Source organism: Priestia sp. VA7, assembly GCF_055710015.1.
The window spans coordinates 1-82,936 of the sequence record NZ_JBVQPN010000009.1 but is presented as its reverse complement, the minus strand read 5'-3'; the positions used below and the strand labels follow the sequence as shown (position 1 = coordinate 82,936).

Annotated in this window: 85 protein-coding genes and 3 pseudogenes; 38 read left to right on the top strand and 50 right to left on the bottom strand. The window is 34.8% G+C overall.

Annotated elements, in window-relative coordinates; genetic code table 11:
- A pseudogene (locus AC0C45_RS26355) lies at window positions 1-229 on the bottom strand (membrane-spanning protein); the annotation flags it as partial.
- 838 nt (window positions 230-1,067) lie between these two features.
- Between AC0C45_RS26355 and AC0C45_RS26350 the strand changes: the two are divergent.
- Both AC0C45_RS26350 and AC0C45_RS26345 read left to right on the top strand, forming a co-directional pair.
- On the top strand, window positions 1,068-2,276 hold the full coding sequence (locus tag AC0C45_RS26350) for a macrolide family glycosyltransferase (RefSeq protein ID WP_237894321.1): 1,209 nt from the start codon (window positions 1,068-1,070) through the stop codon (window positions 2,274-2,276).
- 250 nt (window positions 2,277-2,526) lie between these two features.
- A pseudogene (locus tag AC0C45_RS26345) lies at window positions 2,527-2,823 on the top strand (IS1595 family transposase); the annotation flags it as partial.
- A gap of 705 nt (window positions 2,824-3,528) precedes the next feature.
- Here the strand turns inward: AC0C45_RS26345 and AC0C45_RS26340 are convergent.
- Window positions 3,529-3,969: a cell wall hydrolase gene (locus AC0C45_RS26340; RefSeq protein WP_251534026.1), complete on the bottom strand. Its 441-nt coding sequence runs from the start codon at window positions 3,967-3,969 to the stop codon at window positions 3,529-3,531.
- Between the two features lie 381 nt (window positions 3,970-4,350).
- Here AC0C45_RS26340 and AC0C45_RS26335 point away from each other — a divergent pair, with 381 nt between their 5' ends.
- Entirely contained in the window at window positions 4,351-4,623 is a 273-nt protein-coding gene (locus AC0C45_RS26335; protein ID WP_237894322.1) for a GlsB/YeaQ/YmgE family stress response membrane protein, read from the top strand.
- Window positions 4,624-5,228: 605 nt separating this feature from the next.
- On the opposite strand, the gene AC0C45_RS26330 is transcribed toward AC0C45_RS26335, so the two are convergent.
- From AC0C45_RS26330 to AC0C45_RS26315, 4 genes are all read right to left on the bottom strand, one after another.
- The gene (locus AC0C45_RS26330; protein ID WP_237894323.1) at window positions 5,229-6,329 is read right to left on the bottom strand and encodes a GerAB/ArcD/ProY family transporter; all 1,101 of its coding nucleotides are present in this window, start codon (window positions 6,327-6,329) and stop codon (window positions 5,229-5,231) included.
- A gap of 224 nt (window positions 6,330-6,553) precedes the next feature.
- Window positions 6,554-7,654, bottom strand: a complete 1,101-nt coding sequence (locus AC0C45_RS26325) for a GerAB/ArcD/ProY family transporter (protein WP_472929049.1) — start codon at window positions 7,652-7,654, stop codon at window positions 6,554-6,556.
- Window positions 7,655-7,679: 25 nt separating this feature from the next.
- Window positions 7,680-8,903 carry a Ger(x)C family spore germination protein gene (locus AC0C45_RS26320; protein ID WP_237894325.1) on the bottom strand — a complete coding sequence of 408 codons (1,224 nt, stop codon included), beginning with the start codon at window positions 8,901-8,903 and terminating at the stop codon, window positions 7,680-7,682.
- Window positions 8,893-10,515, bottom strand: a complete 1,623-nt coding sequence (locus AC0C45_RS26315; RefSeq protein ID WP_237894326.1) for a spore germination protein — start codon at window positions 10,513-10,515, stop codon at window positions 8,893-8,895. The genes AC0C45_RS26320 and AC0C45_RS26315 overlap by 11 nt, the downstream gene beginning before the upstream one ends.
- A 128-nt stretch (window positions 10,516-10,643) precedes the next feature.
- Here AC0C45_RS26315 and AC0C45_RS26310 point away from each other — a divergent pair, with 128 nt between their 5' ends.
- Window positions 10,644-10,850 (top strand): YczF family membrane protein, encoded by a 207-nt coding sequence (locus tag AC0C45_RS26310; RefSeq protein WP_280169299.1) that lies wholly within the window; start codon window positions 10,644-10,646, stop codon window positions 10,848-10,850.
- A 96-nt stretch (window positions 10,851-10,946) separates the two neighbouring features.
- Here the strand turns inward: AC0C45_RS26310 and AC0C45_RS26305 are convergent, their stop codons facing one another.
- The 3 genes from AC0C45_RS26305 to AC0C45_RS26295 form a co-directional block, all read right to left on the bottom strand.
- Window positions 10,947-11,723: a DUF4046 domain-containing protein gene (locus AC0C45_RS26305; protein ID WP_257064612.1), complete on the bottom strand. Its 777-nt coding sequence runs from the start codon at window positions 11,721-11,723 to the stop codon at window positions 10,947-10,949.
- Window positions 11,724-11,871: 148 nt separating this feature from the next.
- A complete protein-coding gene (locus tag AC0C45_RS26300) occupies window positions 11,872-13,053 on the bottom strand; it encodes an IS256-like element ISBame1 family transposase (protein WP_280169298.1) in 1,182 nt (393 codons plus the stop codon).
- A gap of 280 nt (window positions 13,054-13,333) precedes the next feature.
- Window positions 13,334-14,083: a YqjF family protein gene (locus AC0C45_RS26295; RefSeq protein WP_237894329.1), complete on the bottom strand. Its 750-nt coding sequence runs from the start codon at window positions 14,081-14,083 to the stop codon at window positions 13,334-13,336.
- A 177-nt stretch (window positions 14,084-14,260) separates the two neighbouring features.
- Between AC0C45_RS26295 and AC0C45_RS26290 the strand changes: the two genes are divergently transcribed.
- Window positions 14,261-15,667 (top strand): FMN-binding glutamate synthase family protein, encoded by a 1,407-nt coding sequence (locus AC0C45_RS26290; RefSeq protein ID WP_237894330.1) that lies wholly within the window; start codon window positions 14,261-14,263, stop codon window positions 15,665-15,667.
- Window positions 15,668-15,883: 216 nt separating this feature from the next.
- On the opposite strand, the gene AC0C45_RS26285 is transcribed toward AC0C45_RS26290, so the two are convergent.
- Window positions 15,884-16,381, bottom strand: a complete 498-nt coding sequence (locus AC0C45_RS26285; RefSeq protein WP_176585815.1) for a hypothetical protein — start codon at window positions 16,379-16,381, stop codon at window positions 15,884-15,886.
- 711 nt (window positions 16,382-17,092) lie between these two features.
- On the opposite strand from AC0C45_RS26285, the gene ltrA reads away from it, so the two are divergent.
- Window positions 17,093-18,742: a group II intron reverse transcriptase/maturase gene (gene ltrA, locus AC0C45_RS26280; RefSeq protein ID WP_280169297.1), complete on the top strand. Its 1,650-nt coding sequence runs from the start codon at window positions 17,093-17,095 to the stop codon at window positions 18,740-18,742.
- A 232-nt stretch (window positions 18,743-18,974) separates the two neighbouring features.
- Here ltrA and AC0C45_RS26275 read toward each other — a convergent pair whose 3' ends face one another.
- The 7 genes from AC0C45_RS26275 to AC0C45_RS26245 all read right to left on the bottom strand — a co-directional run bounded on the left by AC0C45_RS26275 (window position 18,975) and on the right by AC0C45_RS26245 (window position 24,111).
- Window positions 18,975-19,226, bottom strand: coding sequence for a hypothetical protein (locus AC0C45_RS26275; RefSeq protein WP_237894332.1), 252 nt, complete (start codon window positions 19,224-19,226; stop codon window positions 18,975-18,977).
- Between the two features lie 881 nt (window positions 19,227-20,107).
- Window positions 20,108-20,407 carry a hypothetical protein gene (locus tag AC0C45_RS26270; protein WP_472929048.1) on the bottom strand — a complete coding sequence of 100 codons (300 nt, stop codon included), beginning with the start codon at window positions 20,405-20,407 and terminating at the stop codon, window positions 20,108-20,110.
- 189 nt (window positions 20,408-20,596) lie between these two features.
- Complete coding sequence (locus tag AC0C45_RS26265) at window positions 20,597-21,382, bottom strand: MerR family transcriptional regulator (protein WP_257064513.1); 786 nt, start codon at window positions 21,380-21,382, stop codon at window positions 20,597-20,599.
- Window positions 21,383-21,580: 198 nt separating this feature from the next.
- Window positions 21,581-22,279, bottom strand: a complete 699-nt coding sequence (locus tag AC0C45_RS26260; protein WP_472929047.1) for an aspartate/glutamate racemase family protein — start codon at window positions 22,277-22,279, stop codon at window positions 21,581-21,583.
- 167 nt (window positions 22,280-22,446) lie between these two features.
- On the bottom strand, window positions 22,447-23,355 hold the full coding sequence (locus AC0C45_RS26255; RefSeq protein ID WP_140451919.1) for a hypothetical protein: 909 nt from the start codon (window positions 23,353-23,355) through the stop codon (window positions 22,447-22,449).
- A gap of 184 nt (window positions 23,356-23,539) precedes the next feature.
- Window positions 23,540-23,812 carry a hypothetical protein gene (locus tag AC0C45_RS26250; RefSeq protein WP_257064509.1) on the bottom strand — a complete coding sequence of 91 codons (273 nt, stop codon included), beginning with the start codon at window positions 23,810-23,812 and terminating at the stop codon, window positions 23,540-23,542.
- Window positions 23,812-24,111 carry a DUF2089 family protein gene (locus AC0C45_RS26245; RefSeq protein ID WP_257064507.1) on the bottom strand — a complete coding sequence of 100 codons (300 nt, stop codon included), beginning with the start codon at window positions 24,109-24,111 and terminating at the stop codon, window positions 23,812-23,814. The genes AC0C45_RS26250 and AC0C45_RS26245 overlap by 1 nt, the downstream gene beginning before the upstream one ends.
- Before the next feature lie 664 nt (window positions 24,112-24,775).
- Between AC0C45_RS26245 and AC0C45_RS26240 the strand changes: the two are divergent.
- Window positions 24,776-24,979, top strand: a pseudogene (locus tag AC0C45_RS26240) (KGG domain-containing protein); the annotation flags it as partial.
- Window positions 24,980-25,165: 186 nt separating this feature from the next.
- Here AC0C45_RS26240 and AC0C45_RS26235 read toward each other — a convergent pair.
- The 4 genes from AC0C45_RS26235 to AC0C45_RS26220 form a co-directional block, all read right to left on the bottom strand.
- Window positions 25,166-25,630: a hypothetical protein gene (locus AC0C45_RS26235; RefSeq protein ID WP_257064504.1), complete on the bottom strand. Its 465-nt coding sequence runs from the start codon at window positions 25,628-25,630 to the stop codon at window positions 25,166-25,168.
- Window positions 25,631-25,956: 326 nt separating this feature from the next.
- Window positions 25,957-26,376, bottom strand: coding sequence for a phosphate-starvation-inducible protein PsiE (psiE, locus tag AC0C45_RS26230; protein WP_237894550.1), 420 nt, complete (start codon window positions 26,374-26,376; stop codon window positions 25,957-25,959).
- Between the two features lie 335 nt (window positions 26,377-26,711).
- Window positions 26,712-27,464, bottom strand: a complete 753-nt coding sequence (locus AC0C45_RS26225) for a hypothetical protein (protein ID WP_257064502.1) — start codon at window positions 27,462-27,464, stop codon at window positions 26,712-26,714.
- Window positions 27,465-27,555: 91 nt separating this feature from the next.
- Window positions 27,556-28,956 (bottom strand): alkaline phosphatase family protein, encoded by a 1,401-nt coding sequence (locus AC0C45_RS26220; RefSeq protein WP_306437929.1) that lies wholly within the window; start codon window positions 28,954-28,956, stop codon window positions 27,556-27,558.
- 488 nt (window positions 28,957-29,444) lie between these two features.
- Here AC0C45_RS26220 and AC0C45_RS26215 point away from each other — a divergent pair, with 488 nt between their 5' ends.
- From AC0C45_RS26215 to AC0C45_RS26190, 6 genes are all read left to right on the top strand, one after another.
- Window positions 29,445-30,710 (top strand): Y-family DNA polymerase, encoded by a 1,266-nt coding sequence (locus AC0C45_RS26215; protein WP_237894553.1) that lies wholly within the window; start codon window positions 29,445-29,447, stop codon window positions 30,708-30,710.
- A gap of 13 nt (window positions 30,711-30,723) precedes the next feature.
- A complete protein-coding gene (locus AC0C45_RS26210; RefSeq protein ID WP_237894554.1) occupies window positions 30,724-31,056 on the top strand; it encodes a YolD-like family protein in 333 nt (110 codons plus the stop codon).
- 107 nt (window positions 31,057-31,163) lie between these two features.
- Window positions 31,164-32,366, top strand: a complete 1,203-nt coding sequence (locus tag AC0C45_RS26205; protein WP_237894555.1) for a macrolide family glycosyltransferase — start codon at window positions 31,164-31,166, stop codon at window positions 32,364-32,366.
- A 28-nt stretch (window positions 32,367-32,394) separates the two neighbouring features.
- Window positions 32,395-32,964: a dihydrofolate reductase family protein gene (locus tag AC0C45_RS26200; protein ID WP_257064499.1), complete on the top strand. Its 570-nt coding sequence runs from the start codon at window positions 32,395-32,397 to the stop codon at window positions 32,962-32,964.
- Between the two features lie 91 nt (window positions 32,965-33,055).
- Complete coding sequence (locus AC0C45_RS26195) at window positions 33,056-33,145, top strand: DUF8096 family protein (protein WP_472929045.1); 90 nt, start codon at window positions 33,056-33,058, stop codon at window positions 33,143-33,145.
- Between the two features lie 29 nt (window positions 33,146-33,174).
- Complete coding sequence (locus AC0C45_RS26190; protein WP_237894557.1) at window positions 33,175-34,053, top strand: Rpn family recombination-promoting nuclease/putative transposase; 879 nt, start codon at window positions 33,175-33,177, stop codon at window positions 34,051-34,053.
- Window positions 34,054-34,318: 265 nt separating this feature from the next.
- Here AC0C45_RS26190 and AC0C45_RS26185 read toward each other — a convergent pair whose 3' ends face one another.
- The 4 genes from AC0C45_RS26185 to AC0C45_RS26170 all read right to left on the bottom strand — a co-directional run bounded on the left by AC0C45_RS26185 (window position 34,319) and on the right by AC0C45_RS26170 (window position 38,712).
- The gene (locus AC0C45_RS26185; protein WP_237894558.1) at window positions 34,319-36,181 is read right to left on the bottom strand and encodes an ABC transporter permease; all 1,863 of its coding nucleotides are present in this window, start codon (window positions 36,179-36,181) and stop codon (window positions 34,319-34,321) included.
- Window positions 36,156-36,920: an ABC transporter ATP-binding protein gene (locus AC0C45_RS26180; protein ID WP_237894559.1), complete on the bottom strand. Its 765-nt coding sequence runs from the start codon at window positions 36,918-36,920 to the stop codon at window positions 36,156-36,158. The genes AC0C45_RS26185 and AC0C45_RS26180 overlap by 26 nt, the downstream gene beginning before the upstream one ends.
- An 86-nt stretch (window positions 36,921-37,006) precedes the next feature.
- Window positions 37,007-38,008: a sensor histidine kinase gene (locus AC0C45_RS26175; protein WP_237894560.1), complete on the bottom strand. Its 1,002-nt coding sequence runs from the start codon at window positions 38,006-38,008 to the stop codon at window positions 37,007-37,009.
- Between the two features lie 14 nt (window positions 38,009-38,022).
- Entirely contained in the window at window positions 38,023-38,712 is a 690-nt protein-coding gene (locus AC0C45_RS26170; RefSeq protein ID WP_257064498.1) for a response regulator transcription factor, read from the bottom strand.
- 451 nt (window positions 38,713-39,163) lie between these two features.
- Here AC0C45_RS26170 and AC0C45_RS26165 point away from each other — a divergent pair, with 451 nt between their 5' ends.
- Window positions 39,164-39,340, top strand: coding sequence for a DUF8096 family protein (locus AC0C45_RS26165; RefSeq protein WP_472929050.1), 177 nt, complete (start codon window positions 39,164-39,166; stop codon window positions 39,338-39,340).
- 116 nt (window positions 39,341-39,456) lie between these two features.
- Here AC0C45_RS26165 and AC0C45_RS26160 read toward each other — a convergent pair whose 3' ends face one another.
- The 5 genes from AC0C45_RS26160 to AC0C45_RS26140 form a co-directional block, all read right to left on the bottom strand.
- Window positions 39,457-39,633 carry a hypothetical protein gene (locus AC0C45_RS26160; RefSeq protein ID WP_237894561.1) on the bottom strand — a complete coding sequence of 59 codons (177 nt, stop codon included), beginning with the start codon at window positions 39,631-39,633 and terminating at the stop codon, window positions 39,457-39,459.
- A 154-nt stretch (window positions 39,634-39,787) separates the two neighbouring features.
- Complete coding sequence (locus tag AC0C45_RS26155; RefSeq protein ID WP_237894562.1) at window positions 39,788-39,973, bottom strand: hypothetical protein; 186 nt, start codon at window positions 39,971-39,973, stop codon at window positions 39,788-39,790.
- A 16-nt stretch (window positions 39,974-39,989) separates the two neighbouring features.
- The gene (locus AC0C45_RS26150) at window positions 39,990-40,124 is read right to left on the bottom strand and encodes a hypothetical protein (RefSeq protein WP_257064497.1); all 135 of its coding nucleotides are present in this window, start codon (window positions 40,122-40,124) and stop codon (window positions 39,990-39,992) included.
- Window positions 40,125-40,139: 15 nt separating this feature from the next.
- Window positions 40,140-41,042: a permease gene (locus tag AC0C45_RS26145; RefSeq protein WP_237894563.1), complete on the bottom strand. Its 903-nt coding sequence runs from the start codon at window positions 41,040-41,042 to the stop codon at window positions 40,140-40,142.
- 90 nt (window positions 41,043-41,132) lie between these two features.
- A complete protein-coding gene (locus AC0C45_RS26140; protein WP_237894564.1) occupies window positions 41,133-41,585 on the bottom strand; it encodes a MarR family winged helix-turn-helix transcriptional regulator in 453 nt (150 codons plus the stop codon).
- A gap of 200 nt (window positions 41,586-41,785) precedes the next feature.
- On the opposite strand from AC0C45_RS26140, the gene AC0C45_RS26135 reads away from it, so the two are divergent.
- The 3 genes from AC0C45_RS26135 to AC0C45_RS26125 are packed head-to-tail and all read left to right on the top strand — an operon-like array spanning window position 41,786 to window position 43,598.
- Complete coding sequence (locus AC0C45_RS26135; protein WP_047934671.1) at window positions 41,786-42,079, top strand: carboxymuconolactone decarboxylase family protein; 294 nt, start codon at window positions 41,786-41,788, stop codon at window positions 42,077-42,079.
- An 11-nt stretch (window positions 42,080-42,090) separates the two neighbouring features.
- Window positions 42,091-43,314: an ATP-grasp domain-containing protein gene (locus AC0C45_RS26130; RefSeq protein WP_237894566.1), complete on the top strand. Its 1,224-nt coding sequence runs from the start codon at window positions 42,091-42,093 to the stop codon at window positions 43,312-43,314.
- Window positions 43,315-43,316: 2 nt separating this feature from the next.
- Window positions 43,317-43,598 carry an ArsR/SmtB family transcription factor gene (locus AC0C45_RS26125; protein WP_237894567.1) on the top strand — a complete coding sequence of 94 codons (282 nt, stop codon included), beginning with the start codon at window positions 43,317-43,319 and terminating at the stop codon, window positions 43,596-43,598.
- 25 nt (window positions 43,599-43,623) lie between these two features.
- Here AC0C45_RS26125 and AC0C45_RS26120 read toward each other — a convergent pair whose 3' ends face one another.
- Window positions 43,624-44,877, bottom strand: a complete 1,254-nt coding sequence (locus AC0C45_RS26120; RefSeq protein ID WP_237894568.1) for a helix-turn-helix domain-containing protein — start codon at window positions 44,875-44,877, stop codon at window positions 43,624-43,626.
- 555 nt (window positions 44,878-45,432) lie between these two features.
- Here AC0C45_RS26120 and arsL point away from each other — a divergent pair.
- From arsL to AC0C45_RS26095, 5 genes are all read left to right on the top strand, one after another.
- A complete protein-coding gene (arsL, locus tag AC0C45_RS26115) occupies window positions 45,433-46,707 on the top strand; it encodes an arsinothricin biosynthesis radical SAM protein ArsL (protein WP_257064485.1) in 1,275 nt (424 codons plus the stop codon).
- 13 nt (window positions 46,708-46,720) lie between these two features.
- Entirely contained in the window at window positions 46,721-47,440 is a 720-nt protein-coding gene (locus tag AC0C45_RS26110; RefSeq protein WP_257064484.1) for an aquaporin, read from the top strand.
- Between the two features lie 19 nt (window positions 47,441-47,459).
- Complete coding sequence (locus AC0C45_RS26105; RefSeq protein ID WP_237894571.1) at window positions 47,460-48,569, top strand: GTP-binding protein; 1,110 nt, start codon at window positions 47,460-47,462, stop codon at window positions 48,567-48,569.
- 13 nt (window positions 48,570-48,582) lie between these two features.
- Window positions 48,583-48,966 carry an ArsD-related vicinal cysteine protein VcpD gene (gene vcpD, locus AC0C45_RS26100; RefSeq protein ID WP_237894572.1) on the top strand — a complete coding sequence of 128 codons (384 nt, stop codon included), beginning with the start codon at window positions 48,583-48,585 and terminating at the stop codon, window positions 48,964-48,966.
- 121 nt (window positions 48,967-49,087) lie between these two features.
- A complete protein-coding gene (locus AC0C45_RS26095; protein ID WP_237894573.1) occupies window positions 49,088-50,230 on the top strand; it encodes an inorganic phosphate transporter in 1,143 nt (380 codons plus the stop codon).
- 67 nt (window positions 50,231-50,297) lie between these two features.
- On the opposite strand, the gene AC0C45_RS26090 is transcribed toward AC0C45_RS26095, so the two are convergent.
- Together AC0C45_RS26090 and AC0C45_RS26085 are read right to left on the bottom strand one after the other, a co-directional pair.
- A complete protein-coding gene (locus tag AC0C45_RS26090; protein ID WP_472929044.1) occupies window positions 50,298-50,732 on the bottom strand; it encodes an ArsI/CadI family heavy metal resistance metalloenzyme in 435 nt (144 codons plus the stop codon).
- Window positions 50,733-50,812: 80 nt separating this feature from the next.
- The gene (locus tag AC0C45_RS26085; RefSeq protein ID WP_306437928.1) at window positions 50,813-51,124 is read right to left on the bottom strand and encodes an ArsR/SmtB family transcription factor; all 312 of its coding nucleotides are present in this window, start codon (window positions 51,122-51,124) and stop codon (window positions 50,813-50,815) included.
- Window positions 51,125-51,483: 359 nt separating this feature from the next.
- Between AC0C45_RS26085 and AC0C45_RS26080 the strand changes: the two genes are divergently transcribed.
- The 12 genes from AC0C45_RS26080 (at window position 51,484) to AC0C45_RS26025 (ending at window position 60,905) form a co-directional block, all read left to right on the top strand.
- Window positions 51,484-51,972, top strand: coding sequence for an arsinothricin resistance N-acetyltransferase ArsN1 family A (locus tag AC0C45_RS26080; RefSeq protein ID WP_372588407.1), 489 nt, complete (start codon window positions 51,484-51,486; stop codon window positions 51,970-51,972).
- Window positions 51,973-52,213: 241 nt separating this feature from the next.
- On the top strand, window positions 52,214-53,269 hold the full coding sequence (gene arsB / locus AC0C45_RS26075; protein WP_237894576.1) for an ACR3 family arsenite efflux transporter: 1,056 nt from the start codon (window positions 52,214-52,216) through the stop codon (window positions 53,267-53,269).
- 258 nt (window positions 53,270-53,527) lie between these two features.
- Window positions 53,528-53,878, top strand: a complete 351-nt coding sequence (locus tag AC0C45_RS26070; protein ID WP_237894577.1) for an ArsR/SmtB family transcription factor — start codon at window positions 53,528-53,530, stop codon at window positions 53,876-53,878.
- 15 nt (window positions 53,879-53,893) lie between these two features.
- Window positions 53,894-55,192, top strand: coding sequence for an arsenic transporter (locus tag AC0C45_RS26065; RefSeq protein ID WP_257064479.1), 1,299 nt, complete (start codon window positions 53,894-53,896; stop codon window positions 55,190-55,192).
- 24 nt (window positions 55,193-55,216) lie between these two features.
- Window positions 55,217-55,639, top strand: a complete 423-nt coding sequence (gene arsC, locus AC0C45_RS26060) for an arsenate reductase (thioredoxin) (protein WP_237894579.1) — start codon at window positions 55,217-55,219, stop codon at window positions 55,637-55,639.
- Between the two features lie 119 nt (window positions 55,640-55,758).
- Window positions 55,759-56,127, top strand: coding sequence for an arsenite efflux transporter metallochaperone ArsD (arsD, locus tag AC0C45_RS26055; protein ID WP_237894580.1), 369 nt, complete (start codon window positions 55,759-55,761; stop codon window positions 56,125-56,127).
- A gap of 13 nt (window positions 56,128-56,140) precedes the next feature.
- A complete protein-coding gene (arsA, locus tag AC0C45_RS26050; RefSeq protein WP_472929043.1) occupies window positions 56,141-57,913 on the top strand; it encodes an arsenical pump-driving ATPase in 1,773 nt (590 codons plus the stop codon).
- Window positions 57,914-57,977: 64 nt separating this feature from the next.
- Complete coding sequence (locus tag AC0C45_RS26045; protein WP_237894582.1) at window positions 57,978-58,406, top strand: protein-tyrosine phosphatase family protein; 429 nt, start codon at window positions 57,978-57,980, stop codon at window positions 58,404-58,406.
- A gap of 34 nt (window positions 58,407-58,440) precedes the next feature.
- On the top strand, window positions 58,441-58,725 hold the full coding sequence (locus AC0C45_RS26040; protein ID WP_237894583.1) for an adhesin: 285 nt from the start codon (window positions 58,441-58,443) through the stop codon (window positions 58,723-58,725).
- Between the two features lie 226 nt (window positions 58,726-58,951).
- Window positions 58,952-59,236, top strand: coding sequence for an ArsR/SmtB family transcription factor (locus tag AC0C45_RS26035; RefSeq protein WP_237894584.1), 285 nt, complete (start codon window positions 58,952-58,954; stop codon window positions 59,234-59,236).
- 77 nt (window positions 59,237-59,313) lie between these two features.
- Window positions 59,314-60,354: a flavin-containing monooxygenase gene (locus tag AC0C45_RS26030; RefSeq protein WP_472929042.1), complete on the top strand. Its 1,041-nt coding sequence runs from the start codon at window positions 59,314-59,316 to the stop codon at window positions 60,352-60,354.
- A 221-nt stretch (window positions 60,355-60,575) separates the two neighbouring features.
- Window positions 60,576-60,905, top strand: a complete 330-nt coding sequence (locus tag AC0C45_RS26025) for a four-helix bundle copper-binding protein (RefSeq protein WP_237894586.1) — start codon at window positions 60,576-60,578, stop codon at window positions 60,903-60,905.
- Between the two features lie 136 nt (window positions 60,906-61,041).
- Here the strand turns inward: AC0C45_RS26025 and AC0C45_RS26020 are convergent, their stop codons facing one another.
- The 3 genes from AC0C45_RS26020 to AC0C45_RS26010 all read right to left on the bottom strand — a co-directional run bounded on the left by AC0C45_RS26020 (window position 61,042) and on the right by AC0C45_RS26010 (window position 64,015).
- Window positions 61,042-61,635 (bottom strand): YdhK family protein, encoded by a 594-nt coding sequence (locus tag AC0C45_RS26020; protein ID WP_237894587.1) that lies wholly within the window; start codon window positions 61,633-61,635, stop codon window positions 61,042-61,044.
- Window positions 61,636-61,948: 313 nt separating this feature from the next.
- Window positions 61,949-62,893 (bottom strand): C40 family peptidase, encoded by a 945-nt coding sequence (locus AC0C45_RS26015; RefSeq protein WP_257064472.1) that lies wholly within the window; start codon window positions 62,891-62,893, stop codon window positions 61,949-61,951.
- Between the two features lie 195 nt (window positions 62,894-63,088).
- Window positions 63,089-64,015, bottom strand: coding sequence for a cupredoxin domain-containing protein (locus tag AC0C45_RS26010; protein WP_237894589.1), 927 nt, complete (start codon window positions 64,013-64,015; stop codon window positions 63,089-63,091).
- Window positions 64,016-64,219: 204 nt separating this feature from the next.
- On the opposite strand from AC0C45_RS26010, the gene asnB reads away from it, so the two are divergent.
- Window positions 64,220-66,124 (top strand): asparagine synthase (glutamine-hydrolyzing), encoded by a 1,905-nt coding sequence (asnB, locus tag AC0C45_RS26005; protein WP_237894590.1) that lies wholly within the window; start codon window positions 64,220-64,222, stop codon window positions 66,122-66,124.
- 246 nt (window positions 66,125-66,370) lie between these two features.
- Here the strand turns inward: asnB and AC0C45_RS26000 are convergent, their stop codons facing one another.
- The 11 genes from AC0C45_RS26000 to AC0C45_RS25950 all read right to left on the bottom strand — a co-directional run bounded on the left by AC0C45_RS26000 (window position 66,371) and on the right by AC0C45_RS25950 (window position 76,224).
- Window positions 66,371-67,789 (bottom strand): sensor histidine kinase, encoded by a 1,419-nt coding sequence (locus tag AC0C45_RS26000; protein ID WP_472929040.1) that lies wholly within the window; start codon window positions 67,787-67,789, stop codon window positions 66,371-66,373.
- Window positions 67,786-68,490, bottom strand: a complete 705-nt coding sequence (locus tag AC0C45_RS25995; protein WP_237894592.1) for a response regulator transcription factor — start codon at window positions 68,488-68,490, stop codon at window positions 67,786-67,788. Before AC0C45_RS25995 ends, AC0C45_RS26000 begins: the two co-directional genes overlap by 4 nt.
- A 173-nt stretch (window positions 68,491-68,663) precedes the next feature.
- Window positions 68,664-68,993, bottom strand: coding sequence for a (2Fe-2S) ferredoxin domain-containing protein (locus AC0C45_RS25990; RefSeq protein WP_237894593.1), 330 nt, complete (start codon window positions 68,991-68,993; stop codon window positions 68,664-68,666).
- 5 nt (window positions 68,994-68,998) lie between these two features.
- Window positions 68,999-69,160 (bottom strand): hypothetical protein, encoded by a 162-nt coding sequence (locus AC0C45_RS25985; RefSeq protein WP_237894594.1) that lies wholly within the window; start codon window positions 69,158-69,160, stop codon window positions 68,999-69,001.
- 14 nt (window positions 69,161-69,174) lie between these two features.
- Window positions 69,175-71,592, bottom strand: a complete 2,418-nt coding sequence (locus AC0C45_RS25980) for a heavy metal translocating P-type ATPase (protein ID WP_237894595.1) — start codon at window positions 71,590-71,592, stop codon at window positions 69,175-69,177.
- Window positions 71,593-71,674: 82 nt separating this feature from the next.
- A complete protein-coding gene (gene copZ / locus AC0C45_RS25975; RefSeq protein WP_050689524.1) occupies window positions 71,675-71,881 on the bottom strand; it encodes a copper chaperone CopZ in 207 nt (68 codons plus the stop codon).
- Window positions 71,882-71,898: 17 nt separating this feature from the next.
- Complete coding sequence (locus AC0C45_RS25970) at window positions 71,899-72,231, bottom strand: metal-sensitive transcriptional regulator (RefSeq protein ID WP_237894596.1); 333 nt, start codon at window positions 72,229-72,231, stop codon at window positions 71,899-71,901.
- A gap of 153 nt (window positions 72,232-72,384) precedes the next feature.
- Complete coding sequence (spoIIP, locus tag AC0C45_RS25965; protein WP_237894597.1) at window positions 72,385-73,563, bottom strand: stage II sporulation protein P; 1,179 nt, start codon at window positions 73,561-73,563, stop codon at window positions 72,385-72,387.
- Between the two features lie 54 nt (window positions 73,564-73,617).
- Window positions 73,618-74,184, bottom strand: a complete 567-nt coding sequence (locus tag AC0C45_RS25960; RefSeq protein WP_237894598.1) for a TVP38/TMEM64 family protein — start codon at window positions 74,182-74,184, stop codon at window positions 73,618-73,620.
- Window positions 74,166-74,846, bottom strand: coding sequence for a response regulator transcription factor (locus AC0C45_RS25955; RefSeq protein ID WP_237894599.1), 681 nt, complete (start codon window positions 74,844-74,846; stop codon window positions 74,166-74,168). The genes AC0C45_RS25960 and AC0C45_RS25955 overlap by 19 nt, the downstream gene beginning before the upstream one ends.
- A gap of 1 nt (window position 74,847) precedes the next feature.
- Window positions 74,848-76,224: a sensor histidine kinase gene (locus AC0C45_RS25950; RefSeq protein WP_237894600.1), complete on the bottom strand. Its 1,377-nt coding sequence runs from the start codon at window positions 76,222-76,224 to the stop codon at window positions 74,848-74,850.
- 194 nt (window positions 76,225-76,418) lie between these two features.
- Here AC0C45_RS25950 and AC0C45_RS25945 point away from each other — a divergent pair, with 194 nt between their 5' ends.
- The gene (locus AC0C45_RS25945; protein ID WP_472929039.1) at window positions 76,419-78,038 is read left to right on the top strand and encodes a multicopper oxidase family protein; all 1,620 of its coding nucleotides are present in this window, start codon (window positions 76,419-76,421) and stop codon (window positions 78,036-78,038) included.
- A gap of 103 nt (window positions 78,039-78,141) precedes the next feature.
- Here AC0C45_RS25945 and AC0C45_RS25940 read toward each other — a convergent pair whose 3' ends face one another.
- Together AC0C45_RS25940 and AC0C45_RS25935 are read right to left on the bottom strand one after the other, a co-directional pair.
- Window positions 78,142-78,651 (bottom strand): PCYCGC domain-containing protein, encoded by a 510-nt coding sequence (locus AC0C45_RS25940; RefSeq protein ID WP_257064456.1) that lies wholly within the window; start codon window positions 78,649-78,651, stop codon window positions 78,142-78,144.
- Between the two features lie 304 nt (window positions 78,652-78,955).
- Window positions 78,956-79,207: a hypothetical protein gene (locus tag AC0C45_RS25935; protein WP_237894603.1), complete on the bottom strand. Its 252-nt coding sequence runs from the start codon at window positions 79,205-79,207 to the stop codon at window positions 78,956-78,958.
- 875 nt (window positions 79,208-80,082) lie between these two features.
- Between AC0C45_RS25935 and AC0C45_RS25930 the strand changes: the two genes are divergently transcribed.
- Together AC0C45_RS25930 and AC0C45_RS25925 are read left to right on the top strand one after the other, a co-directional pair.
- Window positions 80,083-81,216 (top strand): FtsK/SpoIIIE domain-containing protein, encoded by a 1,134-nt coding sequence (locus AC0C45_RS25930; protein WP_237894605.1) that lies wholly within the window; start codon window positions 80,083-80,085, stop codon window positions 81,214-81,216.
- Window positions 81,213-81,908 (top strand): hypothetical protein, encoded by a 696-nt coding sequence (locus AC0C45_RS25925; RefSeq protein ID WP_237894606.1) that lies wholly within the window; start codon window positions 81,213-81,215, stop codon window positions 81,906-81,908. Before AC0C45_RS25930 ends, AC0C45_RS25925 begins: the two co-directional genes overlap by 4 nt.
- A gap of 505 nt (window positions 81,909-82,413) precedes the next feature.
- Here AC0C45_RS25925 and AC0C45_RS25920 read toward each other — a convergent pair.
- Window positions 82,414-82,638, bottom strand: a complete 225-nt coding sequence (locus tag AC0C45_RS25920) for a helix-turn-helix domain-containing protein (protein WP_016766545.1) — start codon at window positions 82,636-82,638, stop codon at window positions 82,414-82,416.
- Window positions 82,639-82,936 lie beyond the last annotated feature (298 nt).

Here is an 82,936-nt window from a genome sequence, read left to right as displayed (position 1 = left end):
ATCCTAAAAATAGTGAACTAAAAAGAAAAATATAATATCCAACTATAAGAGAAATTGGGAAAGGATTAACCTTCGTAAATAACAAAAAAATTGGTAATACACTTACCACTACGCCTCCTAATGCTACTTGCCAACGAGAGGAATCTCCTTTAATTAGATAAAAAAAGAGTAAAACAAGCATAAATATAATAAAAGATATACTAAGAATTAAGATTATTTTTGATTTCAAATTTTCACCTCATTTGTCAAAAAGGCTCTTTTTCGAATAAGCACTATACAGATAGTTCTTAAGCTTCAAGAAATCCAGTTTTCTCTATATTTTTTGATAAATAACAAAGGGATATACTTTTATTCACAAAATTTTGAAGGTTATGCTGGAATGTGTAGAAAACAGAAGAATCTTCTTTACGTTAAAAGAGAAAATAACAGCTTAAATGCCTTTTAACTATATAAAGATAGATGCCGGTAAAGAGGTATTATGTTAACTAATGTTGTATAGAATATACAGCTAAAAAACAGAAAAAACTCCTGTGACCTGTTCAGGAGTTTTTTTTGCATTTGAATACATAACATAAAAGGTATTTACCGGTGAACATATTTGTTCTTGAGTAGTTTGCTTAAATTATCAATAACTTATGTAATAAAAAGAAAAAACTACTGAACAGGGATCAGTAGTCTTCTCATGAAATATGTTGTGAACTCAAGAAAGTAGTGAGGATTTTCAATTAGAAGCTTCGCAGCGTCTTAGGTAGTTTGTTCAAAGGTTTCAAGAGCTATGCAACCTTTACATAGCAAATTTGCAATAGGATATTGCATGAGTAGATTTGTTCCGAAAACGCACATTATGTTAATTAGAAACTATATGATACGCAGGGTCACCTAATATACTAAAGAGATCAACCATTACAACGGATGGTGCAAAGACAGTGAAAGTAAAATACTTCATACTAGACACCTCTAATTCTTTTCTTTATTAAACTAACCTTAAAAAAGATGTAGTAAGGTGTAGAAAAACAACAAATGGTATAATGACATGAACTATTTATATTATAAAAGGAGGAATTAAGATGAGGAAAGTTTTATTCCTTAATTATCCTGGGGAAGGTCACGTCAATCCTACCCTTGCATTAGTGGAAGAACTACTAAAAAAGGGTGAAGAGGTTGTCTATTACTGTATAGAGGAATATAGAAATAAAATTGAGAAAACGGGAGCTACATTTCGTCCTTATAAAAATTTTACACGCAATGCAGATTTAGTGAAAAAAATGGCGAAAAGAATGGACCCTCTTGAAATGCTATTATATATGGTACGCTCTGCGGATACAGTCATAGAAGGTGTTCTAGAGGACATAAGAGCTGAAAAATATGACTACGTTATTTATGATAATAATTTCGCCGCAGGATGGATGATTGCTGATATATTGAATATACCTAAAATATCCTCTTGTACAACGTTTGCTATTGATGAAGAGGTCTTTTCAAACGTGATGAAGAGTCGAGGAGAAATTGATAAGACATCTCCTACATATCAAGAACTTGAAGAGATATTAAAAAAATGGAGACAAAAATATGGTATAACAATCAACGATAATCATAAGCTGATGTCTTGCCCTGGCGATATTACTCTTGTATATACCTCAAGATCATATCAACCTCGTGCTGAAAAGTTTGATAACTCTTTTATTTTTGTTGGTCCTTCTATTGCGCCGCGAAAAGATGTAGAAACTCTTTCATTAAAAAATATTCCTGGTAAGCTTATCTTTATTTCAATGGGAACGATATTTAATCAGCAACCTGAGTTATATACTACCTGCTTTGAAGCATTCCAAGAAATACAGGCTACAGTTATACTATCAGTAGGAAAACAGACGGATATTAGCCAATTTAAAGATATTCCATCTAATTTCATTATACGTAATTATGTACCTCAGTTAGAAATACTAGAACAAGCAGATGTTTTTATTACTCATGGTGGAATGAATAGTACAAGTGAAGGGCTTTATTTTGGAGTTCCTCTTGTTGTTATGCCTGTTGTGGGGGATCAGCTAATAGTAGCTAATCGGATTGAAGAATTAGGAGCTGGTCTACAACTTAATCGTCAAGAACTAGATGCTATTACCTTACGAAATACAACAGAACAAGTGCTATCGAACTCATCATTTAGAGAAAAAAGCTTGGAAATTGGAAAATCCTTAAGGGATTCTGGAGGATACAAAAAGGCAGTAGAAGTCATTTTTAAATTTAAAAAGGAAGCTAAAATAGAAGATCTTATTTAATTTTATCAGATTTTTAGCCCTAACATTTAAATCAGTCTAAAAAGAAAAATTAATGAAGATAGAAAAGAAGTCTCAATGGGAGACTTCTTTTAACTACTGTCTACATTAAACATTAGGTTACCAAAGCTCCTTTATTCTATGTAGGATAGAGGGGCTTTGGTTCCTGTAATACATTTTATGTTAACTAATCACCATTATTGCATACCATTTTTTTAAGAATAATTATGATAAAACGGTATAATTGTCCATGTCAAATGAAAAAAGGTTAGAACATTATCCCTTCAAATCGGATGGAAAGGAACGGGTCAAAGGGCTTTACCATATCCAAAATGGTTATAACTATGATAGTCGTTTGAAAAGTAGGATGGACCGTTTTAATGGTGTGGTAACCAAATACCTCGACCATTATTTGAGCTGGTTTCATTTTCTGGCCATAATCAGATTCCGAGATGCTTCTACAACAGTAAGCAAAATGGTTATTGATAGTTGCTTGTTAACCACCAATGCGACTTATAATAAATTACGATTAACAAAATTTAGTTACTAACTCTTTAATATCGGAGGATTTAAATATGATAAATAAAGATGTGAGGAGTTTTCTTTCCTCAGCTAATCATTATTGCACTTTGATTGATTCATTAAATTGTCTTGATGAAAAAAATTTGGAAGAACTTCTTGCAACGCGGTAGCGATACTGAACTAACTACTAATGAGATAATGAAGTTAAGATTCTTTAGATACTATGTAGCTAATGCAGTAAGTTTGCCTGTCCAATCGGAAAATATAAAAGAACCCTTACCGCAGTAGGTAAAGGGTAGATGATTATGTAAGAGGTGGTGGATCTTTATATGCTAGGTGTTGTCCTAGTGGTTTATTTTTTTATGAAATAGACAAGAAATCGCAAGATGTCCTCCCTTTAAGAGTGAAGCTAAACAGCATAGCTTTAATTGAAGTACATATTTTGTAATCTTATTTTCTTAGATAAATAATTATTATGTTTTATATAAAAAAGGGAACACCTGCTATCCAGGAAGTTCCCTTTTTATTTCGCCAGATAAAAATACATCAAAACAAAGATTAAAGAAATAAGCTACGGTGGGGGCAAAGTTTTTTTCAACCGACCACTGTTACATGATCTATAGGAGTTGTATTGAATACATAGGGCTAGCTACCAGCACCTACGACTGAAATGTTGGATTCGCAGCGCAGCTTCACCATAATACTCCAGAATCAATCATAACACCTCGATAACCTAACCTCTATAAACACTCGCACATGTATCAGGTTTTGGTTCATAATAACAATGATTTTTAAATTGACCAGATGCAGGTTGACCGTACCATGTTGGAGGGCACGGAGCATGTGGATTAAAATACCAAAGAGCAAATTTCGCTGGGTGTTGTCTCCAATAATCCAAATTCTTCTTTGCTAATCTTCTTTCAACACCTCTCGCTCTTTGATAAAATACATTCCCTTTTTGAACAGCTTCAAACGAATAATTCCCCCCCTGTACTTGATAAATGACTTGTGAAACGCTTCTTAAATTTTTAAAGTCTAAACAATTTGCTGCAAGACGATTCACAATTACATTTCCGACATATAACATCCCTAGTCTTCCTTCACCTTCAGCTTCTGCTCGCATCATTCTTGCCATTAAGTTAATGTCTGCACTTCGGTAACTTACTCTTGCCATTTATTCACCCCCAAAACATAGTATGAAAAAAAGCCTATATTGATGTCATTGTTTATAATAGCAATGCTTATTTATATATCATCGCCCATATTTAATCATTCCCATTAAATAAATAGATAATGATTACCAAACGAAGTAGTTATTCTTTTGATACTAAGTAGCTACCGCAGTAGGTGATGATTAGATGGTCATAGAATATGCGCTTGGTTTTTATATGCTGCTGGCTATCCTAGTCGCTTATCTTTTTCATGAAACGAGCGAAAAATTAGAAGATGTCCTTTTATATAAGAGAAAAACTTTAATCAGGAAAAAACTAACAAGGTTAATGAGTTTTAGTGAGGGGTAAAGTCAACTAAACAATTTAAAAGGAGGGGAGTATTAATGGAAATTCTATGGATGCTAATTGTAGGTGGAATTATCGGGTGGCTCGCCGGTTTAATTACAGGACGCGACGTTCCTGGAGGTATTATTGGTAATATTATCGCTGGCTTTATTGGTTCTTGGTTAGGCGGTCTTATCCTAGGGAGTTGGGGGCCAGTCGTTGGTGGTTTTGCAATCATCCCAGCAATTATTGGATCAATCATTTTAGTATTAATTGTAAGCTTTCTTTTAAGAAAAATGGGTCAAAACAAGAATCATGGTCATCATGTATAAAAATTGAAAAAACTTAAATTGGAGTGACTAAAAATGAGAGAAGACAATAATTCTATGCTATATGATTTTATTGAAGATAATCAATTTGAACTAGATTCTTACCTTACTTATTTGTTCCATCAAACTAATAATGATAGCGAAATTCTGTCAGAAGATTAATGAGATTACAGATATTTTATTATAAAGAAAAAGACAAAAAAATAATAAATCAGAATATAGTATAAGCGACCTTAGTAACTTTGTTTATGGTATAGAGGGTCGCTTATTATTATGGACAATAGTTAAACAAGAACCAAAATGGAGATGGTATGATAAATTGGACACTAAATTAAGAGAAAAAGGAGATTAGGAATCAATAATCCATAAAGACTATTGATTATTTATTTTCTTCAATTTGAAGTATACGTATGTACTTAACAGGATAGAAACCGTGAGTATACAAGTAAGGGGAAACAGGATAGTGTTAACAAAATGATCATATAACCAAGTGTACATAAAAAATCACCTCACATATTATAAATCTACATTGATAAACACTAACTTAGAAGGATTCAACGGATTTTAAGAGTTATTTCATCATAAGAAAAATCAGGCAAATGAACTTTTTATCCTCTCTGTTTCTTTCTATTTTTCAAAAAAGCAACAAGAAGAAGCAGAAGAGGAATAATCGCAGAGAGGGGAATATACAAAACAAACATCTCTATCACCAATCCTTCATGGAGGTGTTCTTGAAAATTGCTAGAAATCGTCATTGACATAAATAGAATCATAAGTCCTATAGGATATGAAAGTCGTGAAGATGATTTAATCTTAAATAAGTTGGCCGTTCCTATGACAGCCGCATAAAGTAGCACGCTTATCTTAAAGAAACCACCGGTAACTAAAGCAATCATAAAAAACACATCAAGACGTTCTAAAAAGTCAGCTACTTGGATGCTTTGTATGGTGCTAAGAAGAGGAAATTGGGAACGTGCAGTCAAATCAACCCCCAGTACACTAATGTTAATAAGCATGGCAATAGTCAAGTTGATGCCAGCTAATCCTGATGCACATAACATGGTCACTTTGGCTTTCTTTGGGTTTTTTAAATACGGTAAAATCATTGTAAACACAATCGCTTCACTAAAAGGAAAATACAAGATTTGAGTAAAAACAACTTTCAAGGGTGGGAATATCCCTTCTTCAAGTACTGGTTGTAAGTTCGTAATATCGATTAATCCCGAACATACAATCAGAATAAAGCCAGTGATGGCTAGGATATACATGATTATAAAAAAGATTTCTCCGGATCGCGCTATTACTTCGATACCTTTGCGAACTGTATAAATAATAACAAGAATCAATAAAGCATTCGCAATAAACAAAGGGGTATCGGGATACGCAAAGGTTAACAGCATTTCGCCGATATCGCGTAGAACCCTTGCTACATTATAGATAAAATAAAAGATATAAAGAAAGGCAAGTACGCTTCCTATGGCCTTACCTAAGATTTTTTGCATGTACTCTGTAGGTAAAATATCTGGATAGTACGAGTAAAGTTTATTATAGACTAGAAACAGAACAAAACTGAATACGGTTCCAAGTAGAATCGCAAGCCAAGAGTCCTGTTTTGCGTCCATGGCAATAGGTAACAATAAAGTAGTACCCAGCTCAAACAAAACCATTAAGATAAAAAGCTGGCTAGCGCTAATCTTGGCTTTTTCCATTCACCTGACACCTTCTTTTCGCTATCATTTACATCGTTATTTTTCTTTCTTAAATTGTTTTTTTGCCTTTGTATCACTTGTAATCTTTTGTGAGTTATGTAGATATCACGGATTTTCTATAAGGCTAGTCCAAACCAGAAGTAGTGGTTTCAGAAGGAGAGATCTCGCCGAAATTTTTAACAATAATGACAATGTCCTATATGAAAATTAAAGAGTTCAATATGCTACTCTCTCTGTTTCTTCCTGTTTTTTAAGAAAGCTATAACAAGAAGCAAAAGAGGCATAATCGTGAAGAGAGGCATTTGCAGAACTAATGGTACTAATCGAATTCCTTCATAGAGATGTTCTTGAAAATTGCTCGCAATCGTGATAGACATAAATAGAATGACTAGCCCCAAAGGATACGAAAGTCGTGAAGGTGATTTAATCTTAAATAAGTTAGCTGTTCCTATGACAGCTGCATAAAATAACACGCTAATTTTAAAGAAAATACCAATAACTAAAGCGAGCATAAAAAATACATCAAGACGTTCTAAGAAATTAGCGACTTGAATAGCTTGTACCGTACTAAGAAGAGGAAACTGTGAACGCGCTGTCAAGTCCACTCCTAGCACACTCACATTAATCATCATGGTAAGAGCCAAATTGATGCCACTTAATCCGATTACACACAGTATGGTTACTTTAGCCTTCTTGGGATTCTTCAAATATGGAAAAATCATCGTAAACGCAATTGCTTCAGTAAAAGGGAAATACAGGGTTTGAGTCACTGTCACTTTTAGAACCGGTAACAACCCTTCTTCAAGTACTGGCTTTAAGTGTGTAATATCGATTAAACCTGAAGAAACAATTAGAATAAATCCAATAATCGCCAGGGCATACATGAAAATAAACAGGAGCTCTCCTGATCGAGCAATAACCTCAATTCCTTGTCGAATGGTATAAATAATGACCAGCATCAATAAAGCATTCGCTATAAACAAAGGCGTATCGGCATAGGCAAAGGTTAACAACATCTCACCAAAATCACGTAGAACCCTTGAAGCATCATACATAAAGTAAAGAACATAGATAACGGCAAGTATCGTTCCAAGGACTTTTCCTAAGATCTTTTGCATGTACTCTGTAGGCAAGAAGTCGGGATAATATGTATACAGTTTATGATAGACTAAAAATAGAACCAGGCTACCTAGCATGCCAAGCAGAATCGCCAACCAGGCATCCTGTTTGGCATCTATGGCGAGAGGTACCAATAAAGCACTGCCTAATTCAAATAGTTCCATTAAAATAAATAATTGAACTGCACTAATTTTAGCTTTCTCCATTTAATTGGTACCTCCTTTCTTATCGTTATTGATTCTCTTTTACTCCTGAAAGAAATGACTTATTTCGTAAGCCAGCACGACGTACATAGGCTTCTACGGTGATGTCGACTTTTGATTTTGGGAAGTACACATCATTCCATTCGGATTTTATTTTTTTCCATTCTTTTGGTCTCGAACTGTGGAAGACTTCGCCAAATCCAAGGATATCTGTTTTATCTTTTTGCGCACGTTCAATAGCCATCTTCAACTCTTTTTTAATTTCTTGCCTCACTGCTTGTTCAATTTTTGTGATGACATTTGGATTGGTAATATCTACAGGTACCTCCATTTCACCAATATCTCCTTCTACACGGGTATGAACTGAAATATGAGGTTGTCCATTCTTTATTTGAGCAGATACACTTGTTTTTTGACGGACAGTTTGATAGGCAACGGCTTCTTTTCTCCCTCCCCAATCAATATTAATATCGGTGCCTTGGATTTTATCTAGAATCCATACCGTTCCTCTTGCTGTTTTTCCATACAACCAATCCACTAACTTTCCTTGTTTTAAAACGGCAATTCCAGAAGCTCGAAGCGTAGCTGCAGGCGCACTTTCTTGAAGGTTCTCTAACATTCGCGCTTGCTTATGATCTCCAACCATACGAAATCCTCCTACAACGGATTTCCCTCCAGGAGACTGGAGTCCCATCATGACGTCTTGGAGTGATACTTTTACGTTCTCTCCCCATTTTCTTTCTGTGAATTCTAACGTTTTCAGCACTTTATTCGCTGGAATTTTATCAACGGGTGTTAATGTTTTGACGAGATCTGCTGCACTTGTGTGATTTGCAATCACCATAGTGGCAGTAGCTCGAAATTCCGGATCTCGATCAAAAGCATCTATCAAAACGTTTATTCCATCTTCTCTTGCTAGATTTTCACCAATAACTAACAGATTCGTATGTGCATAATATACACGTCGTGAAATCCTACTGGAAACCTGTCTACTTGCTTCGACTAAATTATCACCAGAATCCCAATAGATAGTAACAGGTGGACTTTGAGAACCACCTCCCCCTACCAGTTCTCCAGCCACGTTTCCCGGATTAATAATTTGTAGCGTGACAGTATATCTTCCATCTTCTGTTTTGTCAACGCCCATGGCTGATACAATGGCAAGGTCGGTTAACTCTTTTTTACTCCAACAACTAGAGAGCAAGAGTGTCATTGTCATCATTAATAAAAGAAGAACTCCTTTACGTTTCATTGTTGTCACCTTCTTCAAGATTTCGGTTCACCATACCACGAGATGCAGGAGGCTGAGGGCGCTGATTTGTCCCTTCTCGAATCGTATTTGCACTAATTAATCTCGGTCGTTGTCTTAATGTCCACCATGGCAGTCGTACCACTGTATCTCCATTATTGACGGGTATAAATGGTGCGAATGGAGCCATATAGGGCACACCGAACGAGCGTAAGCTGCTTAGATGAACGACCATCATTAGAAGGCAGAGGATAATGCCATAGAAACCAAATGTTGCGGCACCGAGCATAAATAAAAAGCGAATTAAACGAGCCGAAATAGCCATATCAAAGGAAGGTGTAGCAAAACTAGCAATTGCGGTGATAGAGACGATAATAACCATAGCTGGTGATACAATGCTCGCTTGAACGGCTGCTTGGCCAATTACAAGAGCTCCAACAATGGAGACGGCCGAACCAATGGCTTTTGGCAATCGAATCCCTGCTTCGCGTAAAATTTCAAAGGTAATTTCCATGAGGAGGGCTTCTACGAATGCCGGAAAGGGAACGGCTTCTCTCTGTGCAGCAATGGCTACAATAAGTGTTGTCGGCACCATCTCCTGATGGAAGGTCGTGACGGCGACATAGGTAGCAGGTGCAATAAGAGAAATCAGAAACATAACAATGCGTAACAAACGAATCGATGTAGCAATGTCAAAACGGGCATAATAATCTTCAGCCGACTGGAAAAATTGGATGAATAAAGCCGGGGCAACTAGTACAAAAGGAGTTCCATCCACGAAAATAGCAATGCGCCCCTCTAACAAATTTCCAGCCACTACATCAGGCCTTTCGGTATTATAAATAGTGGGAAAAGGAGTCGCTGTTTGATCTTCAATCAGTTGTTCAATATAACCTGATTCCAAAATACTATCAATATCAATCTTGTTTAATCGCTGACGGATTTCTTGAACGACTTTATCATTGGCAATCCCATGAATGTACATAAGCGTCACATCCGTATTGGTTGCACGACCTATCTTGAATGATTCTGTCCATAAATCAGGGGTCTTTATGATTCGGCGTACCATGGCTGTATTTGTCCCGATTGACTCTGTAAACGCTCCTTTTGGACCTCGTACCACCATTTGGGTATTCGATTCTGCAATCGAACGTGTTTCTCCACCTTTGGTACTGGCGCTCAGTGCCTGATTTACGCCGTCTACTAGAACAAGAGTATCACCTGCCATTAAGGTTGAAAATAAGTCATCCCAGTTATGGATGGGTGATACGTTACCAATGGTCATCATATCTTCAGAAATCAGGTCTAACGCATTGTGCACATTCAATGTTGATTTCTTATCATCTTTCATCATGGATTCCAATAAGAATTCTTGAATCGATTGATTGTCTACAATACCTTCTACATAGATGATCGCTGTTTCTATGTCCGAATTGCTTCCCATTTTTATCTGACGGATAACAACATCTGAACTCTTTCCCGTTTTTTGTTGAATCGTATCGAGATTGGATGATAAGGAATATTGTATATATTCTACCGAATTATCAATAGGGTTATTTTCACTCTGTTGCTGGCGAATCTTTTTTAGTTTTCCATTTTTAAACAATGAAGGCATAGATTTGAGTCCCCTTCTTTATTTTTGGTTATTTTAACCACATATAGTTGTTTTATGTAATATTCAACAAAAGTTTTTGTGTCATACTATATGAAAAAGAAGAAGCTACTAAATGGAGCGTGATAAGTATGAAAATCATTGGTATTGCCCTTTTAATGATGGGATGTTTAATGGCCTTTTCTTTAGGCATCAATATTTTTCAAGCATTATACAATGCGGTGAATCCTTTTCGGGTAATAGAAGTTACCGAATTATTCGTGCTCTTTTTTCTTCTGTTTCTTTTTTTTGCTGAATCTGTGTATCTTTTTATAAAGAAGAGAAATCAAAACCAATAACTACATACTTATCAATCGCTATTTTTTTAAAGGGAATAGAAATAATAGGAATGTAGTTCAGGCTATTCGTTCTATTCGTTTCAATCAATTCTTTCATTAATCAAGATCCACATAAAATAATTCATTATCGATATTCGTTAGTTGGTTTTTTATCCATACCTTCACATTGTTCATTCTGGAATCAAACGCCATTTGAAAGAGACCAGTTAACTGAAAATCGGTGAAATGAGTTCCTTTTAATTTGAGAAAAGCCTCGTAATAAGAAGAGAAATGAAGCTGTTTGAATAAAAAATCCTCCATTGCCTCTCGAATGTATTCTCCATTCTTCCAACAATTCATGGGAACATGAGCAAATTGCCAGGGTTTAAAGACCCCCGGATAAACAGCTTCTACCACTTGAAAAGGGGATTGGCCGAAAAGGGAAAAGACACCTCCTAGGCTATGTTGATTAAAAAAGTGAATGTTAACCCGAAGAGGAATCTCATTAAAAGGGATTTTTAGTTCTTTCTCAATTACATATTTTACTGCCTCAATAGCACGTTTTTTTCCCTCTTCTCCATCCCAATATTTATCAGGAACTTGTTGGAACTGCCATGGTTTAAATCTTCCTGGATAGGCATTATCAATGACTTCGTAATAATTCCATCCATATAGCATAGCAGGTGGTCTGAGACGATGAGACCATAACATACCTGCTCCTACTTTAAGAGGGATTTCATGAATAGGGATTGATAACCGTTGCTCAAGTAGATAGCATGTCATATAGCTCATATATTGTTTTCCTTCCTTACCTACAAAAAAATAATTAGGAAATCGTTTTCTTTTCCCATCTAGAACTTGTTGATAAATTTCAATAACTTGTTCTCTATCCACTACTTCAACTTCCTTTTACAAAGTATTTTTAAAATATTATGTATAGTTATGAGATTTATATACAATGGAACGGTACTGTTAGCCTGATAAAGGGACCGTCAATAATTTTGTGTAAATACGAATTTCCTTTTCTTATAAATGTTATTCACTAGTTTGTTTTAAACATCATTTGTAGCTCTGCGCGAGCTTGATCAAAACCAATGTGACATCTCGTAGCAAAGCGCTGATTATACTGGTCAAATTGGGAAACAAGGAAGCGTTCAAGTGACTCTTCATTTGGGAATTGTTCCTTACGCTTACTATATTTCTTGATTTGTTTATTAAAAGATTCAATGAGATTAGTCGAATAAATACTGCGCCAAATAGACTTAGGAAAGCTATAAAACGTGAACAAGTAAGAGTTATTGAGCAATGGCTTTGTCACTTTTGGATACTTTGACTTCCACTTTTCAATAAACGAATGCAGGGCCTGTTGGCCCATTTCAAGGCTTTCTGCACGGTACACGGATTTAAAGTCTTCACAGATTTCAGCTCGGTCAGATACACGAACTTTATGAGCAATCGTACGCGAAAGATGGATGCAGCATGTTTGATAAGAAGATGCTGGATAGACAGAGAAGACACTGTCTGAGATGCCTTTTAACCCGTCGGAAATAAACAACAGTATCTCCTCTACGCCACGAGATTTGATGTCTTCTAAGAGTTCTTTCCATACAAAGGCGGATTCGTTAGGAGCGATTGTATAGCCAAGTACTTCTTTTGAACCGTCTTCGCGAATGCCAACGGCAATATAGACAGCTTCTTTTGACACCGTATCTCGTTTCAAGGCAATGTACGTAGCATCTAAATAAACGCACGCATAACGTGCGCACAAGGTTCGATCACGGAAGGCTTCTACCTGTTCAGACATCACCTTTGTCATATTTGAAATTGTTTGAGGCGTGTAGTGATGACCATACATGCGCTCCATTAAATGGGCAATTTCAGCTGTCGTTACACCCTTTTGAAACATATGGATGACAAACGCTTCAAGCGTATCATTGGCTCTTTTATAAGGAGCCACCGTCTGTTGCTTAAAATCGCCATTCCGATCACGAGGAATAACGAGATGAAGTTCTCCAAACTCTGTGTGTAGCGTCCGTTCATACGAACCATTTCGTGAATTCCCTGTATTAAATCCAATACGGTCATATTTTTCATAGTCTAAGAAAGCTGTCAATTCGCTCGCTAAGAGCGTATTAACGGCATTTTCTAAGTGAGAACGGAAAATTTTCGTTACATCTTCTTTTTGGACTAGAGATTGAACAAGATCTGTTGTAAACTGATTCATAGGAAGACCTTCTTTCTTTGAATTGGTTGTGGTGACTTAATTCTACAAGAAAAGGTCTTCCTTTTTGTATTTATTCATTTACACAAAATATTTTACGCTCTCCTGATAAAAGGGGAGTTTAGTCTATAATAAATAATTTTACAGTTTTTAAATTTTAACTATTATGAGAGCATTCCTTATCACTTCACATTTCCAATAAATGCATTTTTACTTTTGTGTAAATATAAATTATAGATCATCCCTAAGTTTGGAATACATCTGGATTCCGATTGAATGATTTTTATTTGTTTCTTATTTTCTTAATATTCCATATTAGCGAATCCACACCTACGGAGAAATGAGCGATCGGTTCTACTTCAGAAAGGTTAAAATGAAAAGGTATAAAAAGGTTATTCCTGAATATTTCTATCTCTGCTTTTTGTAACGGCCAAGGCTGGTGGTGTATTTCACCAGAGTAGATGTCGGCTCCGTTATTCGAACTATAGAGACAATATCGCTCAGTTAACCAATGATCAAGGGTTCCTTCTTTTGAAAAATAAATTTCAGATACGGGAGCATATTTACCCTTGAAGGATATAGGAGTATTCGTGTTTCCTTTACGACTACTCTGGCAGTGAAAGGTTTGACCTTCTTTTCGAAAAGAAATTTGCGCTGAATGATAGGGCAATCGATACCATTTCTTTGCAATGTTTAAGGAAGCCCAGTTCCCAACGTCAATAGACATAAAGTAAATACCGGGCTTACCATCACGTTTAACATATGTCCTTACATTGATTTCTGGAAATTTAGGGGTTAGGGAAATAGATGATATTCCACGGGGATAGATTCCCTCTAAAACGAATAAAATGACACCTATCCATGCGGATCCATTAAAGGTGTCAATTTGTAGAGAAGAAGGAACATATGGCCGAAGTTTTTTTAGTGGAATAGGCCAATGTAAAAACAATAGATTACTCCAAGTTTGCCGCATAATCCAATATTTTGAAGCTAATGGATAAGACTGATAAATAACATCCTTTATTATGTTCATGAAATCACCCCCTTATATATATCCATAGTTTGGTTGAAAGTGAAACTTTTATACAATTAGGAATGTAAAGAGCTCAAATATTTTCAAACTCTCTTCTTTATATAATTTCTCTTTTTTGGATAAAATAAGAATTGTAAACTTACTTATTGAAAATACGCTAAATATGGAGTAATAAATATGTCGAACATTTTTTATTATTTGACCTTTGCGATGATGGCACTTATACTTGTCTTTTTTTTATTCGTTCTTTTTGGTTGGCGCTGGATAATAAAACGAACAGTGAAGCAAATGGGAAAAATCGTTTTAACCGATAGTTATCAAGAAAATATAATGGAATTGATGCCAGGACTTCGGCATATGGGTATTCAAAATATGCTAGAAAATAGTTTGCGTGCAGCGACAGGTGATGTCCTCCATCGTCCACTTGGATCTTCCAAAAAATGGCCGCATTTGGATCAACTTACCTTTATCCCTGCGCAAACGTCACCATTTCCAGTTGATGGTGAGGAAGATGTAGACGTTGTCGTTACCATTGGTCCAAAAGCAAAAAAACCAATGAAAATAAAAATTCCACTTATGATCAGTGGAATGGCATATGGTATTGCGCTTAGTGAAGAAGTAAGACTTTCTTTGGCTGAAGCAGCGAATAATGTGGGAACAGCGATTAATTCTGGGGAAGGTGGGGTCTTACCTGAAGAATTAAACCAAGCTGGAAAGTATATTTTACAGTTTTCAAAAACAGATTGGTCAAAAGAAGAAGAGCTATTTAAAAGAGCCGATATGATTGAAGTTAAATTTGGGCAAGGTGCTTTAGCAGGAACGGGTGGGAAGATTTCACCTAAAAATTTAACAGGACGTGCCCGTGAAGTGATGGGACTAAAGGAAAACGAGGATGCAGTAATTTACGATAATTTTTTTGAAGACCAAACTTTAGATGATTTGAAAGAACTTGTTGAAACACTTCGTGAGCTGTCTGGTGGGGTTCCCATTGGGGCCAAAATGGGAGCTGGTGGGAAAATTGAAGAAGACATCGATCATTTAATTGACATTGGTATTGATTATATTGCGGTAGATGGGGGACAAGCAGCTACATTAGGTGCCCCACCTATTTTAGCCGACGACTTTGGAATCCCAACCCTTCATGCGATTGTCAGGGCTGCCAATCATTTAGAAAAGAGAAACATGAAAGGGAAAATTAGTTTAATTGCCTCTGGCGGCCTCCTAGTACCCGGGCATTTTTTAAAAGTAATCGCTCTTGGAGCCGATGCAGTATATGTAGGATCTGCTATGTTATTTACCGTCTCTCATACTCAATCATTGAATCCCCTTCCATTTGAACCGCCTACACAAGTCGTTTGGAATCAAGGGAAATTCAAGGATCAATTTAAGATTGAAGAAGGAGTAAAAGCAGCAGAGAAGTTCTTAACAGCAAGTACAGAAGAAATGAAAATGGCATTAAGAGCAATGGGAAAACGCTCATTAAAAGAATTGTCAAAAAAGGATCTGGTGTCTTACGATGAACTGACTGCTAAAATGGTGGGAGTTCCATTTTCATTCGAACCATGGGAAGATAAAAGTCATTAAATTCCTTAAGGTTGCTTATTAGTATAATAGGTTTGTAATTAATTCCTAGAAGCCGTTTAGGTTAACTAAGATTGTATAGCCTATACAGTCTGAAAATAGAAAAGGACCATCTCTTCCCAGTCAAAAGAGATAGCCTTTTTCTTTAAGTTGAATTAACAATAGTCGTTAGATGATGCTCTATTGCATCTTGAGTAGTTTACTCATAAATAAAGAATTTTATTTGTTATGGAGTAAGTTTTTCTTTATAACTTCTATGTGAATAGGAAGAATAATACTGAATACAATCAAATAGGCAATTATAGAGAAAATAAAAAAGCTCCAATTTTTCATCTTTAAATACCCTGTTTGTATCATTAGCCATTCAATTAAAGTTGATAATAAGGTGAAAAGAAGAACAAGGATCCATTTGTTGTTTTTTTTGAAGTAGTTTAGATAGATAACAGAAAGTGACGTAGGAATAAAATTATAACTCACAAATTCACCAAGTCCCGTAATTTTAGGGTTACCTAGATCCACCCAGTCTAACATTCTCCCCACTACCGTATCAGAATTCCAAGCTACATAACCTACAACTCCAAAAGTAATATAAAATTCTAGCCAGTTAATTTCTCTTTTAGGCATGAAAAGGGCAAATAATAATAATAGAAAAGCTACAGAGATGGGAAACCAAATTCCTCTTGCAGATAAATCTAAATTTTTGATGATTGAGTGCATAATTAGATACCTCTTTTTTTAAAGATATATTTATTTTCCCCTAATTATCAAAATTCATTTAAATAATTAGATTTTAGGATTTTATCTGCTACCTATAATATGCTTTATGGTGCGACAAGAAGTCGCTTTCTTACAGTGTAACTAACGCTACTCATCTAGACGCGAAGATGATCTCCATCAGAAACGGCATTCTTGGTAACGAGTCTGTCGGTTGCATGAGGAAATGTGGAAACAGAGGACAAATGCATGGTCCAGAATACTGCTAGGAGAAGATAGGTATGGTAAACGAAAGTGAAGGTTTGTAAGCTTCGTCAGTGTTAGCTCAAGATAATGCATAAGTCTCGCTTGGGTCTTGGTAAGAGGAAAAGTAGAATCATAAAGCTACTCTGATGCGTCCCGCATCTTACCCGGAGTAAAGAACCTGCCTACCCCTATCGTATCTGTAGAATGTGGAACTTGGTAAGCCCTATGTCATCTGCATAAGCAGTAGGATGACTGTAAAGTCAAACGAAGTGGCAGAGGGTATGGGACGTGAGAAAAAGCGAAAGCCGTTATCTCGAAAGAGAACAGGAAAACAAGAATATTGTATAACTGGACGGATACTGTCGTCTTTATAGACAATAGCAGGCTCGAAAGAGCGCCCACTTCTCACTGGTCTTCAACACGAAAACAAATTTGTGGCTATCTTCTAACGAAAAGGAGCGTGCTGTTATGAATACCTCTCTACGAGCGTCGGCGCACGTCTCGCATAAAGATTGGTACTCTATTGATTGGAGTATTATACAAAAATATGTAGCGAAGTTACGACAAAGAATTTATCGTGCCGAACAACAAAATCAACAAAGAAAAGTAAGAAAACTTCAACGTTTACTCCTTCGGAGTAAAGCAAATCTACTGCTTTCTATTCGCAGAGTAACACAACAAAATAACGGTAAGCGAACACCTGGTGTAGATGGCTATACGGCCTCAAAACCAAGCGAACGTATCAAACTTTATCAACAACTAGTTCAATGCAATGTCTTTCGACATCGTCCAAATCCAGCAAAAAGAACGTTTATTCCGAAGAAAAACGGAAAGCTAAGACCTTTGGGTATTCCTACGATGCGAGACCGAGTCTATCAAAACGTAGTAAAAAACGCACTTGAACCCCAATGGGAGGTTAAATTTGAACCTACTTCCTACGGTTTTCGTCCTAAACGAAGTACGCATGATGCAATAAGTAATCTTTTTAAGAAGCTTAACACCAATAGCAAAAAAAAGTGGGTATTCGAAGGAGATTTTTTAGGATGTTTCGACCATCTTAATCATAAGTGGATAGTGGAACAAACATCTATGTTTCCGGGAAACATTCTCATTAAAAGGTGGCTTAAAATGGGATACATAGAGCAGGATATGCTTCGTACGATAACAGAAGGAACCCCTCAAGGGGGGATCGTGTCTCCCCTTCTAGCTAATATCGCTTTATGCGGTATGGAAGAAGAGATTGGTATTGTTTATAAAAAGACATACAAACCAAACGGAGGATACGCAATTGACCCAAAATGTAAGATAGGACGTGTTCTCTACGCAGATGACTTCGTCATCGTAACGGAAACGAAGGAAAGCGCGGAAAGCATGTATCGAAACCTCGCTCCTTACCTACAAAAACGAGGAATTACACTTAGTATGGATAAAACTAGGGTTACACATATTGAGGACGGGTTTGATTTTCTTGGCTTCTCGCTGCGTCAATATAATACGGGACAAGGAAAAAAATTATTTATCAAACCTAGCAGAGACAGCATTAAAAAGGCTAAAAACAAGATAAAGGATACGTTCTCTGTGATGAGAGGACGACCAGTAAAAGAAATAATACGTGTTTTAAACCCGATTATTCGTGGCTACGGACAGTATTGGAAACATGTCGTATCCAAAAAGACTTACAGCTACATGGACAATTATATTTTCCTAAAAGTGAGAAAGCATTTGAAACAATTGCATCCAAAGAAGTCGAGAAAATGGATTAGCCAGCGTTATTTTAAGAAGCCCCACCACGGTGGAAATAATAAATGGATTCTCACATGTCCAGTTACTAACATTCAATTGTTAAAGATGTCCTGGATTAAGATAGAACGGCATGTCATGGTAGCCTATAAAAACAGCCCAGATGATCCAAGTCTAAGAGAGTATTGGAAAAAAAGAGACCGTAAGGTCTTTAATAGCGAAAATACTTTAGATAGGATGAAACTCGCAAGAAAACAAGGATATCGTTGTGCGTTGTGTAAACAGACTCTACAAAATGGAGAGAAAGTTACAGTGCGAAACCTAGAGGTTTCTACAGGTGAATTTGCTAAATTAGTACATGTACCCTGTATTAAATAGGTTGTTTGGATAAAAAGAAGGCTTGAGCCGTATGACGGGAAATCTGTCACGTACGGTTCTTAGGGGGGCGGGCACTCGTGAGAGTGCCTGCCTACCCGACTTAACTAAAATTAATCCTAGAAAGACAACTTTATTAGAAATGAGGATAGCTTGGTTGTTCTTAGATGCTAGAAGCTAAAATGTTCAATCTATAATATTAACTATCTAGATTTTTCTTCATTAACAAATATAGTTACCATGCATTAGTAAAACCACCTATAGCTATGACAATCACTATTAAACCTATGGCCATGTAAAGAAAGGGGCCCCTTCCTTTCCACTCTAAATAGGTAGTGTAACTATTAAAAACAAGCGATGACCCTAACAAAACAAGGCCAAATGACTTCAAATAAAGTGAATGCTGAAAGTAAGAAGCGATAGCTAGAATTGCTCCCACTACAGCCAAAAGCACATAAAACACTTTCAATACTTTAAGATATGTCATGTATTTCCCCCTTTTGCATCAACCGTATACTATCCTCTGTTACCCAGCATATGTTTGTCCCATGTGAATTTAGGTCTAATTTCTAAAAATAATCAAACAAATATTTGAATATTTTTAGAAATTGGCGCCATCTCTAGTTCTAGGTGTGGCTATTAATATTTAATTTCACTATCTATAAGGTACATTAGGCAAAAATGAATTGTGCTTAATAAAAAAAGAAACCTTTGCTTATATAAGCAAAGGTTTTTTAAGTTTATTGGAATAGGGGGAATACGTTATTAGTCTGGCTAGATTTGTAGATTCATATACATATATCTTTAAAAATAAACGGTGTAATTGACTCTTTTATTAGAAAATACCTTTATTTAAGTAATCTTGTTAGTTAAGTAAACGCTAATTTATTTCATATATTATTAATGTTTTACTATTTACACTTAATGACGACAAATACGAAGTTATTCTATATATATATATATATATAAATCGTATAATCTTATAGAAAATGATACGAGATTAAAAGAGGTATAGATTTATAAGTAAATTTGATTTAACGTTATTAATAGAAGTAATACTTAACGTATTTTATTAAAGATAGTTATATCATTTACCTATCTTGTAGAAAAACGTTGTATTTGTCGTCACTAACTGTAAATAGTAAAATCTTAATAATAAATGAAGTGATTTAATATTTACTTAACAAACAATAAAACGTAAACAAGGTTATTTACTCTAAATATAGTGAAAGACAATATTTTTTTAAAAGGTATATGTATATGAATCTATAAATCTGGCCAGACTAATAATGTATTCCCCCTATTCCGATAAATTTGAAAACCCTTTGCCTATATGAGCAAAGGGTTCTTTTTTTATGTAAATATTTATTAAGGCGCAAACCCTTGAAAACTGACTGCAAGATAGATACCAAACGAAAGAGCACATAAGGAAACAAAATGTAATGTTAAAAAAGGGATTTTCTGTTTACCTTTGATAAAGAAAGAATAAATAAACCCGAGTATTGTAACTAAAATTAAAATAGGCACAATAATCTTAATCACAGTACCAAAAATATTTGCTGTAACAACTGATAAAAGAAAAAATGCAATTATAACTATATATAAAGTTATCGATATGACTAAAGAGGCTATTGATACCTTTAAAGCATTTTTAAAGAATTTCTCCATCTAATTTCCTCCTATTTTTAGCAACGCATATTCATTATAATATACAGGATAAAAGGAAATAAATACCTTTTCTTGAAGTGTATTATATTTCTAGTTACCATAACGTTATTTCTAGGTAGCAGAAGAAACCTATAGAAAATTCTATAGGTTTCTTTAACTATCTTGGCTAATAAGTTAGCTTAAAAGAAATTATTTACCCTTATGTTGGTTGGGATTATACATTCCATTTTGAACCATATAATATTCTATCACTTGGTCTAACCATTTTTCTTCTTCCTCTGTATAAGGAGATGCTATCATACTTTGAAAATCTCCTATCTCCTCATCCTCTAATTCTCCAAAGGCATGCATAGCCTCCTCACCAACGTATTTAAGAGATGCCTGCAAATGCTTATTTGCCAACTCTTGTACTTCTGGATCATGAACTGGTTTTCCAACTAACCTTTTCACTTCTCTCGATAAATAAATAAATTCTTTATCTAAGGACAAACTCTCCTCGTCAGATTTATTATAAACCTTATCCGCAATCTCTTTAGAAGTGAAATGCTCAAGCCATGTACGTTGATCTTCTTCATTTTGAATGTTATTAATCAAACTAATTAATATTTCACTTGGAACATCCTCTTGATCATCTAATAAAGAAATCGTCTGATTAATTGCCTTCAGAACTTTGTCTAAATGCTCCTTTTTTTTCTCAAATGCTTTTTTCTGTTGAATTAAAGTGTTCTCTAAGTTTAAGTTTAGACTTTTATTTGTTAGCATCAATCCTATTTCTTCTAGGTTATAACCTAAGAATTTTAATGCTACGATTTTTTGAAGTTTTACTATATGATCCTCTTCATATAGGCGATGACCGGAATTAAGGTCTTTTTGAGCTTTGAGTAGCCCTATTTCGTCGTAATAATGCAGTGTTCTTATTGAAACACCCGTTTTCTTAGAAAATTTACCAATTGAGAAACTTACATCATTACCCAACTTATATAACCTCCTGACAATCTAGTATTAATCTAATTAATTTCATCATAATACCTGACGTAACTGGAGGTTCAAGCGTTAATTTTTAAAATTTAGGTTTTGTATTATTATGATAATAAACTTAGTTAACATAAAACGGATTCTAGTAAGGCTTTTTTCTGAAGAATAGGGCAGTTAGCCTATTTCTATCTGTTGTTTTTAGGACAGCTCTAACGCCCAATCAACTGCGGTTTGTGCGTGTATTTCTGTTGTATCAAAGATAGGTAGCGAGGTATTATTTTGATTAATTAATAAAGAGATTTCAGTGCAACCTAATATAGCTCCTTCTATTCCATCGTTAATTAAACCATTTATAATCTTTTGATATGCACTTTTGGAGTTTAAGTTAATCTTTCCTAGGCATAATTCTTTGTAAATGATATCATGCACAGTTTGGCGCTCTTTTTCACCTGGAATATTAACTTTAAGATTATGGTTAGCTATAAGTCGTCCTTTATAAAAGTCTTCTTCCATTGTAAACTTTGTTCCAAGCAACCCAACTCTACTAATCCCCTTATCTTTTATTCTCTTAGCTGTAGCATCTGCAATATGTAGGATAGGAACACTAATCTCATTCTGAATATCATTTGCCATTTTATGCATAGTATTTGTACAGATCACTAAAAAATCAGCCCCACCTTTTTCAATATATTGAGCTCCTTTAATCATTAATTCTGTTGCTTCATCCCATCTATTATCCTGTTGTAATTTTTTTATTTCTTCAAAGTCCACAGAATACATCACACTTTTAGCAGAGTGATGTCCTCCTAACTTTTCATTTACTGTTTGATTGATAATTCTGTAGTACTCAGCTGATGATTCCCAACTCATCCCGCCTAATAAACCTATTGTTTTCATTTTCTCAACCTCCTTTATAGAAAATATTACCACAAACCAAGCTTTTTCAGGGTTAACATCATATATAATCGTAGTTACCATAATGTAGCTTCTAAGAAGCGTCAAAAACCCACTTCAGGGTCTCATCTTATTATGAAGTGGGTTTTAATTAATATATAACGTAACTTTTAAATTTTAGTGTTAGCAGCGTCGAGGTCAACTACATCAGGAACATTCTCATAAGCAGAATTAGCATACTCTTGAAGTTTTTTTAGAAAAAGTAGAATCTCTGTACCTTCCATTTTGGCATGAGTAAGATGAAAAATATTATCTTTCCCAATATTAAGCTCATCTTCTGATAAATATAAAGGCAACGTTCGGAATACATACCAGGGATAATAAAGAGAGATGAATGTTTCTCTAAAATAAATTCCATTTTCACCAATAATAATACCGTCTGTCTTCTTTAAAGGAAACGTACATAAAAAAGCAACAATCTCTTTATTAGGTTGTAAATTAAAATACTTTATTATTTTCTTTTTCAAATCTGAAGGAATATGCTGATTTACTAACAGGCCATTATTAGGCTCAAAAGCTTCTTCATATTTCTCAAATAATGTACTTATATTCATCAAGTCATTATACGTTACAGAAGAAGAAACATTGTGCGGTTTTACAAGTAATTCGTACGAATATTCGTTTAAGAAATCTCTTATACTTGTTAAAAGTTCTATAAATAATGGGATTGGATACGTATTTCCTCCACCTATTAAACATGCTTTTCTATTGTCGAAATGAACTTCGACATTATTTTGAACTGTAATTTGATTGACTTTACCGAATTCAGTCCATTCAATATTGCCTAATTCACCACTTAGATTTTTCCACCTTAACCCCTTATCGGTAAAACACACACCAATTTTCCCCGATCCAAATATCGTACAGTCGAGAAAAGCAACCACTTCTTCATTATTTGAAATGTTAAACCTTTTATTTGCCTTGGATAAAATAGAGAGTGGAATTTCTTCAATAAAAAATTTGTCTTGTTGATACCTTGCACATAAGTCGGTTAAATAATTGAATTTTATATTATGCATTTAAATAATCCCCGTTCGTTTTTAATAAACATTTTCAATATCTATTAAATCATAATTTTTGCCTTTTATTCCATTTAAAAGTAAAAATATAAGCAAATTAAAATGCATAATATATTCATTTATAGTTATCATAATGGCAGTTATAAGAAACAATATAAAAGGAACCTTCATTATAAGGTTCCTTTTATATATCTTGGGTTTTCATTTTGTTTAATTCATTTTGTTGCTTCTTTTTAAACGATTTCCTTCCTTTTTCCCATTCTAAAAGGAACATGGCTAAACCTAATAACATTAATAAAACAACTTTTATTGGATGGTTAACTTGGTGAGTTGTAAATATCCACCCACAGTATGCTAGATAAGCTCCTGGGATAATAGCTCCCCAATATACACTAGCTCTGGTAGATAAAAAGTATTGAAAAGCAAATATAAGCGCAAAAATTAAAAAATGAGGCATTACTGTATCTCCTTTTCTTCTTTATATTTTTCAATGATTAACTTGGCATCTTCTAAACTAATTCTTTCTTCAATAGCAAGCTTCTTAACAAGGTTAATTAGTTCTTCTTTGTCATGTTCCTCATTTATTTCAATCTTTTGTATTAAGCGATCTAAACGTATACGAACAGTTGGATAGGATACTTCGTAGTCTTTTGCAAGCTGTTTTAAAGAACCTGAATTTAATACAAACTTTCTTATAAACTCTAAATCATCACTTTCTAACGACAGTATCCATGAAGGAACGTCCCTTTTATCCATATATAACCACCTCTTCCGTTATTTAAAATATATCATATGCTTAAATAAAGTTAAAGTATTATTTAATAAAATTAAAAACACTAATAAAACAAAGTTTAATTTTATTAGTGTTTAGCATGTGTATAATATTGATATCTAGTTAACATAAAACAGATTACCGGAAATAAAATAAATTTTATAAAAATAAACATATTTCATGTTTTATTTTCAATGACATGGGTAAAGCACTAAGATTGAAAGATCCTTTAAAATTGAATAAGTAAATAGCAACTTATCATCAGCATAAAAAAGCTCTCTAATCCTCATCTATTAGAGAGCTTTTTGTATACATAAGTGCTTGGTACTTCAAGCAAACCACTGTTATGCTTATTTAATAAATAATGTATCAGTAGTGCTACAAGATGTTTCATTTTCTATACATAAATAATATCCAAGATTCTCTATGTACTGTCCTTTGTTGTTAACAGAATGTTCTTTATAGATACCCTTACCTTAAAAGAAGAAGCATATGAGGAAATATTATTAAGATTTTCTTAAAAAAGGGGCTATAAAATAGAAAATGGGAAAAGTTTCTCAATTATTAGGAAAACAAAGATAAATAGTTTAACTCCTTTTTAAAGTGGAAGACAATAAACAAGTCAAAAATTATTAGGAGGAATGTAAAATGGCAACTAATAAAAATAATGACAAAATGAGCCGTGAAGAAGCTGGAAGAATGGGTGGAGAAGCAACATCTAAAAACCATGATAAAGAATTTTATCAAGAAATTGGCGAAAAAGGCGGAGAAGCAACAGCCAAAAATCATGATAAAGAGTTTTACCGAGAGATTGGTGAAAAGGGTGGAAAATCCAACAACAAACGTAATAACGACTAATTAATTGTCTATAAAATTGAGGCATTGTTTAAATAAGTAGAAAAAACTACTTCTGATTTTTCAAGAAGTGGTTTTTTCTATTTTTAGTCTGTATGCTTTATTCCTTTTTAGTTACTATAATCACTGTTATAAGAACGAAAATTTCAGCAGATTAAAGATTTATAATTCAATCCGATCTTACTAATTAAATAAATTTAATCTTTTCTCAATGGCTTTCTGAAGACCATACAATACTACTGCCTTAACAAAGAATATAAATGAAAATTGATATTTTTTTAAGCGAATAAGTGAAGCATAACCGATCTTTTTAAACCAATCCATTATTATGTATACGAAAAAGGAATCAACGGTTATATTAGTGACCATATATCTGAAGAAATGGCCATATGTAAATTTGAAAATCCATAAGCTTCCGACTATAAATGGGCCAAATATAAGTGGGATATCTCCTAAAAGCTTAGGGTGAAGCCTTTTATAAAACCAAAATGAGTTTTTCTTATGGGCTATAAAGCTTTCACCTACTGCTAAAAGATTAATACCTAAAGAGGATAAGAAAAATTTTAAAAATGTTTGCTTTCCTAGAAGTGGAAGAGAAAACCACGGAATGATTAACATTCCTATTAAATAAATTTTATAGCGCTTCATTTCACAAACATTCCTTTTTCTTTTTAACTTGTCCTAAAAGGATAATTTTATTTATAAAATCCCAATATCTTGAGTAAACTATTCAAGACGCCGTAAGGCATCATCTCTAAAATGCCAATTAGAGAAAAAAACTACCTTATGCGCAGGTAGTTTTTTCTGTTTTTTAAGATGAATAAGATATACATCCTTCGTTAACATAATGTTAATTTTTGGAAGTGAATTATGCATATAAATGTAAAGCACATAGATCCCCTTGAAAGCCTTCGTACTGGTATTCTCCACAAAAATGCACAACGAAAAGATATCCTATTTTTAAAAAGGCGTAATTAGAATTTCTCTTTTTGTTTTGATGAAAACTTTATAATGGCGTAACTGATAGTTAATACAAGAATAGCGCAAGTGTGCAAAAGTGTATTAACTGGGTTATCGTGCTCCACAATAACCAGACGTATCAATGCAGTAATGCCAATATAAAGAAAGTAGCGTAGAGGAAAGTGATAATTCTCTTGAAAATATTTTACAATCATTGCAATGAATTCAAAATACAAAAAGAAAACTAAGATACTTTCAAGAATTTTGTAATGAGTTTCAATTCCTCGATTAAAAATAGAGAAATGAATGAAATGGAAAATTTCCTTACCAAGCAAAACAGATAAAGTAACAGCTAGTAAAATCAATGCTGTATTTAAGATAAGCCGTAGAACGTGCGAAACCTTAAAGTTCGGTCTTTTGTCTTGTTGAATCATCAATATTCCTCCTACATACATAGACTCTTTACTTTATTATATCTCCCGTTTTAGATTTAGCATTAGCCGTTACAGCTTGTTTGTTAGAATGTTTTTTTAAATTCATATATTGCACTAAATGAAGACGTATATAATATACAAAATTAGTTAAGTCAGGTAAGTTAGGGGCATCACTGACCCTGTCTCCCATAACAACTATGCGAGTCCCTTTCAAGACACATCCGTTCAAACCATACTTTGATAAAGTTTCAAAAGATTTAACCTCGTTTATAGAAGTGTAACTTTATAAAAAAAGCCCATCTTTAAAGATGGGTTATACCTATTGTTAGCTTTTATTAAAACTCAATTTTAATTTTTTGTGCTTCGCTGCTTTTTTTCTCATTTTTATCAAATACATCACTTGTGGTTATTTCAACCCACTTAATATCCTTTGCTTCCTTGTGGTTCCACTCATTGTGCCCCTCTTTGTGCGCATGACCGCCTGTTGCATTCACAATAAAACCAATATTTCCAAATTTCGTGCCATTACCTTCAATTTCACCATTTAACTCTTCAAGATAAATGTCTTTTTGCCAATCAAATGTTTCACCTGTATTCGTTTTCAGTAAGGCAATTGGTGCAAAATTTACTTTCTCTGAAGACTTGTTTTTGATCTCAACGAAAACTTTAACAAAATCAAACTCTTCGTCATGTGTTAAGACGTGAAAATAATCAATCATACTGTAATCAGGTCGTAAGTGAATCAGTTTCATTTCTTTTACTGTTAATTCGATTTCACCAAGTTTATAAGTTTTATGCACAGGCTTAATTGCTTTTAATGTAGCCTCACCTTTTTCATCTGCATATGTCTGACCGACTTTTTGCAATGAATGGTCATCTGTTACTTGAGAATTAGGCTGATACTCGTCACTTTTGCTCTCAGTTTTTTCCTGATCCTTTTCCTGTTTCGTTTCATCATTTTTTTCGTCTGTATTATTTTCTGTTTGGTTTTCGTTCGCTGCATTTTTTTCATTGTTTTCAGGACTGCCATTGGATGAACAACCAACAAGCAGCATGATTAAAAATAATATAGAAAGAGTGTGTTTCATGATGATTCCCCCGTATGATTCTATATTCTAAAAAAGTTCCCGTTGCTTGTACTTAAGCAACGGGATACACTTTATCCTATCCAATTATTTCTCACTTATCTTGAATTTTAATATTATAATCTAAGACATCAAAAATATTTTTTGCAATATCAGTGTTATCATTTGATCCAGCAAATTTTTCACTTGATGGTCCGAATGCATAGACAGGAACATCTTCACCTGTATGTCCACCTGTTGTCCAACCTGTGTGAGAACGTTTGTTAAAAATATTCTCAATCGCATTATCGATATCAAGAACTTTCTTTGTTTTAGCTGCGTCTTCAACAGATTGAATTTCTTGGTCTGTTAAGGCTAGGGTATTTTGATCAATATATTTCTTTAATGTTTCTTCAACGCCTGCTCCTTTAGCAATCTCTTCAGCCATGAAATCAGGCGTGCGCTTTGCAGCTTTGATTGGTTCACTGAACCAGTTATAAATACCGTCTGAACCAATTGAATATCCACCAGTTGAGTGGTCAGCTGTTGCTACCACTAAGGTATGTTTGTCTTTTTTTGCAAACTCAATTGCTGCTTTATATGCTTGTTCAAAGTCATCCATTTCACTCATAGCTCCAACGATATCGTTGTCATGCCCTGCCCAGTCAATCTGGCTTCCTTCTACCATTAGGAAGAACCCGTCTTTATCTTTGTTTAATTTTGAAAGAGCAGTGTTTGTCATGTCTTTTAATGAAGGAACTTCTTCTGTGCGGTCAATTTTCTTTGGAAGTCCACCATCAGCAAATAAACCAAGCACTTTACTGTTTTTATCGTTTAACATATCTTCACGGTTTTCCACATAGCTGTATCCAGCTTTTTTGAATTCTTCTGTTAAATTACGATCTTTTCGATTAAAGTTGCTTTTACCTCCACCAAGAAGAACATCGATTTTATGTTGACCATTTACCATTTCGTCAAAATAATCATCGGCAATTGAGTTCATGTTTTTACGGCTGTGATCATGTGATCCGAAAGAAGCAGGTGTTGCGTGTGTAATTTCTGAAGTCGCAACAAGACCTGTTGCTTTTCCTTCTTCTCTAGCAGCTTCAAGAACCGTTTTTGCTTCTGATCCGTCATTGTCAACGGCAATCGCACTGTTATACGTTTTAATACCTGCAGACATAGCAGTTGCGGCAGAAGCAGAGTCAGTTACATTTTGCTCAGGATCTTCTGGATAAGTTGTTTGTTGGCCAACAAGGTATTGATCAAAAGTTGTTGGTTCAACAACTTTTGTTGATGGATCGTCTTTTAGGTAACGATGAGCAGAAGTATAAGAAACTCCCATGCCATCACCGATTAAAACAATAATATTTTTGATTTCTGCATTATTAGTTCTTTTTTTATTAGTAGATTCCTCTGCACTTACATGTGAGAAACCACCAATTAAACCACTAAAAGCAACTGTTGAAAGAACGGCTACCGGTAATAACTTTTTCGTTAACTTCTTTTTAAACAATGTTGTTACCTCCAATTGTTGTCGTATTTTATGTCCTAATGAAAATTATAGAGAAGGTTTATTAATAGATTTTTGATAAATTGTAAATTAAGTGTTAAAAACAGAGAGAATTCTTTTTATAAATGAGAAAAATTACTCAAAATTAACAAAAAAGAATTATTTTTCATATGAAGTTGTTGTAAACATTATTAATTTGCTGTGTTTTAGAAACCAATTATTAATATTATGCACTTTATAGTTACGTAATTTTTGTAGTTCCTAACCTATTAATCTTCTATATTGAAAGTAGAAAATCAAAATTTGAAAGATAAGATTAAAAAAATCTAGGAAAAGTTTATAAAGATCTATAACTTATATACCATTTTTAAGTCAAGTTGAAGTATAAGTAATAGCAATAATCGGGAAAAGGGATGATATTCCATTGAATAAAGAACGTTTGTTCGTATATAATATAAAGAACAAACGTTCTTTATTGAGGAGTACTTCCAATGGATTATGGGCAGCTACCAAACAGAGTCATTATTTGCATAGACATGAAATCGTTTTTTGCTTCGGTTTCCTCAGTCATACGAGGATTAGATCCGTTAAAAACTAAGCTTGCGGTTGTAGGAGATATCAAACGTTCGGGATCTGTTGTGTTAGCTGCCACACCTTTATTAAAGAAAGAAGGGATCAAAACAGGAAGTCGCCTCTTTGAAATTCCTAAAAGGAAAGATATCCATGTGGTGAATCCATCCATGGAGAGATACATCAAGGCTTCGAACTATATTTCTAGTTTGGTGTTACAGTATGTGGCGCCTGAAGACTTTCATGCGTATAGCATTGATGAGTTGTTTATTGATGCGACAGCTTCTCTGCATTTATTCGCTCAAACACCAGAAGAATTAGCTCATAAAATCATCAACGAGATTTATCGCAAGACACGGCTGACAGCTACCGCAGGCATCGGTCCAAATCTCTTACTGGCGAAGGTGAGCTTAGACCATGAGGCCAAGAATAGTTCAAAAGGAGTTGCCTATTGGCGATATGAGAATATTCCCTTTAAGTTGTGGTCCATTCATCCGATGAAGGATTTCTGGGGAATCTCGTCTGCTACGGAAAGACGCTTACACCGGTTAGGCATTCACTCCATAAAAGAACTCGCTCTTTCTTCAAAGGAGATGTTACAAAAAGAATTTGGTATCTTGGGCGAAGAGTTGCACCAACACGCGAATGGGATTGATTACAGTCGTATTTCGGATGTATACATTCCTAGCTCTCGTTCCTTTGGAAAAAGTCAGATTCTCTTTCGCGATTATACAAACCGAAAAGAAGTAGAGTTATTGCTATTAGAGCTATTGGATGATGTGTGTTTTCGCTTACGGATGCATCAAGTGGTGGCTCAAACGATCCATTTATCGATCGGCTACAGTAAACAAACAGGTGGAGGCTTCTCGAGACAAAAGAAAATGGGGAGAACTTCGAACTTAAGCCAAGATATCTTTCCGTATTGTTTAACCATTTTACATACATATGATTCTGGAATGCCGATTCGCTCCATTGGCATTTCCTTATCCAATACCAGCATTCAAGAAGAGGAGCAAATGAGCTTATTTGAGGACATTGATCAGCGTGAAAGAGCCTATGCTCTTGCCAAAACGATTGATGAGATTCGGCTGCGTTATGGCAAGAATAGTGTACTCCGTGCGTCTAGCCACCTTCCTCATTCAACAGCTCGTTATCGAAATGGCCTTATGGGTGGCCATAAAGCGTAAGGAGGAAAAAGAGATGGAACCTAGAGGAATGAAAAAATGGCGTCCATTCGCCACTATGCCAGAGCAATACATAGGGTTACAGGAAATAATAAATAAGCAAGCAGAAGTAGCTCAACCTGTTTTAACAGAAGAGCAAATGAAACAGATGAATTTCACCTTGATTGAAGCCTTACATACAAATAAACAAGTTTATCTTACATACTACAAAAAGGGACAATGTATTACAGAAAAGGGATTGATACAATTTGTTGATTCCCTGGGGAATTTGTTTATTTTTATCGATGAATTATTCGAATTAAAAAATAGAATGAGGTTAAGTGAACTAATTGATGTTCGATTCGTTTAAACTTAGGATAAATTCAGTTTCATTATTTAAGTTAAGCAAAAGTTTGCAGCAGTGCTCCTTACTCTTATATAAAATCTAGAAAACATCTTACTTAAGGAGTGATTATAATGGCACGTGTTCTATTTATTAATGGTGGATCAGAAGGACATATCAATCCAACAATTGCAGTTGTACAAGAGCTTACTTCGCGTGGAGAAGAGGTAGTATACTTTTCAATAGAAGCTTTTCGAGAACGTATTGAAAAGACAGGAGCTGATGTACGAACATTTGACGGTCAAAAATTTTTAAAAGCCTTTATCTCAGGTGGAAGAAATTATTTACCAGAAAGAATCAACGGTCTTTTACATACGGCGGATATCATTATACCTAGCGTTCTTGAACAAATCCAGGGAGAACATTTTGATTACATCATTCACGATTCGATGTTTGGTTGTGGACATTTATTTTCCCAAATTCTAAAGCTCCCTGCAATTAATTCATGTACATCTTTTGCTCAAAATGAACTATCATTTAAAAGAATGTACCAACACCTTTCGCAAAGTATTCCTCCAGAACATGCTAACAGGATAAATAGTGAGTTTCAAAGCCTAACAAGAAAGATTAAAGAAAAATATGGGGTTAAAATCACTTCTCCTTATGAAGTTTTTTGCAATCCTGCCCCACTTACTATTGTATATACAACTAGGGAGTTTCAACCTTTTCGTGAAACATTTGATCAAACGTACAAGTTTGTAGGACCATCCATTCCTGCAATGGAAGCACAAGGAAGCTTCGACTTTTCTGTATTAAAAGGAAAAAGTGTCATTTACATTTCATTAGGTACTGTTTTTAATCAGGAAATTGATTTCTATAAACTTTGCTTTAAGGCTTTTGAGAATACTGACTATACCGTTGTTATGTCTATTGGTGGAAAAACTAAACTATCTGATTTAGGGAAGATTCCTAAAAACTTTATTGTGAAAAATTACGTTCCACAAACTGAATTGCTAAAGTACACGAAATTATTTATCACACATGGTGGAATGAATAGCACCAATGAAGGTCTCTATTATGGGATTCCACTCATTGTAATCCCACAAAGCGCAGATCAGCCGGTAATTGCTCAACAAGTTGAGAGTCTTGGAGCTGGCATTAAGTTACAAATGCAAGGGTTGACTGTAAGTCACCTGTGTACAACCGTGGATTATGTGTTAGGACATCCTTCCTTTCATAAAGCTCTAACAGATATAAGAGAATCTTTTCAAAAATCAGGGGGATATCAGCAGGCTGTAGATGAGATTTTCACATTTAAAAGACAATACAATATTTAAATATAGAACATGTAAAGGTGGGGATTTTATGTCCAGTAACATAATACCTAGAAGAATAATTTTAGATTTAGCAGTTACTTTAGATGGATTTATTGAGGGCCCAAACGGAGAAATTGATTGGTGTGTCATGGACTCTGATATGGGGTTTACTCATTTCTTGAATCAAATTGATACTATTTTATATGGAAGAAAAAGCTATGATTTATGGGGGGAATACACTCCAGAAACTGGAGATTCTGATGCTGAAAAAGAAATGTGGGAATTAGTTCACAGCAAAGAAAAGTATGTTTTTTCTAGGACACAAAAAAGGTCTGATCATAAAGCAATATATATAAATGATAATATTTTGGAAGAAGTAAATAAATTAAAGCAAAAGCCTGGTAGGGATATCTGGCTCTATGGCGGAGCAAGTCTTATTACAAATTTTATAAACTTAGGGCTTGTAGATGAATTTAGATTATCGGTTCATCCTGTTGTTTTGGGAGATGGGAAACCTTTATTTATTGACATAAAACAAAGGTTAAACCTTAAACTGGTTAATACAAAAACGTTTTCTTCTGGCGTTATCCAGCTGTGCTATCGCTTTAATGATAATTAATGAAATTCAAGAAAGCTGTTTTAATAAGAGTAAACAGAAAAGAGTGATCAACCTGGAAGAAATAAAAGAGTAAGAAATAGATCTTACTAAAGTGTATGACTATGCTGCATTTCCGGATAAGGTTAGTGGCCGGTGCGATAACTGCAAAATAGAAAGAACTCATAATGTCATGGTATACTAATATCAAACATGGAGATGATGGAGGATATTATGACGAAACGATTAGATTTACGTGTCGACTTTGCGTTTAAATCACTATTTGGCACACATGGAAATGAATCCATTCTAGCTGCCTTTTTAAATGCAGCGCTTCGCTTTCCAGATGAGAAGAAGATTCAAACGGTTCAGTTATTAGATCCTCATTTTAATAAAGAAAACCAAGAAGATAAACGCTCGATTTTAGATGTACATGCGCAATTAGAGGATGGAAGCCGTGTCAACATTGAAATTCAACTTAATAATAAGCATGACATGGAAAAACGAACGCTCTATTACTGGTCCAAAATGTATAGTAGTCAAATGAAAGAAGGCATGGACTATGGAGAGCTTTGTAAAACGATTACCATTAACATTGTGAACTTCCGTTATTTATCTCATATCATGGATTATCATTCTACCTTTCAGTTATATGAGCGCGAACAGAAGTTACTCTTAACCGATATGCTGGAAATTCATTTTATGGAGCTACCTAAGCTATTAATTAAATGGCGCAACAGAGAGGTAGATCCACGGGAAGATCAACTTGTGCGATGGTTATTATTACTTGAAGCATCGGAAGATGAAGAAATTACTCAGGTATTGGAGGAGATTGCGATGCAAGAAGATCAGATATTGAAGAAAGCGATGGATGAATGGGAACGTGTGAGTCAAGATCCAGAAGTTTTACTGGCTTATGAGGCGAGGAGAAAAGCCCTTTTAGATGAAAAGTCGGCATTAAAGAGGGCTGAGAAAAAAGGGAAACAAGAAGGTAGAGAAGAAACAATAAAAGCTATGGCTATTGGAATGATTCAAGAAGGTATAGCTAGCAACGTAATAAGTAAGTTGACAGGTCTTTCTATAGAAGAAATCGAAAAGCTCCGTCATCAATAAACTTCAACAAAAAGAGCAGTGTCGTAAAGATACTGCTCTTTTTGTTGAAGTTTTTATTATAATCTAGAACCTTATTTGTTGTCATTTTAAAAATAACAAAGCCATTGTTTTGCAAGAAAATTTATTAGTTTGATATTTGATTTAGCTAAAAGAATTTCGGTTACTGATTGCTTTACTGTAGGGTCCTATTTTGGTGAGTATCAATTAATGTTTTAAAAAAGGATCAGATAAAGTCTGACCCTTTCTTCTTGTATCCGTATTGAATTTAAATTGATGCTTTAATCTGCTTTGTATAGAAAAAGCGTACAATAAAGAAATAAACAATCTGAATAGCTAAGAAAACACTTAGAACAATAACGGATTCCTTAAAAAGATTAAAATAGAACAGGTTCGATAACGCTGTAAGGGCTACAGCCCCATGAATGAGAGCGACAATTATCGGCGCGAAAAACAGTATCATGGTTTGCCTGTTTAATACTTTTTTTAGTTCTTTATCAGTTAATCCCATTTTTGATATCGATTTGAACTTTTGTTTATCCTCATCCAAGTCCATGTAAAGCCGAAAGTATAGAAAACTACCAGCTGATACGAAAAAGACGATCCCAATAAATAGTCCGACAAATAAAATAGGGCCGTATCCTTTCATGATTTCATATATTTCATAATCTACTGCTGTAATCTCATATCTTTCCAATTTCTTGTATAGCTTTTCGGAGGCAGCCATTATCTTTTCTTTTCCAGCAGTTGCTTGCCAAGCATAATAGCTTTGCTGATCCTTTGGTTCAGGAAGTTGTTCATAATCTTCATCTGACACAACATAATATGAACCTGAGGCAGGTAAGGCATTTGAGTAAATGACTTCTTTTGGTTTTAAAGTTGAACCTGTATTCAGTGTAATCTTTTTACTTAGCAGGTCTTTCTTTTGTCCGAAGTCTGTACCTTTAAATTCCACGACCATAACTTGCCCGTTTTTTAAGTTAATTGGATTTCCCCCGATAAGTGCAGCAAATTGGTTGAAATCAGATTGATTGGCAATAAGAATCGTATCCCCACCGATTTCATAAGATCGCAGTACTGTATGCGCTGAATCCGTCTTAATTTTTTCTTCCTTTAAAGTCTTGTTGATAAACGCAACATTTTTTTCTTCATTTTTTTCAGATGTTTTATAAGAAAACGTATTAGCATTTATAGATTTTATACTTGATGTAAGGACGGTTTGAAATCCGAATAAAGAACCAATTGCACAAAATGCGACTGTTGAAACCATAGCTACCATGAAAAAAGTTCGTGCATTATCCTTCATACGAAAGGCCAGGTCCGAAAACAGCAACATATTAGTTTTAGACCAAAAAACTTGTTCATTCTTCTTTAATCGTCTAATAATAAAAACACTTAATTGTGTAAATAACAGATAGGTACCAATACAAACAACTAGGATAACTGGGATCATTGCAGCTACAACCGTTACTCCTTTTGCTAATAAGGCACCGCCATATCCTAATCCTAATAAAAGCACAGCTAACAGCGTTAAAAAAAGATTCGCTTTTGGCTCACCCTTTGAAATTTTATTTCCTTTTATTAATTCAATCAGCTTTTTACTACGCAGAACATACGTAACAAATAAGGAAATAAAGAAAAATAAAATCATAAAAGAGAAAAAAGTGATTATAATTGCTTTAACTGGAAAGTAAAAAGACAGCGCATGTTCAATAATCAACACATTTTCAGCGAGTAGTAAAATAGCCTTTGCAAAAACAAGGCCAAGGAGTATACCACCTAGTGTTGCTAAAAATCCAATAAGCATATTCTCTAAGAACACCATCAAACGAATTTGTTTCATCGACATACCTTGCATCATTAGTAAACCAAACTCTTTTTTCCGAGACTGTAAAAAAGAGCTCATTGAATATAAGACAAAAAAGAAGGAAAACACATAAATAATTCCTGCTGCTGCATTCATTCCTGTGGTTACACTTGAGCTCATATCATCCTCACTTAATACAGGATGATTAGCGAAAATGGAGAAGGTAAAAAAGACCATAACCGTAAATAAACTGCTAAGAAAGTAGGCTGCATATAACCTTTTATTACGTATAACGTTGTTAAACGCGAACTGTCGAAAGGTCATGTGCATCCCCTCCCAGTAAAGAAAGTGTATCTATAATTTTTTGGAAAAAGGCCTGACGATTATCGCCACGGTGTATCTCTGAATAGAACTTACCATCACGAATAAAGATGACCCGGTTACAATAGCTCGCTGCTTGCGCATCATGTGTTACAAGCATCATCGTTGTCTGCTCATTTTTATTAATAGACTCAAGCATTTCCATCACATCTTTTGAAGACTTGGAATCAAGATTTCCTGTCGGTTCATCTGCTAGTAGAAGCTTAGGAGTATGGATCATCGCTCTCGCCACAGCTGCTCTTTGCGCTTGTCCGCCCGATATTTCATACGTCCGTTTTTTCATAATGCCTGTAATCCCTAATTTTTCAGCAATTTTGTATGCCTTTTCCTTCATTTCACTCACTTTTTTTCCATCCAATGTTAGTGGCAGGACAATATTTTCTTCAACCGTTAAGGTATGAAGTAAATTAAAGTCTTGAAAGACAAAGCCCAATTCGCGACGGCGAAATTTTGCTAATGCATCTTTTTTTAATATATGTGGGTTCTTTTCATTGATCAGGATTTCTCCTGTTGTCGGTTCATCAATTGTAGCAATCATATTCAGGAGCGTTGTTTTTCCACTCCCTGATGGACCCATAACTCCTACAAACTCCCCCTCATCAATGGTTAAATTTATGTCTGTTAACGCACGATAGGCGATTTTCCCTTCATAAACCTTACTTACTTGTTTCACTTTTAACATCACAAGTTCTCCTTTCCATACAATCAACTTGTGATTAGTATATCTTTTATGTCAACCTCAAAAAATCGATTTTCCTTTCACTTATCTTACATCCCTGTAAGGTTTTGCGTTTTTTCAAAAATCACTTGAAATGCTGACCCTTCCCCCACCTTGGATTCAAGCTCAATTCGATGACCAAGATGATTAGCTGCTTCCTTCGTTAAATAGAGTCCCATGCCTGTTGATTCTCTGAATTTCCTTCCATTCTCACCTGTGTAAAAGGGGTCAAACACACGGCGCTTGTCCGTTTCAGGAATCCCCACACCAAAGTCTTTTACCTCTAAAACAGCCTCTCCTTCTTTTTCGAAAATGGTAATATGAATTCTATTGCTCTTCCCTTTGGAATACTTCACTGCATTATTAATCAATTGTGAAAGAATAAAGAACAGCCATTTTTCATCCGTCTCTACGACCACTTCTCGCTTATGCTGTAAGACATTGGGATATACATGGTTCCGAATATAAAATCGTTTATTTTCACCATTTACTTCCTTAATCATTTTGGACAAGTTTACAGGTTTGATATGAAAATCCTGTTCGATGGTCCGAAGTCTTGCCATGTAGAGGATGGTATTTAAGCCCGTTTTCATTCGGTCCGTCTCTTCACGAATACTCGAAGAGTCAGGTTCATCTAAATTTTGGGCAATAAGCTCAATGACAGAAAGGGGTGTTTTCATCTGATGAACCCATTGATCCATAAACTTTAAATGTTCCTCCTGTTTTGACTCCAACTCTTTTATTCTTGTTTGATAATGCTTGTACTGATCCTTTAGCAAATGATTAAGGGCCTGTGAGATTGGAGAGGATTCTGTCGTTTGAAAGGAATCATCCAGGGAACAAAGTTCGTTCGTTAATCTCTTATAAAACTTGCGGCGACTTAAATAATGGTAAGCAAGATAACTTGCGAGAAAGAATAGACCGAGAAAGGTTGCATAGAAGGCTGGCAGCAGATGACGATAGCCATCAAGCCAATAGATGGCAAGAACCACAAAGAATTGTACAATTTGTACAGCAATTAAAACCGCATGCTCTCTAAAGAATAATTTCATTTTATTCCAACCCTTCACCAGGTAACGATTAGACGATAACCAGCACCTCTCACTGTTTCTACCAGCCCTGAAAGTCCAACTTCTTCAAATTTTTTTCTTACCCTTGCTATATTTACATTTAGCGTATTTTCATCTACATAGACTTGTTCATCCCATAGTTTTTCTAGCAAGTCTTCGCGACCGGCAACACGAGGGTATCGCTCTAGTAAACTTTCAATTATATCTGTTTCTTTCTTTGACAGCAGGATTGTTTGATTACGAAATGACAGTTCCAATCTTTCCGGGAATAGCTTTAATCCCTGTAACTCTAAAATTCGTTCTTGTACCTGTGATGCATATTCACCATAAGCACGGCGAAGCTGACTACGAATTTTCGCCATTACAATTTCAGGATGAAACGGCTTTGTGATAAAATCATCGCCACCATTTTCAAGTGCCATCACCTGATCCATCTCTCCTACTCGTGCAGATATAAATATAACAGGACATATAGACTCCTTACGTATTTGCCTGCACCAGTAATAACCGTCAAAGCTAGGGAGATTAATATCCAATAATACAAGTTCTGGTTTCTGCTTATGGAACTCTTCCATAACATTATCAAAATTCTCCACGATGATGACATTAAATCCATATTTCCCTATATACGACTGAAGGTGCTCCGCGATTTTGGGATCATCCTCAATAATTAATATTTTCTGCATCTCTTCACTCCTTTTTCTCTAGAAAATTATGCCATACAAAATATATAAATTCAAAGCACGTAAACAATTAAAAGGTTTTATCCTTATTTTTCTGGAGGAACATTTTTCATTAATGGCATATTTAAGTTAAAGAATAAAATGAGATTAAGCGAGCTAATTGATGTTCGCTTGGATTAGTTCCTGAAGAAATCGTGTGCAGGAATCACTTATTTGGGTGGAGGTACATTCATGTAGAATTTTAGAGTATACACGTTACGTGACGGTTCAAAGAAAATTATTAAACTGAAAGAAGGAGAATCATTTAAAGAGGAACTCCAAAGAGCAGGTATTCAAGAAACGCAAATTTTTCAGATGTAACTAGTGGAAAAATCAGAGTAATCTTAACATATACCTTTTATATAGACCTAATTGTGTTAGTCTAATAAAAGCCAAATAGAAAAGAGTGATCAACCTGGAAGAAATAAAGGAGCAAGAAATAGATCTCACTAAAGTATATGATTATGCCGAATATCCAGATAAGGTCAGTGGCAGATGCGAAAACTGCAACTCAGCTTACTTCAAAAGTTCAGTAAAAGGTGGCGTTTTCTTGCGCGAATGCCGGGATTGTGGCATGAAGAAAAGTATATAAAATATAGTTATATGATAACTGGGCCCTTGGGAATTTAAAGGGACCTTTTTGTTTATATTTAATAAGGTTAAGGAATAGATGCTTGAGTTTAAGTGAAGAGGCTAGTCATTCAAATATTACGGTTTAGGCTCAATGTAAGAAGGAAACTCGGCAGGGTGGTGCATTCCTGTTACAATTAAAAGATAGGCAAACACAAAAAATATAGTACTTACCCCTATTACTACAACGAAACGAAGAAACTTCTTGATTTTTCTATGTCTGCGGAACTCATAAAAGTTAATAACATTATTCATATAAATCCTCCTCGTCTTATTTTTTAGAAACAAAGAATAAAAAAGGAAGATAAAACCTCCTCATTTATAACTCATAAGGTAGTTTTATCTCCCAATATACCATTATTCCGGCTTCGTTATACTTACAATTTAAAATTATCTGTCATTTAAAGCGTTAGCAACATGGTACACAACATTGAGGATTAGATTGTGCTACATTGGGATTTCTAGATGCAGTACCTTTTATTTTTGAAAAATAAGTTTCTTTAGTTGATAAATTAGTATCATGTCTCTGTTGACGAGATGCATGATCAATTACACGTTGTTCTTCTAGGAGTACGAATTCTAATTCATACATCATAATCAATCACTCCTTTTTAAGCTTCTTTCTTTTGCTCTTTATTAGCCTCACTTGAACAACAAGTATTCTTTTCGTCTTTCACTTCTACAATCTCAATATTGCAGCAATCTTTTTCTTTCTTATTTCCTTTAAAAATTGACATTAGGCCCATTTTCATCTACCTCCATTAAAGTTCTAATATTAAGAATAAATATCCTGATACAGTTGCCATCAAAAACACAGATACAACAAATGCACTTACTAATTTCTTATGGAAGATACTCTTCAACATAATAATTTCAGGTAAACTTGCACCAGCACCCCCTATTAGCAATGCCATTGTCGGAGCAATCGGGAATCCATTAACGAGTAAGGCTTGAGCAATTGGTAACATCGTTGATAGACGAATGTATAATGGAACGCCAATAATAGCTGCTAAAGGAATAACCCACCATTGGTTTTGGTCAGAAATAAATGTTAGGAAATTGGTCGGCACTGCTTCTTTAATAATTGCTCCTACGAATGCACCAATTAATATATATACGAGAACTGAACGGATTAAATCTATAGTTTCCTTAATGGATTCCTTTATATTTAAAACAAGGTCTTTTCTGCGTCGTTCATCTTGTTCTGGAAGATTGCCTTTAATCATCACTTTTCTTACTTGTTCTTTATAATTTTTCTTATCTAAATACCATCCAATGATCATAGAGAAAACAAAAGTTGTAACGGTATAAATAGCTGTTACCTTTACTCCATAGATATAAGCCATCAATCCTAAAATCCAAGGATCTAATAGAGGCGAAGTAAATAGATAGGTCATTACAGTTTGGAAAGGAACATTACGGTTAAGCATGGTTACGAGTAATGGAATAGTTGAGCATGAGCAGAAAGGTGTTATAAAACCAAGTAGTGCACCAGCCAAGTTTCCTAGGAAAGGGTTTTTACTCCCCATCCATCTTTCAACTTTTTCGAAAGGTACATAGGCTTGAATAAAGCTAATAAAAAACGAAATACCAAGAAATAAAACTAATAAATTCTTACTTAAAGATAGAAACTCTAATAATACTTTCGTTACTACATCCGGCATAAAGCATTCCTCCTTATTAATTTAAACTTCGAAACTATGTATATTTACAATAGTTGCAAAATACAACTATTGTTTTTTAAAAAAGAGGCATTAACAGCAACTGCTGTTTTTCATAGCCTCCAAAATTAAATCAATACTTTCTAAAACTTGACCATGTTTACTTTCTGGTACGTTAGAAAGGATTTCTTGAATGTATACATTCATCTGTTTAGCAATCTCATCTTCGTATTGCTCTCCTTCAGGAGTAAGTGTAATAGTTACATATCTACGGTCAGTAGGGGATTGAATACGACTTACTAAATTACGTTCTACCAACCCTTGAATATGACGACTTAATGTACTATTGTCTAGCCCTAGTGAAGACGAGAGTTCATTTAAAGATGGTTTTTTTGTGCGCTCCACTTCAAATAATATATGACTTTGTACTAAAGAAACTCCACAACATTGTGCACCTTCTTTTTCAAGTAAACCAAACCTTCTAATTAAAATTTGTAGCATTTGACGAAATTGATGAGATTCTTTTCCTACTTCTAAGTTGTTCATAATCTTTTCACCACACCTTATTTGCTTGTTGAAACAATTGTAAAATACAACTATTTCAATTGTCAATGATTTAATTGACATTTTTTTCAGAATTTTTTGTTGACGGTTATAAAAATAGGTTATATCATCTAATTAACAAAAGAAAACATTTTTATATTAAATATAAAAATGTTAATAAAGTTAAAAGGAGTGCTACAAACATGTTAGCTTTAAATCAAAAATTAAATTCTTATTTTGAAACCTTTTTTACTGAAGCTGTAGAAGGAGGTACACTCCCGGAAAGAGAGAAAGTTGTGGCTATTTTAACTTCAGCTACTTTGTTAAATGATCAAGCTACATTGAAGAACGCAGTCCTAACAGCTAAACAATTAGGATTTACAAAAGAAGAGATCGGTCAAATTACGGCTATTGCTATTGCCGTAAATTCTCAAAAATTAAAAGATCAAGTCGAGTTAAAGGTAGAAAGTAAACCATCCTCTACATGTTGCCAATAAGGAGCCGATCTATGGAGAATCAATATGTTATTTTAGTTAGTCCTAGAGATAATGAAGTTCAATTGGTACAAAAACAGGGTTATAAAACCATTATATTAAGAAAAGAGATTTCATTTGATGAAATTTTCGATGTAGATGTACCTATTGAAATTGATTTAAACAATGAAGAAGTAGTGTTAGAAAGGTGTCTAGAATTAACTAATCAGCTTGATATTATTTCAGTTTTCACTATGAATGAATATCGAATTCCCTTAGCATCTAAGATAAGTGAAATGCTGCAATTAAAGTATCAACTACCTTATGAAGCTAGTTTAAGATGTAGAAATAAAAAAATGGCTAGGCAAAAACTAAATGAAGCTGGTGTAGGAGAGGTTCAATATCGTCTTGTTACTTCAGAATCGAATCTAGAATCTCAGCTTCAGGGCATGGATTTTCCTCTTATCGTCAAACCATCTAATGATTCAGGAAGTAAAAATGTTTACTTGTGCCAGAATGAATCAGAAATATCAACAGCTATTAAACATATTGTACAAAGCAAGAAAAATATCGTTGGTCAAAATATTGATACAGATATCCTTATTGAGGAGTTCTTAGATGGACCTGAGTTTAGTATTGAGTCTGTAACGGTGAATGGCCAAACTACTATTATTGGAATTACAAAAAAACTTGTAACCCCATATCCTCTTTCTATCGAAGTAGGACATGATTTCCCTGCAAATTTAAATGCTAACGAAGAGAAAGAAATTAGAAGACTAGTAGAACAAAGTTTAACTGCTTTAGGTGTAGATTTTGCTGTTACTCATACTGAAGTAAAATTAACAAAAAAAGGTCCAAGAATTGTAGAAGTAAATGCTAGACCAGGTGGCGATGAGATACCACATCTCGTCAAAGCAGTCACTGGAATTGATCTTAAAGCATTAGCGTTCCTTGTTACTTTAGGTAAAGGTATCGACTCTTTAATGATATCTTCATCTACTGTTCCTTCTGCTTCCATTCGATTTCTTTTAGCTAATCAAGAAGGAAAGGTCCAATTTGACGAACAGTTCCGGTCTTCCTGCATAAAAGAACAAAAGTGGTATGTTAAAAGTGGTGAATCAGTCAAACGAACCAAAAGTAATTTTGATCGTTTGGGCTACTTTATTGTCTATGGAGATGAACAGAACCTTTCAAGTAGCATAGCAGATTCCGTAGAAAAGGGATTATCTCTAAAAATTGAGAACTTATTGGAGATTTAAATATGATTGCAGACGTTGAAAATAAATTTAAAGCTCTTGGTGATAAAACCAGACTTGCACTTTTAAAGGAAATTTCCTGCTGTAAGGAGTTATGTGTCTCTGATCTACAAAAAAAGTTTAATATTTCTCAATCGAAGTTATCTTATCACCTAAAATTACTTGTAGATGCAGGAATCCTTATCCGTTGCGAAAGAGGAACTTGGTGTTACTATCAGGTAGACGATAAAGAGGTTAAAAGTATTCTGTCGCCTGTTACCTACCAAGAAATCATAAAAAAACAGTGAGTCCAAGTAACTCACTGTTTTTTTATTAAAAGCATTCTTTATAGGAATCTGCAGCTTTTTGATAGTCTCCTAAATTGAAGTAAACGTCGGCCACCTTTTTACATACATGATCACATGGCATTGATTGATTCACTAAAATCTTCTTTGCCTCCTCATAATTCTTTAGTGAGGTCTCTGTATTAGACAATTTATAATTAATATCTCCTAAAAGTTCGAATGCCTGTGCCTTATGCTTATTAACATCATTTAGCTTTATAATGTCCTCGCATAAAGAAGAGGCCTGTACATATTCTTCTTGTAAATAATATACTCTTGCAAGTTCTACCTGCGCATTCATAATTCGTGCTTCTTCAGCGTTAACATTCTTATAAATATTTATAGCTGTTCTCAAATCAAGGTCAGCTTGATAATAGTCTTTTTGGTAAGAAAATAAAATTCCTAGGTTTGTATAGGTACCGGCTTCATGGTACTTATTTTCACTAAGTTTAAAGTATTTAAGAGCCCGTTCATAAGAGCTTTTGGCATCTTTATAACGTTTCAACTCCATATTACAAATTCCTAAAGCCATAAAGATTTCTCCAGATTTATAAAAAGTACCTAGATTATCATTTAAATCTCTTGCTTCTTCTAAAAAATTAATGGCAGAATAAAATTCCTTTAATTTACCGTGAACAACCCCTAGATTAACTAAAATTGATATCCTTATCATTCCACTAATTTGGTCATAAATCATAATACGATACGCTTTATTCAAGATATGAAGGGCTTTTTCATTATTGCTAACTTGACTATGACCAGAGCCCAGCGAATCTAAAGAACGTAGCATTTCATTCGTATGTTTGCCTTTTTCAAGTTCGGAATAACTCTTTTCAAAGAAAGTAATGGCATGGTTGTAGTCTTTTTTATACTCATAATACTTTCCATGTATCCACATTAAAATGCCTTTGTCATATTCATTTAAATCTTTACGAGACAAATATTCTTTTTTCTGTATAAATGCCTCAACCTTATCAAATGAATTTGCATTTATTTGGTTTTCTGCAGTTTTTATTTCCTTTTTTACTTGGGATAAAAGTAAGTCTTTATTTTCTATAGTTTTAAAGAAATCATCGACTGTACAATCTAGTTTTTCGCTTAATTTTTCTAATACATCAAATGAAGGTTGAACAAGGCCTTTTTCGATCTGGCTTAGATAGCTTCTAGTAATGATGCCTTCTGATAAATCTTGCTGCGTTAACCTGGATTCTTTTCTTAATTCTTTTATGCGCTGACCTAACATAAAAACTACCCCAATCTTTTCTTTATTTACCTATCTCTATTATTAACATTTTTGAACAAAATGTAAATAGTTTGTTAAATGTTCAAAATGTGTTGACAAAGAATTCCACATCTATTACTATTTACTTAAAGATTTAACATTTATAACAAAAATTATAACAAGTTAAAAATGTTAACTAATGTTACAAGGTATAAAAAAGGAGGAAGATACAATTAAAGTTTGAAGATTACTAGTTAATAAGGGTTAAAGCTAAAATTATGACGACAGATAAGTAAACGCACTTTAAATAGTTTGAATATTATAAAAAAGGGGAGAAAACGATGAAATTAAAACATAAGATTTGGATTATGAAAGCTACAATAGCAGCAGCTACTATTATTATGATGTCAGACCCAGTTTGGCCACGAGTTTAAATAAAGAAAGTAACTTGTATGGGGGAAATAAAATGAAATTGAAATATAAAATTTGGTTTATGTACACAACGATGGCAGTAGCTACTATTATCTTGATGACAGATCCAGTTTGGCCATAAAAAGAAATTAGGAGGATTAATTGATGAATATTTTACTAGTTTCAAACTTTGAAGGTGGCTTTCAACCAAATACCATTGCCACAGCAGCCACTCCATTAATTAAAGCAGGCTTTAACGTTTCAGTATTAGATACGTATGTTGAAGGAATAGTGGAAGAAAAATTTCTAGGCAAGGACTTAATCGCAATTTCGATTCCACTGTTTGACGCAGTACACGCTGGAATAGAAATTGCAAAAAAGGCAGCTGACCTTAGCTCAGATGCTCACATCACCTTTTTTGGACAACATGCTACTATTAACGCTAATCGTTTAGCTGGAAAATATAGCGATTCCTGTATCTGTGGGGAATGGGAACATCCTTTAACGTTATTAGCTAAACATCTTTCTGGCGATGTACAAGTGAACATCCCTGGCTTATTAAGCGCAGAACAAGCTATAAAAGGGGAATCAATACATCCTTACATGGCACGTAATCACCTAGACATCCCTTCACGAGATTTACTACCGCCTTTGTATAAATACCCTCAAAAACAAATTAATCATATTTTAGGATCAGAAGAAGTTGTAGGCTCTACTGAAATTGCTCGGGGCTGTCATCATAAGTGCTTATACTGTTCAGTATTTGCAGCATACGATGGAAAAGTTATTTTAGTTCCAGAAGATATTGTGTTAGAAGACATTCGAAATCTAGTAGCAGGAGGAATGACTCACCTTACATTCATTGACGCAGATTTCTTTAATGCGAAATATCATGGAATCAAAATTTTACGTAAACTTCACGAAGAATTTCCCGACTTAACATATGATTTTACGACTCGCGTAGATCACATTTTAGAAAATAAAGAAACTCTTTTAGAAATGAAGAAACTAGGAGTCAAATTTATTACGTCAGCATTAGAATTCCCTTCTGAAGAAGTACTTGATGCAGTTGCAAAGAATACTACCGTTTCAGACATTGAGGAAGCGATTGCTTACTTAAGAGAGATTGATATCAAATTAAATCCAACATTCATCATGTTCAATCCATGGACTAAATTTAAAGACCTTACAACTTTTAGAACCTTTGTAGAGGATAATCAGCTAGGGAATATTGTAGATCCAATTCAATATGAAACAAGACTTTATTTATATAAAGGCTCTCCATTATTACATAAGGAGTCTATTAAAGCATTGGATTTAGAAGAACATGAGTTCCATTATGACTGGAAGCATCCAGATCCTAAACTGGACGAGCTTTATTTTGAAATGTTAACACCAGCTGAAGAGGGCATCTTTAAGCGATGCTGCTTGAAGTGTTAAGGAGGAATAACTAGTGGCTGAGAAATCTATGGTAGCAGCTCCTGTTGGACAAACACATGTCTTACCAAGGCTAGATCCTTTCGCTGAAACAAAGAAGAAACTGATAGCAGAGTTTATCGGAACCTACTTTCTTGTTTTTGCAGGAACAGGGGCAATTGTTGTCGACTCTCTTACAAAGAGTTTAACTCATGTTGGAGTAGCTATCACATTTGGTTTGGTTGTATTGGCGTTAATTTATTCATTTGGACATATCTCAGGAGCTCATTTTAATCCAGCAGTCACACTCGCTTTTCTATTTCTCGGTGAAATCAACAGAAGAGAAGCAACACTATACCTTTTTACTCAATTAATCGCAGCATCGGCCTCAAGCATAACTTTATTACTTATGTTTGGGAATGTAGCGCATTTGGGAGCTACTCTACCTAGTGGTTCTTGGATTCAAAGCTTCGTTTTAGAGTTTGTTTTGACATTTGTACTCATGATGGTGATTTTAACGTCAGCTGTACATGGTAAAGCAGTCAAAGCATTTGCTGGCATGGCAATAGGAGCAACTGTAGCTTTAGAAGCTATGTTTGGTGGTCCAATTAGTGGAGCATCTATGAATCCTGCTCGATCATTTGGTCCAGCAATAATATCAGGTACATTCAGCACTCTATGGATCTACTTAGTAGCCACGGTATTAGGGGCCATTAGTGCTGCCTTAATTTATAAAGTACTTCATGAAGAAGAGTAAATAAACAGGAGGAATAATAATGAAAACTGCAAAACTAGTATTACTTGGAGGATTTTTGGGAGCAGGTAAAACGACTACGATGATTAACTCAGCTTTAAAACTTGAAGAGCAAGGTTATCGTGTTGCTATTGTAACCAATGACCAAGGAAAAGAATTAATAGATACTGAACTGGCTCGTAAAAATGGTTTAGATACAAAAGAAGTGACAGGCGGTTGTTTCTGCTGTCAATTTGAAGATTTATACGAGAACTTAACTGGTTTATTAGAAGAAAAGCAGCCAGATGTAATTATTGCAGAGGCTGTAGGGAGTTGTACAGATCTAGCTGCTACCGTGATTCAGCCTTTAAAACAGTATTATTCAGAACAGTTTAAGACTGCACCTTTAACAATTGTGGTAGATCCAGCGAGATTAATGCATGAGCTTAATGCAACGGATGATACAAGACCTTCTTTTTCACAGTCAGTAAGCTATATTTTTGAAAAGCAATTAGCTGAAGCAGATATCATTGCGCTGAACAAATTAGATCGCTACTCTTCTGAAGAAGTTGAAAAACTATATAACTATTTACAACAACGTTATCCGCAAACTGTCATCCAAACAATCTCCGCAGAAAGAGGAGATAACCTTGATGTACTAACAGAAACATGGTTAACAACAGATTTGGGTGGAGATAAAGTGCTTGATATCGATTACGAACGATATGCAGAAGGAGAAGCTCAATTAGCGTGGATGAATATTTTGGGCGATTTAAGTTCTGATCAAGACGTAGATCCACGTCAGTGGGCTGAAAGCTTCTTAGATAAATTAAATACCCACTTTATAAGAGAAAAAATGGCTATTGCACATTTAAAAGTTCATGTAGGACTTGAAGAAGGATATGTGAAAGCGAGTATGGTTCATACAGGTGATGTACCAACATTTACTGAGGAAAACGTCCAAAATGCAAAACAACTACGTGTTGTTTTAAATATCCGTATTGAAGCATCTCCAGCTATCTTAAATCTGGTTGTAGCAGATGCGATTGGAGCTCTGAATAAAGAATTAGGTACAAAATGGAATGAAACATATAATGAGTGCTTTAGTCCACTACCACCAAAACCGGTTCATCGTTTATACGAAGTAATGTAAGGAGGAAAAATAAATGAAATCAAGTGATTTAATCGAAATTTTCCCGAGTATCCCAAGTGGTCAAGGAGATTGTTGTGATACAGATTCAGATTCAGCTACAGAAACTGGTTGCTGTGAAGATAGCCAAAATTTTTATGAAGAAAGTCTAGAGTTAAAGGATCAGTTAAAAGAGCACTTTGATAAATCAGTAAATGTACATCTTTATAATTATGATATTTCAATGGATCGAGTAATGGCTCAGAAAAAACTCAGTGAATTGATTAAAAAGAGAGGGTTTGAGTATATAAGTGAGGATACGATTCTTAAGTATGTAACACCAGCTGTTGTGGTAAATGGCAACTTAGTAAGCTTTGCTACTAAGCCTCACTTAGAATTGGTAATAAAAGAATTTAATTAAACGATAAGGAGTCAGCTTGCTGGCTCCTTATTCATAGAAAGACTTATAGATAAAACATTAGCTTCCTAAATAAAAAGATAAGCTTCCTTGAAGCTAAGAGACTATATCAGGATGAAAGGGTTTGAAGATAGAGATGCAAAATCAAAAGATAAGTACAGATATAGCAGTTCAAACAGGTTTAAGAAAGAAATTAAATATTGGAACTAACCCTTTAACAGGTTTAATCATTGCCATTTTAACTACAACTTTCTTTGTGATAACCAATATTGTGCCATCAGGGTCTTTTCTAACGTTTATGGGGTTATGTGTTGTTGCTTGGTTAGCAGCAGAAAATGGAGGAAATGATGTTTCTAAAGGCGTCTCCTCACTTGTAGCTTCTGGCTACGCTAGTGCGCTAACAGCCATAATATATGGTGTTGTCATGACCGTAATCGGAGGAGTATGCTCCTTCTTTCTTGCTTCTAAACTAGTTGGTTTATTTACTGCCGGATTAATGAATTCAGAATATCAACTCACAGGTATCATGGCTTTAGCCATGGCACTGGGGGCAACTCTTTGGGTAGCACTTGCCACTAAATTCTCATTACCTGTTTCTACAACACATGCCATTATCGGAGCAGTTATCTTAGTTGCATGCATCTCACAAGGTGTATCTAGTGTATTGTGGGGGAATCTTGGAAGTAAATTTGTTTTACCTTTACTTCTTAGTCCAGTATTAGGTTTATGTATAGCTTGGTTCCTTAATTTATTTGTAGACAAAATTAAAATCAATCCCCAAGTAGGAAAAGGTATTGGATGGATCTCTAGTGGTTTAATTTGTTTTGTTCGGTCGGTCAATGATACACCAAAAATTGTAGCAATTGCTTTACTAGTCTCTGTGTTAAATGGTTCCTCCGAGCAAGGCAGTACTTTACCTTTTTCATTCTTCATTTTAGTTACTGTAGCGATGAGCTTAGGGAGCTTAATTAAAGGGCTGCCAGTAACGGAATTATTAGCAAAAAAAGTGACTAAATTAGATGAAAATAGCTCTTTATCAGCAGTGCTTACTACTACCTCTTTAGTTATGGCCTCAAGTCAATTTGGGTTACCGGCTTCTACAACCCATGTAAGTACTTCTTCTATTATTGGAGCTGGATTAAAAAATGGACGAGAAGCAATGAATTTCGGAGTTATTAGAGAGATTATTCTATCCTGGGTTGTTACTTTACCGGGTGCCGGAATTATTGCAATGGTTTTCTACTATATTCTAAAGTTAATCCTTTAACAGCTATTATATTTTTATACAATTGACTAAATAAAAGCCTGCCTCCGTTAAGAGGTAGGCTTTTCATTTAACAGCAAGATTTAGTGTTCGGAGCTTTTTCGTTTGGTCCTACATCGGATCCAATTTTGTGAACATCACTATTAGCCTTTGTATAAAAGAATTCCCACTCATTTCCGTCTGGATCCGTTACCCAAAATTTATCTTGAACCGCATAACAACAAGTTGTATCCATTTCTTCACGAGCAAAGAAGCCTTCTTTTTCTAATCGTTCTTTATGAGCAGTTACTTCTTCCGCGTTATCAACTTGAAATCCAAAATGGTTCACTTGGTTCCCGTTCACTTCATCGCGCACATTTAAAGTAAAATTAAGCCCTGGCTCATCCAATACAAACTTAGCATAATCCACTTTTACCTTCTCAGGTTTTACTCCGAACACCTTTTGATAAAATTCAATTGATTGCTCCAAATTAGTTACGTTAATTCCTACATGAACATATTTCATTTAAAATTCCTCCTTAGTAGTGTAAAGGTTACATTAAATCAAAAAAAGTTGATTTATTAGGGAAAAAAACAAGGATAAATTTATCCTTTTGCATTTCTAAATAGACAACATAGCTCCTCAGACAATATATTATTTAGTTCTTCATTATTTAGATCATAGTAATTCCAAGTTCCCTTTTTTTCTTTCGTAATCAAATTCGCATCCAATAAAATTTTGAGGTGGTAGGATAGTTTAGATTGTGATATACCAAAAAATTCGGTTAAATCACATACACATGTTTGTCCTCGTTGACAAAGCTCATGCATAATTTCTAGTCTTTTTTGATCTGCAAGGGCTTTGAATTTCTGCTCATATTGTTCAAATGTTTGCTTCATATCCTTTACTATTTCCATTCTCTTTCTCCTTAATCAATTTTTTTTGATTTAATAAGTAAAAGTATTATATGCTTTTTCAAAATTTGTATACGTAGTCTTTCCACGTAGCATTGGATCATCGTGAAAAAAACGCTTAAAAATAAGGTTTTTAGCTCCATTTTTGTCTATACGTTGTGTATTAATTACTAATCGAAAATAAGCATGAAAATACTCAACAGATAAGTTTCCCGAATTGTTAATTCTCATTTTTTAACCTCACATTTAGTTAATCAAAATTTCTTGATGTATTAATCATATCGAAAAAATCCGTAAAAAGCAATCATTAGATCAAAAAAAATTGATATAATGATTTAAAGCTTAAGATAGGGGGATTTATGATGAACGTTCGAGTAATGAGAGAAGAGGACTTATCGCAAGTTTTAAGCATTTATAACGAAGGTATTGAAGACCGAATTGCTACTTTAGAGGAAGATGTAAAGGATTTACCTTACATAAAAGAATGGTTATATCATCGTAATGATCGGTATGAGGTTATTGTGGCCGAAAAAGATGGAGAAATAGTCGGATGGGCTTCTTTAAATCCTTATTCTCATCGCTGTGCATATAATGGCGTAGCTGATGTTTCCATCTATATTCAACGTGAGAGTCGAGGAAAGGGGATTGGAAAAGTTTTATTGCACACCTTAGAAATTGTAGCAAAGAAAAACAATTTTCATAAGCTAGTTCTATCGACTTTTCCTTTTAATGAAGCAGGTCAGAGATTATATCGTGGGTTAGGATATCGAGAAGTTGGCGTATTTTATGAGCAAGGAATATTAGATAATAAACATATAGATGTAATGATGATGGAGAAAATTATAGGTTAGTTTGCACCAGTCTCTAAAGAACACTTTTAGAGACTGTTTTTCGTATGCATAAATAGAAGTAGGTAGACGATATTTCCTAGATATAAGCATTTCTTTATATATAAGTGAATAACTATATCATTGTATGAAGATTAAAGGGGATGATGATATGAGTTATTAAATAAGATTGATCAATGTGAAATAGTGGATTAGGTATTAGAGTGTTTCGTGGATCTGAATCTGAAAGAGAGCTGGTAAATGAATGAATCATCCTGTGAGTAAACAACTATCATTTTTAGATCGATATTTAACACTATGGATTTTTTTAGCCATGTTTGTAGGGATTGGTTTAGGTTATGTATTTCCATCCTTTGTTGATGGACTTAACCACTTTCAAGTAGGAACAACGTCTATACCCTTAGCAATTGGTTTAATCTTGATGATGTATCCTCCACTGGCAAAAGTACGATACGAAAATATGGGCCATGTTTTTAAAGACAAAAAAGTCTTAGGAATATCTCTTTTACAGAACTGGATTATCGGCCCTATTCTCATGTTTTTGCTTGCCGTTATCTTTCTTAGGGATCAACCTGAGTACATGATTGGTTTGATTCTAATTGGACTAGCACGTTGTATTGCAATGGTTATTGTTTGGAATGAACTAGCAAAAGGAGATCGTGAATATGCTGCAGGCTTAGTAGCTCTTAATTCCATTTTCCAAGTCGTTTTCTACTCAATTTACGCATATTTGTTTGTAACGCTTATTCCAAAATGGCTGGGGCTTGAAAGCTTTGTTATTGATATTTCAATGAGTGAAGTAGCAAAGAGTGTGCTTATTTACTTAGGAATCCCTTTTTTAGCTGGTATACTGACTCGATTTATCTTTATAAGCTTAAAAGGAAAACAGTGGTATGAAAATGTATTGATACCAAAAATTAGTCCATTAACTCTTATTGCGCTCCTTTTTACGATTGTAGTTATGTTCTCGTTAAAGGGAGATATGATTATTCAATTACCTCTTGATGTCGTACGCATTGCTATACCACTTTTGATTTATTTTGTGTTGATGTTTTTTGTTTCGTTTTATCTAGGAAAAAGATCTGGTGCAAGTTATTCCGTAACAACTTCGTTATCCTTTACTGCATCAGGAAATAACTTTGAATTGGCGATTGCAGTGGCAATTGGTGTATTTGGCATTAATTCAGGAGCCGCATTTGCAGCTGTAATCGGACCTCTTGTTGAAGTTCCTGCACTCATTGCACTTGTAAATGCAGCATTTTGGTTAAAGAAGAAGTATTTTCAACCTCAAGAAAGGTAGATGACCTATAAGGGAATCGGAAAACCTTTTCCGATTCCTTTCTTATAAATACTTATGTATATAAGGGCCTTCATAACCTGCTACTTACATAATAAGAAGAAAACAAAGGCATCTTATGAGGGAATGACGAAGCAACTATTTTTCCTTTAAATTAATTAAAAAGGTTGTAAATCCAAAAGAAAGCGTGTATATTAACAATATAAATATATAAGCAAATTATTATATAAGGATTTATATCAGCTTAGGAGGTGTCCATTAATGAGCTTAAAAACTGTAGTTGAAATTGAAAAGGGAGCTCAGATACTAAAACTGTTGGGTGACAAAACACGTCTATCAATGATGAAACTGTTACAAACAAACGAATGTTGTGTTTGTGAGTTAGTAGAGATTTACAGAGCTAGTCAACCCTCAATTAGCCAACATCTACGAAAGTTAAAAGATGTAGGGCTAGTAAAGGAAAGAAGAAAAGGACAATGGATTTTTTATTCCCTTAATCAAGCATATGAACATTATGATTTTGTAAGCAATCTGCTTGATTCATTCCCAAGTCAAGATGAACACTTAATTGAATTAGAAAAACAAGGCTTACGTATTAGCTGTTGTGAGTAATTGGAGGTTTAAGCAGTGACATCAGTTGTGCTAGCATCACTGATCTTTTTAGTGACATTGGTTTTTGTTATTTGGCAGCCGAAAAACCTATCTATCGGTTGGTCAGCCTGTGGGGGAGCCGTTCTGGCTTTGCTGGCAGGAGTCGTTGATTTTCAAGATGTTCTGGATGTAACAAGCATCGTATGGAATGCGACCCTTACATTTATCGCCGTTATTATTATTTCCTTAATTTTAGACGAAATTGGTTTCTTTGAATGGGCAGCATTGCATATGGCGAGAGCTGCAGGTGGCAATGGTGTTCGTATGTTTGTATATGTTTCGCTACTTGGAGCCGTTGTGGCAGCCTTATTTGCTAACGATGGAGCAGCCTTAATTTTAACACCTATCGTACTTGCTATGGTACGAGCGTTAAAATTTGAAGATAAAATGGTCTTTCCATTCATTATTGCAAGTGGATTTATTGCGGATACAACGTCGTTACCACTTGTGGTAAGTAACTTAGTAAATATCGTATCAGCTGACTTCTTTGGTATTCGATTTTCTGAATTTGCTTCACGCATGATTGTACCAGATTTATTCGCACTTTTCGCAAGTATAGTCGTTTTGTATCTATATTTCCGAAAAAGCATTCCAAAAAAGTACAATGTAGCTGATCTACCAAAACCAGTTGAGGCCATTAAAGATGAAAAAATGTTCAAGTTATCAGGAATTGTATTAGTTGTTTTAGTCCTTGGCTATTTTGTAGGAGAATTCTTTGATATTCCAGTTTCCATTATTGCAGGAATTATTGCTATTTTCTTCTTAGGATTAGCAAGAACAAGTCCAGTAGTTGATACGAAAACCGTATTAAAAGGAGCTCCATGGGCGATTGTCTTTTTTTCTATCGGTATGTATGTCGTCGTATATGGCTTACGTAATGTTGGGTTAACGGAAGTACTGGCTGATGTCATTCAAGCAACAGCCGATCATGGCCTGTTTGCTGCAACGATTGGCATGGGATTCATTGCAGCCATTCTTTCATCTATTATGAACAACATGCCAACAGTCATGATTGACGCCTTAGCAATCGATGCAACGCATGCAACAGGCACAATTAAAGAAGCACTTATTTATGCTAATGTAATTGGTTCTGATTTAGGTCCAAAGATTACGCCAATCGGTTCTCTTGCCACGCTTTTATGGCTTCATGTTCTGTCAACAAAAGGCGTGAAAATTTCATGGGGAACCTATTTTAAAACAGGTATTATCTTAACCATCCCAACATTGTTTATTACGCTTGTTGGTTTATATATTTGGTTACTGATTATTTCATAACATATCATAAAGGAGATTTTACACATGTCTAAAAAAACACTTTACTTCTTATGTACAGGTAACTCTTGCCGTAGCCAAATGGCTGAAGGATGGGCAAAAAAATATCTAAATAATGAGGAATGGGATGTACGTAGTGCAGGATTAGAAGCTCATGGATTAAATCCTAACGCTGTAAAAGCAATGAAGGAAGCAGGTGTTGATATTTCAAACCAAACATCTGATGTCATTGATCCTGAAATTTTAAATAATGCGGATTTAGTGGTTACATTATGCGGTCATGCAGCAGATCACTGCCCAGTGACACCTCCTCATGTAAAACGTGAACATTGGGGATTTGATGATCCAGCAAAAGCAGAAGGCACAGATGAAGAGAAATGGGCATTCTTCCAACGTGTACGCGATGAAATTGGTGAGCGTATTCACCGTTTTTCTGAAACAGGTAAGTAATCATTAAAATTAAATAAGCCGAGAGAAGTTCTCTCGGCTTATCCTTTATCTCTTATATAAGTACATTATTATAAACTATTGTTAAGAAAGTATAGTCTACATAAAGGGGGATGAAAGTTATGAAGAAAGTAGAGATCTTTGATCCAGCTATGTGTTGTTCAACAGGGGTTTGTGGTCCTAGTGTTGATCCTGAACTAACAAGGGTAGCTTCAGCTGTGTTTGCCTTGGAGAAAAAAGGGTTTGATATTACACGTTATAACTTAACAAGCGAACCAGGCAAATTTATTGAACAAACGGAAGTAAATAAAATCCTTGTGAATAAAGGCCCTGATGCATTACCAGTTATCGTAGTGAATGGCAATGTTGAAAAGGTAGGAAGCTATCCAACTAATGAAGAGTTAGCTAATTGGTTTGGTGTTGAACAAGAAGAGCTAAAAGGCGAAAAACCACGCATGCCTATTAAATTAAATATTAACAATCTGAAATAGGGAGGCAAATGAGATGTTCCAACCTTTTCAACCCGAAAAAATTGTTCAGACACCTTTTTTATTCTTTACAGGTAAAGGCGGCGTTGGTAAAACGTCGACAGCCTGCGCAGTAGCTGTATCGCTAGCAGATAAAGGTCACAAAGTACTTATTGTCAGTACAGATCCTGCTTCAAATTTACAAGACGTTTTCGAAGTAGAACTGACAAACGAACCAAATGAAATACCGAATGTAAGGAACTTATATGCTTGTAACCTAGACCCAGAAGAAGCAGCAAAAACATACCGTGAAAAAGTTGTAGGACCTTATCGTGGCAAGCTTCCTGACTCTGTTGTATCTACTATGGAAGAACAGTTATCTGGAGCTTGTACTGTAGAGATTGCTGCATTTGATGAATTCACAAACTTGTTAGCAAATGAAGAAATGGTGAATCAATTTGATTACATTCTGTTTGATACCGCACCAACAGGGCATACACTTCGTTTATTACAATTACCAACTGCGTGGACCGGATTCTTAGAAGAGAGCACACACGGGGCTTCGTGTTTAGGGCCGTTATCAGGTCTCGATGAAAAGAAAGGTCTATATGCTAAAACTGTAGAAGCTTTATCAAACCCAGAGCAAACAACATTAATGTTAGTTGCACGTCCTGATGTATCCTCTTTAGAAGAAGCCAATCGTACTTTGAAGGAACTAAAAGAGATTGGTATTTTACATCAAAACTTAATTGTGAACGGTTTAATGCAGCAGCATGTAAATGAGGACGAAATTTCAACAGCATTTTACAGTCGCCAACAGCAAGCATTAAAGCAAATACCTGAGGAACTAAAACAAATGGCTATATATTCAGTACCTTACGTATCTTATCCTTTAACAGGAATTTCTCATCTTCGTTATTTATTTAAATCGTACACGTTACCGGCGACAGAGATAAAAGACATAGACTTCTCTCCACAAAATCTTTGTGGATTGAAAGATGTTGTAGAAGATTTTTCTGTAAATGGAACCAAAGTCATCTTTACTATGGGGAAAGGTGGAGTTGGTAAGACAACCGTAGCCTCTGCTATCGCAGTAGGGTTGGTTGAAAAAGGCCATCGTGTTCACCTAACTACGACAGATCCTGCAGCACATCTGGACTTTGTCATTAGTAATAGCGAGGCTAGAGAGTTACTAAGTATTAGTCGTATTGATCCTAAGGCTGAAGTAGAATCATATAAAAATGAAGTATTAGCAAAAGCAAGTGAAGAACTTGATGAAGACGGTATTGCTTATATTCAAGAAGACTTAAATTCACCTTGTACAGAAGAAATTGCTGTATTTCGTGCATTTGCCGATGTAGTCGCAAAATCCAATGATGAAATTGTCGTTATAGATACCGCACCAACAGGGCATACTTTACTCTTGCTTGATGCAACTGAGTCCTATCATAAAGAATTAGAGAAAGCTACAGGGGAAGTTCCTGAAAGTGTCAAAACATTATTACCACGTTTACGTAACCCAAAAGAAACCAGCGTGGTTATTGTGACGCTTGCTGAAGCTACACCTGTGTTGGAAGCAAGCCGGCTTCAAGAAGACTTGAAAAGAGCTCAAATTACTCCAAAATGGTGGATTGTTAACCAAAGCCTATATGCAACGGATACAAAGGATGTAATTTTAAAGGGAAGAGCACAAGCTGAAAAAGCCTGGATTAAGAGAGTAAGTAATGAACTAACGTCTAATTGCGCAATTATTCCATGGCAATCGGAAGAAAAAATCGGTTATGAGAAAGTCAAAGAATATATTCAATAGCTAAAAGTGGAAAGTAGCCTGTTTTAATATTGATTTAAACACTAAAATTGTAGAGGTGGACAACATGAGTAACAAAAATTATCAAGCATTGATTGACGATCGCATTTTTATCGGTGGTGCAGCCGATGTAAAAGAAATGATGGAGAATGATAAAGCAGATGTCATTTATGACTTACGTGCAGAAGCATTGGAACATGATGCTCCAGAAGTACGTGTACACACACCAATTGTAGATGATACGGAAAATCAAGATGAATCTATTCAAAAAGCAATTAACGAAGTAGTTAAGTCTTACAAGGAAGGAAAAAAGATTTACTTCCATTGTGCTGGAGGAAGTAATAGAACTGGCACGGTTGCAATCGGAACTCTATTAGCACTAGGAGAAACTGATTCTATCGCAGAAGCTGAAGAAAAAGCAAAAGCAGCTCGTGCTAAAATTAATGTAAAACCTGAGATGAAAGCTTCACTTCAACGCTTATTTCCAGAAGCTTAACCAATAAATATAATTAAAGATAGGGAGAGATTAGATGAATATCACAGATGGAGCTAAAAAGATGTTAGAAGATGTATTCGCTAAACAAGGGGCTAAAGGGATTCGTTTTTACTCGGAAGGCGCTGGATGCTGCGGACCTCAAGTAGGGCTATCATTAGACGAACCTACTGAGAATGATACAGTCCAAGAAGTTAACGGTATTCAAGTAGCAATTGAAAATACAGTACTATCTACAACGCAAGAACTTACGCTTGATGTTCAAGAAGGTCCTCAAGGTACAGGATTTGTATTGGTAGGAATGGATAATAGTTGTTGCTAATTAAATAGTAAACGTTGAGACTGTAGAGAGGTTTTTTCTACAGTCTTAACGTTTACTTATAAGATATTTAAAAAGTAATTTGTTGTTATAAAAACAAAAGGGTTGTTATATATTTAGTGTATCAAGATAAAAGATAGGTCTCCAAAATTTTATATACCTACTATTGTTTTTGTGGTTTATATATCGTAAAATCGCGATATAATATTGCATTAGAGGAGACTATAAAATGATAAATGAAGAAGTTCAAATGTTCCTTAAAGCACTAGCTAATGAAAAAAGACAGGAAATTATGTTCTTATTCTTGGATAAAAGAGAGGTAACAGTCAATCAGGTAGCTTCCTTAGTGAAAATCGGCCAATCTACGGCTTCCGAACAACTAACAAGATTAAAAAAAGCAGGACTCCTTACTTCACGAAAAGAGGGGAAAGAGGTATATTACTCACCTCAACAAGATAAGATTATGGAGTTATTAGAAAATCTAAATGTATTAATCAAAAATTGCTGTAAATGAACATATAGTGATTTTACTATATGTTTTTTTATTATATAACATATCGTAAAAATACGATATATAAAAGGGGGATTTTTGTGAAAAATATATTTGATACGGTTGTAATCGGATCTGGGCAAGCAGGATTAGCCACAGCTTATTATTTACAAAAAAATAATTTAACCTATCTTGTTCTTGAAGCAAGTGAACAAACAGCAGGATCTTGGCCTAGTTATTATGATAGTCTAACCTTATTTTCTCCTGCGCGTTATTCTTCTCTTCCTGGATACCAGTTTCCCGGAGATCTGGAACGTTACCCTACAAAAAAAGAAGTTATATCTTACCTTATAGAGTATGCAAATCATTTTGATTTCAATATTTCTACTGGAGAAAAGGTAACGGACGTACAGAAGAACCAAGGTATTTTTCAAATCTCTACCTCAAAGGAAAACATATTTTATGCGAAATCAGTAGTATCAGCCACAGGTGATTTTGCACGTAAATATATACCAGACATTGATGGAATTGATGTATTTAAAGGCGTGAAGATACACTCAAGTGAATACAAAAATGTAGAAAAATATAAAGGCCAACGTATTATTGTGGTTGGAGGTGGAAACTCAGCTGTTCAGATAGCATTTGAGCTAGCACAAGTATCTAACGTTTCAATAGCTACACGTAGGCCACTTTCCTTTACACCACAGAGATTATTGGGGAAGGATATACATTTTTGGTTAATAATCACGGGTGTTGATTATCTTCCTCTGGAATTCAAAGCCTCAGTTTTAGATTTAGGTATCTATCAACAGGCAATTATAAATAATAAACCCAACCGAGTATCTACGTTTACATCTTTTACAGAACAAGGGGTTACATGGGAAGATGGAAAAGAGGAAAAAGTGGATACAGTCATCTTTGCTACAGGATATCGACCAAATGTTGGATATCTAAAACCCCTCAATGGAGCTTTAAATACTTTAGGTAGTCCGTTGCAAAGAAAAGGAGTTAGTCAGACAATTAAGGGTTTATATTATGTAGGTCTTTCATGGCAACGATCATTTTCATCGGCAACGATTCGCGGGGTAGGGTCGGATGCAAAATATGTGGTTAAGCAAATAAAGCGTTTAGCAAAGATTTAAAAGTTATAATCTTAAAAGTAAAAGAAGAGAGACTTTAAGAATAAAATAAAAAGCTACCTAAAAAAAGGAATTGACGTTCCTAACCTCTTAGCATGCTCCCTAATTTAAAATTTATTTTCTATTTAATAAATTTCACAAAATTAATAGATCTCGTTATGTTTATTAAACTGAACGTTAGTCTATTGTAATAGAGAGAGCAAATTTAAGGGAGGAATTTTTGTATGTCTCATGAAAATTATCAATCGGTTATTCAAACATTACATGAATGTATGACTGCATGTAATCATTGCTATGATGCATGTTTAAAAGAAGAGAATGTTAATATGATGGTGGATTGTATTCGTCTTGATCGTGAATGTGCAGATATTTGTGCATACCTAGAACAAGCTTTGGGAAGAGGAACCCCCTTTGTTTCTGAATTAGCTCAAGTATGTGCTCAAATTTGTGAAGCATGTGGAAATGAGTGCAAAAAACATAATCATGAACATTGTCAAAAGTGTGCGGATGCTTGTTTGAAATGCGGAGAAGAATGTAGAAAATTAGCAGTATAGAGGAAATTTCTAAAGGTTGTTTCCCTCTTTATTTTAAATTAAAGATGTAAAGAGCAAAAAACTGCCCCTAAAATCATGTTTTAGGGGCAGTTTCTATGCCATATATATCTTACACTTAGTAACCTTTGAGTATATTTTATTTAGCTGAAAGTTCACTTTCCGTGACCCACTTGTGATTTTTTACTTTTTCTCCACCAGTTGTTGGGGTGTAATCGACCATATAGACAGTAGTTTTTTCAGCTGAATCGATAGTAGCCTTAGCACCTTTCATACCTTCCATGTGATCTGCTTCTAGAGTAACTTCATCTCCTGCTTTGAACGTTTTACCATCAGCATCCTTAAGCTCCTCTTGAATGACCCACTTGTGGTTTGTTACTTTTTCTCCACCAGTTGTTGGTGTATAAGAAACTGTATAGACTGTGGTATCGTAAGCTCCAACAATCGTTGCTTTCGCACCATCCATACCTTCCATGTGATCTGCATTAATAACTGCTTGGCTTCCTACTTCATACTTTGGATTCTTAGCTTCTTGTAGACCTTCAGGGACTTCACCTGAAGTAGAATGGTTCATTTCTGAGTGATCCATTTCTGACTTATTCATGTTAGAATGGTCCATTTCAGATTGATTTGATTCCTTCTTAGTATCTGAATCACTACCATTGGAATTATTTCCACACCCACTTAATCCTATAATTGTAGCTACACCCAGAATAAAAAGTTGCTTTTTCATTGTCATCCCTCTTTCTGAGCAACAGAATTTGCTCTTTAATAAAATAAAGATATACATTGACAGATGTAAAACTAAAAGAAAAATATATAAATCTTTTTATAACTAATTTACCTTTTCCTACATTCATTAATTTATATCAGATATAATGAACTGATTTTTATAAAAAGCTCACTTTTCACATTGTTTCTTTAGCATAAATAAATTTTGTGCAGTTTTTGTGCAGTTTTTATAAAATTTATAATAAAATTAATGACTTTTCCTTTTCGAAGATGTAAATAAATAAAAAGAGGAGCTATTTAGCTCCTTTCATTAATCAATAATTAATTCTTTTAGCACCTATATACCTTTGAGACCAATAACTGTTACTCATTTCAGTAATTCCTACCCCTTTTGAAGAGGAACTATGTAGAAACTTTCCATTGCCTAGATAGATACCGGCATGTGATGCGCCTGGCTTATACGTTTCAAAGAAAACAAGGTCTCCTACACTTGGAGTTTTAACAGATACTCCAACTTTATAAATTTCTGCAACCGTACGTGGTAATTTAACGCCAAGTGCCTCTTTATATACGTAATCAAGGAATCCACTACAATCGAAACCACTTGGTGTAGTTCCTCCCCAAACATATTTTACACCCATGTATTTCTTACCTGTGTTAATTAATTTTGAAGCGCCAGATGTAGTAGTAGTACTTGATGTTGAAGGCTTAGATGAAGTAGAAGCTGAACCTGAGCTCCCTAGTGCCTTCCATGTAGCCGGACCTACAATTCCATCTGCTACTAATCTATTAGCTTTTTGAAAGTTAACAACAGCTTGTTTTGTAACAGATCCAAAATAAGTTGTTGTTGTGCTATTTTTAAAATAGCCTTTTTGTTTTAAGGTTTGTTGTAATTTCTGAACATCTGAACTTGTCATTCCTTGCTTTAAAACTTTTCTGCCAGCAGTAGATGTATTTGAGCTCTGATTACTGCCAGCTACCTTTAACGCCTTAAAAGTGGCTGGTCCAACTACACCGTCTGTTGCTAATCTATTAGCTTTTTGAAAGTTAACAACAGCTTGTTTTGTAGTAGATCCAAAATAAGTTGTTGTTGTCCCATTTTTAAAATAACCTTTTTGTTTTAATACCTGTTGTAACTCTTTTACATCGTTATTCTTCATTCCAGTTCTTAGTGTTTGATCACCCAAGGCTGCGTTACTAACAATTGGACTTGCAAATAAAGCGCTTGCGACTGTCATCGTTGCTATGATTTTTTTCATCTATTTGGAACCTCCTGAATATTCTTCCTCGTAAACTATTGTTATCATACCACCGTTCGACATGATTAGATAATTAAGAATGGTTTACAAAAGTATGGAGAAATTAAGGAGATTTGTAGTTTTTTACATTTTTACTCTAATGTAAAATGTAAAACCATCTTTGCTAATGAAGCTTCTAAGACACACGATTTAGATTTAGGAATCCACTGTTATGGTCCCTTTCATACCCAGTTGTTCATGACTTGGTAAGGTACAATAGAAGTTATAAATCCCGTCTTGAGTAAATGTTACCGTTACTTGACTTGTCTTTCCTGGGGTAGCATGGAGGTGTAGTGCATTATTACCTTCATGGTGATGAGCACTTCCACTCTGAACCTTAATCCCTTTGGCTTGTTTAAATTCCAAATCATGTTCAATTTTTCCTTTGTTTTCTAACCTTAGTGTAACAGTTTGTCCTTTTTTAATAGAAAAATTATACGGCGTATACTGATATTCTTCGCTAGATATAACCATTGCATTGGAATTACTACCACTATATTGAGTGGAACTACTAGTAGGATTTTGGTGCAATTGATGGTTATTACTGAAGTTATTGTTTGCTGTATTAACTACTGGTCCTAATTGATGAAATAAAATAAAGAAACTTGCCATAATTATTGCATAGATAAAGGGATTCTGAAGATAACGTATTCTCTTTGACTTTTGATGAAAAACATAACATATGATGAGACTTATAGTAAAGACATATAAAGTAAATAGGATCTTAATGAGTGTATCTGCATATTGAGTTGCTACCATATCCCCAAGCATAGCACCCATCATTCCGCCCATCATTGCAGACATAATACTTTCTACCATAGTTAATACGCCTAGAGATCCTGTTATTATATAAATAAACACAACACATATTCCCATGCTTAAAATAGTAGACATGAATAAATTACCTTTTAACATAACGCCGAGAAGCGTTCCTATTAATAAACTAGTTATCATTCCGATGCTCATTCCAAGAGTCATACTCGTCATTTTCTCTATAGTATGTTTGTACCTATTGCTTGAAAAAGAGATATATCCAGCTGATAAGATAACAACTATAATCATGATAAAAAATGATATATTCACTATTTTCACCTCAGACTAAAAAGAAGTTTGTTCATGTATATGTGTACAAGCTTCTTTTTAGTCTGTTTGTACCTACAAAGAAATTTAATATTATGATTTTTCACTATTCCATACATTCTACAAATTTAATTGTTAAATTTCACTTAAGGTGGTGCATCCCATAGTTCCATCTTTTAAGAAATTTTATAAAAGTAGGTGAGCCGAATGTGTGGTTATGTTGGATATGTATTAAATTCTTCTCCATCATTTAAGAAGATTTCACACACCGTAGATATAAAGCAACTAAATTCAATGATTTACCACAGAGGTCCTGACAACCAAGGTTATTACAAAGATGATTATGTATATTTAGGATTTAGCAGATTAAGTATTATTGACTTAGAACAAGGGAACCAACCTCTTTCTTATGACGATGAAAATTACTGGATTGTATTTAACGGTGAAATATATAACTATGTAGAAATTAAAGAAAACTTAATCAAAAAGGGATATGAGTTTCGAACTTCTTCAGATACTGAAGTATTATTAGCCTTATATAAAGATCAAAAAGAAAAAGCTTTAAAACATCTAAGAGGAATGCTTTCATTTGTAATTTGGGACAAGCGTGAGCAACTTTTGTTTGGAGCAAGGGATCCATTTGGAATTAAGCCTTTTTATTACCTTGAAAGAGATGACAAATTGTTCTTTAGCTCTGAGAAAAAAAGCCTGTTGGAAACAAAGACAATACCTATAATTTCCCGGACATCCTTACAGCATTACTTTAGCTATCAATATGTTCCGGAACCTGAGACGATGGATGTTGATATTAAAAAGTTACAGCCTGGTCATTACTTTACAAAAAAGTTAAATCAGAATCTAAAGATTCAACAGTATTGTGAAGCTTATTTTTCTCCAAAGCATAAAGCAGAAGATGAATTTATCAAAGAAATACGAGAAGCTTTAAAGGATTCTGTAAGGCTTCATATGAGGAGTGATGTTCCAGTAGGTTCATTCCTTTCTGGTGGAATTGATTCAAGTTTAATTGCATCCATTGCCAAAGAGTTCCATCCAGATTTAAAGACATTTTCTGTAGGATTTGAGACAGAAGGATATAGTGAAATGGATATAGCAAAAGAAACGGCAGAGAAATTGGGCTTAGAAAATATTCAATATACAATAACACCAGAAGAATTTGTTCACGAACTTCCAAAGATTGTATGGCATTTAGATGACCCTCTTGCGGATCCAGCAGCTGTCCCTTTATACTTTTTAGCACGTGAAGCAAGAAAACATGTAAAGGTTGTCCTTTCTGGAGAAGGCGCAGATGAATTGTTTGGAGGGTATAACATATATAGAGAACCCCATTCACTAAGGTTCTTTAAATACATCCCTTCAGGCCTTCATGAGACACTAAACCAAATAAGTAATATCATTCCACAAGGCATAAAAGGAAAAAGTTTGTTGGAGCGTGGAACTACACCACTTCAACAGCGTTACATTGGGAATGCAAAAATCTTCACTGAACTTGAAAAATCAAAAATTATATCTTCCTATAAGGAATATATAGAGTATACAGATATTACATCCCCGTATTATGCTAAAGCTCATGATTATGATGATGTAAGTAAAATGCAGTTTATAGACTTTCATACTTGGTTAAGGGGGGATATCTTATTAAAGGCTGATAAAATGACTATGGCACATTCATTAGAGTTACGTGTTCCATTCCTTGATACTAAGGTTTTTGAGGTTGCAAACAAAATTCCCACTAATTTAAAGATCGCTAATAATACAACCAAGTATATTTTACGTAAGGCAGCTGAAGGGATCGTTCCGGATCATGTTCTTAGACGTCGTAAATTAGGTTTTCCTGTTCCTATTCGTCATTGGTTAAAGCATGAACTTTATGATTGGGCTATAGACTTAGTAAACAATAGCAATACGAAGCATCTACTTAATAAAGAAGTTATTATAACTCTTATTGAACAACATGCATTAGGTAAGTTTGATAACAGTCGGAAGATATGGACCGTATTAATATTCCTCTTATGGTATCAAGTGTTTTTTGAGCAAGATTATGATTTTGCTGCTGATTACACGATGAAACAAAAAGGAATAGCCTTGAACTAAAATAAAACCAATGGCTTTTAGGGCCATTGGTTTTATTTTTGTTTATTCTTAATTCGTCGCTTCCTCTTTATTAGCAATATATATATAAGAGAAATCGTAATGACTATTAGTAAAATCAAAGGGGAAAAGCATTCTTTAAACCATATACATAAATTGGAACGAATATGAAACCCTGAAGCTGAAGCTAGTGAATATATCATACAAGTTAAGCCTATAAGGATAAAGATGATAGGGGCAATGTAACTATTATCTTTCATGATTGCTTTCCTCTATTGTTGAGTCCAAGGGTAAATGGATAAGAAAAGACGTCCCATTTCCGCCTTTACTTTGAACCTCAATGCTTCCTTTCAACAACTTGATAATTTCCGATACGATGGATAAGCCTAGCCCAGTTCCTCCCATCTTTCTTGAGCGTGACTTTTCCACTCGATGAAAGCGATCAAAGATAAATGGAAGCTCATCTTCAGGTATTCCTATACCTGTATCTTGAATCAATATACAAACATGGTCTTTTTCAGTCCATGCACTTAGATAAATACTTCCTTTTTCTGTATAGTTCACAGCGTTTTCTAACAGGTTAAATAAAACCTGTTCTATACGTGATCCATCTGAAAAAATTAAAGGGAGTTCATCATCAATATGGTAACTAAGGTCTAAATTCTTTTCCTTTGCTTTTAGCATTACTTTCCTTACTGATTGTTCAATAATTTCCTCTACATCAACATGTTGTAAATATAATTCTAAACGTCCTTCTTCCATCTTTGACAGTTCAAATAAATCTTGAATCAATTTTGCAAGGCGTTCAGCTTCACTCTCAATGATACTTGAATAAGACTCTAACTCTTCTTTATTTTTGTATTGATGTTTTCTCAAAAGTTGAGCATATCCCTTTAAATAAGAAGTCGGTGTCCTTAGCTCATGTGAGATATTTGCTAAAAACTCACTCCTATTTTTTCTGTAATTATTAAGTTCAATACTAAGATCATTGATTGCTTTTGCTAGAGAACCTACTTCATCTTGCGACGCGACGTTAACCTTTGTATCTAAGTTGCCTTTTGCAATGGCTCTTGTTGCTTTTTCCATTTTTATTAATGGACTAGAGAGTTTTTTTGAAACGAACAACGTGAACCCAAGTGCTAAAAAGATTGACCCAATAATTGTAATCAAGATCCAATTCCTTACATTGTGGAGAGAACGATGAATCTCATCGATTGAAGCAAAGACTAAAATCCCTCCCTTAAATTTGTTCTCTTCTAAGATGGGACGACCTACAGTAAAGAAATATTCTTTGGTTTTGGGATCTGTATAGCCTCTTTCAAAGTGCTCACTTTCTCTCAAACGTACGTATAAATCTTCTGGTATGGTTACTCCTTTTTTAAATTGAGATAAGTGATTAGTTGATAAAACCTTTCCGTTTTTATCAACTAAAACAATATCTTTTTCTGTAATAGTACTTAAGTATTCATAGAATTCTGCTTGCTTCCTGTCAGGGCCAATGGCTTTTTTAGACAGGTTTAATGACAATTCATTCACATTTTCGTGTACTTGCGTAGAATATACACCTGAAAAGATGCTATAAATAGAAGAACCAAAAGGTAACAATACAATTAGAAATAGAAGCATAATTGTTAACCCTAATTTCCATACAATACTTTTGACGTTCATTTTATGTCCTCTTGAATATTTAATTTATAGCCTATTCCCCATACAGTTTTTATCAAGTTTATTTCTTTATCTATCTTTTTAAGCTTGGTACGAATGTTTTTAACATGTGTATCTACAGTCCTTAAATCCCGTGATTCATACATCTCCCAAATATTATCGAGCAAGATCTCTCTCGTAAATACCCGTTGAGGTTGAGAAGCAAGTAAGGCAAGTAGTGAAAACTCTTTAGCAGTTAATTCGACTACTTGATTGTTAACACTTAACTGTCTGCTTTCATTGTCTATTACAAAACGTCCATTTAAAAACGTAATTTGATTATTGCTTTCATCCCTTTTTTGAATACGATCATATCTCCGTAGCAAAGCTTTTATCCTTGCTTTTAATTCTTCAAATTCAAATGGCTTAATTAAATAATCATCTGCTCCCAATTCCAACCCTTTAACCTTGTCGTATAGTTCACTTCTCGCCGTTAACATAATAATAGGAGTATTCCCTTTTTGCAGTATTCTTTCACATACAGTCCATCCATCTACATGAGGTAACATTATATCTAGAACAACGAGATCAAACACCTGATTTTCTATATAATCTAGAGCAATTTGTCCATCTCTTGCTTCGGTAATCGTATATTCATCTGAAAGATGTATCTTGAGTAGATCTAGCATATACTCCTCATCTTCGACAATCAAAATATTTTTCATTACTACACTCCTTGTCTCTTGCTGAAAATTCTTCTTCTTATTTAAACCATGAAATTGTGGAGAAAGTTTGAAGATCTCTTGATTATCCCATTAAAATTCCTTTTTTCTTGATAATTCGATACTTTGTCTGTATAAAAAAAGAGTTTAGCTCGAGAAAAGCTAAACTCCTTTTGCTATTGTGTTTTCTTTTCAATAAATTGATTGTCTTTATAATCTAAAAGGATCTTTTCCTCTAAAGGAAGAGGATTATTTATCTCTTTAATAAGCTTTCTTCCAGAATCTTCGTCCATTTCTTTATACCAGATACCATCTGGATATAGAATTGTGATACCTCCATTTTTACACTGACCGTTACATAATGTCTTGGTTGTATGAATCATTTTAGTACAACCACTTTCCTTTATTTCGTCACGTATTGCTTCTGCAACTTGTTCTCCACCATTCCTAACGCACGTTTTCCCGTTACAGATTAGCACATGTTTTTGTACTCCGTGCATGTTCATTCACATCACACCCTACCATTATCTTTTTGTTCAATTGGCAGTGGAGGAGAAATTGATTGATGATTTTGGTGTTCATCCATTGGTTCCTTATTAAAACTTGCCCAAACAGTATAAGCAGCTATAACGATAAGAAGGTATAGAATGGCTGAAATTATCCATTTTTTCATATGATTACACTCCTTTATAACTTCACTCTTTGCAATCTTAATGCATTCAGAACAACAGAAACAGAACTAAATGCCATTGCTGCGCCTGCTAACCAAGGAGCTAATAAACCAATCGCAGCAATCGGTATACCTAACGTGTTATAACCAAACGCCCAAAATAAATTTTGTTTAATGTTTTGGATTGTCTTTTTACTCATAAAGATCGCATCAGCAATACTATTTAAGTCCCCACGCATTAGCGTAATATCAGCAGCTTCCATTGCTACATCTGTACCTGTACCAATAGCCATCCCTATATCTGCTAAAGCTAAAGCTGGAGCATCGTTGATTCCATCTCCAACCATTGCTACTTTTTTACCTTGTTGTTGGAGTTTCTTCACTTCTTCTGCTTTGCCTTCAGGCAATACTTCAGCGGTTACATGTTCAATACCTACTTGTTGAGCAATTGCTTGGACCGTTTGCTTATTATCCCCTGTAATCATAATGACTTCTAAGCCCATCTCTTTTAATCGAGTCACAGCTTCTTTTGAAGTCTCTTTGATGGTATCGGCTACAGCAATTAATCCTGCATATTGACCATTAATAGAAACCAACATAGCTGTTTTTCCTTCACGTTCTAACTCAATCATTTTTTCTAAATCATTATCAATTTGGATATTATTCTGGTTCATTAGTTTACGTGTACCGACTAATAACTCTTTCTCATTTACAACAGCTTTGATTCCAAAACCAGGAATAGCTTCAAATGCTGAAGGGTTGACAAGTTCAATTCCTTTCGCCTTTATTCCTTCAACAATTGCTTGAGCAAGAGGGTGCTCAGACTGTCGTTCAGCTGAACCTACCAACTCTAAAAACTCCTGGTCTTCAATTCCACTTGATACAAATACGTCGGTCAATTCGGGAGTACCGTTTGTGACTGTACCTGTTTTATCTAAGATAATGGTATTGATTCTATGAGTAGTTTCTAAGTGCTCTCCACCTTTAAATAAGATACCAAACTCTGCTGCACGACCTGATCCTGCCATAATAGAAGTTGGCGTTGCTAACCCTAGTGCACATGGACAAGCAATTACTAATACTGCGATTAATTTTTCTAGTGCTGAGGCAAAATCACCTGGTTGAACCCAGATATACCAAATTAAAAAGGTTACAATAGCAATACCAACTACAATTGGAACAAATATACCGGAAATTTGGTCAGCTAATCGTTGAATAGGTGCTTTTGAACCCTGAGCTTCTTCCACTACTTTAATTATTTGCGCTAAAGCTGTATCTCTTCCGACCTTTGTGGCTTTCACTTTTAAAAATCCATTTTTATTAATGGTTGCTCCAATAACTGCATCTCCAACCGTTTTGTCTACTGGAACACTTTCTCCTGTTAACATGGATTCGTCTAAAGCAGATTGACCTTCTACAATTTCTCCATCTACCGGTACCTTTTCACCCGGTTTTACATACACGATATCTCCTGATTGTACTTCTTCAATAGGAATTTCAACTTCTTCACCATCTCGTAAGACAGTTGCCGTTTTCGCCTGTAAGCCCATAAGTTTTTTGATGGCCTCAGAAGAACGGCCTTTAGCACTTGCTTCAAATAACTTACCTAATATAATAAGCGTGAGTAATACGGCACTTGTTTCATAATAAAGTTCAATCATTGGAGCGTTTGAACCTATTGATTTGATTGAAACATATAAACTATAGAAATACGCTGCACTCGTTCCTAAGGCGACGAGAACATCCATATTGGCACTTTTATTACGAAGCGCTTTGAAAGCACCCACATAAAATTGTTTACCTACAATAAACTGCACTGGTGTTGCTAGAGCTAATTGAACCCAAGGGTTCATTAACATTGCTGGCAATGGAATAAACGAAGTAAACGAAAAGTGACTAACCATTGCCCATAACAAAGGGATACTTAGAATAAGTGAAAACCAAAACTTCCCTTTTTGCTTTGCAATTTCCTTTTCTCGATGATTCAAATCCTCTTCTTTTTCTTCTGACTTTAATGTAGCACCATATCCAAGCTTCTCTACTCGATGAATCATGTCTGTTGTACTTACCTGGGAGGGGGTATATTCTACAGTAGCTGTCTCTAGTGCAAAGTTAACTGTTGCTTTTGAGACTCCCTCTAATTTATTTAATCCTTTTTCAATTCGGTTTGCACAAGCTGCACAAGTCATACCTATAATACTAAATTCATCTTTTTCATTTACAACGTCATAACCCAACTTTTGAATTCTTTGCTCAAAATCTTGAGTAGTTGTTTTTGATGGATCGTATATTATAGTTGATCTTTCTAAGGCAAAATTTACGTTAACGTCTTCAACACCTTCAATTTTTTTTAATCCTTTTTCGATACGATTTGCGCAAGCTGCACAAGTCATGCCACTAATTTGTAAAGTGGTTTCTTTTTGCTGTTCGCTCATTTTATAACCTCCTATTATACCCCTACTAGGTATATTCAATACCTAAAGAAAGCGTGCATAAAAATTCGCACGCTATTTTAATTTAGGCTACTTCATAACCTTGGTCATCAATCGCTTCTTTAATTGACTCTAAAGATACTTTGTTTTGATCAAATTCAACAGTTACCTTTGCTTCGCTTAAATTTACTTCTACATGTTGGACACCATTAAGTTCACCAACACTACCTTCAACAGATTTCACACAATGACCACAAGACATTCCTTTTACTGATAATGTTACTTTTTCCATTATTGACATCTCCTCTTTTATTTCATTAATCGTTTAATTGTAGTTAATAGTTCATCTATTACTTCTTGATCGCCCTCTTGAACGCGCTCAACTATACAGTGTTTAAGGTGTCCTTCAAGTAATATCTTACTTACACCATTTAAAGCAGATTGTACGGCTGAAATTTGAGTAATTACATCATCACAATAAGTATCTTTCTCAATCAACCCTTTGATACCGCGGATCTGTCCCTCGATACGATTTAGTCTACTTGCTAGGTTTTTCTTAACTTCTGGTGAGTGATGACTTTTACGTTCACTGTTTATAGAGCAACAACTATCATTGTCAGTAGTTTTCTCTAATTCATCCATTCAATCAACTCCTTCTTGATTATATTATACGGTACCCCCCTACCCTATGTGAAGGGGTAAACGCCCTTTTTTTAAAAAAATTTAAAAACACCCTGAAAGTAAGATAGAAGATTTCCAGGGTAGGGCGTAATATTATTAAAAAATATATCTATATTATTGATTCGTGACAGCTTCTGCTTGCCAGTAATAATCTGCTATTACTTCTGCTAAAGCATCTGTTGTCCGATACATTTCTTCCATGGTATTATCAACTCCACCAACTTCTATAATAATGGAGTGGGTCGATAAATCCTGATTGTATACGCCATTTCCTTGAGTTTTATTTTTTTCAAATATACCTCTGGATATCCCAGGATAATTCTTCTCTAAAAGAGTATTTAATCCTTTAGCAAACTGTAGGTTTTTTTCATAGTTCTTGTATTCCGTGCCAATAATAAAAAATAATCTCGCATAGTTTTTACCGTTAATTTCTTTTGTGGTTATTGATCTTCTTTGCGAATCCCGATGTAAGTCAAAAAAGAAAGTTAAATTTCTGTTTTGATTAGTGGATGTTTGTAAAATTTCTCGAGTCATTTTATATGAACTACGATAATCCAACCCTTTTGATTCTAATTCTTTTACAACATCAGTTGTATTTACTTCCGTTCCAATCCCCTTTTGTTCTAACTTTTCACCTAATTTTTTGCCTACCAACATAATATTCACTTTAGAGTCATGGGCATTATCTGGATTGTCTTCTCCTTTTAAATAAGGCAAAAAAGATTCGCGGCTATGTGTATGATAAATGAAGGCTACTTTCTTACCTTCTGTAGTCTTTAAAGGCTCTTTGTGTTTATGGTCAGTACTTTTGTCTGTTTTTTCTATTTCTCGTAGATTTTCTTTAGATAATTCTCTTTCTTTTAATAATACATCCATAGGAGGAGAAGATTCGACGGGAAGGTTACTGTAGTTTGTTCCTTCACCCGCCACTATTATCTTTGTATCAAACGTTTTAAAGCCAGGTACTTCATCTAGAAGAAGAGTAGCAATTCGCTGTGACTGAATATCTGTGAACGTTTCAACAGTCACAGATAAGACATTGGGAGGCTCAAACCCGTTTGGAAGAACATGTCTAAAATGCTTGTTTTCTATTCCCATTATATACATCATGGACTCTGCAGGATAATTTCTTAACCATTGATTTAGGGGATGGACATAAATATAACTTCTTGAAGCTGGGTTTAAAATTAATATTGCTAGTAGAAATAAACAAATTGTAATAAAAGCAGCTACTGATCGCTTTGTATACCGATCTGGTCGATCTAATGGTCTTCTCTTCCTACTGTTTTTCATGAACATCCTCCAGTACATTAGGATTGTTCTGTTAATCTAAGGAGCAATAATAATTTATCTAGTTGATTTTTTACGCCTTACAACATAGAGAATTAAAATTAGTGCTAACGCTGCTAAAATTACTTTTCCTTCTAACGTTAGGTTTACTAGTTGATATGTTGAATAGGATTCTAAGACTATGGCAGGGATCTTCCCTAATGTACTGGCTAAGAAGAATATTAAAAAGCCCATATTTCCAACAGCTGCAAGGAATGTAACCAATCCGGAAGGTATAAAAGGTAATAAGCGCAGGCTTATAACTAAATAAAAAGCTTCTTTCCCTGTAGTTGATAGGAGTTTATCTAGTTTAGGGTGATTCTGCGTTTTGTTTCTTAAAAATGTTTTGAACCCCTTTTTATATAACCAAAAAGATACACTTGTTCCGATTACTTCTCCTAAAAATGAAATGATGGTCCCTTCCCAAAAACCAAATATTTTCAAGTTTGCAGCTGTTAGAAACACGCTAGGTATAACGCCTAAAACACTTATAACAATGTTTAGGGACAGGCTAATTAGTATTCCTGTAAGTTCATTTGTAGATAACCACTCAACAACAACTTGCTCTAATTGCTGTCTACCCATTTATAGCCTAATCCCCACACAGTTTGAAGATGGTCATCTACAGGAAAGTTTGCTTTACGTAGTTTATCCCTTACATTTCGTACATGTGAATCGATTGTTCTTCCTTCAGTTTCAGCATCGTATCCCCATACTGAAGTTAATAAATCTTCACGACTAAACACTCTATTTGGGTATTGTAAGAGTAATCCTACTAATTTAAACTCTTTTGGAGTCACTTGTATTTCTTGATTTTCATATTTTAAAAAGTGATTTTCTCGACTCCATAACAACCCTTTATAGTTAATTTCCTCACTTTCAGTTGAAGCCCTCCTTAATACTGCTCTAAGGCGAGCAATTAGTTCGCCTTCACTAAAAGGTTTAACGATATAATCATCAGCTCCTGTATTTAAACCCTTTATTATATCAACGGTTTGATTACGTGCAGTTAGCATTATGACTGGAATTTTGGAACTACTTCTAACTTCCTGACATATCTCCCATCCATCTTTATCGGGCATCATAATATCCAACAGCATTAAGTCAGCTTCATTTCCTTCTTCTAGATAGTTTAATGCTTCAATTCCAGAATCAAATTTAATACATGTAAAACCGTTTGGAGTAAGATAAAGTTCAAGTAAATCTAACATCCTTGATTCGTCGTCAACTAACAAAATAGTTGGCATTCTAAACATCCTCTCTTAACAAGATTTCAACCATAGTGCCTTTTCCTACTCCACTTTCTATTGTGACTGTGCCTCCATGTGCTTCCACAATTTCTTTTACAATAGATAATCCTAAACCATAACCTCCACTTTTCCTTGAGCGCGATTTTTCTACTCTATACAATTTATCAAAGACATAAGGAAGGTCGGTCGAAGGAATTCCTATTCCTTGATCTTTAAAGGTAATCGTAACTTTTTTAGGTAGTTCTCGTACTATTACTAAAATTTTGGTTCCATTGTCAGAATACTTCAATGCATTATCTAACAAGTTAACAACAACTTGCTGGAATCTTTCAGGGTCAATATTTACCTCAATTTCTTGTGGGCAATTTAAATGCAGTTGAATATCCTTTTCTTTTAAGGCCAAATCAAAATGCTGAATTACATGATGTAAATAGGAGTATAATTTGACATTCTGTTTTTGAATTAAAAATGTATGTTGATCAAGTTGAGCAAGTTGAAATAGATCTTTAACTAGTTGAGATAACCTTTGTGCTTCCTCTTCAATGATATTAAGGTATTTATTTCTTTCCACTTCACTATTTGATTGGCGTTTGGCTACATCGGCATATCCTTTTAAGTACATAAGGGGGGTTTGTAGTTCATGTGATATGCTACTTAAAAAGTCATTACGTTCTTCCTTTAAACGATGTAGTTCATTAGCAAGAGTTTGAATGGATGTTCCTAACTGGCCCAATTCATCTCTTGAATGTGCCCCCAGCTTAACAGAAAAATCTCCTTGACTAAGCTTTTGGGTTGCCCCTTTCATTCTTATAAGAGGAAGTGTTATAAATTTAGAAAGCGCAAAAATAGTGATAATTGAGAATAGTACTGAAATAACTCCGACTATATAAAAATGATGTTGAAGCCTAGCTATCATGTCTTGTATATCTTTAGTATTTTCGAACATGTACACAGTTCCGACATTTTTTTTATTTAGTCTAATAGGAGAGGCAGTTGCAATATAGGGTTTATTCTTCCAATTCCCCTGCATTATTTCTCCTTTATACCTAAGAGAATAGCCTTGCCATTGTTCTACAGCTTCTCTAGCTCCTTTTACTAAAGGAGTAGAAGTCCGTATGATTTTTCCATCTTCATCTGTAATAATTACATCTGTCTGTGTTTCAGATTCCATCAAAGCGACATGGCTTAGGGTAGCAGAATCATGGTGTTTCTCTAATACTTCACGATGGCTGTTCCCTCGTAGTCTCAAACTTTCTAATTCCTCTGAAATTCTCGTACCAGCCAGCCCAGTATATAGATAAAAAAATAATCCAACCTCAATCAATAGAATAAAAACTAGAAACAACAAGCCAAGTTTTATTGAGATTCTATTCATGTTTTCACGTCCTTTAACTTAGCCTTCAATAAATTTTAGAAAAAATATGTGAAGAAAGTGTGCAGATTGGTTATTACTTCAAAATTATCTTTAGACAAATTTCGTAAGTTATTAATTATTTACAATATCTGCAAACATTCTGCACAATTATAAATTACATTATAGACATATTAAGTTATTATGGAGGTGCCGTAGTGAAAAAAATATGGCTAACTTTAATGTTTTCATTATTAGTTGTAATTGGAGTGGCATGTTCTAATAGTGAGGGCAGCATGAAAGGGCATGACATGTCTAATATGAATGAAGAAGACATGAACAATCATGATATGTCCAATATGAATACAGGCAAGGGAGAAGAGAGTAAGAAAGAAAAACTTCCTTCTACTCAAGCAACACAGATAAAGACAGGAAAAGAATTTACTCTAACAGCTAAGGAAGCTACACATGATTTCGGTAATGGAACGAAATTACCTGTTTGGACATACGATGGATCCGTACCTGGATCTCAAATTCGAGTTAAACAAGGTGATAAAGTTAAAGTTAATCTAAAAAATGAATTATCTGAACCTGTAACTATCCACTGGCATGGGCTTCCTGTACCAAACAGTCAAGATGGTATCCCAGGGGTCACCATGAATGCTGTACAGCCTGGTAAAACATTCACTTATGAATTTACAGCTTCTACTCCGGGAACATATTGGTACCACTCTCATCAAGATAGTGTAAACCAGATAGATAAAGGCTTATACGGGACGTTGATTGTAGAAGGAAAAGATGAAGAAAAAGTGGATAAAGATTACACACTTGTATTAGATGAATGGATTTCATCAGGTGAGAGCAGTATGGAAGGTATGGATCATAGTTCCATGACAAGTGATAAAGATACCAAAGGTACAGATGACTCAAGTGAAAGCATGGATGGGATGAACATGAACATGAAAGATGACATGAGCATGTACGATCTTTATACCATTAATGGAAAAAGTGCAAAAAATATGGAAACCCTAAAAGTTACAGAGGGAGACACTGTGAAACTTCGTTTAGTAAATGCAGGATATATCTCTCATAAGATACATGTACATGGATATGACTTTAAAATTGTCTCAACAGATGGGCAACCAATTAATGATCCTGCTATTATAAAAGATCAAACGTTGACAGTCGCTCCAGGTGAGCGATATGATTTAGTATTTAAAGCTAACAACCCAGGAACATCGTATATTGAATCTCATGATGATACTGATGCTGCTAAAAACATGGTTGCTAAAATTGTTTATAATAATTCAGAGAAGACAAATGATAAGCAAAATCCAAAAGAGTCTTTACCAAACATTGATATCACTAAATACGGAAAAACAACAAAAAGTAATTTCTCCCTTGATAGCAAATATGACGTTGATTATAAAATGAATCTTGGTACAGCGATGAAGGACAATAGCATGGTTTATACAATCAATAATAGAACCTATCCTAATACTGAACCATTAGATGTAAAAGAAGGCGATTTAGTTAAAGTAACGTTGACAAACACATCTAAATCAGCTGATCATCCAATGCACTTACATGGACATTTCTTTCAAGTGTTGAGTAAAAACGGAAAGGCTTTAGAAGGTTCACCACTAATGAAAGATACACTGAATGTTAAACCAGGTGAAGAATATGTTGTAGCGTTTAAAGCTGACAATCCTGGAAACTGGATGTTCCATTGTCACGATTTACATCATGCTTCTGCTGGAATGGTCACCGAAGTAAAATATAAGGATTATAAATCTTCTTTCACACCAGATCCAAGTGCAAATAATAAACCTGAATAAACTAAAGCCCTAGGTATCAATTATTACCTAGGGCTCGTTTTGATTAAGAGCTCTCTTACTAGCTTTAATTACGGCCAGGGAGCTATTGTAGTTGATATAAATTTTAAACTTCCGGAGTTGGAGTAGGTTGTGCGTAGCCACTTTTATATTTCTCATCAATTGATTGGCGAATTTGTTTAATTGATTTACCAGCTTTTAAATCAGAGACTGATTGAGCAGCTATCTCAAGACAGACACCACATTTTGTTCCGTGGTCATCCCAAACTACTTTTCCATCTTTTTTGTTCTCATAGATAAAGCAATCATAGTTATTCGTATGTCCAGCTGATTCACCACAGCCGCAATAACATGGAATATTCTCTAATAGTTCTTTATTTTGGGCAACACTTGCATAAATAACCTGCATATCTTCTGATTTATCCTTTAAAAACCCAGGCAAGATTTCATTACTTGCTGTTTCTTCCTTAATGTCACCACTAACGTGTTCAGAATGCTGTTGATGTTCTTTCACTGTATGACTTGTTTTTTCTTCACTTGTATTTGAACTTGAACAAGCTGCAGAAGCTATACTTACTATTAGCATGATTAATACAACTAAAGACTTTTTGTGCAAATGAGACACCCTTTCCTACTAGTATATTAGTAACTAATTCTATAATAGTAAGGAAAAGTTCAACCTACAAGGTATATCCATCACTCTTATCGTTTTTGAAACTACCGTAAACAAAATACTTTTACTGGCTGTGCAAAAGTGAAAGAGAATATTAATAAATGTTTAACAGAAATAATTTAATTTACTTACAAAAGAGTAAAAATTAGTAAGAAACTCTTATTACAAATGAGGATAGTTTGGTTGTTCTTAGATGTTAGAACCTTAAAAGTTCAATATATATTCTATTTATACAGTCTTTTCTTCGCTACCATGTCCCAGTAAAACCACCTATAGCTATCACAATCACTATTAGACCTATGGCCATATAAAGAAAGGGACTCTTTCCTTTCCACTCTAAATGAGTAGCATAGCCATTAAAAACGAGAGATGCCCCTAACAAAACAAGACCCAGTGATTTCAAATAAAGTGAATGCTGAAAGTAAGAAACGATTGCTAGAATAGCCCCTACTGCAGCTAAAATAACATAAAATACTTTTAATGCTTTAATACATTTCATGTCTTTCCCCCCTTGTTGCCATCAACCTTAAACTATCCTCTGTTAATCAGCATATGTTTTTTTGTCATCAATTTAGTTCCTATTTTAAAATATAAATAAAATAATCAAATAAATGTTTGAACATCCTTTAAATATGTTAGTGATATTCCCTTTATCCTTTTGTACAGGTTTATTTCTCATCCAGTACTGCAGTGAATGGGACATTTTTTAATTTTTCGTCCATTTCATGAAAAGATAAACCACTAGGACAACCCCCAGCATATCTTACATCACCATCTACTAATCCCCTACTGCAGTAAGGGTTCTTCGTTATTTTTTGATTGGACAGGCAAGCTTACTGAAGTAGCTACATAGTATCTAAAGAATTACGCCTTCATTACGTAATCAGTAGCTAGTTCAGTAACGTTACCGCGTTAATACAAGCTATATACGCCTAGTAAAGCCCTTCGTGGAATCTGTAAGGGAGCTGAGCCGAAGAGGCGAAGGGGGCGACCGGATGCGTCGAGCTGAAATCATGCATACATGAAAGGCAAAAAATTAAAAGAATGAGAGAAGGTGCTAACATGGGAAAAACACACCGGTTTCCTTTTCGAAAGATATTTACTTTAACCCTCAATTCATCTCTTACGAGATCTCGTCCCTTCAGGGCTTATTTCTTTGTTCCTTTTAGTCCACTAGCCATGCTTGACCCCACCATTCTTACCATAGGAGGCATTGTCTTAGGGATTGCCATAATCGAACGAATATTAGAACGCTGGGGTGTCATCGATCTCGTTGATCACTTCACAAAGGTAATGCGCTTTATCTTGCCTGTTGCGTTCTATAGCGCCTTAATTTACTTTTTTGCGACATTTATATTTTGAGGAGGAATGTTGATGTTTGAAAAGCTCAAATTACGGGGCCAATTGATAAAAGCGTTTCGTACAGCAGAAATTTATCGGGTTGCTAAGCATGGAGATCGGACCTCGTATCAGTTTCCAAAAATTCATCAAATCGATAACCATCATACTTACACTCGGTATGCTTTTTCCTTACTGAATGGTATTGATCCTGAACTTTTAACGAAAAAAAGATGGGCCTTACGGCAAGTATTAGGCAGCAATATCGAGATAAATGGCACCCTGAAGAACTTTAGTATTACCGTTCATCACAAAGTCCTGCCTAAGATGCTCAATTATAATTATGAAGCCATCCATCCTCATATTGAGAAAATGGAGCTTCCAGTATGCATTGGTCAAGATATCTATGGAAACCCCGTTTCATGGGATTTTGCTGATTTAGAAACCTTATTAATATCTGGCGAAATTGGAGCCGGAAAAAGCAGTCTCATGCGCGTTATCCTCACGACATGGGTGAAATATACATCACCTGATGATCTGCGATTAGTATTAGTCGATCTCAAACGAGCTGATTTAGGGCTGTTTCATGGCATTGAGCATGTAGATGCGCTTTGTTTTGAGGCAAAGGATATGAGAAAACCTTTTGCCTTATTACGAGCTGAAATGTATCGAAGAGGCGATTTATTGTTAGAGCATGGTGTGACTCATATCAGCAGGCTTCCTTTTAAGCTACCTCGTATCGTTGTGGTAATTGATGAAATGTCCATCGTGAAGAGAGAAACGGATCTTGTAGAGATGATTCAACAGTTTGCTAGCCAGGGTCGTGCGCTGGGCGTTCATACGATTATTGCCATGCAGCGTCCAGATGCCGATTTATTAAATTCAGCATTAAAGGCGAACTTACGAGTAAGAATCTCTGGAAGGCAAGCTGATGCCACGAATGCAAAGGTGGCAGGCGTACTTGGAGCAGAAGAGATCGATGCTGCAGCTAGAGGACGTATGAAAATTAAAATTGATGACGTAAAAGAGTTTCAAGCTTATTTCTTAGATGAAGAAGCTTGTAAGGAAATGCTTTCTCCTTATAAAACACGCATAAAAGACCCTGAACCTCAGCTTGAGGTCGTACCACAGCCTATCTTTGGGTTATTAGAGAAGGAGGAACAACGATGAGCTTTCGGTTATCTCAGCGTGATAAAGACATCATTGCGTTTATCAATCAGTTTCGGGCTGTGGATCGCGACTCATTAGTGGAACTGTTCTTTAAACAGCTGAAATCACCCATAAATGCGTGTAATAGCGTGATGGTACGTTTATATCGGTTAGGAATGATTGAACGCACCCAGCAGTATTCTCCGACGGTCTATTTGCCTGTAGATGCAAAGATCAAAAAGAACTCTCAAAAGATATTACATTTCCTTTCCATTCTAGATATCTATAAACAAATGTGTACGTATAGTGCGCCTAAACAGGTGATTGTTGAAGATAAGCCCACGGGACGAAAAGGAGGCATTGAACCCGATCTCTTTTGTATCTTTAAAGGATCTCCGTTTTGGATTGAAATTCAGAGAAATCAGTATTCTGAACAGAAGATGCAGGCGAAGGTCAACCTCTATGAGGAGTTTTTCTTTTCAGATGAGTGGAAAACCTTACATTGGCAGCCAGAGGGTCGAGCAGCCGTCTTCCCCTCCATACTTTTGATTACGCCTGTTCGGTATGTGGTGTCTTCAGACCATATCCGCATCATACAAGTAGCAAGTATTCATGAACTTATAGAGAAACATAAAAGTTCTCATAAAAAACAAAGTGAAGAAAGACCAAAAGTAGTATCATCGTCAAATGGAATCAAAATTAACCTAACATAGGAGACTGAGAAAATATACTTTCTAAATAAAAAGACAGCTCAGCTACACCATTATAGGACGGATAGCTTTTAAGGGAATTCATAAACTGGTTTATAAAAAGTCTGCATAAAACAGAAAACTATCCTAGTTAGAATCCTTACTCTCTGAAGGGTTCTTTTTTTATGAGATGTTTCAGAAAAAGTGATTATGGTACGACAAGAAGTCGCTTTCTTACAGTGTAGCTAACACTACTCATCTAGACGCGAAGATGATCTCCGTATGAAAAGGCATGTTTGGTAACGAGCCTGTCGGTTGCATGTGGAAATGGAAAACAGAGGAAAGAGGCATGCTCCAGAATACTACTGAGGGAAGATAGTTATAGTAAACGAAAGTGAAGGTTCGTGAGCGTCAGAGTGCGTCCCGGGTAAAGGTTCATAATCTATTAATTAAAATATTGCGCAAAAATATGTAACTGGATTACGACAAAAAATTTATCATATCGAACAACTGTCTCTTTATTTACTTTTTATAAGTCAAAAAAGTCATCTGGCTTTAATCTCGAATCAAGTTTCCTTAAGGCCTTCATAATTTTTTTTATTGTAGTACCTGATGGTACATAATTAGAGTCATTACAAATTTTACTTATCGTATTTTTGTTTATTTTAGTAATTTCACTTAACTCAGTTTGAGAATATCCTTCTTTATCTAGAAACCTACCTAATTTGCTTCGCTTCTTCCCTTTACTCCACAAGATAAAAACCTCCTTTTTAAGCAGGTTTGACTGAATTTCTTAAAAATATTCATCTTTTCAAAGAAAAATAGGAAAGATAGACAAGCATTCTTCATATGCTAAAGTACAGAGCCAGAAAAATATATGGGCTTAGTAAATTTGTTTAGAATAATGTCGATATTTTTGTCATAATCATATAGCATGAATACAGTTAAGACCGCCTTATACACTGATACATAATGGGCGGTCTTTGTTATAGGTATGAATAGTTTTTGAGTATCATAGAAAATAAAAAGCAACCTGGCATGAAGCAGTTTGC

Bases quoted from the DNA above. Each gene is read 5' to 3' on its own strand.
- AC0C45_RS26350 (WP_237894321.1), top strand. From the start codon at position 1,068: ATGAGGAAAGTTTTATTCCTTAATTATCCTGGGGAAGGTCACGTCAAT.
- AC0C45_RS26340 (WP_251534026.1), bottom strand. From the start codon at position 3,969: ATGGCAAGAGTAAGTTACCGAAGTGCAGACATTAACTTAATGGCAAGA.
- AC0C45_RS26335 (WP_237894322.1), top strand. From the start codon at position 4,351: ATGGAAATTCTATGGATGCTAATTGTAGGTGGAATTATCGGGTGGCTC.
- AC0C45_RS26330 (WP_237894323.1), bottom strand. From the start codon at position 6,329: ATGGAAAAAGCCAAGATTAGCGCTAGCCAGCTTTTTATCTTAATGGTT.
- AC0C45_RS26325 (WP_472929049.1), bottom strand. From the start codon at position 7,654: ATGGAGAAAGCTAAAATTAGTGCAGTTCAATTATTTATTTTAATGGAA.
- AC0C45_RS26320 (WP_237894325.1), bottom strand. From the start codon at position 8,903: ATGAAACGTAAAGGAGTTCTTCTTTTATTAATGATGACAATGACACTC.
- AC0C45_RS26315 (WP_237894326.1), bottom strand. From the start codon at position 10,515: ATGCCTTCATTGTTTAAAAATGGAAAACTAAAAAAGATTCGCCAGCAA.
- AC0C45_RS26310 (WP_280169299.1), top strand. From the start codon at position 10,644: ATGAAAATCATTGGTATTGCCCTTTTAATGATGGGATGTTTAATGGCC.
- AC0C45_RS26300 (WP_280169298.1), bottom strand. From the start codon at position 13,053: ATGAATCAGTTTACAACAGATCTTGTTCAATCTCTAGTCCAAAAAGAA.
- AC0C45_RS26295 (WP_237894329.1), bottom strand. From the start codon at position 14,083: ATGAACATAATAAAGGATGTTATTTATCAGTCTTATCCATTAGCTTCA.
- AC0C45_RS26290 (WP_237894330.1), top strand. From the start codon at position 14,261: ATGTCGAACATTTTTTATTATTTGACCTTTGCGATGATGGCACTTATA.
- AC0C45_RS26285 (WP_176585815.1), bottom strand. From the start codon at position 16,381: ATGCACTCAATCATCAAAAATTTAGATTTATCTGCAAGAGGAATTTGG.
- ltrA (WP_280169297.1), top strand. From the start codon at position 17,093: ATGAATACCTCTCTACGAGCGTCGGCGCACGTCTCGCATAAAGATTGG.
- AC0C45_RS26275 (WP_237894332.1), bottom strand. From the start codon at position 19,226: ATGACATATCTTAAAGTATTGAAAGTGTTTTATGTGCTTTTGGCTGTA.
- AC0C45_RS26270 (WP_472929048.1), bottom strand. From the start codon at position 20,407: ATGGAGAAATTCTTTAAAAATGCTTTAAAGGTATCAATAGCCTCTTTA.
- AC0C45_RS26260 (WP_472929047.1), bottom strand. From the start codon at position 22,279: ATGAAAACAATAGGTTTATTAGGCGGGATGAGTTGGGAATCATCAGCT.
- AC0C45_RS26255 (WP_140451919.1), bottom strand. From the start codon at position 23,355: ATGCATAATATAAAATTCAATTATTTAACCGACTTATGTGCAAGGTAT.
- AC0C45_RS26250 (WP_257064509.1), bottom strand. From the start codon at position 23,812: ATGCCTCATTTTTTAATTTTTGCGCTTATATTTGCTTTTCAATACTTT.
- AC0C45_RS26245 (WP_257064507.1), bottom strand. From the start codon at position 24,111: ATGGATAAAAGGGACGTTCCTTCATGGATACTGTCGTTAGAAAGTGAT.
- AC0C45_RS26235 (WP_257064504.1), bottom strand. From the start codon at position 25,630: ATGAAGCGCTATAAAATTTATTTAATAGGAATGTTAATCATTCCGTGG.
- psiE (WP_237894550.1), bottom strand. From the start codon at position 26,376: ATGATTCAACAAGACAAAAGACCGAACTTTAAGGTTTCGCACGTTCTA.
- AC0C45_RS26225 (WP_257064502.1), bottom strand. From the start codon at position 27,464: ATGAAACACACTCTTTCTATATTATTTTTAATCATGCTGCTTGTTGGT.
- AC0C45_RS26215 (WP_237894553.1), top strand. From the start codon at position 29,445: ATGGATTATGGGCAGCTACCAAACAGAGTCATTATTTGCATAGACATG.
- AC0C45_RS26210 (WP_237894554.1), top strand. From the start codon at position 30,724: ATGGAACCTAGAGGAATGAAAAAATGGCGTCCATTCGCCACTATGCCA.
- AC0C45_RS26205 (WP_237894555.1), top strand. From the start codon at position 31,164: ATGGCACGTGTTCTATTTATTAATGGTGGATCAGAAGGACATATCAAT.
- AC0C45_RS26200 (WP_257064499.1), top strand. From the start codon at position 32,395: ATGTCCAGTAACATAATACCTAGAAGAATAATTTTAGATTTAGCAGTT.
- AC0C45_RS26190 (WP_237894557.1), top strand. From the start codon at position 33,175: ATGACGAAACGATTAGATTTACGTGTCGACTTTGCGTTTAAATCACTA.
- AC0C45_RS26185 (WP_237894558.1), bottom strand. From the start codon at position 36,181: ATGACCTTTCGACAGTTCGCGTTTAACAACGTTATACGTAATAAAAGG.
- AC0C45_RS26180 (WP_237894559.1), bottom strand. From the start codon at position 36,920: ATGTTAAAAGTGAAACAAGTAAGTAAGGTTTATGAAGGGAAAATCGCC.
- AC0C45_RS26175 (WP_237894560.1), bottom strand. From the start codon at position 38,008: ATGAAATTATTCTTTAGAGAGCATGCGGTTTTAATTGCTGTACAAATT.
- AC0C45_RS26170 (WP_257064498.1), bottom strand. From the start codon at position 38,712: ATGCAGAAAATATTAATTATTGAGGATGATCCCAAAATCGCGGAGCAC.
- AC0C45_RS26160 (WP_237894561.1), bottom strand. From the start codon at position 39,633: ATGAATAATGTTATTAACTTTTATGAGTTCCGCAGACATAGAAAAATC.
- AC0C45_RS26155 (WP_237894562.1), bottom strand. From the start codon at position 39,973: ATGATGTATGAATTAGAATTCGTACTCCTAGAAGAACAACGTGTAATT.
- AC0C45_RS26150 (WP_257064497.1), bottom strand. From the start codon at position 40,124: ATGGGCCTAATGTCAATTTTTAAAGGAAATAAGAAAGAAAAAGATTGC.
- AC0C45_RS26145 (WP_237894563.1), bottom strand. From the start codon at position 41,042: ATGCCGGATGTAGTAACGAAAGTATTATTAGAGTTTCTATCTTTAAGT.
- AC0C45_RS26140 (WP_237894564.1), bottom strand. From the start codon at position 41,585: ATGAACAACTTAGAAGTAGGAAAAGAATCTCATCAATTTCGTCAAATG.
- AC0C45_RS26135 (WP_047934671.1), top strand. From the start codon at position 41,786: ATGTTAGCTTTAAATCAAAAATTAAATTCTTATTTTGAAACCTTTTTT.
- AC0C45_RS26130 (WP_237894566.1), top strand. From the start codon at position 42,091: ATGGAGAATCAATATGTTATTTTAGTTAGTCCTAGAGATAATGAAGTT.
- AC0C45_RS26125 (WP_237894567.1), top strand. From the start codon at position 43,317: ATGATTGCAGACGTTGAAAATAAATTTAAAGCTCTTGGTGATAAAACC.
- AC0C45_RS26120 (WP_237894568.1), bottom strand. From the start codon at position 44,877: ATGTTAGGTCAGCGCATAAAAGAATTAAGAAAAGAATCCAGGTTAACG.
- arsL (WP_257064485.1), top strand. From the start codon at position 45,433: ATGAATATTTTACTAGTTTCAAACTTTGAAGGTGGCTTTCAACCAAAT.
- AC0C45_RS26105 (WP_237894571.1), top strand. From the start codon at position 47,460: ATGAAAACTGCAAAACTAGTATTACTTGGAGGATTTTTGGGAGCAGGT.
- vcpD (WP_237894572.1), top strand. From the start codon at position 48,583: ATGAAATCAAGTGATTTAATCGAAATTTTCCCGAGTATCCCAAGTGGT.
- AC0C45_RS26090 (WP_472929044.1), bottom strand. From the start codon at position 50,732: ATGAAATATGTTCATGTAGGAATTAACGTAACTAATTTGGAGCAATCA.
- AC0C45_RS26085 (WP_306437928.1), bottom strand. From the start codon at position 51,124: ATGGAAATAGTAAAGGATATGAAGCAAACATTTGAACAATATGAGCAG.
- AC0C45_RS26080 (WP_372588407.1), top strand. From the start codon at position 51,484: ATGAACGTTCGAGTAATGAGAGAAGAGGACTTATCGCAAGTTTTAAGC.
- arsB (WP_237894576.1), top strand. From the start codon at position 52,214: ATGAATCATCCTGTGAGTAAACAACTATCATTTTTAGATCGATATTTA.
- AC0C45_RS26070 (WP_237894577.1), top strand. From the start codon at position 53,528: ATGAGCTTAAAAACTGTAGTTGAAATTGAAAAGGGAGCTCAGATACTA.
- arsC (WP_237894579.1), top strand. From the start codon at position 55,217: ATGTCTAAAAAAACACTTTACTTCTTATGTACAGGTAACTCTTGCCGT.
- arsD (WP_237894580.1), top strand. From the start codon at position 55,759: ATGAAGAAAGTAGAGATCTTTGATCCAGCTATGTGTTGTTCAACAGGG.
- arsA (WP_472929043.1), top strand. From the start codon at position 56,141: ATGTTCCAACCTTTTCAACCCGAAAAAATTGTTCAGACACCTTTTTTA.
- AC0C45_RS26045 (WP_237894582.1), top strand. From the start codon at position 57,978: ATGAGTAACAAAAATTATCAAGCATTGATTGACGATCGCATTTTTATC.
- AC0C45_RS26040 (WP_237894583.1), top strand. From the start codon at position 58,441: ATGAATATCACAGATGGAGCTAAAAAGATGTTAGAAGATGTATTCGCT.
- AC0C45_RS26035 (WP_237894584.1), top strand. From the start codon at position 58,952: ATGATAAATGAAGAAGTTCAAATGTTCCTTAAAGCACTAGCTAATGAA.
- AC0C45_RS26025 (WP_237894586.1), top strand. From the start codon at position 60,576: ATGTCTCATGAAAATTATCAATCGGTTATTCAAACATTACATGAATGT.
- AC0C45_RS26020 (WP_237894587.1), bottom strand. From the start codon at position 61,635: ATGAAAAAGCAACTTTTTATTCTGGGTGTAGCTACAATTATAGGATTA.
- AC0C45_RS26015 (WP_257064472.1), bottom strand. From the start codon at position 62,893: ATGAAAAAAATCATAGCAACGATGACAGTCGCAAGCGCTTTATTTGCA.
- asnB (WP_237894590.1), top strand. From the start codon at position 64,220: ATGTGTGGTTATGTTGGATATGTATTAAATTCTTCTCCATCATTTAAG.
- AC0C45_RS26000 (WP_472929040.1), bottom strand. From the start codon at position 67,789: ATGAACGTCAAAAGTATTGTATGGAAATTAGGGTTAACAATTATGCTT.
- AC0C45_RS25995 (WP_237894592.1), bottom strand. From the start codon at position 68,490: ATGAAAAATATTTTGATTGTCGAAGATGAGGAGTATATGCTAGATCTA.
- AC0C45_RS25990 (WP_237894593.1), bottom strand. From the start codon at position 68,993: ATGAACATGCACGGAGTACAAAAACATGTGCTAATCTGTAACGGGAAA.
- AC0C45_RS25985 (WP_237894594.1), bottom strand. From the start codon at position 69,160: ATGAAAAAATGGATAATTTCAGCCATTCTATACCTTCTTATCGTTATA.
- AC0C45_RS25980 (WP_237894595.1), bottom strand. From the start codon at position 71,592: ATGAGCGAACAGCAAAAAGAAACCACTTTACAAATTAGTGGCATGACT.
- copZ (WP_050689524.1), bottom strand. From the start codon at position 71,881: ATGGAAAAAGTAACATTATCAGTAAAAGGAATGTCTTGTGGTCATTGT.
- AC0C45_RS25970 (WP_237894596.1), bottom strand. From the start codon at position 72,231: ATGGATGAATTAGAGAAAACTACTGACAATGATAGTTGTTGCTCTATA.
- spoIIP (WP_237894597.1), bottom strand. From the start codon at position 73,563: ATGAAAAACAGTAGGAAGAGAAGACCATTAGATCGACCAGATCGGTAT.
- AC0C45_RS25960 (WP_237894598.1), bottom strand. From the start codon at position 74,184: ATGGGTAGACAGCAATTAGAGCAAGTTGTTGTTGAGTGGTTATCTACA.
- AC0C45_RS25955 (WP_237894599.1), bottom strand. From the start codon at position 74,846: ATGCCAACTATTTTGTTAGTTGACGACGAATCAAGGATGTTAGATTTA.
- AC0C45_RS25950 (WP_237894600.1), bottom strand. From the start codon at position 76,224: ATGAATAGAATCTCAATAAAACTTGGCTTGTTGTTTCTAGTTTTTATT.
- AC0C45_RS25935 (WP_237894603.1), bottom strand. From the start codon at position 79,207: ATGAAATGTATTAAAGCATTAAAAGTATTTTATGTTATTTTAGCTGCA.
- AC0C45_RS25930 (WP_237894605.1), top strand. From the start codon at position 80,083: ATGTTTGAAAAGCTCAAATTACGGGGCCAATTGATAAAAGCGTTTCGT.
- AC0C45_RS25925 (WP_237894606.1), top strand. From the start codon at position 81,213: ATGAGCTTTCGGTTATCTCAGCGTGATAAAGACATCATTGCGTTTATC.